At 41.3% G+C, this 115,343-nt stretch carries 108 protein-coding genes and 17 tRNA genes (2 of these 125 only partly in view); 50 read left to right on the plus strand and 75 right to left on the minus strand.

What is annotated here, in order from left to right; genetic code table 11:
• From IRQ78_RS05910 to pyrC, 6 genes are all read right to left on the minus strand, one after another.
• Positions 1-334: the 5' portion of a MotA/TolQ/ExbB proton channel family protein gene (locus IRQ78_RS05910; RefSeq protein ID WP_054551558.1), read on the minus strand. It extends 191 nt beyond the left edge of the window; 334 of the gene's 525 nt are visible here — the first part of the coding sequence; its start codon is at positions 332-334; the stop codon falls past the left edge of the window.
• Entirely contained in the window at positions 334-1,698 is a 1,365-nt protein-coding gene (locus tag IRQ78_RS05915; protein ID WP_054551559.1) for a MotA/TolQ/ExbB proton channel family protein, read from the minus strand. The genes IRQ78_RS05910 and IRQ78_RS05915 overlap by 1 nt, the downstream gene beginning before the upstream one ends.
• Before the next feature lie 6 nt (positions 1,699-1,704).
• Positions 1,705-2,475, minus strand: coding sequence for a DUF3450 domain-containing protein (locus IRQ78_RS05920; protein ID WP_054551560.1), 771 nt, complete (start codon positions 2,473-2,475; stop codon positions 1,705-1,707).
• 466 nt (positions 2,476-2,941) lie between these two features.
• Entirely contained in the window at positions 2,942-3,532 is a 591-nt protein-coding gene (locus tag IRQ78_RS05925) for a response regulator transcription factor (RefSeq protein WP_161804338.1), read from the minus strand.
• A gap of 432 nt (positions 3,533-3,964) precedes the next feature.
• Complete coding sequence (locus tag IRQ78_RS05930; RefSeq protein ID WP_036967526.1) at positions 3,965-4,174, minus strand: cold-shock protein; 210 nt, start codon at positions 4,172-4,174, stop codon at positions 3,965-3,967.
• A gap of 340 nt (positions 4,175-4,514) precedes the next feature.
• Entirely contained in the window at positions 4,515-5,561 is a 1,047-nt protein-coding gene (pyrC, locus tag IRQ78_RS05935) for a dihydroorotase (protein WP_054551562.1), read from the minus strand.
• Positions 5,562-5,752: 191 nt separating this feature from the next.
• On the opposite strand from pyrC, the gene IRQ78_RS05940 reads away from it, so the two are divergent.
• Entirely contained in the window at positions 5,753-8,125 is a 2,373-nt protein-coding gene (locus tag IRQ78_RS05940; protein ID WP_166339406.1) for an EAL domain-containing protein, read from the plus strand.
• Positions 8,126-8,183: 58 nt separating this feature from the next.
• Here IRQ78_RS05940 and IRQ78_RS05945 read toward each other — a convergent pair whose 3' ends face one another.
• Positions 8,184-10,463, minus strand: coding sequence for an acyl-CoA dehydrogenase (locus tag IRQ78_RS05945; protein WP_138601660.1), 2,280 nt, complete (start codon positions 10,461-10,463; stop codon positions 8,184-8,186).
• 168 nt (positions 10,464-10,631) lie between these two features.
• On the opposite strand from IRQ78_RS05945, the gene IRQ78_RS05950 reads away from it, so the two are divergent.
• Positions 10,632-12,482, plus strand: a complete 1,851-nt coding sequence (locus IRQ78_RS05950; RefSeq protein WP_194441598.1) for a M2 family metallopeptidase — start codon at positions 10,632-10,634, stop codon at positions 12,480-12,482.
• Between the two features lie 57 nt (positions 12,483-12,539).
• On the opposite strand, the gene IRQ78_RS05955 is transcribed toward IRQ78_RS05950, so the two are convergent.
• The 11 genes from IRQ78_RS05955 to IRQ78_RS06005 all read right to left on the minus strand — a co-directional run bounded on the left by IRQ78_RS05955 (position 12,540) and on the right by IRQ78_RS06005 (position 23,085).
• A complete protein-coding gene (locus IRQ78_RS05955; RefSeq protein WP_054551566.1) occupies positions 12,540-13,328 on the minus strand; it encodes a putative porin in 789 nt (262 codons plus the stop codon).
• A gap of 220 nt (positions 13,329-13,548) precedes the next feature.
• Positions 13,549-13,923: a PH domain-containing protein gene (locus tag IRQ78_RS05960; RefSeq protein WP_054551567.1), complete on the minus strand. Its 375-nt coding sequence runs from the start codon at positions 13,921-13,923 to the stop codon at positions 13,549-13,551.
• Positions 13,924-13,925: 2 nt separating this feature from the next.
• Positions 13,926-14,834, minus strand: a complete 909-nt coding sequence (locus tag IRQ78_RS05965; RefSeq protein ID WP_054551568.1) for an ABC transporter ATP-binding protein — start codon at positions 14,832-14,834, stop codon at positions 13,926-13,928.
• The gene (locus tag IRQ78_RS05970; protein ID WP_054551569.1) at positions 14,831-15,649 is read right to left on the minus strand and encodes an ABC transporter permease; all 819 of its coding nucleotides are present in this window, start codon (positions 15,647-15,649) and stop codon (positions 14,831-14,833) included. The genes IRQ78_RS05965 and IRQ78_RS05970 overlap by 4 nt, the downstream gene beginning before the upstream one ends.
• A 115-nt stretch (positions 15,650-15,764) precedes the next feature.
• Positions 15,765-16,943 (minus strand): cystathionine beta-lyase, encoded by a 1,179-nt coding sequence (locus IRQ78_RS05975; RefSeq protein ID WP_194441599.1) that lies wholly within the window; start codon positions 16,941-16,943, stop codon positions 15,765-15,767.
• 19 nt (positions 16,944-16,962) lie between these two features.
• Positions 16,963-17,880, minus strand: a complete 918-nt coding sequence (gene nudC / locus IRQ78_RS05980) for an NAD(+) diphosphatase (protein ID WP_138601666.1) — start codon at positions 17,878-17,880, stop codon at positions 16,963-16,965.
• A 114-nt stretch (positions 17,881-17,994) separates the two neighbouring features.
• The gene (gene nagB, locus IRQ78_RS05985) at positions 17,995-18,789 is read right to left on the minus strand and encodes a glucosamine-6-phosphate deaminase (RefSeq protein WP_194441600.1); all 795 of its coding nucleotides are present in this window, start codon (positions 18,787-18,789) and stop codon (positions 17,995-17,997) included.
• A 210-nt stretch (positions 18,790-18,999) separates the two neighbouring features.
• Positions 19,000-20,130: a transmembrane glucosamine N-acetyltransferase NagX gene (gene nagX / locus IRQ78_RS05990; protein ID WP_166339410.1), complete on the minus strand. Its 1,131-nt coding sequence runs from the start codon at positions 20,128-20,130 to the stop codon at positions 19,000-19,002.
• Positions 20,131-20,193: 63 nt separating this feature from the next.
• Positions 20,194-21,306, minus strand: a complete 1,113-nt coding sequence (gene nagA, locus IRQ78_RS05995; RefSeq protein WP_194441601.1) for an N-acetylglucosamine-6-phosphate deacetylase — start codon at positions 21,304-21,306, stop codon at positions 20,194-20,196.
• A complete protein-coding gene (gene nagK / locus IRQ78_RS06000; RefSeq protein ID WP_175079057.1) occupies positions 21,306-22,220 on the minus strand; it encodes an N-acetylglucosamine kinase in 915 nt (304 codons plus the stop codon). The genes nagA and nagK overlap by 1 nt, the downstream gene beginning before the upstream one ends.
• A gap of 370 nt (positions 22,221-22,590) precedes the next feature.
• Positions 22,591-23,085 (minus strand): LabA-like NYN domain-containing protein, encoded by a 495-nt coding sequence (locus IRQ78_RS06005; protein WP_194441602.1) that lies wholly within the window; start codon positions 23,083-23,085, stop codon positions 22,591-22,593.
• A gap of 155 nt (positions 23,086-23,240) precedes the next feature.
• Between IRQ78_RS06005 and IRQ78_RS06010 the strand changes: the two genes are divergently transcribed.
• Together IRQ78_RS06010 and IRQ78_RS06015 are read left to right on the plus strand one after the other, a co-directional pair.
• On the plus strand, positions 23,241-23,855 hold the full coding sequence (locus tag IRQ78_RS06010) for a hypothetical protein (RefSeq protein WP_194441603.1): 615 nt from the start codon (positions 23,241-23,243) through the stop codon (positions 23,853-23,855).
• Positions 23,852-24,604, plus strand: coding sequence for a DUF3307 domain-containing protein (locus tag IRQ78_RS06015; RefSeq protein ID WP_194441604.1), 753 nt, complete (start codon positions 23,852-23,854; stop codon positions 24,602-24,604). The genes IRQ78_RS06010 and IRQ78_RS06015 overlap by 4 nt, the downstream gene beginning before the upstream one ends.
• Positions 24,605-24,656: 52 nt before the next feature.
• Here IRQ78_RS06015 and IRQ78_RS06020 read toward each other — a convergent pair whose 3' ends face one another.
• Both IRQ78_RS06020 and IRQ78_RS06025 read right to left on the minus strand, forming a co-directional pair.
• Entirely contained in the window at positions 24,657-26,105 is a 1,449-nt protein-coding gene (locus IRQ78_RS06020; protein ID WP_194441605.1) for a DEAD/DEAH box helicase, read from the minus strand.
• 172 nt (positions 26,106-26,277) lie between these two features.
• Positions 26,278-27,120 carry an isopenicillin N synthase family dioxygenase gene (locus IRQ78_RS06025; RefSeq protein ID WP_135924192.1) on the minus strand — a complete coding sequence of 281 codons (843 nt, stop codon included), beginning with the start codon at positions 27,118-27,120 and terminating at the stop codon, positions 26,278-26,280.
• A gap of 236 nt (positions 27,121-27,356) precedes the next feature.
• Here IRQ78_RS06025 and IRQ78_RS06030 point away from each other — a divergent pair, with 236 nt between their 5' ends.
• Positions 27,357-28,244 (plus strand): MBL fold metallo-hydrolase, encoded by an 888-nt coding sequence (locus IRQ78_RS06030; RefSeq protein ID WP_119852019.1) that lies wholly within the window; start codon positions 27,357-27,359, stop codon positions 28,242-28,244.
• A 7-nt stretch (positions 28,245-28,251) separates the two neighbouring features.
• Here IRQ78_RS06030 and IRQ78_RS06035 read toward each other — a convergent pair whose 3' ends face one another.
• The 5 genes from IRQ78_RS06035 to aspS all read right to left on the minus strand — a co-directional run bounded on the left by IRQ78_RS06035 (position 28,252) and on the right by aspS (position 32,265).
• Complete coding sequence (locus IRQ78_RS06035; RefSeq protein WP_194441606.1) at positions 28,252-28,983, minus strand: alpha/beta fold hydrolase; 732 nt, start codon at positions 28,981-28,983, stop codon at positions 28,252-28,254.
• The gene (locus tag IRQ78_RS06040; protein WP_194441607.1) at positions 28,977-29,561 is read right to left on the minus strand and encodes a GNAT family N-acetyltransferase; all 585 of its coding nucleotides are present in this window, start codon (positions 29,559-29,561) and stop codon (positions 28,977-28,979) included. The genes IRQ78_RS06035 and IRQ78_RS06040 overlap by 7 nt, the downstream gene beginning before the upstream one ends.
• A 31-nt stretch (positions 29,562-29,592) precedes the next feature.
• Positions 29,593-30,183, minus strand: coding sequence for a pentapeptide repeat-containing protein (locus IRQ78_RS06045; protein WP_323741531.1), 591 nt, complete (start codon positions 30,181-30,183; stop codon positions 29,593-29,595).
• Entirely contained in the window at positions 30,180-30,386 is a 207-nt protein-coding gene (locus IRQ78_RS06050) for a hypothetical protein (RefSeq protein ID WP_194441608.1), read from the minus strand. Before IRQ78_RS06050 ends, IRQ78_RS06045 begins: the two co-directional genes overlap by 4 nt.
• Before the next feature lie 109 nt (positions 30,387-30,495).
• Positions 30,496-32,265: an aspartate--tRNA ligase gene (gene aspS, locus IRQ78_RS06055; protein ID WP_194441609.1), complete on the minus strand. Its 1,770-nt coding sequence runs from the start codon at positions 32,263-32,265 to the stop codon at positions 30,496-30,498.
• A gap of 227 nt (positions 32,266-32,492) precedes the next feature.
• Here aspS and IRQ78_RS06060 point away from each other — a divergent pair, with 227 nt between their 5' ends.
• Complete coding sequence (locus tag IRQ78_RS06060) at positions 32,493-33,341, plus strand: DUF72 domain-containing protein (RefSeq protein ID WP_194441610.1); 849 nt, start codon at positions 32,493-32,495, stop codon at positions 33,339-33,341.
• Between the two features lie 22 nt (positions 33,342-33,363).
• Positions 33,364-33,858 (plus strand): M48 metallopeptidase family protein, encoded by a 495-nt coding sequence (locus IRQ78_RS06065; protein ID WP_054551586.1) that lies wholly within the window; start codon positions 33,364-33,366, stop codon positions 33,856-33,858.
• Positions 33,859-33,964: 106 nt separating this feature from the next.
• On the opposite strand, the gene IRQ78_RS06070 is transcribed toward IRQ78_RS06065, so the two are convergent.
• From IRQ78_RS06070 to IRQ78_RS06080, 3 genes are all read right to left on the minus strand, one after another.
• Positions 33,965-34,981, minus strand: a complete 1,017-nt coding sequence (locus tag IRQ78_RS06070) for a DUF5924 family protein (protein WP_194441611.1) — start codon at positions 34,979-34,981, stop codon at positions 33,965-33,967.
• 132 nt (positions 34,982-35,113) lie between these two features.
• Positions 35,114-35,416, minus strand: a complete 303-nt coding sequence (locus IRQ78_RS06075; RefSeq protein ID WP_138599711.1) for a hypothetical protein — start codon at positions 35,414-35,416, stop codon at positions 35,114-35,116.
• A gap of 104 nt (positions 35,417-35,520) precedes the next feature.
• Positions 35,521-35,769 (minus strand): hypothetical protein, encoded by a 249-nt coding sequence (locus IRQ78_RS06080; protein WP_194441612.1) that lies wholly within the window; start codon positions 35,767-35,769, stop codon positions 35,521-35,523.
• Positions 35,770-36,112: 343 nt separating this feature from the next.
• On the opposite strand from IRQ78_RS06080, the gene IRQ78_RS06085 reads away from it, so the two are divergent.
• The 4 genes from IRQ78_RS06085 to IRQ78_RS06095 all read left to right on the plus strand — a co-directional run bounded on the left by IRQ78_RS06085 (position 36,113) and on the right by IRQ78_RS06095 (position 38,096).
• Positions 36,113-36,505: a hypothetical protein gene (locus IRQ78_RS06085; RefSeq protein ID WP_138599713.1), complete on the plus strand. Its 393-nt coding sequence runs from the start codon at positions 36,113-36,115 to the stop codon at positions 36,503-36,505.
• Between the two features lie 258 nt (positions 36,506-36,763).
• On the plus strand, positions 36,764-36,889 hold the full coding sequence (locus IRQ78_RS20730; protein ID WP_267237894.1) for a lysozyme family protein: 126 nt from the start codon (positions 36,764-36,766) through the stop codon (positions 36,887-36,889).
• 12 nt (positions 36,890-36,901) lie between these two features.
• Positions 36,902-37,390, plus strand: coding sequence for a hypothetical protein (locus IRQ78_RS06090; RefSeq protein ID WP_194441613.1), 489 nt, complete (start codon positions 36,902-36,904; stop codon positions 37,388-37,390).
• A gap of 130 nt (positions 37,391-37,520) precedes the next feature.
• Positions 37,521-38,096 carry a hypothetical protein gene (locus IRQ78_RS06095; protein ID WP_194441614.1) on the plus strand — a complete coding sequence of 192 codons (576 nt, stop codon included), beginning with the start codon at positions 37,521-37,523 and terminating at the stop codon, positions 38,094-38,096.
• 139 nt (positions 38,097-38,235) lie between these two features.
• On the opposite strand, the gene IRQ78_RS06100 is transcribed toward IRQ78_RS06095, so the two are convergent.
• Positions 38,236-38,916 carry a DUF3334 family protein gene (locus tag IRQ78_RS06100; RefSeq protein ID WP_054551591.1) on the minus strand — a complete coding sequence of 227 codons (681 nt, stop codon included), beginning with the start codon at positions 38,914-38,916 and terminating at the stop codon, positions 38,236-38,238.
• Between the two features lie 118 nt (positions 38,917-39,034).
• Between IRQ78_RS06100 and cmoA the strand changes: the two genes are divergently transcribed.
• The 5 genes from cmoA (at position 39,035) to IRQ78_RS06125 (ending at position 43,416) form a co-directional block, all read left to right on the plus strand.
• Positions 39,035-39,760 (plus strand): carboxy-S-adenosyl-L-methionine synthase CmoA, encoded by a 726-nt coding sequence (cmoA, locus tag IRQ78_RS06105; protein WP_194441615.1) that lies wholly within the window; start codon positions 39,035-39,037, stop codon positions 39,758-39,760.
• 27 nt (positions 39,761-39,787) lie between these two features.
• Complete coding sequence (cmoB, locus tag IRQ78_RS06110; RefSeq protein ID WP_054551592.1) at positions 39,788-40,756, plus strand: tRNA 5-methoxyuridine(34)/uridine 5-oxyacetic acid(34) synthase CmoB; 969 nt, start codon at positions 39,788-39,790, stop codon at positions 40,754-40,756.
• A gap of 200 nt (positions 40,757-40,956) precedes the next feature.
• Positions 40,957-42,009 (plus strand): phosphoribosylformylglycinamidine cyclo-ligase, encoded by a 1,053-nt coding sequence (purM, locus tag IRQ78_RS06115; RefSeq protein WP_054551593.1) that lies wholly within the window; start codon positions 40,957-40,959, stop codon positions 42,007-42,009.
• Complete coding sequence (gene purN / locus IRQ78_RS06120; protein WP_138599716.1) at positions 42,009-42,656, plus strand: phosphoribosylglycinamide formyltransferase; 648 nt, start codon at positions 42,009-42,011, stop codon at positions 42,654-42,656. The genes purM and purN overlap by 1 nt, the downstream gene beginning before the upstream one ends.
• The gene (locus IRQ78_RS06125) at positions 42,601-43,416 is read left to right on the plus strand and encodes a DUF3108 domain-containing protein (RefSeq protein WP_082389175.1); all 816 of its coding nucleotides are present in this window, start codon (positions 42,601-42,603) and stop codon (positions 43,414-43,416) included. Before purN ends, IRQ78_RS06125 begins: the two co-directional genes overlap by 56 nt.
• Before the next feature lie 15 nt (positions 43,417-43,431).
• On the opposite strand, the gene IRQ78_RS06130 is transcribed toward IRQ78_RS06125, so the two are convergent.
• On the minus strand, positions 43,432-44,196 hold the full coding sequence (locus tag IRQ78_RS06130) for a class II glutamine amidotransferase (RefSeq protein ID WP_054551596.1): 765 nt from the start codon (positions 44,194-44,196) through the stop codon (positions 43,432-43,434).
• Positions 44,197-44,532: 336 nt separating this feature from the next.
• Between IRQ78_RS06130 and fadE the strand changes: the two genes are divergently transcribed.
• The gene (gene fadE, locus IRQ78_RS06135; protein ID WP_054551597.1) at positions 44,533-46,989 is read left to right on the plus strand and encodes an acyl-CoA dehydrogenase FadE; all 2,457 of its coding nucleotides are present in this window, start codon (positions 44,533-44,535) and stop codon (positions 46,987-46,989) included.
• On the opposite strand, the gene IRQ78_RS06140 is transcribed toward fadE, so the two are convergent.
• Together IRQ78_RS06140 and IRQ78_RS06145 are read right to left on the minus strand one after the other, a co-directional pair.
• A complete protein-coding gene (locus tag IRQ78_RS06140; RefSeq protein WP_194441616.1) occupies positions 46,986-48,080 on the minus strand; it encodes a DUF6136 family protein in 1,095 nt (364 codons plus the stop codon). The genes fadE and IRQ78_RS06140 overlap by 4 nt on opposite strands.
• Positions 48,077-48,667: an ATP-binding cassette domain-containing protein gene (locus IRQ78_RS06145; protein WP_054551599.1), complete on the minus strand. Its 591-nt coding sequence runs from the start codon at positions 48,665-48,667 to the stop codon at positions 48,077-48,079. Before IRQ78_RS06145 ends, IRQ78_RS06140 begins: the two co-directional genes overlap by 4 nt.
• 149 nt (positions 48,668-48,816) lie before the next feature.
• On the opposite strand from IRQ78_RS06145, the gene IRQ78_RS06150 reads away from it, so the two are divergent.
• The 3 genes from IRQ78_RS06150 to IRQ78_RS06160 all read left to right on the plus strand — a co-directional run bounded on the left by IRQ78_RS06150 (position 48,817) and on the right by IRQ78_RS06160 (position 52,003).
• On the plus strand, positions 48,817-50,742 hold the full coding sequence (locus tag IRQ78_RS06150; protein WP_194441617.1) for a S9 family peptidase: 1,926 nt from the start codon (positions 48,817-48,819) through the stop codon (positions 50,740-50,742).
• A 303-nt stretch (positions 50,743-51,045) separates the two neighbouring features.
• Complete coding sequence (locus IRQ78_RS06155) at positions 51,046-51,483, plus strand: SulA-like leucine-rich domain-containing protein (RefSeq protein WP_054551944.1); 438 nt, start codon at positions 51,046-51,048, stop codon at positions 51,481-51,483.
• A gap of 40 nt (positions 51,484-51,523) precedes the next feature.
• Entirely contained in the window at positions 51,524-52,003 is a 480-nt protein-coding gene (locus IRQ78_RS06160) for a YchJ family protein (protein ID WP_054551601.1), read from the plus strand.
• On the opposite strand, the gene IRQ78_RS06165 is transcribed toward IRQ78_RS06160, so the two are convergent.
• Both IRQ78_RS06165 and IRQ78_RS06170 read right to left on the minus strand, forming a co-directional pair.
• A complete protein-coding gene (locus IRQ78_RS06165; protein WP_194441618.1) occupies positions 52,000-52,824 on the minus strand; it encodes an alpha/beta hydrolase in 825 nt (274 codons plus the stop codon). The genes IRQ78_RS06160 and IRQ78_RS06165 overlap by 4 nt on opposite strands.
• Positions 52,825-52,826: 2 nt before the next feature.
• Entirely contained in the window at positions 52,827-53,471 is a 645-nt protein-coding gene (locus tag IRQ78_RS06170; protein ID WP_235373737.1) for an alpha/beta fold hydrolase, read from the minus strand.
• Positions 53,472-53,832: 361 nt separating this feature from the next.
• Here IRQ78_RS06170 and IRQ78_RS06175 point away from each other — a divergent pair, with 361 nt between their 5' ends.
• A complete protein-coding gene (locus IRQ78_RS06175; RefSeq protein WP_054551603.1) occupies positions 53,833-54,720 on the plus strand; it encodes a LysR substrate-binding domain-containing protein in 888 nt (295 codons plus the stop codon).
• Between the two features lie 314 nt (positions 54,721-55,034).
• Complete coding sequence (locus IRQ78_RS06180) at positions 55,035-55,799, plus strand: YdcF family protein (protein WP_194441619.1); 765 nt, start codon at positions 55,035-55,037, stop codon at positions 55,797-55,799.
• A gap of 5 nt (positions 55,800-55,804) precedes the next feature.
• Here IRQ78_RS06180 and IRQ78_RS06185 read toward each other — a convergent pair whose 3' ends face one another.
• Positions 55,805-56,557 carry a Nif3-like dinuclear metal center hexameric protein gene (locus IRQ78_RS06185; protein ID WP_138619339.1) on the minus strand — a complete coding sequence of 251 codons (753 nt, stop codon included), beginning with the start codon at positions 56,555-56,557 and terminating at the stop codon, positions 55,805-55,807.
• Positions 56,558-56,707: 150 nt separating this feature from the next.
• Between IRQ78_RS06185 and IRQ78_RS06190 the strand changes: the two genes are divergently transcribed.
• Complete coding sequence (locus IRQ78_RS06190) at positions 56,708-57,085, plus strand: hypothetical protein (RefSeq protein ID WP_054561783.1); 378 nt, start codon at positions 56,708-56,710, stop codon at positions 57,083-57,085.
• Between the two features lie 30 nt (positions 57,086-57,115).
• Here IRQ78_RS06190 and IRQ78_RS06195 read toward each other — a convergent pair whose 3' ends face one another.
• Positions 57,116-57,592: an HPP family protein gene (locus IRQ78_RS06195; protein WP_166339447.1), complete on the minus strand. Its 477-nt coding sequence runs from the start codon at positions 57,590-57,592 to the stop codon at positions 57,116-57,118.
• Between the two features lie 100 nt (positions 57,593-57,692).
• On the opposite strand from IRQ78_RS06195, the gene IRQ78_RS06200 reads away from it, so the two are divergent.
• The gene (locus tag IRQ78_RS06200; RefSeq protein WP_194441620.1) at positions 57,693-58,235 is read left to right on the plus strand and encodes a TetR/AcrR family transcriptional regulator; all 543 of its coding nucleotides are present in this window, start codon (positions 57,693-57,695) and stop codon (positions 58,233-58,235) included.
• A gap of 54 nt (positions 58,236-58,289) precedes the next feature.
• Here IRQ78_RS06200 and IRQ78_RS06205 read toward each other — a convergent pair whose 3' ends face one another.
• The 6 genes from IRQ78_RS06205 to IRQ78_RS06230 form a co-directional block, all read right to left on the minus strand.
• Positions 58,290-61,475 (minus strand): amidohydrolase family protein, encoded by a 3,186-nt coding sequence (locus tag IRQ78_RS06205; protein WP_054551609.1) that lies wholly within the window; start codon positions 61,473-61,475, stop codon positions 58,290-58,292.
• A 106-nt stretch (positions 61,476-61,581) separates the two neighbouring features.
• On the minus strand, positions 61,582-62,406 hold the full coding sequence (locus IRQ78_RS06210) for a M90 family metallopeptidase (protein ID WP_194441621.1): 825 nt from the start codon (positions 62,404-62,406) through the stop codon (positions 61,582-61,584).
• Between the two features lie 90 nt (positions 62,407-62,496).
• Complete coding sequence (locus IRQ78_RS06215; RefSeq protein ID WP_194441622.1) at positions 62,497-65,403, minus strand: ligand-binding sensor domain-containing diguanylate cyclase; 2,907 nt, start codon at positions 65,401-65,403, stop codon at positions 62,497-62,499.
• A 130-nt stretch (positions 65,404-65,533) separates the two neighbouring features.
• Positions 65,534-66,190, minus strand: coding sequence for a CatA-like O-acetyltransferase (locus IRQ78_RS06220; protein WP_054551612.1), 657 nt, complete (start codon positions 66,188-66,190; stop codon positions 65,534-65,536).
• 133 nt (positions 66,191-66,323) lie between these two features.
• Positions 66,324-67,364, minus strand: coding sequence for a Leu/Phe/Val dehydrogenase (locus tag IRQ78_RS06225; RefSeq protein ID WP_054551613.1), 1,041 nt, complete (start codon positions 67,362-67,364; stop codon positions 66,324-66,326).
• Positions 67,365-67,765: 401 nt separating this feature from the next.
• Positions 67,766-69,292, minus strand: coding sequence for a fumarate hydratase (locus IRQ78_RS06230; protein ID WP_054551614.1), 1,527 nt, complete (start codon positions 69,290-69,292; stop codon positions 67,766-67,768).
• Positions 69,293-69,473: 181 nt separating this feature from the next.
• On the opposite strand from IRQ78_RS06230, the gene pabB reads away from it, so the two are divergent.
• The 3 genes from pabB (at position 69,474) to IRQ78_RS06245 (ending at position 72,891) form a co-directional block, all read left to right on the plus strand.
• Positions 69,474-70,817 (plus strand): aminodeoxychorismate synthase component I, encoded by a 1,344-nt coding sequence (gene pabB, locus IRQ78_RS06235; protein WP_054551615.1) that lies wholly within the window; start codon positions 69,474-69,476, stop codon positions 70,815-70,817.
• Positions 70,818-70,834: 17 nt separating this feature from the next.
• Positions 70,835-71,413: an NUDIX hydrolase gene (locus IRQ78_RS06240; protein WP_171043855.1), complete on the plus strand. Its 579-nt coding sequence runs from the start codon at positions 70,835-70,837 to the stop codon at positions 71,411-71,413.
• A gap of 101 nt (positions 71,414-71,514) precedes the next feature.
• Entirely contained in the window at positions 71,515-72,891 is a 1,377-nt protein-coding gene (locus tag IRQ78_RS06245) for an L-serine ammonia-lyase (protein ID WP_054551617.1), read from the plus strand.
• Positions 72,892-72,934: 43 nt separating this feature from the next.
• Here IRQ78_RS06245 and cysB read toward each other — a convergent pair whose 3' ends face one another.
• The gene (cysB, locus tag IRQ78_RS06250) at positions 72,935-73,912 is read right to left on the minus strand and encodes an HTH-type transcriptional regulator CysB (RefSeq protein ID WP_054551618.1); all 978 of its coding nucleotides are present in this window, start codon (positions 73,910-73,912) and stop codon (positions 72,935-72,937) included.
• A 297-nt stretch (positions 73,913-74,209) separates the two neighbouring features.
• On the opposite strand from cysB, the gene IRQ78_RS06255 reads away from it, so the two are divergent.
• Positions 74,210-74,968, plus strand: coding sequence for a hypothetical protein (locus tag IRQ78_RS06255; protein ID WP_054551619.1), 759 nt, complete (start codon positions 74,210-74,212; stop codon positions 74,966-74,968).
• A gap of 26 nt (positions 74,969-74,994) precedes the next feature.
• Here IRQ78_RS06255 and IRQ78_RS06260 read toward each other — a convergent pair whose 3' ends face one another.
• Positions 74,995-76,287, minus strand: coding sequence for an NCS2 family permease (locus tag IRQ78_RS06260; RefSeq protein WP_054551620.1), 1,293 nt, complete (start codon positions 76,285-76,287; stop codon positions 74,995-74,997).
• Between the two features lie 121 nt (positions 76,288-76,408).
• On the opposite strand from IRQ78_RS06260, the gene IRQ78_RS06265 reads away from it, so the two are divergent.
• Positions 76,409-76,873 (plus strand): SEL1-like repeat protein, encoded by a 465-nt coding sequence (locus tag IRQ78_RS06265; protein ID WP_054551621.1) that lies wholly within the window; start codon positions 76,409-76,411, stop codon positions 76,871-76,873.
• 23 nt (positions 76,874-76,896) lie between these two features.
• On the opposite strand, the gene IRQ78_RS06270 is transcribed toward IRQ78_RS06265, so the two are convergent.
• The 10 genes from IRQ78_RS06270 to dnaQ form a co-directional block, all read right to left on the minus strand.
• A complete protein-coding gene (locus IRQ78_RS06270; protein ID WP_194441623.1) occupies positions 76,897-77,619 on the minus strand; it encodes a helix-turn-helix domain-containing protein in 723 nt (240 codons plus the stop codon).
• 251 nt (positions 77,620-77,870) lie between these two features.
• Positions 77,871-77,947: transfer RNA gene (locus IRQ78_RS06275), tRNA-Asp, on the minus strand.
• A gap of 50 nt (positions 77,948-77,997) precedes the next feature.
• Positions 77,998-78,074 (minus strand) — tRNA-Asp (locus tag IRQ78_RS06280).
• 31 nt (positions 78,075-78,105) lie between these two features.
• Positions 78,106-78,182 (minus strand) — tRNA-Asp (locus IRQ78_RS06285).
• Positions 78,183-78,219: 37 nt separating this feature from the next.
• A tRNA-Asp gene (locus IRQ78_RS06290) sits at positions 78,220-78,296 on the minus strand.
• Between the two features lie 30 nt (positions 78,297-78,326).
• Positions 78,327-78,403: transfer RNA gene (locus tag IRQ78_RS06295), tRNA-Asp, on the minus strand.
• Between the two features lie 41 nt (positions 78,404-78,444).
• Positions 78,445-78,521: transfer RNA gene (locus tag IRQ78_RS06300), tRNA-Asp, on the minus strand.
• Between the two features lie 27 nt (positions 78,522-78,548).
• Positions 78,549-78,625 (minus strand) — tRNA-Asp (locus tag IRQ78_RS06305).
• 98 nt (positions 78,626-78,723) lie between these two features.
• Entirely contained in the window at positions 78,724-80,097 is a 1,374-nt protein-coding gene (locus tag IRQ78_RS06310) for a TIGR03503 family protein (RefSeq protein WP_194441624.1), read from the minus strand.
• A 9-nt stretch (positions 80,098-80,106) separates the two neighbouring features.
• Entirely contained in the window at positions 80,107-80,817 is a 711-nt protein-coding gene (gene dnaQ, locus IRQ78_RS06315) for a DNA polymerase III subunit epsilon (protein ID WP_054551624.1), read from the minus strand.
• Positions 80,818-80,885: 68 nt separating this feature from the next.
• On the opposite strand from dnaQ, the gene rnhA reads away from it, so the two are divergent.
• Complete coding sequence (gene rnhA, locus IRQ78_RS06320) at positions 80,886-81,353, plus strand: ribonuclease HI (protein WP_063706042.1); 468 nt, start codon at positions 80,886-80,888, stop codon at positions 81,351-81,353.
• Positions 81,354-81,443: 90 nt separating this feature from the next.
• Positions 81,444-82,307 (plus strand): MBL fold metallo-hydrolase, encoded by an 864-nt coding sequence (locus IRQ78_RS06325; protein ID WP_194441625.1) that lies wholly within the window; start codon positions 81,444-81,446, stop codon positions 82,305-82,307.
• On the opposite strand, the gene IRQ78_RS06330 is transcribed toward IRQ78_RS06325, so the two are convergent.
• Positions 82,278-83,036 carry a class I SAM-dependent methyltransferase gene (locus IRQ78_RS06330; protein WP_054551627.1) on the minus strand — a complete coding sequence of 253 codons (759 nt, stop codon included), beginning with the start codon at positions 83,034-83,036 and terminating at the stop codon, positions 82,278-82,280. The genes IRQ78_RS06325 and IRQ78_RS06330 overlap by 30 nt on opposite strands.
• Before the next feature lie 53 nt (positions 83,037-83,089).
• Between IRQ78_RS06330 and gloB the strand changes: the two genes are divergently transcribed.
• A complete protein-coding gene (gloB, locus tag IRQ78_RS06335) occupies positions 83,090-83,863 on the plus strand; it encodes a hydroxyacylglutathione hydrolase (RefSeq protein ID WP_194441626.1) in 774 nt (257 codons plus the stop codon).
• Between the two features lie 146 nt (positions 83,864-84,009).
• Positions 84,010-85,596 carry a LysM peptidoglycan-binding domain-containing protein gene (locus IRQ78_RS06340; protein WP_138601830.1) on the plus strand — a complete coding sequence of 529 codons (1,587 nt, stop codon included), beginning with the start codon at positions 84,010-84,012 and terminating at the stop codon, positions 85,594-85,596.
• 56 nt (positions 85,597-85,652) lie between these two features.
• Here the strand turns inward: IRQ78_RS06340 and speB are convergent, their stop codons facing one another.
• The 5 genes from speB to IRQ78_RS06365 all read right to left on the minus strand — a co-directional run bounded on the left by speB (position 85,653) and on the right by IRQ78_RS06365 (position 91,210).
• Complete coding sequence (gene speB, locus IRQ78_RS06345) at positions 85,653-86,576, minus strand: agmatinase (RefSeq protein ID WP_166338923.1); 924 nt, start codon at positions 86,574-86,576, stop codon at positions 85,653-85,655.
• Positions 86,577-86,579: 3 nt separating this feature from the next.
• The gene (speA, locus tag IRQ78_RS06350) at positions 86,580-88,493 is read right to left on the minus strand and encodes a biosynthetic arginine decarboxylase (protein WP_194441627.1); all 1,914 of its coding nucleotides are present in this window, start codon (positions 88,491-88,493) and stop codon (positions 86,580-86,582) included.
• Positions 88,494-88,755: 262 nt separating this feature from the next.
• On the minus strand, positions 88,756-89,202 hold the full coding sequence (locus IRQ78_RS06355) for a hypothetical protein (protein WP_194441628.1): 447 nt from the start codon (positions 89,200-89,202) through the stop codon (positions 88,756-88,758).
• A gap of 61 nt (positions 89,203-89,263) precedes the next feature.
• On the minus strand, positions 89,264-89,725 hold the full coding sequence (locus tag IRQ78_RS06360; RefSeq protein ID WP_054551633.1) for a GNAT family N-acetyltransferase: 462 nt from the start codon (positions 89,723-89,725) through the stop codon (positions 89,264-89,266).
• A gap of 507 nt (positions 89,726-90,232) precedes the next feature.
• Positions 90,233-91,210, minus strand: a complete 978-nt coding sequence (locus IRQ78_RS06365) for a transposase (protein WP_194441629.1) — start codon at positions 91,208-91,210, stop codon at positions 90,233-90,235.
• A 271-nt stretch (positions 91,211-91,481) separates the two neighbouring features.
• Here IRQ78_RS06365 and cysZ point away from each other — a divergent pair, with 271 nt between their 5' ends.
• Complete coding sequence (cysZ, locus tag IRQ78_RS06370; RefSeq protein ID WP_206004105.1) at positions 91,482-92,192, plus strand: sulfate transporter CysZ; 711 nt, start codon at positions 91,482-91,484, stop codon at positions 92,190-92,192.
• Positions 92,193-92,216: 24 nt separating this feature from the next.
• Here the strand turns inward: cysZ and IRQ78_RS06375 are convergent, their stop codons facing one another.
• The 14 genes from IRQ78_RS06375 to hemA all read right to left on the minus strand — a co-directional run bounded on the left by IRQ78_RS06375 (position 92,217) and on the right by hemA (position 107,687).
• On the minus strand, positions 92,217-92,717 hold the full coding sequence (locus IRQ78_RS06375) for a hypothetical protein (RefSeq protein ID WP_166338927.1): 501 nt from the start codon (positions 92,715-92,717) through the stop codon (positions 92,217-92,219).
• A complete protein-coding gene (locus IRQ78_RS06380; protein ID WP_194441630.1) occupies positions 92,717-96,292 on the minus strand; it encodes a PKD domain-containing protein in 3,576 nt (1,191 codons plus the stop codon). Before IRQ78_RS06380 ends, IRQ78_RS06375 begins: the two co-directional genes overlap by 1 nt.
• A gap of 16 nt (positions 96,293-96,308) precedes the next feature.
• Complete coding sequence (gene rlmM / locus IRQ78_RS06385) at positions 96,309-97,394, minus strand: 23S rRNA (cytidine(2498)-2'-O)-methyltransferase RlmM (RefSeq protein WP_138602676.1); 1,086 nt, start codon at positions 97,392-97,394, stop codon at positions 96,309-96,311.
• A 9-nt stretch (positions 97,395-97,403) separates the two neighbouring features.
• Complete coding sequence (locus IRQ78_RS06390) at positions 97,404-97,772, minus strand: DUF423 domain-containing protein (RefSeq protein ID WP_054551639.1); 369 nt, start codon at positions 97,770-97,772, stop codon at positions 97,404-97,406.
• Complete coding sequence (locus IRQ78_RS06395) at positions 97,769-98,413, minus strand: alpha/beta family hydrolase (RefSeq protein ID WP_194441631.1); 645 nt, start codon at positions 98,411-98,413, stop codon at positions 97,769-97,771. Before IRQ78_RS06395 ends, IRQ78_RS06390 begins: the two co-directional genes overlap by 4 nt.
• Position 98,414: 1 nt before the next feature.
• Entirely contained in the window at positions 98,415-99,311 is an 897-nt protein-coding gene (locus IRQ78_RS06400) for a transcriptional regulator GcvA (RefSeq protein ID WP_063706073.1), read from the minus strand.
• 108 nt (positions 99,312-99,419) lie between these two features.
• Positions 99,420-100,274, minus strand: a complete 855-nt coding sequence (gene kdsA, locus IRQ78_RS06405; protein ID WP_138619882.1) for a 3-deoxy-8-phosphooctulonate synthase — start codon at positions 100,272-100,274, stop codon at positions 99,420-99,422.
• A 9-nt stretch (positions 100,275-100,283) separates the two neighbouring features.
• On the minus strand, positions 100,284-101,537 hold the full coding sequence (locus tag IRQ78_RS06410; protein ID WP_054551643.1) for a DUF819 family protein: 1,254 nt from the start codon (positions 101,535-101,537) through the stop codon (positions 100,284-100,286).
• A 15-nt stretch (positions 101,538-101,552) separates the two neighbouring features.
• Positions 101,553-102,380 (minus strand): tetratricopeptide repeat protein, encoded by an 828-nt coding sequence (locus IRQ78_RS06415; protein WP_054551644.1) that lies wholly within the window; start codon positions 102,378-102,380, stop codon positions 101,553-101,555.
• A gap of 132 nt (positions 102,381-102,512) precedes the next feature.
• Positions 102,513-102,887, minus strand: coding sequence for a SirB2 family protein (locus IRQ78_RS06420; RefSeq protein ID WP_054551645.1), 375 nt, complete (start codon positions 102,885-102,887; stop codon positions 102,513-102,515).
• 21 nt (positions 102,888-102,908) lie between these two features.
• On the minus strand, positions 102,909-104,447 hold the full coding sequence (locus tag IRQ78_RS06425) for a response regulator (RefSeq protein WP_054551646.1): 1,539 nt from the start codon (positions 104,445-104,447) through the stop codon (positions 102,909-102,911).
• Between the two features lie 45 nt (positions 104,448-104,492).
• Positions 104,493-105,335: a peptide chain release factor N(5)-glutamine methyltransferase gene (prmC, locus tag IRQ78_RS06430; RefSeq protein WP_194441632.1), complete on the minus strand. Its 843-nt coding sequence runs from the start codon at positions 105,333-105,335 to the stop codon at positions 104,493-104,495.
• Positions 105,336-105,337: 2 nt separating this feature from the next.
• The gene (gene prfA / locus IRQ78_RS06435) at positions 105,338-106,423 is read right to left on the minus strand and encodes a peptide chain release factor 1 (protein WP_054551648.1); all 1,086 of its coding nucleotides are present in this window, start codon (positions 106,421-106,423) and stop codon (positions 105,338-105,340) included.
• A gap of 7 nt (positions 106,424-106,430) precedes the next feature.
• On the minus strand, positions 106,431-107,687 hold the full coding sequence (gene hemA / locus IRQ78_RS06440) for a glutamyl-tRNA reductase (RefSeq protein WP_194441633.1): 1,257 nt from the start codon (positions 107,685-107,687) through the stop codon (positions 106,431-106,433).
• Between the two features lie 83 nt (positions 107,688-107,770).
• Here hemA and lolB point away from each other — a divergent pair, with 83 nt between their 5' ends.
• The 16 genes from lolB to IRQ78_RS06520 all read left to right on the plus strand — a co-directional run bounded on the left by lolB (position 107,771) and on the right by IRQ78_RS06520 (position 114,725).
• Positions 107,771-108,358 carry a lipoprotein insertase outer membrane protein LolB gene (lolB, locus tag IRQ78_RS06445; RefSeq protein ID WP_082389176.1) on the plus strand — a complete coding sequence of 196 codons (588 nt, stop codon included), beginning with the start codon at positions 107,771-107,773 and terminating at the stop codon, positions 108,356-108,358.
• A 2-nt stretch (positions 108,359-108,360) separates the two neighbouring features.
• The gene (gene ispE, locus IRQ78_RS06450; protein ID WP_194441634.1) at positions 108,361-109,227 is read left to right on the plus strand and encodes a 4-(cytidine 5'-diphospho)-2-C-methyl-D-erythritol kinase; all 867 of its coding nucleotides are present in this window, start codon (positions 108,361-108,363) and stop codon (positions 109,225-109,227) included.
• Positions 109,228-109,306: 79 nt separating this feature from the next.
• The gene (locus IRQ78_RS06455) at positions 109,307-110,254 is read left to right on the plus strand and encodes a ribose-phosphate pyrophosphokinase (RefSeq protein ID WP_054551652.1); all 948 of its coding nucleotides are present in this window, start codon (positions 109,307-109,309) and stop codon (positions 110,252-110,254) included.
• 152 nt (positions 110,255-110,406) lie between these two features.
• On the plus strand, positions 110,407-111,018 hold the full coding sequence (locus tag IRQ78_RS06460) for a 50S ribosomal protein L25/general stress protein Ctc (protein WP_138619876.1): 612 nt from the start codon (positions 110,407-110,409) through the stop codon (positions 111,016-111,018).
• A 19-nt stretch (positions 111,019-111,037) separates the two neighbouring features.
• Complete coding sequence (gene pth / locus IRQ78_RS06465) at positions 111,038-111,622, plus strand: aminoacyl-tRNA hydrolase (protein ID WP_082389177.1); 585 nt, start codon at positions 111,038-111,040, stop codon at positions 111,620-111,622.
• A gap of 34 nt (positions 111,623-111,656) precedes the next feature.
• On the plus strand, positions 111,657-112,748 hold the full coding sequence (gene ychF, locus IRQ78_RS06470) for a redox-regulated ATPase YchF (protein ID WP_054551655.1): 1,092 nt from the start codon (positions 111,657-111,659) through the stop codon (positions 112,746-112,748).
• Positions 112,749-113,410: 662 nt separating this feature from the next.
• Positions 113,411-113,487, plus strand: a tRNA-Met gene (locus IRQ78_RS06475).
• 60 nt (positions 113,488-113,547) lie between these two features.
• Positions 113,548-113,632: transfer RNA gene (locus IRQ78_RS06480), tRNA-Leu, on the plus strand.
• A gap of 36 nt (positions 113,633-113,668) precedes the next feature.
• Positions 113,669-113,743, plus strand: a tRNA-Gln gene (locus IRQ78_RS06485).
• A gap of 4 nt (positions 113,744-113,747) precedes the next feature.
• Positions 113,748-113,824 (plus strand) — tRNA-Met (locus tag IRQ78_RS06490).
• A gap of 163 nt (positions 113,825-113,987) precedes the next feature.
• A tRNA-Leu gene (locus tag IRQ78_RS06495) sits at positions 113,988-114,072 on the plus strand.
• A gap of 40 nt (positions 114,073-114,112) precedes the next feature.
• A tRNA-Gln gene (locus IRQ78_RS06500) sits at positions 114,113-114,187 on the plus strand.
• A 70-nt stretch (positions 114,188-114,257) separates the two neighbouring features.
• Positions 114,258-114,342 (plus strand) — tRNA-Leu (locus IRQ78_RS06505).
• A 40-nt stretch (positions 114,343-114,382) separates the two neighbouring features.
• A tRNA-Gln gene (locus IRQ78_RS06510) sits at positions 114,383-114,457 on the plus strand.
• A gap of 70 nt (positions 114,458-114,527) precedes the next feature.
• Positions 114,528-114,612, plus strand: a tRNA-Leu gene (locus IRQ78_RS06515).
• Between the two features lie 38 nt (positions 114,613-114,650).
• Positions 114,651-114,725 (plus strand) — tRNA-Gln (locus tag IRQ78_RS06520).
• Positions 114,726-115,039: 314 nt separating this feature from the next.
• Here the strand turns inward: IRQ78_RS06520 and IRQ78_RS06525 are convergent.
• Positions 115,040-115,343 carry the end of an FAD-dependent oxidoreductase gene (locus IRQ78_RS06525; protein WP_194441635.1) on the minus strand. 866 nt of this gene lie beyond the right edge of the window, so the window shows 304 of its 1,170 coding nt (coding positions 867-1,170); its start codon lies off the right edge, out of view; it ends in the stop codon at positions 115,040-115,042.

Here is a 115,343-nt window from a genome sequence, read left to right on the forward strand (position 1 = left end):
CGATCATACCCGTTACAGTACCTAATAAGCCGATTAAAGGACAAACAGCTACTAATGTCTTAATCAACAACATACGCTGATCTAATTTTTCAGACGCTTCAGAAATCCATGCTTCACGGATTCTGTGTGCGTACCAAGACGTAGTGTCTTGGCGGGCATCCCACTGAGCTACAATGTTCTTCGTCATACGAGGAAACTCAGCTAGTAGGAACCAATAGCGCTCAATCATTAAAACCCACATAAGAAAGAGTGCTATCGCGACCACGTATAATACCTGGCCGCCTGTGCCAACAAAATCCCTGATAGATTCCCAGATCTCCATCAGGACTAGCATTAGGCTTTCTCCTTCTCCGCGTGAGCAGCGATGATACCAGCGCTTTGCTCATCAAGGACATGTAGAACCGACTTACTACGACCCGCAACAATTGAGTGAAGTAGGATAAGTGGTAGAGCTGCAATTAGACCTAACGCTGTAGTTACAAGTGCTAGAGAGATATTACCAGCCATGATCTTCGGATCACCTGTACCGAACAATGTGATTGTTTGGAACGTAAGGATCATACCGATTACCGTACCTAGTAGACCTAGTAATGGAGCGATTGCTGCCAAGATCTTGATGATGTTGATACCAGCTTCGATGCGAGGCGTTTCACGTAGGATTGCTTCGTCAAGTTTAAGCTCAAGGTTTTCAACGTCTTGATTCTTGTTGTCAGCGTAAACTTTAAGAATACGACCCAGTGGGTTGTTTGTATTCGGAGTAGAAAGGTTCTTAAGCTGGCTCTTAATCTTAGTGCTAGTAAGCGCAAGATCAATGAAACGAACGATAAAGATAAGTAGACCAACAACTAATAATAGTGTGATGATGTAACCTACTTCAGCACCTTGCTCGTAGTATTCCATTAGTGATTTCTTCTGCGTGTTGATACGTAAGATCGCGCCACGAGTCGGGTCGATGTATACGCCAGCGTAGTTATCTGCAGAAGTACCTTCTAAATCGCTGATACCCGCTAGGATGTAGCTATCAGGTTGCTTACCTAGAGGTTGAATCGCTTTAGTTTCTGGAGAGTAGATTAAATAACCGTCGTCAGTTACTAAGTTGAAGTTACCGATACGCGTTACTTTCTTCACAGAAGATGAACCGTCAAGACCTGCAACTTCAGTTTCGAAAGTTGAAACTTTAGCAGACTCAGTCATTTCAGTTTGAAGAGAAATCCAAAGCTCTTCTAGTTCACGAACAGTTGGAAGTTCTTTCGCAGCAGCTAGTGAGCGAAGTACTTCAGCACGTCCTGGTTTTTCAGCAGAAACAAGTGATGCTTCGATTGAACCGATTGCATCAGCAGCTGCACGACGTACAACACCGAACATCTCACCTAAAGTACCTTGAGCATTTAAAAGAGCTTGCTCTTTTTCTGCTAAAGTATTTTCGTTTTGAGCATATTCTTTAGCTAAACGGTCACCACGTGCTTTTTCAGCAGCTAGGTCGCTTTTAGCTTTGTTAAGTAACGCTTGCTTGTCAGCACGAGCTGAAAGGAACTCTTGTTCACGTTGCTTATTTAATTTGCCTTCAGAGATACGTTCTTGCTTAACTTGCTCAAGAATTTTGTCTAAAGCATCAGTGTTTGCGTGTGCATTAAGCGCGGTACCTGCAGAAACAGATAGTACTGCTGCAACAGCAAAACCTTTAAATAGTTTCTTCATTATTGATTACTCCGCGCCAAAAATTGGTAGTTTAACAAGTTCTAATGTCGCTTGTTTACGCGCCATACGGATAACTTCTTTAACAGGTTTTAGGTATTCTTCACCTAATTCTTTCCACTGTTTAGTGTTGTTATCCCACACCCACGCGTGCTTAAGGTCAAAAGACTGAGCTACGTAAGTGATACGACCTAAACGACCGAAGTCAACGTTGATGCTCTTACCATCGATCTCAAGAGTACCTTGAGAAGCAGTTACAGCTGAGCTGTATGCAGTTTCAACAGTGTAAGCTTCAAGAACTTGGCGGAATTTTTCAGATGTAGTAACTGAAGCTGACGCCATGATGTCACGAAGTCTTTCAACACGTGCTAGACGGTTTTCAAGATTGAACGGAACGTCCGCTTTGATGAATTGCTCAAGCGTATCGATCATGCGATACATCAAAGGCACAACGTTTTGTTTCGTGTTATCGATAGTTGCGATTTGACGGTCAAACGATTCGATTGAAGCGTTTTGGTCAGCGACCAAACGTGCTACGTGATCGTTGTAAACCTTCATTAGCTCAGTTTCGTCAACAACGCTACGGTACTCAGCGATTAGCTCTTGAGTTTGACCATATACATTGTCAATTTTAGTTTGAGACTTAACAGCAGCCTTTTGAATTTGTTGACCTGCATCTTGCACATCTTTCAAAGGATCTGCAATCACATTGCTGCTTGCAAATGCAAAAGCGCCAACCAACGCTGATGCTACAAGACTCTTTCTGATTTTAACAGACATAGTTCCCAACCAATTAAGTAATGTTACTTTTATAATTTAATTACCCTCCGAAGAGGACAACCCTGATATCTTTTAATAGATATCAACCCTCCAATAATGCTAAATGCATCTGAGTCTGTCAACTTGATGTTCGGCTTTCATCGGAAAAATTTGGTGACTCGTCGTTGATATGAAAATAACCAAAACAACGAGTTAACAAAAATATAACAGCCACACATCTGTAAGGCTTCTATAGCCCTTTAGTAACAATCATCACATTCATATTCCGTTCAAACTTAAACATAAATGTAACATTTATTGAAATCAAAAAGCGGTAAAGAAAAATGAAAAAAAAATTCAGTTTTTTCATCTAAAAAATCTAATTAGAAGAATTTTTATGCATTTACAGGCAGGGAATGTTTAATAAGCAAGCAAACTGCTTACTAAACATTAAACGGGATTTAATCTTGACTTATAACTGCCGCCATTAGAACACGGCGCGGTCTTTTACTAGCTTAGCTAATGAGATAACTGAATCAACCTCAAGCTTTTCAAATATCTTTGTTTTGTAAGTACTGACGGTCTTGTTACTGATGAAAAGTTTTTCACCAATGTCTTTATTCGATAGCCCTTGCAATAGGTAATTCATTACGGCGAGTTCACGCTCAGTGAGTAACTCGTCAATGTCTTTTTCAGAAGCAATTAAATGCTCTTGAGGAAAAAAGGTGTAACCACGCAAGATCATTTCAACTGCAGAAGAAATATCTTCAAGGCTCTCAGCTTTGTTAACGAAGCCTTGCGCTCCCAACTTTGCTGCAGTGCGTATAATATGCTTATCTTGCTTAGCTGATAAGAATAACACTTTGCCAGTAAACCCTGCACTAACAGCCCGCTTGTATAAGCTAAAACCATCTGAGTCTTCTAACTCAATATCTAATATAGCTAACGCTACATTATTAGCTTTTAAAAATTGTAGTGCTTCTTTTTGACTTCCAACAGCTTGAACTTCGTTAACTAAGGTCGATTTGGATAAAACCATTTTAATTGCTGTTGCCACCATCGGGTGATCGTCTACCAAAAGTATATTATTTCCTATGCTCATCAATTAGCAAACCTTCATTATATCTATCAAACGAGTATTTTATTGCTCATTTAAATTACCGCTGTCTTATATATCACTAAGTTTAGCGGGAAATTCAGATGTTGGTAAAAAAATCTACAATCTCTGAAAATGAGTACTAAATTTTCTCGTTAGATCAAATTTTTCACTTACACAACGATCAATGTCATGTTTAATTAACTAAGTCTAAGAGCATATAGTACTTTAGATACCGAGAGTAGCTTTAAAGGAATAGTTGAGAAAGTTCTAGAAGAATTACCTATTAAAAAAGGCTAACACAATACTTTAGGTTTAAATAGGTTTAGGTACAACTGTATGATATTTGGGGAGTAAATGAATTTTGGTGAAACAGAAACTGTTTCACCAAAATGCTTAGGTTCACATAATAAATTATGCTACTTCTACGTTCTCAGCTTCAGGGCCTTTTTGACCTTGTTTGATGCCGAAAGATACTTGCTGGCCTTCGCTTAGAGTGCGGAAGCCTGTACCTGTGATAGCGCTGAAGTGTACGAATACATCAGGGCCATTTTCTTGTTCAATGAAACCGAAACCTTTAGCTTCGTTGAAGAACTTAACTTTACCAGTAACCGTGTTTGACATACCAAATTTTCCTGTAAGTCAATTATTAAAATTCAGCCATAATGGCTCTATCCTCCCTGAGTGAATGCCCAATAAACTTGGGGTAAAGTACAGGAAGAACCAATAACCAAACCGGTAACCGTACAGCCGCACATTATCCGTAAATTCAATACGCAAAAACTCAAAGCAATTTAAGACTAACACATTAAATAGCTTTTAGCTCTATTAATCGAAAATAATTTTAAGGTCAACCGCCCAAACAAAAATATATGACAGTACTATTTATAAACAATTAATTATAAATGAAAAAAGCCCATCAAATAGATGGGCTTTTTATTCTCGATTTAGACCTTACTAAAACTTACTTAACTTGCCAGTCCATTTGTGCTTCTGCTTTGATTGGCACCACTTCTGAATCGCCTAGTTTATAGCTGGCTGGTACTGTCCAGCTCTCTTTTACTAGTGTAATGGTATCTTGGTTTCGAGGCATACCGTAAAAGTCAGGACCGAAGTGACTCGCGAAACCTTCAAGCTTGTCTAAAGCACCTGCTTCTTCAAACGCTTCAGCATAAAGCTCAATAGCTGCATGTGCAGTATATGCACCAGCACAACCACAGGCCGCTTCTTTTTTGTCTTTGTAATGTGGTGCAGAGTCAGTACCTAAGAAGAACTTTTTGCTGCCGCTTGTTGCAGCACCAATTAACGCTTGTTGGTGAATGTTACGCTTTAGAATAGGTAAGCAGTAATAATGCGGGCGAATACCACCTGCTAGCATATGATTACGGTTATAAAGAAGGTGATGAGCAGTAATGGTTGCAGCAACATTCTCTGGTGCATTATTAACAAACTCTACCGCATCTTTTGTCGTGATGTGCTCAAGCACAATTTTAAGACTCGGAAAGTCATTTACTACATCCGCTAAAATTGTATCTAAGAAGACCTTCTCACGGTCAAAAATATCAATAGATGAATCGGTTACTTCACCATGAACTAGCAGCAACATCCCTACTTCTTGCATTGCCTCAAGTACAGGGTAAATATTCTTAACTGATGTCACACCAGAATCTGAGTTGGTCGTCGCTCCAGCTGGGTACAGTTTAGCAGCAACAATTTTACCTGTTGCCTTAGCTTTTTTAATTTCTTCTGGCGTAGTTTTATCTGTTAGGTAAAGCACCATTAATGGTTCGAAGTTACCTTGTGGGCCCGCAGCTTTAATTCGCTCATAGTAAGATAATGCAGTGTCTGTACAAGTTGCCGGTGGAACAAGGTTAGGCATGATGATTGCTCGCCCCATGTAACGGCTTGCATCACGAACGGTATCAACGAGTTGCTCACCATCACGTAAATGAATGTGCCAATCATCTGGGCGTGTAATTGTTAGAGTTTGCATCGAATTTAAATCTGACATTGCTTGTTTCCACGGCTAAAGTTAGGGGGATAGCATAAACATTGAGCAAATAACCTCGCTTATTTACCCAAGTTCATTTTCAGGTGCCTAGTTTACACCAGTATACGTTTTTTTTGAAAATAACTTTGTGGATAGTTTGATAGTAGGTTAACGTAATAAATTAATACAACATTTTGGTTACCTTTTATTCTATGCCTAAGAGTTTAGACACGGCTTTTGCACTTGAAGTCAAAACAGACCAATTACATATTATTAATCAGTTCTCATCATCTCTAATGCAGTTAGATACAGTTGAAGAGTTACTCGAATATGTTACATCAGAGGTAGTGAGCCGCCTGGGCTTTATAGAGTGTGTCATTTACCTAGCAGACGATAAAACACGTACCCTAAAAGAAATGGCGTCTATTGGCACGGCAAGTAGCCATGATACTTACCATATCGACCGAACAGAAATTAGCTTTGATCAAGGTATTACGGGTTATGTCGCAAGCACTGGCAAACCCTTAATGATTGGCGATGTCAGTCAAGACCCGCGTTATATTGCCGATTCTCGCCCTGCTCTTTCTGAGCTTTGCGTACCATTAGTTTACAAAGAAAAAGTACTGGGTGTCATTGACTGTGAGCACCCGCAAAAACATTACTACAATGATACGCATTTAGAGATTTTATCAACTGTCGCCCACTTACTCAGTGCCAAGATAAATCAAGTTCGCACCGTAGAAGACTTACAGCAAACTGTGATGCAGTTAAATGATGCACAAAAGCTAGAACGCTCGATGCTGCAAATCGCTAACTTAACCTATCAATCAAGCGAGCTAGATAGCTTCTTTGAATCTTTACACGGCATTATTACCTCTTTACTGAGGGCTGATAACTTCTTTATTGGCCTGTATGACAAGCAACTCGATGTGCTTGATTTAGTTTATATTATCGAAGAAGGCGTGCGTTCTAACGCCCATAAGAAAATATCGAAAGAACAACTAAAAGACACCGCATCTTATTATTTATTAAACATCGACCAATCTTTACTTTTTACGAAAGAAGAATTTCAACAACACATTGATGCGGGTCATTTTAAAATGGTTGGTCGTCAGGCCGAGTCTTGGCTAGGGGTGCCATTTAAAGTAAATGAGCGTATTAGTGGTGTTATCGCCGTACAAAGTTACAGTAAAAGCTATCACTATGACGAACATGACCGTGCCTTACTCACGTATGTGAGCCGCCAAATTAGCATGGCGATAGACCGCCAATTATCAAGACAAGAGCTTGAGCACCGAGCTCTTCACGACGAATTAACCGGCCTTGCTAACCGCTCGTTATTAATAGAGCGTATTAAACATGCGATCCTTCGTTTGGCAAGAGCAGATAAGCGCCACCAACATGCCCTGCTCTATCTAGACTTTGACCGTTTTAAAAGTATCAATGATTCATTAGGTCATGAGGTTGGTGACCACTTTTTGGTAAAAATCTGTGAGTTAATCTTAGGTACCATCCGCAATACCGATACCTTTGCCCGCTTAGGGGGCGATGAGTTTGCCATTTTTATGGAGAACATCACCGATAAACAACAAATTAAAGATGCCCTTGAACGAATTCAACAGGTTCTCGCTGAGCCTCTTGATATTGATGGCCACTTACTTCAGGCATCCACAAGTATTGGTGTTGCGTTTTGTGAAAGTAGTCGCGATCAAGCTTATAAGCTACTACAGCATGCTGATGCTGCAATGTACGAGGCGAAGTCATCAGGCCGCGGTAAAGTTAAGTTTTTTAACAATACCATGCGTAAAAAGCTTAAAAACCATGCGGATATAGAAAATGATTTACAGCATGGTATTGAACATGACGACTTTGAACTTTACTACCAGCCAATTTTTGCTATTCAAGATGCACAGGTTGTCGGCTTTGAGGCGCTTGTGCGCTGGCATCACCCAAGTAAAGGCTTTGTTTCGCCAAATGATTTTATACCCGTTGCAGAAGACACAGGCCAAATTATTAACTTAGATTTACACTTGCTTGAACTCGCGGCAAAGCAAATAGCACTGTGGGCAAGTAAAGGTAAAGCGTTTGGCCGAATTACCGTGAATGTGTCATCACGTCATTTTGCAAGTCTCGACTTCGTCGCGCAAATCCATGCTTTGTACTCTAAATACAAACTCCCTTTAGGCTCGCTGTGCTTAGAAATCACTGAATCTGGGCTAATTGGTAATTTAGAGCTAGCAACAAAAATCATTAAGGGCCTTGAGCCTCTTGAAGTTAAACTGTGCTTAGATGATTTTGGTACTGGCTACTCAGCGCTTGGTTATTTACACCAATTACCTATCCATATTTTAAAAATCGATAAAAGCTTTATCGATCATTTAAATAAAGCACACAACCCCTTGGTGGATGCCATATTATCGTTAGCACAGTCGTTAAAACTCGATGTTGTTGCGGAAGGGATTGAAACAGAAAAACAATTGGCAATCTTAAAACAAACGCAATGTAAGTTTGGTCAAGGCTTCTTAAAAGCGAAACCAATGCCAGCCAGCGAAGCAGAAAAAGTCATCACTCACGGATTGGTATAAGCTAGTATAAAAAAGCCTTGCAAATGCAAGGCTTTATTTATTTCAACTTGGCAAGAAGTTACAGCTCTCCGGGGGCGAAATTATCAACGGCTATCGCTTGTTTACGTAGCTCATTGGCTTGATTCATACGCTCTGCAACGGTTTCGTTTATCAAGTTTTTCTCTGCCGCTGCGGCAATTGCACCCTCAAGTTCAAGGTTTTTGGCAATAGTGCCTTCTTTTTGCCATTTACGAAGCTGCTTAAAGTCTTCATGGGTGTCAATCATGGCTAAAAAGGCATTTTCCATGACACCCGTGCCTGCATTTTCATCAACATAACAAAGATGGGTTAATCTGTCTCTAAAGACCCCTGGTTTGCTCATGTGCTCACACATTGTTTGTGCTAACTCATCGCTTGGACGGTGGTAATGATTACCCAGAGGGAACACAATACGTTTTAGTAAAAAATTAACCACTGGGTTAGAGAAGTTTTTAAAGAAGCCATCGAATGCTTGACCAATGCAGAATAACGAATGCTCAACGGCATATTGCACAAATGGTAGGTCAGCTTGCTGGCGTCCTTCATCTTCGTAGCGTTTCAATACACATGAAGCAAGATATAAGTGGCTAAGCACATCACCTAGACGCGCCGAAATCATCTCTTTGCGCTTTAACTCACCACCTAATACTAGCATCGCAACATCAGTACAAAATGCTAAACCACGACTCATGCGGCTCAACTGTTTGTAGTAAACAGTGGTTGCGCCACACACAGGAGCTTTAGCGAAGTAACTGCGCGTTAAACCGTGCACAAATGCCATACCAGCATTACTGCCAGCAAATAAAATATGTTGCAGCAGTAATGAGTCAAATTCTTTTAAAGCAACATCTTGGTCTTCCATTGCTGCTGCTTCCATTTCTTTTAAAACAAATGGATGACAACGAGTGGCACCTTGACCAAATATCATCAAGTTACGAGTCAGAATATTTGCACCTTCAACGGTAATCGATACCGGGATCCCCATATAGCCATGGGCTAAATAGTTATTCGGCCCGACTTGAATACCTTTACCTGAATGAATGTCCATCGCGTCGTTCATAACTGTACGGCCCATTTCAGTCATATGGTACTTAGCTATAGCGGTAACCACAGATGGACTTAGTTTTAAATCAATCGCCCCTGCGGTCATTAGCCTCGCTGATTCTAAGGTGTAAGTTAAACCACCAATGCGAGCGAGTGCTTCTTGAACACCTTCAAATTGGCCAATCGACACACCAAATTGTTGGCGAACGGTTGCATAGGCTGATGTCATTCTTGAAGCCAAGTGACCTGTTGCCGTACTAAGTGCCGGTAACGAAATACCGCGGCCCGCACTTAAACATTCAACTAACATGCGCCAACCTCTACCTGCGCCCTTTTCGCCACCGATGATCCAATCAAGCGGAATAAACACATCTTTACCGTACGTTGTGCCATTCATAAATGCCATGTTTAACGGGTAATGACGCTCACCTGTTTGCACACCTTCGTGATCTGTCGGAATAAGTGCACACGTGATACCAAGCTCTTTTTTATCACCCAATAAACCTTCAGGATCGTACATTTTAAATGCAAGACCCAGTACGGTGGCGATTGGCGCAAGAGTGATATAACGTTTTGACCAGTTAAGTTTTAAGCCAATCACTTCTTCACCGTTATGCATGCCCTTACAAACCACCCCAGTATCAGGAATACTGCCTGCATCAGACCCAGCCTCAGGGCCCGTTAATGCAAAACAAGGCACATCATCGCCCTTAGCTAGGCTTGGCAACCAACGCTCTTGTTGCTCTTTGGTACCGTAATGAAGAAGTAATTCGCCAGGACCTAAGCTATTGGGGACCATAACGGTGACCGCAGCGGTTAAGCTCTTAGTGGCAATTTTCGATACAATGGTTGAATTAGCAATGGCTGAAAACTCTCGGCCACCAAATTCTTCAGGAATGATTAGTGCAAAAAATCCTTCTTTTTTTAGGTAGTCCCACACTTCTTTTGGTAGGTCTTTATCTTTTTGCACGATTTGATAATCATCAAGCATGGCTAGCAAAGTTTCGACTTGCTCACCCATAAATGCGCGCTCTTTTTCGCTGAGTTCAGGTTTAGGAAAACGATGCAGTTTTTGCCAATCTGGGTTACCACTGAATAGTTCACCATCCCACCAAACATCACCCGCTTCCATAGCTTCACGTTCTGTTTGCGATAATGGCGGCAAAACTTTTTTAAATAGTCTAAACGTAGGTCGTGTGACAAGATTGATGCGAATGTCTTTCACCGCAAAAATTACAATCACAGCAACCAGTAACAGAATGATTACGGTCGTCATTGTGCAATCCTTTTATTTTAATTAACTGCTTCAAGTATGACTGATCGTGCCATAAATACAACGTAAGCAGCGCTTACTTAGCTTGTTTTCAACTAGGCAGTTTGTTGTTTACTAAGACACTGCTATTATGCATGGGCAATAAATAACAATAAACTTCTAGGGAACGTTATGAAAAAGACTCCATTTAAGCTCAGCATGAGCGCACTTATGGTCGCAAGTGCACTAGCACTTACTGGCTGTAATGATGACGCTGCGAGCACTAAAACAACGAATGCTGAAGTCAAAACAAGCCAAGTTACCGCACAAGATGCCGATAAATTTATCGCCGCTACTGAAAAAGAATTAAGCGCGCTTTATTTAGAAGCAAGCCGTGCTGAATGGATTTATGCCAACTTTATCACCCATGATACTGCTGAACTATCTGCTGAAGTAAATCGCAAAATGACAGAAGCTGTGGTTCGCCTTGCTAATGAAGCTGCAAAATTCGATAGTTTAGAGCTTGATTACGATGCACGTCGTAAACTCGATAAACTTAAACTAGCGCTCACCTTACCTGCGCCACAAGATGCTGAAAAAACAGCTAAGCTCTCACAATTAGTGGCTGAGCTAGGGGGTATTTATGGTAAAGGTAAATACTGTAAAGAAGATGGTAGCTGTTTAAGCCTTGGCGAGATGACTGCTAAAATGGCAACGAGCCGTGATTACAATGAATTGCTTGATTTATGGCAAGGTTGGCGTCAAGTTTCAAAACCTATGCGCCCGCTTTATGAGCAACAAGTTGCACTCACCAATGAAGGTGCAAAAGAGCTAGGTTATGCAGATACAGGTGCTATGTGGCGTAGTAAATACGACATGCCAGCCGATGATTTTGCAAAAGAACTCGACCGCATTTGGGGCCAAGTTAAACCGCTTTATGATTCATTACATTGTCATGTTCGTGCCAAGCTAGGTGAAAAATATGGCGAAGATAAAGTACCACAAGACCAGCCTATCCCTGCACACCTACTAGGTAATATGTGGGCCCAAACGTGGGGTAACATTTACGATGTTGTTGCACCAGAAAATGCCGATCCTGGTTATGACGTAACAGAACTATTAGCTGAGCACGATTACGACGAACTTAAAATGGTACGTGGTGCTGAGAAGTTCTTCACCTCAATGGGTTTTGCGCCATTGCCAGATACCTTCTATGAGCGCTCGCTATTCACTAAACCGCAAGACCGTGACGTACAATGTCATGCATCTGCATGGAATATTGATAGCAAAGACGACCTACGTATTAAGATGTGTATTCAACGCACAGGTGAAGAATTCTCTGTTATTCACCATGAACTAGGGCATAACTTCTACCAACGCGCCTACAACACACAGCCTATTTATTATCAAGAAAGTGCGAACGATGGTTTCCACGAAGCGATTGGTGACACCATTGCACTTTCTGTAACGCCAGGTTATTTAAAAGAAATTGGTTTATTAGACGACGTGCCTGATGAATCTAAAGATATCGGCCTGTTAATGAAAATGGCATTAGACAAAGTAGCATTTATCCCATTTGGTTTATTAGTAGACCAATGGCGCTGGAAAGTTTTCTCAGGTGAAGTAACGCCAGAGAACTACAACAAAGCGTGGTGGGAATTACGTGAAAAATACCAAGGTGTACAAGCGCCTATCGCACGTAGCGAAGCAGACTTCGATCCAGGTGCTAAGTATCACGTACCAGGCAACACGCCTTACACACGTTATTTCTTAGCGCACATTTTACAATTCGACTTCCACAGAAGTTTATGTGAAATTGCCGGTAACGAAGAAGCGATTCACCGTTGTTCTGTATACAACTCTGCTGAGGCTGGTGAAAAACTAAATGCTATGTTAGAAATGGGCTCAAGCCGCCCATGGCAAGAAGCACTTGCGACAATCACTGGTAAAGAAGAAATGGATGCAACAGCAATCTTAGATTACTTTGCACCGTTACAAAAATACCTTGATGAGCAAAATGAAGGCCGCCAGTGCGGTTGGTAATGATAAAAACGAAAAAGCCCGCATAATGCGGGCTTTTTTATATCATCAAATTAATGATTAAAACTGTAAGCTTAGGTTTGCAAAGTATGCATCGTAGTCTGAGTCATCCCAGTTGTTTGCATAACCAGCTTTTAAGCCAACGTTTTTATTAAAGAAGTGCTGAGCACCAAAGCTGTAGTCATCTTCTTTATTAAACGTTACAAATACTGATGTTGCTTTAGAGAAGTAGTAGTTAGAACCTAGTTCCCAAGAGCTACCACTATCATCAGTATCAGCAATTGTACCTTCAATCGTTAGGTAATTACCTTGTTGAAGATCCATAAAGTATTTAGCGCTAACCGCACGATAATCAAACTCGTCGTCTGCAGTGAACGTGAAACCTAAGTAATCAGTGCTGTTAATTTGATGATTGTACTTAAGGTCGAACATTACATAGTTATCACCATCTTCAACGTCAGTGAAAGTCGCTTTTAGAAGAAGGTTAGGGTTAAAGAAGTAACCCGCAGACACATTGAATAAATCAGTGTCTGAACCGTAATCGTAATTGCTGTAACCCGCACCGATTACAAAATCTTGTACGAAGTACTCACCGCCGATGTTAGTCACATCACCAAAGTCATCATCTGCGTACGAACCAAACACGTTAGTTGTTCTGTTGATGTATTCAAACTGGTCGTATGGACCCATCGTTTTCTTTGGTGCGAAGTAATAAGTTGAATCAACACTTACAGTGTCGTTGCCATCGGTGTCCTTGTATCCTAAATGGCTGATTGATTGGTAACTATCCGCAGCAGTCGCGGCAGTTGACAGAAGCATACTCGAAATAATAACTGCTAACTTTTTCATAAACAGATTTCCCTATTAACATTGTTTCATTGCTGTTGAAAACTAGCCTGATGGCTAAGTTGGGCACATGCTAACGTCAGAAAACTGAATGGAAACTTAACTAAGCGTTTGTTTTTACTTGATTAATTGTAATAAAGTGTCGGTAAATGTAAAGAAAAAGTTGGCCGAAACTTTCATCTTTTAGCCAACTTTTAATAAAAAAACAAGATTTGTCAGTACTTTATAAAGCAAATTGACTTATAATTCTATAAACCTCATTAATGTTATCTCCTGCTTTAAAGTCTTTACTGATTGGCGTTGGATCTGAACCAACCCAAATTTTCAGTTCAGCATCTAGGTCAAAATGCCCGGCACTTTCTTTACTAAACTTAGTAATTTTTGAGTAAGCAATACTCAGCATTTCAACTTTAGAACCGGTAACACCTTGTTTATCTATGATAATTAATCTTTTATTAGTAAAGATGAACATATCACGAATAACTTTATAGGCTTTTTGAACTGTTTCACCATCAATCAATGTATTAGCAAGCAGCTCTTCTAAGTCGTCGTTATCGACTTCACTTGCATTACCCATTAATCCACTTAATAGACCCATAACTAGCTCTCCTTATGAAAAATTTGATTTTCGAGTGTGTGACCATTTACCAGTTGACGATACTGCCAACCTTGCTGATAACAAAATTGTAGAAGATTGATGTCAAAAGGCTCAGCGGTTTTCTCAAACTCGATCACATATTCTTTTGCTTGGCTCATATAAACATGATGTACATGGGCAAGGCCAGCAAGCTTTGCTTCTACATCATCATAGTGTTGATTTAACTGCAACGTAATAAAGTGTTTATTATCTTGCGTGCTAGAACGGGCTTGATGCTCACTTAACACCCCTTTATCGAGGTGTAAAACTTGTGAGCATAAACGCTCAAGCTCAGTTAAGTCATGGGAGCTTAAAATAAATGTTGCTTCGTTACTTAAAGAACTTACCAGCTCCCTTACCTCACGAGCATGAATTGGATCAAGGCCTGCAGTTGCTTCATCAAGCATCACTATTTCAGGTGAGCCAATTAATGCCTGTGCAATCGTCACTCGCTTACGCATACCATGAGAAAGATCATCTGGTCGTTGCTTAGCCACTTCTGATAAACCAACCAACTCTAAGACGCGAGCCGTTTCTTTTTTACGAACCGCACCACTGAGCCCTTGTAATTGGCCATAAAAGTTAAGTTGATGCGCAATACTAAAACGAGGATCAAGCTGGGCATCTTGCGGTAACGCGGTTAGCTTACCAAATAACGCCGCACTGCCTGGGGTATACCCCATTACCGATAGCTTTCCTGAGCTAGGTAAAATATAGCCACATAACAAACTGAATAACGTTGTTTTACCTGCACCATTAGGACCAACTAGCGCTACCGGTGCCCCTTTGTTTATCTCAAAGCTAACGTTATCGAGCGCTCGCTTAGCCCCGTAGTTTTTTGACAAGCCTTGTGCTTGAATTAAAACGGTCATAATGAGCTCCTTGCAAAAATTCGTTCACCAGCAACCAGTAGCACTGCCGTTTGTAAAAGTGGTAAACCAAGAGCCAGTGTCACACCTGCACGTTGACCTGCCATTAAATCAAGTTGATAGCCCGGAAATATGTAATTTAAAACCTCAAATGCAGGCCATTGCCATGTTAGTAAGCCAATCACAATATTACCGCCAGCAAAAAACAAAATAGCCAAAACAAACGCAAGACGCGATGAACGGGCAAATGTATTTAAAAAGCTCATCAAGGCAATAAATGGCATAACTGCAACAAGCAAATAAAATAACAACATAAAGCTTCGCGATAAGCCAGAAAGCAGTAAACTTGGCTCACGATAGCCAAGCATTGCAACCGTTGCCATCAAGGTAACAAACAACAATGCTGCTAAAATGAGTAGCTGTCCTAAAAAGCGGCCAATAATAATTTCTGAACGAGTCGCTCTTAACGATAAAAAGCGTAACGTACCTCGCTGTCTGTCGCCCACTGTTTGGTCACTACATAAAAACAAACAAAAGCTTGGGAAACTAAATAAAGCAATCAGCCAATAAACGGCAAGTTCAGATTCAGGCCAATCAAGTAATTTACTGATGCCAATGGCGCCAAATGCTTGCCTTGCAAAGTCGGCAAAATCAGGTGAGCTAATCAAGGTCACAGATTGGGCAATGGGATAGCGTAAAATTAGTAGCCAACAAATGGCAAAAGCGGCAACCGCCAACAAACCACGTTTGGTCAGAAATAGTCGTACCAGCTCAAATTGGGCAATTTGTGCAAGGCGTTTAGGATGTAACTGCGTCACTCATAATCCTTAATGAATTTTATTATTAGAATTACACTAAGTTGAAACAGCTTGAATTACCAGAAAAAAAAGACCCGACAAGCGGGTCTTATGTAACAAAGTATAAACTTTTAACCTAGAGGTGGCTTTCGTACACTGCAAGCGCTTGGTCAAGATCGGCTAGTAAATCAGCCACATCTTCAAGACCAATGTGTAGCCTTATTACCGGGCCTTGTGACCAACCTGTTTCAGAGCGAAGCCCTTTCATGCTCAGGTTTGCCGTGACCAAGCTCTCATAGCCGCCCCAAGAAAAGCCCATTTTAAAATGGTGCAGGCTATCTAAAAACGCATCAATTGCTTGTTGATTACCCTGCTTCATTACAAATGAAAATAAGCCGTTGCTGCCATCAAAGTCTCGTTTAAAGAACTCATGACCCGGGCACGTTGCAAAAGCGGGATGGCGAATATGATCAACCAATGGGTGTGTTTCAAGCCATTTAGCCACTTCGATGGCGGCTTGTTCATGCTGTTTTAAACGCACAGCCATAGTACGCAGACCACGTAGCGCTAAATAAGCATCATCAGCAGAGGTGCATTGCCCTAGTAGGTATGAATTTTCTCGAAGGGTTGGCCAATACTTTTTATTAGCGACCGCCACACCCATCATCACATCAGAGTGACCAACGATGTATTTTGTCGCTGCTTGAATACTAATATCAACGCCATGCTCAAGCGGTCTAAAATGCAGACCATTACCCCAGGTGTTATCTAGCATGGTCATTACACCGCGCTCATTAGCCTTAGCAACCATGGCTGGCACATCTTGCACTTCCATAGTGATTGAGCCAGGAGATTCTAAAAACAATACGCGAGTGTTATCTTTAATAAGCTCACTAATTCCTGCGCCAATTCCCGGTGGGTAATAGGTTGTTTCAATACCTAATCCAGCCAGTATTTTGTCGCAAAAATCACGGGTTGGCTCGTAAGCGGTATCCACCATTAAAATATGATCGCCCGTTTTTACAAACGATAGCAGCGCATTGCTTATTGCAGCCGCACCTGATGGATATAGCGCACAGCCTTCGCCGCCTTCAAGTTCAGCAATTGCTTCTTGCAAAGCAAAGTGTGTCGTCGTACCGCGACGGCCATAAAATAACGTTTTGTCGCCTCGCTTCTTCGCCGCTGCTTTTAAATCAGCCACTGAATCGAATACCACTGTTGATGCACGTTGCACCACAGGGTTCACAACCCCTTGTGTATATGCTTTTTTACGCCCTGCAGAGACGATTTGGGTATGTTTATTTGTCTTTGTCATAATTTGTCCAAGCTGTGCTTTACAGGTTGCGCCAGTGCTCAACCAAAAATCGAGAAATAGAATCTTGTCTGGTTAGTTTAAGATGGCTACCCTGCTCATGCCATTGGCCAAATTCATTAAGTTCAGCACGGCTAAACCATCTTGCATCGTCTAACTCGTCTTTATCTACCTGAATATCTTCTGAAACCGCTGTGGCCATAAAGCCAAACATGATTGATGATGGAAATGGCCAAGGCTGTGACGCGATATATTGAATATCTGTCACCGCAACACCGGCTTCTTCCATGACTTCGCGGGCAACGGCCTGCTCTAGTGTTTCACCTGGGTCAACAAAACCAGCAAGAGTTGAAAAAACACCGTCAGGCCAGCTTGCTTGACGGCCTAGTAAGCAGCGCTCAACTCCATCTGAAAAGGTTTTAGTCACGATCATAATCACCGCAGGATCGGTTCGCGGAAAAGTTTGATGCTGGCAAGTTTGGTTCTCACATAAACGTGAATGCCCTGCTTCAACCATGTTATTTTCATGACCACAACGACCACAAAAACGGTGCGTTGCGTGCCAAAAACACAAGCCCCTTGCCAGTGCGGCAATCGAGCCTTGTTTTAGCTCAACTTGTGGGCCTAACTTGCGAATATCAACAAATTCAGCGCCATTAAGCATAGGCTCAATGAGTGAGTCTGGAACATGGCTGACATCTAAAGCAAAATGCGCCACATCATCGTCGTCTAAACCCAATAAAATGCCTTTTGATAAATCGAGATGATCCACTTGAGATAAGCGTAAATAACACACTTCAGGACTGTCTTTAACAAATAAACTTTGATTGTTATTGACCAATAACCAGCGACTCTGAGAATTCATTTGAGCCTTTAACCACTTTGGATCTTTACGGCGATTTGATGCACGATCCAATGGCATTTGAGAGTAATTCAGCATGGCGTTCCTTGAAAATAGTTTACTCGCTAAAACTACCATAAGCGGATAATAAACCCAATTTATTACAGGCATAAAAAAAGCCCAAACTGGGCTTTTTTATTCTCTCTCACAATTTTACAAGGTCGCTAGATGCGCTTGTAGTTTTTGGTTCTCAGCTTCAATATGCTGATAGAACTCTAAATCTTCTAATTTACTCGCGGCAGCTTTATCAATGATGATCACCACATCTTTATGAAGTTGCAGTGCTGAAGCTGGGCATTTAGCCATTAACGGGCCTTCTACCATGGCATGAACGGCATCCGCTTTACTTGCACCCGTTGCTAAAAGCACAACTTTTTTGGCTTCTAAAATAGTGCCAATGCCCATAGTGATTGATAAATGCGGTTGATATTCGCCTTCTGCAAAAAATCGTGCATTGTCTTCAATCGTCGCTTTCGTCAGTGTTTTTACACGGGTGCGTGATGTCAAACCTGATGAAGGTTCGTTAAAACCGATGTGACCATTACGGCCAATACCAAGTAGTTGTACGTCAACACCACCAGCCGCTGTGATTTTTTGCTCATATTCAGTACAAGCAACAAGCGGATTTACTGCATCACCCGGCGGTACATGGGTGTTTTGTTTGTCGATATCAACATGGTTAAACAGCTGCTCATTCATAAAGTAACGGTAACTTTGAGGATGCTCGCCAGTTAAACCTAAGTATTCGTCTAAGTTAAATGTTGTCGCTTGGCTAAACGAAATATCGCCAGCTTTATTTTTTTCGATCAGTTGTTGGTACAAAGCAACAGGTGTTGAACCTGTGGCAAGACCGAGTACCGAGGCTGGTTTTTTTAGTAATTGTTTAGCAAAGATGTTGGCACCATACGCTGCAACTTGGGCTGCATCATCAAGAATCACTATTTGCATATCGATTAGCTCTAATTATAAGTTGGAAAAAAATGGGACCTAAAACCCAACCCCACGTGCAATCGAGCTGGGTTTTAGATCAAACCACTGCCAGGATACGATGCAGTAGCTACAACCATTATGACAACGCTGTCATTATCACTTCTAGTTTTATCTTTGTAAAGTAAAAGTGAATAAAAAATTACTCTTTCTGTTAGTGTTTAATAATTATCAAACACTAACAAAGATCTTACGGCGATACATCCAATGCAATACCAGCATTTGTACTGCTAATAACGCAATGACCGCCATCAGGGGTTGCCATGCCGCTGGCACAGCTCGAACCACCCCACCAAATACGCTTTGGCTTACATAACCCCAATTCACTAGACTTGACGCTAAATAAATAATAATCGAGTTTGCACCTATGATCACAAATGGATACGCAGCGCGTTGCCCCGGTAAAATATCAACCAGTGCATAAAATACGGCGAGCAATATGGCACTCCAGCCAACGGTCACAAGCACAAATGAGCTGGTCCAAAGTTCTTTATTTACTGGGAACTGTAAATCCCATAACCAGCCTAAGCATACACTTACCACACCTGCGGCGAACAATAAGGCGGTCATTTTCCACTCGCCAATTTGCTGAGCACGTGCCACTAATTGACCTGCAAACACGCCCATTAATGCATTAACTATCGCAGGGATATTCGACAACACACCTTCTGGGTCTACTACACGGTTTTGATAACTAATCCCCGGCAGTAAGTGTGCATCAAACCATGCATTCCAACTCCCTGCTGCTGAAAGGTCACCAGCACTGCCACCCGGCACTGGAACAAAACAAAGTAGTAACCAATAACCCACTAAAATAGCCGCAGCGGTAATAATTTGTGTTCGTAAACCAGTATGCCAAACCAACATTGCACAGAAGAACCACGCAATAGCGATGCGGCCAAGCACACTGGCATAGCGAATTTCATCTAACGCCATCGGCATCCCTGTGCCCCAGCCGTGGTTATACAAAATACCCAATAAACACAATAGTAAAAGACGTTTACCCGCCTTACGGTAATACACTTTGCGCTCATCAAACGGTAAATGGTCAATGCGTTTCGGGGCTAACCCCATCGCAACACCCGATAAGAATATAAACAATGGGAAAATCAGATCGTAAAATGTGAAGCCATGCCAAACGCTGTGCACTGTGTGTGCTTCAAAAACTTTCCAGCCAGTCCAGCCAGTTAAAACGAAGAGCGCTGCGAATAGTGACTGTCCGCCTAATATCCAAAACATATCCATGCCGCGCAGTGCATCCAGCGATGCCAAACGTTTTCTTGTTGGTTGTGTTGTTGTCATTGTATTACCTTAAATAGAAAAAGCCCCGCGATACAACGGCGGGGTTTTTACCAGGGAAGCTTGTTATAGCGCTTTTCCAGCAATAAAGGTGGCTTGTACATTTTGCTGTGCGTCTAACACCACAAAGTCAGCGTCAAACCCGTTCAGTAAGCGACCTTTTTTATGTAAACCTAAATATTGTGCAGGATAAAGTGATGCCATACGTAAGCTCTCAGCAAGGCTAACATCCAATGTGTTCACTGTGTTGCGCACCGCACTTGCCATATCAAGTACGCTGCCTGCTAATTCACCGGTCGTTGAATTTAATCTATCGCCAGTACGAATAACTTTACGGCCATCAAAGAAATCAAACTCCATATCATCAGTCCCCACAGGTGGCATTGCATCTGTGACTAACATAATTTTTCCGCGCTGTTTGCTGCGAATTGCTAATTTAGCTGATGATGGGTGTACATGGTGACCATCAACAATTAAACCGCACCAGCTGTTATCATCCCAAAGTGCAGCACCCACAACACCAGGCTCTCGCGATGTAAATGCTGACATAGCATTAAATAAGTGGGTAAAACCATCTGCCCCTGCAGCAAGTGCTGCATTTGTGGTCGCAAAGTCTGCATTGGTGTGGCCAATTGATACTTTTACACCACACTCAACCAAGCGCGCGATATCATCAGCACTGACATTCTCAGGTGCTAAGGTAACCATTTTAATGCCTAAGTCTTGGCGGGCATAAATTGCAAATTCTTGCTCTGTAATAGGGCGAATAAATTGCTCGCTGTGGGTGCCTTTTTTCGGCAATGAAAGGTGCGGTCCTTCGAAGTGCACACCCATTACGCCCGGAACACCTTCAGCAATTGCTTGTGCAGTGGCATCGGCCGCTTTTGCCATGACTTCGACTTGGTCAGTGATCAGCGTTGGCATAATCGCTGTTGAACCAAACTGACCGTGTGCTTTGGCTATTCTATCTAAGCAATCTGGCGTTTGTTCAGCGTTAAAAAACGCCCCGCCACCGCCATTCACTTGCACATCAATAAAACCGGGGGCCACTAACCCCGTTAATGCAACGGCATTAGCATCTGCTTCAACACGGTTAAATACACCATTATCGACGCTAAAATATACATCAGATAAAAATTCCTCACCGGTAAACAATGAACTTGCATGATAAATCGTCATTACAAACTTACCTCTTGGTTTTGTTCAAGCACAGATTGCTGAGCAAAATACACAGCGCCCATTTCCGGTGGTTGAATAGGAGATTCAACGCGTTTCGCAATATCTTCTGCAAGCCATTTATTTAATGGCTCAGCTAAACCGCCAATCATAGATAAACGTGGCGGGTTATTCTCTAATAAACGCTGCGCTAATTTACTGACGTAATCAGCACCCTCTTTAACAATCGAAACCGCAACTTTGTCATTGTTATTGGCCGCCTCAAATACATAGCGGGCTAATTTGGCAAAACTACTCGAAGGCTGACCAGACATTTTTTCAACAATCGCCATCGCATTGTCAGCTGCAAAATGCTCGGTGATCACGTTAGTCAGATTTGTTGATTCGCCTAGGCCATCAAGGTCTAATAAGGTCGCTTTTATTGCTTCAAGACCCATCCAGGCACCACTACCTTTATCTCCTAGAGCAAAGCCATGACCGCCAAAGTTAGTTGTGCGACCATTTACGCAAGAAAAACCACAAGAGCCAGTGCCTGTGATGATCACCGCGCCATCACTCCCTTCATGGGCGCCGATACAGGCTGTATGTAAGTCAGTGGTGAGGAACATTTGTTTAAATGGATGCTCCCATTCCATAATCTTGTCGTACAAACTTGGTAGGTTTACGCCTGCTAAACCTAAGCCGGCATAAAGCTGATGAACGGTTTCAAGCGGTAAACCCGCATCACGAAGTGCTAATTGTGTTGAGACCATAATTGATTCGAGAGTACGTTCCAAACCATGTAATGGATTTGCAGGACCACCTAGGCCAGTTCCTAATACACCTTGTTTAACAGAGTAGATAGTTGCTCGACATTTCGTTCCGCCACCATCGATACCAATAAACAATTGGTCCTCATTCACACTCTTCGCCATCATTTAACGACCCCTAGCCTTCGTTTAGTTTTTGTCTAAATCGCATTATTTTTCTTATCAGAATGCGAAATCATCTCAACCTTTGTTGATTTAATGTTACACAACAAATGACAGCGTTGTCATTATATTTTTTATAAAAATTCGTATAACTTTCATATTTATTTTTAATTTATTGAATTAAAACGCTTTATTTAACAGACAAGAAAATTAGAAACCACATCAACAATGTCCTATAACACCTATATTTATGCTTTTTTGCATAATTTAGTGCGTTGTGCGTGACTATTCCTTTATTTATCATCAAGTGTAGCTAATGTTAGCTTAGCTGAAATAATACTTTAGTTAAACATTTTATTTTTATAGGAATATTTTTTTACCTTGATAGTAGCAATGAATCATCAATACAATGAAATTCAGCAGCGGCTTGCTTTAAGATATCAGCGGTGAGGTACTCTGCCCCATAGACATCACACGGTAGCTGATACTTATTTGCTAAGTGACCAAGTAATAATGCAAAATCACCATCACCGGAAAGTAATACCATTTTATCGAGCTGCTTGGCATGTTCTAGCATGTCAATGGTAATGCCAACATCCCAATCCCCTTTCGCACTGCCATCTTTGCGCTGAATAAAAGGTTTCAGTTTTACCTCAAAGCCAATTGCGCGCAAAATATTTTGAAACTGCGATTGCTTTTCATCGCCACGATATATTGCATACGCAATGGCGCAATCGATTTGGTAGCGTTCGCTCATTTGTGCCCAAAAGGCATTATAGTCAAAATTTTTCTTGTAGCTTTCTCTACAGGTGTAATAAATGTTTTGTACATCTACAAAGATACCGATTTTTGGCTTATCAACTGCTGACATAGTTTTCTGTTCTTTAGTGATTTGTGTTCACTGTAGCATATCTAGGTTGATATTTACGAAAAAGTAACCTAAATTGGTTACATAAAACAAAGTAACCAAATTTGGTTACTTATCGCGATGTAACTAAATTAAGTTACTTAATCTAAGGGATCATAATGATTGCGGTGATCAGCGGTGATTTAATTAAATCACAAAAAATTCCACAGCAAGAATACGACGCCATGCTTTATCAGCTTGATCAAAGCTTGCGCTTTGTTGCTAAGCGCTTTAATGCAAGCTTTACCATTTACCGTGGCGATGCATTACAAATACAGCTAACGGAGCCAGAACTGGTATGTCATGCAGCCATCTTGTTGTATTTGCAAATGAAAGCAGCCAATTACGAGCTGCGACAAAGCTTGGCCATTGGCTCACTCGATAACCCCCGCGCCGATATTAAAACAGCCACAGGCAGTGCTTATACCTTATCAGGCCGTGGTTTAGATAACATGAGCCAGCAACGCTTAGTGTTAAATATTGAAAATAACACCCTTGAAGAAGGCTTTGCGCTTAATATTGCGCTTATTGAAGTCCTGCTTGAAAAAATGAGTCAAAAGCAGGCTAATGCCCTGTTTTATTACTTAACCGCCGAGAACAACAGCCATGCAGAGCTTGCCAAAGAGCTTAATACGAGCCGAGAGAATGTCACTAAGTTACTCAACCTAGCCCATTATCAACTTATCGAGCGCTTTATAAATTACAGCCAAACCACACTCAAAGGATTGTTATGACCAGTTTTGCTCTATTACTCACCGCATTAGTATTGGGCCACTTACTTGCAGACTTTTATTGGCAGCCAATGAGCTGGGTACACGACAGAAACAACCGTCACTTTCGTGCCAGTAAACTCTATTTGCACGTATTAACACACGGCGTGACCTCTTTAGCTGTGCTCACACTATGGGAATACACTTACGGCTGGCAAGAGTTCTCTCGTGTATTGTTAGCAGCTGGTGCGATTATGCTAAGCCACTATGTCATTGACTTAGCAAAGTCGTATTCAAATAAAGGCGTAGTGCCGTTTTTACTCGATCAGTTGGCACATCTTGTTGTGATTGTAATACTGAGCGTTTGGCTTAGTGATAAGAATGAATTTTATAGCTTAGCGTGGCAAAAGCTGATTGCCCTCGATACCTTGTATGTTATTGCAGCTTATTTGTTGGTGCTCAACCCAAGCTCTGTGTTTATTCGCATGATGCTGGAGAAAATCAATATTCAGATAAACAATGAAGGCAGCATTCCTGCTGCGGGGCATTTTATAGGCTTACTCGAGCGAGTGTTGATGTTGAGCTTTATCTTGCTAGGTGAATACGGCGGTGTGGGCTTTCTGCTAGCGGCCAAGTCTATCTTTCGATTTGGTGATTTAAAAGAAAGTAGCGAAAAACAACTCACTGAATATGTCATGCTGGGCACTTTATTAAGTGTCACCGTGACACTCTTTATTGGTGTCGCTACCTTATATTGCATTAAACTCGTTTAATCGCTTAGAAAAACAAAAACGCGCAATTGCGCGTTTTTTGTTTTAACTGTTATTAACTATCCGCAGCGGGTTTACGTCTTGGGCGAGATGGCCCCGATACACGCTGGCGATTACCCGCAGGTTTATTACCTGCTGGTTTAGTGCTATTCGATTTTTTCCCGTTGTTAGCGCCTTTTTGGTTTTGGCCCTGCTCTTTACCCTTACCCTGCCACTTACCTTGTGAAGGTCGCTTTTGCGATTTAGGGTTTGGCTTTTGTGCAGATTTTGCTGCACCTTGACCATCTTGAGCTGGTGCTTTTGGCTTTTTCGGTTTCTTTGGTTTTTTCGGCTTGATTGGACGCGTATCTAGTGGCCTTTCAGCAACTGGTTTGCTTGGCTCAAAGCCTGCTTCGGTTGCACGCGGAATAAGCTCACCAATAAATCGCTCAATACCATATAAATCGTCAGCATCATCTGCTGTTACAAACGAAATAGCATGGCCCGATGCACCCGCTCGGCCTGTACGGCCAATACGGTGTACGTAATCTTCATAAATATTCGGTAAATCGTAGTTAACAACGTGCGGTAGCTCAACAATATCAAGACCACGGGCAACGATATCGGTTGCAACTAGTACGCGCACTTCACCGGATTTAAAGCCTTCGAGTGCTTTAACGCGAGCGCCTTGCGATTTATTCCCGTGAATGGCTGCGCCGACAATATCATCGCGTTCAAGCTGCTTAACTAAACGATTCGCACCATGCTTGGTACGGCAAAATACTAAGACTTGTTGCCAATCGTTAGTACGGATCAGGTGGCTAAGCAATGCTGTTTTACGTGATTTATCTAGCGCATAAACAGATTGAGCAACCGTTTTAGCTGTGGTGTTTTTTGCCGCGACTGAAATTTCAACGGGGTCGTTAATGAGCCCTTTTGCAAGTTCACGAATTTCGTCAGAAAAAGTCGCTGAGAACATCAAGTTTTGACGTTTAGCAGGCAATTTAGCAATGATACGTTTGATGTCATGAATAAAGCCCATATCAAGCATACGGTCGGCTTCATCAAGGATCAGCACTTCTAAATCATCAAACTTAACAGCATTTTGATTGTGTAGGTCTAATAAACGACCAGGTGTGGCTACTAAAATATCAACACCTTTACGAAGGCGCATCATTTGCGGGTTAATTTTAACGCCGCCATAAACAACAAATGAGCTAACATTTGAATGCTTAGCATATTGCTCAACATTTTCGCTTACTTGTAAAGCCAGCTCACGGGTTGGTGCCAATACTAATGCACGTACTTTGTTGCCACCCGCTTTAGGGCCTTTTGACAAACGCTCAATTAACGGCAGCGTAAAACCTGCTGTTTTACCTGTACCAGTTTGCGCTGCGGCCATAACATCACGGCCTTCAATGATCGCTGGGATAGCTTGTGATTGAATAGGCGTAGGTGCTTCATAGCCCTTTTCTAAAACTGCATTTACTAAAGCTGGTGATAAACCTAACCCATCAAAACTCATACTATCTCTCTTTAAAAAATTCAGCCGATTCGGCGAAGTGCGCGCATTATACCTAGGATAGTCAATAATGCATGGAATTATTTGCAAACTAACACTTAATGCTGAACTTAGCAGACAAATTTCAGGCATAAAAAAAGCGGCTCTAATGCCGCTTTGTTCTCATACTCAATCTTTACTTAACACCAAGTTCGCGTAAACGCTCTTGTAAGTAGCTGTCTGCAGTGTAGCGCTCAGAAAGCACAACATCAGGACGCGGGTGTAAGAATAATGGTAACGAAATACGTGATTTCGTTGACGCTTTACCCGTTGGGTTGATCACACGGTGAATCGTTGATGGGAAGTAACCACCTGACGCTTCTTGTAGCATGTCACCAATATTAATGATCAGGTTACCAAAATCACATGGTACGTCTAACCAACCGCCATCTGTTGTTTGTACTTGTAAACCTGGCTCATTTGCCGCAGGTAATACAGTTAATAAGTTGATGTCACCATGCGCTGCTGCACGGATTGCACCTGGCTCTTCATCACCTGTCATTGGTGGGTAATGAAGAATACGCAGGAGTGTTTGCTCAGAGTTAGCAATCATATCTTTAAGGTCGATAGAGAACTTAGCACGCACCTCTTCTGGTGCCTCAGCTTGAACCCAGCTTAATAATGTTGCTGCAAACTCATTCGCTAAACGGTAGTACTCACGAATTTCTTCTTCTAGCTGTGCTGGAACACGGCCTTTTGGATAAACGTGGTAGTACTCTTTAATATCTTTAACGGTAAAGCCTTTTGCAACTTCTGACACTGATGGTGGGAAGTAACCATCTTGTGTTTCTTTTGAAAATAAAAACTCGTGCTTTTGCTCAGAATTAAAGAATTCTTGCCAATTTTTGTAAATAGACTCAACTAATGACTGAGGGATTGGGTGATTTTTTAATACACCGAAACCTGTGTTTCTTAGTGACTCAACAAATTGAGCGGCCGCATCGCTCGCTTTATAATCAACGGTAGGTAAATGTTGCATTTGTCTTTTCCAGTGAATAAGGTTCTAGAAGTCTTGCTAAGCATAGCATTTCTTCATTATAGCGCTTCGCGAGGATAGAGAAACACAGGCAAAAACATAAGGACTTATGTCCGCCCCACCTTGCTTAGCTCCTTAACTTTGATACAGATCAACTAAACCTTTAAGTAGTATAATATGTACTATTAGCTAAACTTTGATATGGTTAGTTAGACCATTTCAACGCAAAAGGATCGCTAATGTTCAAAAGTCTGCAAATCTTACTTTTCAGTGCGCTCATATTCGTTACCAATCAGGCCATCTCAGCAGAACAAGCAAACTATAAAGTCGAAAACATTAAAGACAACGTATATCGCTTTAGTGCTGGCCATTACCACAGCGCTTTTATGATTGTTGATAACCTTGCCTTGGTGACTGATCCTATTAATAGCGATGCCGCAAAATACTTAAAAAGCTATATCAAGAAAACCTTTAACGCCGATATCAAGTACATGTTGTACAGCCATAGCCATGTTGACCATGCAATGGGCGGTCATGAGCTAATCGATAACAACACAACGGTCGTCGCTCATCAATTTGCTGCTGAGGACCTTAAATTAAATAAAGTGCCTACTGCCCTGCCTGATCTTACATTTACCGATACACTCAAAGTCGATTTAGGTGATAGCTACGTGCAACTGAAATACTATGGGCCCAATAATGGCCGTGGTAATGTCAGTATGCGTTTTATGCCTGCCAATGTACTTTATGTTGTTGATTGGATTGTACTTGGCCGCATGCCATATAAAAATCTGATTGGTTACGATATTAACGGCATGCTGCATTCAACTAAAGCAGTGTTAAATGAACCCACATTTGCTGCATTTATAGGTGGCCATGCAGATACTGGCAACCGCGATGATGTTGTCTCTTATTTACACTATATTCAAGACTTACACACTGCCGTGCGCGATGGCATGTTAAAAGGTAAGAACCTTGCGACCTTGCAAAAAGAAATAAGCTTGCCACAATACAGCCATTTAAAAATGTACCAGCAATGGCTACCACTGAATATTGAAGGTGTATATAACAACCTTGTCGAGATGGGCTATTTTAATTTTCGCAGCGATATTAATGCTCAGTTTTAGCTGAGCATTAAAAGCGAGATAAAAACGCGTTAAGTTCTTTACTCATACGTGCTACAAGCGCTTTTGGGCCACCATCATACATGTCGTTATGGCGCGAATCTTTAAGCTTAATTTGCGTCACTGGGTATACTGCGAGCTCTTGCGGCGTTAGCAATACGTTGTCATCTGCTGGGTAATCGCTACCGCGTAGTGTCAGTACAGCAATATTTTTGTTTCGCGGGATCAGCATACGGCGATGATCAAGGGTGATCAGCTTAGCTACCTTAGCGGGATAAATAGCCGCATATAATGCTGCAATATCCCCCCCATTTGAGTGCCCAAATAAAGTGAGCTGATTAAAGTCATACGCAGGATAACGCTTTGCAAGTTCTACGGCTAAAAACTCAAGGGTTTGTACACCGCGGTGCCAGTTTTCCATGCGTGTGGTCATGTAGGGGGGCTCAGGGTTTAAACTCGGATCGCCTTTTAACTCATGAGCCACTTCAACCGTTAAATAACCATGCTGATGAAAGGCCTGCTGGGCAAATTGATACTCTGTATGCGCCATACTATAGCCTGCCCCAATAAACGCCACGGGGCATTTTTTCTTTATCGTGCATTTACTATCGGCTGCGGTAATGGTCAGCGGAATATGGCGGGTGCGCTCAGTATCAAACAGTGTCTCTGTTTGATTTGCATAGGCTGTTTGCCCGCTTAGAGTAAAAGCGAGCATTAGCGCCGCCTTTTTAATATTTAACATGCTAATTTGAATTCTAAGCTACGTTTAACCATAGGCCACTCACCATCAATAATTGAAAACACCACGGTGTCGCGTACGCATCCATCGGCCATGATTTGATGATTACGAAGAACCCCATCTTGTTTCGCCCCTAAGCGAGCAATGGCATTGCGTGAAGCCTGGTTATGCCAATGGGTACGAAACTCAACAGCAATCACATTGAGTGTTTCAAATGCATAACTTAGTAGCAGTTTTTTACATTCAGTATTAACCCTAGTACGCTGAAAACGCTTGGCATACCAGGTATAGCCAATTTCTAAACGGCGGTTTTTACTATCAATATTGCAAAAACGGGTTGAGCCTATCACCTCATCGGTGTGTTTATCGATGACAGCAAATGGTATTGCGCGACCAAGTGACTGTTGCTCAAACGCCATACTTAAATAATCGTCAACACGTTCTTCATTGGGCACCGAGGTAAACCAAAGCTCCCAAAGCTTTCCATCTGAAGCGGCGCTTACTAAAGCATCACGGTGCTCAAGCGTTAACGGCACTAATTTAACAAACTGACCTTCTAAGGTGATGGGACTTAAATCCATAACTTTCCTTAACCTTAAGTAGCAATAATATTTAATCCACCAGCTCTATATCGAGCCCTGCTAATAAATCCAAAGCAGCATAACGTTCAAATTTGGCCTTACTGATATTATTAGCTGTTATATCAATGGCGAAGTGGCTGGCACCAATAAAGTTAGCTTTACTGAGGTTGGTTTGTTGGAACAAGCTGTCACGAAAGTCCGTATCAGTAAAATCAGCTGAAGATAAATCTGCATGTCTAAAATCAACATCTTTGGCAAAACAGCTACGCATTTTTAAAGCTTTTAAACTAAGTTCAAAAAAGCTGCTGTGGCTAAGTTCACAGCCAACAAAACTCACTGGGGCACGGCTGGCGAGTAGCGGCCAATCAACATCAGTAAAACGAACACTGGTTAATTTACACTGTTTAAAGCTTACCTCTTCAAGCGAGGTGTATCTAAGCCCAAGGGCAGCTAAATTACAGTTTTTAAACTCACACTCTATGAACCGACAGTTTTCAAACTGACTATTGCTAAAGTCACAGTCGATAAATTCACATTGCTCAAATTCGCAATGCGAAAATGTTTGCCCTGCAAGGTTTACTTCAAAGGTGTGTTCAAAATAAAGGGAATGGCTTGCGATCACGCGGTGGCCTCAATATCTTGTTTAAGCGCAAGTACTGCAATAAAAATAAGGCCAAACAATGGAATTAGCGCTAAAAAGCCACCAATAGCGGCCACCACGATTGGTGTTGAAGTTTTGCGCTTACCTAAGTAATAGCTGATAGCGGCAAACAGTGGGACCATAACAAGTACAAAATAACCTAGAAAAGTTGCACTGATATTCATTCTCTCTCCTTGAAGAACACACTAAATATTCATTTAAGCACAAAAAAACCCTAAGGCATACACCTTAGGGTTATTATTCATTAAGTCTTATAATTCAAGCTATTATGAATTATTCAGCGTCTTTCGCTACAACATCAATTGCAAGCTCAGTTAATGCATCGGCATTTGCTTTGCTTGGTGCATCTGTTAATAAACATGATGCTTGCGTTGTTTTAGGGAAAGCAATAACGTCACGAATATTATCAGTACCGCATAGCAGCATAACTAAGCGGTCAAGACCAAACGCAAGACCCGCATGCGGTGGCGTACCATATTTAAGTGCATCAAGTAAGAAGCCAAACTTGTCTTGCTGCTCTTGCGCTTCGATACCTAAAATTCTAAATGCTGTTTCTTGCATTTCTGCATTGTGAATACGTACCGAACCACCACCAACTTCGTAGCCGTTTAATACCATGTCGTATGCATCTGATAGTGCACCAGCTGGGTTTGCTTCAAGCTCTTCAGGAGAAATACCTTTTGGTGCAGTGAATGGGTGGTGAACCGCATGCAATGTACCTTCGTCGTCTTCTTCGAACATTGGGAAGTCAACAACCCATAATGGTTTCCAGCTATCTAAATCAGTAATACCTAAATCAACACCAATCTTAAGACGTAACGCACCCATCGCTTCGTTTACAACGTTACGCTTATCAGCACCAAATAAAATGATGTCGCCAGATTGTGCGTTAGTACGCTCAAGTAATTGGTTGATCACCTCTTCGTTTAAGAACTTAGCGATTGGTGATTGTACACCTTCAACGCCCGCAGCACGGTCGTTCACTTTCATCCATGCTAGTCCTTTCGCGCCATAGATACCGATGAATTTAGTGTAATCGTCGATTTGTTTACGAGAAAGCTCAGCACCGCCTGGTACAGTTAATACAGCAACACGGCCTTTTTCGTCATTAGCAGGACCAGAGAATACTTTAAACTCAACGTCTTTTACTAAATCAGCAACGTCTACAAGTTGCATTGGGTTACGTAGGTCTGGTTTATCAGAACCATATAAACGCATTGCTTCGCTGTATGGCATTACTGGGAAGTCGCCTAAGTCAACGTCTAGTAATGATTGCCACATTTCGCGGATCATTTTCTCAGTCATTGCACGCACTTGATCAGAGCTCATGAATGACGTCTCTAAATCGATTTGTGTGAATTCTGGCTGACGGTCAGCACGTAAGTCTTCGTCACGGAAACATTTAACAATTTGATAGTAACGGTCAAAGCCCGACATCATTAATAATTGTTTAAATAACTGTGGTGACTGAGGTAAAGCGTAGAAGCTACCTTTGTGAACACGGCTAGGTACTAAGTAGTCACGGGCACCTTCTGGTGTTGCTTTTGTTAGTACTGGTGTTTCGATATCTAGGAAACCGTTGTCATCTAAGAAACGACGCACAAAGCTGCTCGCTTTTGCACGAAGTTTGATACGGTCGCTCATTTCAAGACGACGTAAATCTAAGTAACGGTATTTTAAGCGGCGCTCTTCAGAGTTTTGCTGATTAAAATCAAGTGGTAATGGCTCAGAACGGTTGATGATAGTTAAGCTTGTGCCTAAAATTTCAACTTCACCTGTTGCCATGTCTTTATTTACTTGGCTATCAGGGCGTGCGCGAACAACACCTTTTAACTGCACACAAAACTCTTGACGTAGTTTATTCGCAGTATCCATTAATCCTTCTACTTCAGGATCAAAAACAACTTGTACTAAACCTTCTCTGTCACGTAAATCGACGAAGATAAGACCACCAAGGTCACGGCGTTTGTTGATCCAACCACATAGTTCAACTTCTTGATCTACGTGAGATTTATTTAGCTGTCCGCAATATATAGAGCGCATAGTATTCCTGTCAGTTAAAGACTTATAGCCGCCTGCTCTTAAGAGTTCGCTATTTTGAGAGCAAAAGCCACTATACAAAGTAATCATTTAAGGCAGAGCATTATACCCAAACCATCGCAAAATGCGAGTGCCAGCAGTGCCTGTCGGGGGCTAAATATACACCCCGACTTCTGAGCAAACATTTCTTTTGATACACTAGCTAAAGTTTAAATTTATTGGTTGATTTAATGCTGTATTTAGGTTGTCCGCAGTGGTCTAGCACCGCATGGAAAGGAAATTTGCTCTCTAGTCACTGTAAAAGCGCCGACATGCTCAGTGAGTATGCGCAATGCTTTAACTCAGTCGAGGGCAACACCAGTTTTTATGCTGACCCAAGTCATGAGACATTATTACGCTGGCATGATGCGGTACCCGAAGACTTTAAATTTACGTTTAAGTTTCATCGGCGTTTTAGTCACGAATTACAACTGACGAATATAACTAGTGAGCTTAATGCATGGCTAAACTTATTTGAGCCAATTTTTGCTAAAACGGGGCAAATCATGTTACAGCTACCCCGCGCCTTTGGACCAGATGCCCTACCCCTTCTTGCAAATTTTATTGCACAACTCCCCAAGCAACTTAGTTACGGTGTAGAAGTCCGTCACCCCGGCTTCTTTAATAAAGATGATGCAGAAATTCGCTTAAATCAGCTGTTAATTGAAAATAATATAGATCGCATCAGCATGGATACCCGCTCTTTATTTGCTGTTCCCGCCGATACCGATGCACTCATTGATGCGCAAAAGAAAAAGCCTTATTTACCTGTGCATGCCATTGCAACGGGAAATCAGCCTATGCTGCGCTTTGTGATTGCCAGTCTTGAACATGAATACAAGTCGTATTACCAGCCATGGCTGAAAAAAGTAAAGCAATGGCTTGATGAAGGAAAATCACCCTATTTGTTTTTTCATACCGCAGATAATCGCCAGTCACCACTTTTAGCAAGACAGTTTTGCCAAGATTTAGGTTACAATCACCCCGTGCTTGCGCCTTTTATGGGTGAACGCGAGGCAAGCCAAAGCAGTTTATTTTAGCGCCCGATTTATCAGAGAAAATATGAAAGATTACAGCCGTTATTTTCAAGGTTACCCGCCTCAAATCATTGAGCAAGTGTTACAGCTATTTAATGGCGACAGGGCCGCAAAATACCTTAAAGGCAAATACCCTGATGCGCATAGCATTACCAGCGATAAAGCTTTATACAATTACGCCACTGAACTAAAAAAGCGCTACCTTAAAAATGCCCTGCCTTTTGGTCGTGCCGCATTCAAAAAACAAGGCGATATGGTCACAAATGCCTTAGGCACCCATACTTTTCGTATGCAAGGTAAAACCCGAAAACACGATCTTGCCATTAATAGCGACCTGCTTCGCGCACCTGAACCACTTCTCAAAGCACTCGTCGTACATGAGCTGGCTCACTTTAAAGAAAAAGACCACAACAAAGCCTTCTATCAACTTTGCTGCCACATGGAGCCGCAATATCATCAACTAGAACTAGATTTAAGAATATTCAGTGTGTTGGTAGGTGAAGGGAAAAATCCGTATTAAAGCTATCAAAAACATAAAACCTGAGGAATGAATGTTAAGCTCTTGTTGTTCAAAAACTCTAATAACTATCCTCCATCTCGATCAGCTAAAAACTGACGGCTGAAAGCTAAACTTCTGAAACCTCAAACCTTCTTTGCCCTATCAGCTGCCCAGACTCGGTAACCACTTTGACGACCCATTTCCCTGCAGCATTAGCAGGGAAATTCGTTTTATGGCTCCACGCTCGATAGCCCTCTTTACGACCACCAGAAATATCCAAGGCTATACGGTCAACTTCTTTTCGATTATGCACCCAAACGTGGAAGATTTTCTCATTTAAACCTCGCGGTGCTTTTACCGCACTAAAACTATATAGACCGTTTTCATGTAAGCTCTGCTCAGTGAGTTCTGTTATTGGCGAAAGCGGTTTACGAGCTTGTGCATCTAGCTGATATGACATACTCATATCGGTTAAACGCAGTGCTGCAGGTGGCACAAAACTACGTAATTGCCAAAGCCCGGCACCTAATGAACAAAGCAATAACACCAACAACGGAAAACGCCACCATTTAGCATTAGGCATCAAATTGCCAAGACTGGGGACCGTTAAAATAACAGCTGTTATTAGTGCAATTTCAAAACTTTGGCTGGTCGTTAACTTTAATAAAATAGGCAAGGTAACCGACAGCACGACAAACAAAGAAAAGCTATGAAACACACTAAACCAGACACTGTGCCTTGCAAGCTTTTTATAATAGAGAGGATCAACAACAGAAACGAACGCACAAAGTATAATTAAAGCGGTAAACGCGGCCTGACCATGGTCCCAAGTAGTCACCGCTAAGAAAAATGGTAAAGCAAAAAACAAACTTTCTTGCTGCACAACTTGCAGCGCAAAGCGCATCACATTAGGCGACACCGCCACACCAAAACGCTCCTCTACTTTATCTCTAAGCCAGTTATCTATTAACAACCACAACCAAGTGACTAATAACAAAATAGAGATAAGCTGCGAAAACGATTCTTTTCGTTCAACAAAGACATAGCTTGCTACACCACTACAAAAAGCCAACACCGCCATCAACCCCGGCCGCTTCTGCATCATGAAAATAAATTTAGTTATAAAGTTTTTTAAGTAATTCATGCAATCATCAAATCCATTTAAGGCTTTATGAGTAAAGCATAAATTGGATGAATGTAGGCTTTAAAACGAGCTTTAAGTTCAAAGCTTTAAGCTGTAAGTTTTGAGCCAAGACTAATTACTCAACTGTATCGATTATGAAGGTTCGTAAATAACAATTTGACTCAACCACCAGTTAAGTTCATCGTCAATTTGCCATGCCTCACATGAATTCAGATGTTTTAAAATTACCTGCTTATCAGACTGACAACACATAGCTTTTAATACAAGATTACCATTTTCCCAAAGTGTTGCTCTTGCTATAAGGCCATTGCCTTTAATTTCGATGTATTGAGCTTTAATTGGCTCACCCAATTGAGCAGAGAGAACCACCTTGAGCTTTTCAATTGTCAAAATTTTAGATTTTGAATTTCTCCAATTATCTAATTCTTGCAGCATTATTTTCCTCAACATAAGAATGTAAGCAATTGCTACCAAGCACTATTTTTATACCGAGGTAGCTTACAAGGCTCTTAACCTAATGAGTCAAAGCAAATTTCCGTTTAACTCTCATGTGAAATACCTAGGGTAAATTTGCCATACTCAGCTTGATCAGATTCGCTATATTCGAGCCAAAGTTGTTTTGCTTCTAACAAATCAGAAATATTATCAATCTCTCGGACTCCATTAAGTACAACATGTAGAGTCTCCGATTGAGTTTGGAATGTAACAAACACTAGAAACTCACTCCCAGCGCGTTTTAACTTCATTTCATTGACAATAACATCTTGGTATATGTGATTAAACTTCAATTCAATTGCCTATTGAGTTATTTCAGTAGATTAATTTATGTATTACACACCAAGACATTAACTTAATGAAAGCTGAAAAACCATATTTCAAACTTAGGGTTCAGTACCCTCAATTGAATTTCAGCGTTGAAATAAACTCAACATAGAACACTAAGTCTTATAGCCTTTTCAAAACAAAAAAACGCGGCCTGACCCGCACCTATATTTTATCTGACGGCTGAAAGCTCATGTTAAATAAAAACACTTTTGACTATTCAATCAAACTTGGATAACTTCAGTCGAACACCTAAAATGCTTGAAATTATTTTTTCACAGTGGAGGGGGTGGAGAATAGAGGTAGATTATGCACGTTAAATTGAAATTCACTTTAATACTTTCTTTATCATTACTTTCTATTGGCTGCGCAAAAGCAGAGCAATGTGCAGAGTCAATGCAACTAGGTGAAACTACTTTGTATTCAGAGTGTCGAGGTGCTGAAGCAATTTCATCCAGTACTATACACTCATCAATGAGCCTAGATGAAGCATTCGAGATGATGTTGAATATTTTAGAGTCTAAGGGTGATATTCAAGCTTCAAAAAACGATTTATATGTTTCTATTTTTTCAATAATGCAGACAGAAAAATTTAATTTTAGAGTAACTTCTTTTCCTAACGGGATATTATTGGCTTCTGAGAATACTAGCGCAATTTATCTGAAAATAGATGAGAAAACATGGTTACAAAAGGTTCTGTAACGTACACATTAAAAAATGTTAAATTGCAACTTAAATCGCATTCCACCCTGCATTTATTTACTATTTAGCATTTTATAACAATACACATAACGCCTCCCATTTATTGATTCAACAAACCTCGCATTAATATCAAATTAATAACTGAACCCAATATAAGCCCAATATACAATTGAAAAGTTAGTTTCCAGTTAATATTAAATCTTGTTAATAACTGAAATTAACTCCTAATAAAATAAAAGGTAAAGAAAGGAATATCTAATGCCATTAAATGCAAACGTAAAAACAGAGGTTATTAAAAATACTGAGAAGTTTGAAGGACGAGTTCCTCATTTGTATCTTGATACCAGAGGATTAGATACTGTGGGAATCGGTCATCTAATTTAAAACAAAGCAGCCATGGCATCAGTTGTCATGTATAAAAATAATTCAAACAACACGCTTGTGTTAGCTTCATTAGCTGAGAAGCAAGCTGAGTATGACTCGATAAAAAAGCAACCCTATGGCTTTAGTCGCAATGCAAATTTTTACAAATTGCATACAACTTTAATTATGAAAGACCATGATATAGTAGCGCAAAAAGAAAAACACATTTTAAAATTCTATAGTGAACTTACTAAATATTACACCACGTCTAATGGCTTCGCTAAAAGCTTTGATTTAATGCCCTATTCAGTACAGAAAGCATTACTTGATATGGTCTTTAATTTGGGAATAACAAAGCTGCGTACGCAGTATGTAAAAATGAATAACGCCATTAAGAAAGAAGACTGGATTGTTGCAGCAGTTGAGAGTAAAAGGGTTGGCATTTCAAGTTCAAGAAACAACTATGTCAGCAACTTATTCCTTTCTGCCCAAAAAACAGTCAATCACACCTTAAGAGGTTAAAAGCATGTCTCAGCAATTATTACGTTTAGGAATATACGTTAGTGTTATTTTTACCTTGTTAAGCGCTTGATCTACAAGCAACCAACCATCAAAACAACAGCAAAACATTGAAACTGCTTGGCTAAACCCTTTGATATTTGAACAACAAATCAAGACTAATGACTCTTTGGAGGATATCAAATTCAATATTGAGTTTACAGGAACTGACAAAAAGCCATTTTTTGCTAAAGGGTGCTCTTTTGTACTTCAAAGCGGCGATGATATTGTTGTGGACTGGGAGTATGACCGCTGGCAATGGCTTAAAGCCAACTGTGTGGGGGCAAATAGATACTTCAACGCACCAAAAACTGCCTATAGTTTCTGGCCTGAATTATTTGACTACGAAACAATTAAGCACCTTCCTGCTTCGGCGATTCCCAATTTAGGAGGCGAAAGTTTAGAAGGGCGAACTGGTAGTTTATCTTCTTACGATAAAAGCCTTACGTTCGTTGCAGCATCACGTGAAAACAGTATTTCGGTAGAGGTAGATGGTTTAGAGGTGCATTATACTCAAGTTGCACGTGCAGACTTTAATCATGATGGTTACCAAGATATTTTCATCCGTATGGATTGGTTTGTAAAAGATGCGTTTGGGAAAGGAACTGATTGGGTAGTACTAACTAAATTATCCTCAGTTGAAGATCCTATGTTGCTCTGGCGAAATTAGAAAATTAAATATGGATGTGTAATTTAGAATCTATAAACAAATCCACATTGAACTCAACAAACAATTTAAACACAAAAAAAAGCGCGGTCTAACCCGCGCCTCTATTTTTATCTGACGGCTGACAGCTCAAGTCTTTGGGTTACAAACCAAGTTCTGCCATAAAATCATCATCTGCATCGTCTGCTTGTGATGATGCTTTCTGCTTTTCAGCTTTTTGTTTAGCTTCGTTTTCGATGATGTCATCCGGATCAACCGCTTCTGAAATATCAAAGTCATGTAGTTTGATAAATTCAGTTTTATCCATGGCTAATTCTAGATAGAAGATATTTTGCTTTGCTGTGGTGAAGGTCACACGGCGTGCTTGTGGTCTATCCATAGTGGTATCAACAGAGATTTGCACCTGCTTATTAATTGCCATCATCTTAGGTTGGTTTTGCGTGATAGAAGTATGCAGCTGGTCGCGTACTTTTGACGTAAAGTCACCAACGATTTGGTTCATCAGTTCGCCAAGTACGTTTGCCACATCATCTGATAAATGGCTTTGTGCAATTTCTTCTTCTGGCATTCCCATGTTACGCATGTAGTCATGGTAAATTTCCATGGCAGCTTGCGCTGTGAAGTTTGTTACCACAAGACCGGTAAAGCCACCATCGAACAATACAAAACAGCCAATATCTGGGCGCATACAGGTGCGGGTGATTTTTTGAACCATGGCAGAATAACTAATACTGTTACCGCTTGCTGAAGACAGAACTCCAGTCACTGAATGACACAGAGTTGATAAGATATCTTCTGTACTGATCACTTTGCTTTTTGTCATTAAACTTCTCTTTTTTGTACTTGTTATTGATAATTCTAGCCAAGCTACTGAATTTATCACTGACTATCCAGTTAAAAATGCTAAAATAGCGGTATTATTTTTTAAAGAGACTGTTCACGTGACGCAAAAAGACAGTATTTATGCCACTGAGCAAGCGGTTAAAGACTTTAGCTTTGACCAACATGTAGTAGAAGTTTTCCCTGATATGATCCAGCGCTCGGTGCCAGGTTATGCAACTATTGTTAGCACCATAGGCAAGCTGGCTGGCGAGTACGCGCAAAGCAATTCAAACCTATACGACTTAGGCTGTTCTCTTGGCGCTGTAACGTTAAGTATGCGCCGTAATATTCGCACCGATAACTGTAATATTATTGCCGTCGATAACTCAGAAGCGATGGTTGAGCGCTGTAAATTACATTTACAAGGTTTTCGCTCTGACGTGCCGGTCACAGTTACACTAGGTGATATCAACGATTTAGACATCGAGAATGCCTCTGTGGTTGCGATGAATTTTACACTGCAGTTTATTCCACCTGAAAAGCGCCAAGCGGTGCTTGAAAAGATTTACGCAAATTTAAAACCAGGCGGTGTTTTGCTGCTGAGCGAAAAAATTAGAGGTGAAAATGAGCAATGCGATAATTTACTCATTGATTTACACCATAATTTTAAACGTCACAACGGCTATTCGGAGCTTGAGATCAGCCAAAAGCGTACGGCTATCGAAAATGTCATGCGCCCTGATCATTTATCTACCCACTTAAACCGATTAAGTGAAATTGGTTTTAGCCAAACGCAAGTGTGGTATCAATGTTTTAACTTCTGCTCGATGATTGCAATCAAGTAATCATCACAACGATATAAAGAGTATTTCATGTCTCAATGGTTTAACCAATTTTACGCTGCAATTGCACAAAGCCCGCTTAGCCACTGGCTCGAAACTTTGCCTGGTCAATTAAAACACTGGGAACTAGAAGCCAGCCACGGCGATTTACCGAAATGGCAAAAAGTGCTGAAAAACTTACCTGAGGTAAGCACAAACCATGTAAATCTTCAGGATAAAGTACAAATTGGCACCGGTGATGAGCTATCTGAAGGTCAGCAAAAACAGTTAACGCATTTATTAAAGCGCATGATGCCATGGCGTAAAGGCCCCTTTAGCTTACACGGTATCGAGATTGATACTGAGTGGCGCAGTGATTGGAAATGGGATCGTTTACTGCCTCATATCGAACCGTTAAAAGGCCGCACTGTGCTTGATATTGGCTGTGGCTCGGGTTATCACTTGTGGCGCATGCGCGGTGAAGGCGCAAATTTTGTGGTGGGTATCGATCCATCCGATTTATTTTTATGCCAATTCCAAGCGATAAAGCATTACCACCAAGATGAAAACGTGCATTTATTGCCGTTAGGTGTTGAAGCTCTGCCAGAGCTAAAAGCATTCGATACAGTTTTTTCGATGGGTGTTTTATATCATCGTCGTTCGCCTATCGACTTTTTAGCGCAATTAAAAGCGCAGCTTCGCCCAGGGGGTGAGTTAGTCCTTGAAACACTGGTTGTAGAAGGTGATGAGCACACAGTTTTAGTGCCAACTGACCGCTATGCAAAAATGCGTAATGTATGGTTTATCCCAAGCACCGCGGCATTAAAGCTATGGATGGAGCGCGTTGGCTTTAAAGATGTACAAGTTAAAGACTGCGCAATCACAACGCTTGAAGAACAACGTAAAACCCAATGGATGGAAAACGAATCACTGGTCGACTTTTTAGACCCTAATGACACCAGCAAAACCATTGAAGGTTACCCTGCCCCTCTGCGCGCTATTTTAACAGCGAAAGCTTAACAAATAGTTAGAAGTTTCGAGTTTCAAGGTTAAAAGTTCATTTGCTTGATACTTTTGCCTTGTAACTTGAAAACAAAAAACCGGACAACTGTCCTTGTCAAGTCGGTTAAAGTGATTTTTCAACTAGCCGCGCCAGTGCAATTGTTGTAAAATACGCGCGTTTCTAAGCAACCCACATGCAACTTTTTTGAGGAAAACCTGTGAGCGAACAAAAACAGTCTCTTAGCTATAAAGACGCGGGCGTAGATATCGATGCCGGTAATGCACTTGTTGAGCGTATTAAAGGCGTAGTTAAAAAAACCAGACGTCCTGAAGTAATGGGCGGTATCGGTGGTTTTGGCGCACTTTGCGAACTACCAACTGGCTATAAAGAGCCTGTACTGGTTGCTGGCACAGACGGTGTTGGTACAAAACTACGTTTAGCAATCGATCTTAAAAAGCACGACACAGTGGGTATCGACCTTGTTGCTATGTGTGTAAACGACCTTATTGTACAAGGTGCAGAGCCACTATTTTTCCTTGATTACTATGCAACGGGTAAATTAGACGTAGATACTGCGGCTGATGTTGTAACAGGTATTGGTAAAGGCTGTGAGCTTTCTGGCTGTGCATTAATCGGTGGTGAAACTGCTGAAATGCCAGGTATGTACGACGGTGAAGACTACGATATGGCTGGTTTCTGTACTGGTGTTGTAGAAAAATCAAAAATTATCGACGGTACTAAAGTTGCTGCAGGCGATCAATTAATCGCTCTTGCATCAAGTGGTCCTCACTCAAACGGCTTCTCATTAATTCGTAAAGTTCTTGAAGTATCTGGCGCAGACACGAGCGCTGAGCTTGAAGGCAAAACACTTGGCGATCACCTTTTAGAGCCAACTCGTATCTACGTTAAACAACTACTTGAGCTATTCAAGCAGGTTGACGTACATGCGTTATCTCACATCACGGGTGGTGGTTTCTGGGAAAACATCCCGCGCGTACTTCCTGAATCTGCAAAAGCAGTAATCAAAGGTGACAGCTGGGAATGGCCTGTTGTTTTCAACTGGTTACAAGAAAACGGCAACATCACAACACACGAAATGTACCGTACATTCAACTGTGGTGTAGGCATGGTTTTAGTTGTTCCAGCTGACAAACTTGAGCAAAGCTTAACAATCCTTAAAGATCTTGGCGAAAATGCATGGCATATCGGTGAGATCCAAGATGCGAAAGCAGGCGAAGAGCAAGTAGAAATTTTAGGTGGTCGTGACTAATGACCCCTTGTCGTCTTGTTGTATTAATTTCTGGTAGCGGTTCAAACCTTCAAGCCATCATTGACGCGTGTGCGCGTGGTGAGATAAAGGCCGAAATCGCCGCTGTAATTAGTAATAAAGCCGACGCCTATGGCCTTGAGCGAGCAAAAAATGCAGGTATACAAACATGTGTACTAAGCCATAAAGATTTTGACTCGCGCGAGGCCTATGATGCTGAGTTAATGGACATTATTGACAATTTTGAACCAAATCTAGTTGTATTAGCTGGTTTTATGCGTATTCTTACACCTAGCTTAGTGCAAAAGTTTAAGGGAAAAATGTTGAACATTCACCCTTCTTTGTTGCCTAAGTACCAAGGGCTGAATACCCACCAGCGAGCGATAGATGCAAAAGATGAGGTTCATGGTGTTAGTGTTCACTTTGTCACAGAAGAGCTAGACGGCGGTCCCGTTGTTCTTCAAGCCAAAGTGCCGGTACTCGAAAACGATACCGCAGAGACACTCGCACAACGTGTTCATCAGCAAGAACATATAATCTATCCGTTGGTGGTCAAGTGGTTCAGTGAACAACGACTCAAGATGGAAGCAGATTATGCAGTTTTTGACGAAAAGAAACTTCCTGCACACGGCGCGCACTACCCAGAATAAAAATCTAAGTGCCCTACTCGCTTGTGTGGGCACTTTATTACTTCCTACCAGTGTATTAGCTGGCGACCTCACTCAATACGAAGCCAAATACGATGTACTTCGTAAAGGCGAAACCCATGGTAAAGCAGTACGCGAGCTGAAAAAAGCCGCAGACGGTAACTACGTGATCACTTATCACAGTGAAATCGAATGGATGATTTTTTCAGACTCACGAAAAGAAACATCCATGTTTACTTATCATGATCAGAAAATTTCTCCGCTAAGTTACACTATGGAGCGTTCGGGCACCGGGCCTGATAAAGAGTACAGCTTAAAATTTGATGCTACGCAAAAGCAAGTTCAAAGCAGCCAAAGTAAATACCCTCTTAAAATTGATTGGTCAGATGATTTTCAAGATTCACTGTCTTATCAAGTGCAAGTACGCGAAGAGCTAAAACAAGGTAAAACGCAATTATCGTATCCACTGATTGATAAAAAAGGCAACCTTCGTAATTATGACTTTGAAGTTGTCGGCACAGAAATGATTTCGCTACCTATTGGTAATGTAGAAGCGATTAAAGTAAAACGATTATACGATAACGATAAGCGTCAAGCGCTTGCTTGGTTTGCCCCAGAAATGGACTACATGCTAGTTCGTATGTGGAAAGGTGAAAAAGGCGTAGAGCAATTTGAAGTGCAGCTTAATTCATTCACCGTGACCACACCTGTTAGTGTTCCAAATGAAGTGCAACAAGAAGTGAGTAATGAAGCGCCTGAGTAGCGCTTCATCTTTTATTTAAATCTTTTCGCCCATTTTAAACAGTGCAAACTCACCTGGCTCCATTTTCTGCCAGCGTTCATCATTGGTGAGCGGCCTTGTTGCAATCACAGTAACCACATCGTTCGGTGTGGTTTCTTTTTGAAAATCAATCACCATGTCTGCATCAATTAATGTCGCTTTACCAAACGGTGCACGGCGTGTGATCCAATGTAGGTTATTGGTGCAATAAGCTAAAACATAAACACCATCGGTAAGTAGCATATTAAATACGCCTTTCTCACGCAGCGTATGAGCAAGCTTTGCAGCATAACGAAATACAGACGCCATATTTGATGGGCGTTTAGGGTATTTTTCGCGAATTTTATCGAGCAGCCAGCAAAACGCCAGTTCACTGTCTGTATTCCCCACAGGTCGATAGTAATCTGGTTTTAAATCATGATAATTCGATAATTGCCCGTTGTGAGCATACGTAATTTCACGGCCCCATAACTCACGGGTAAATGGGTGGGTATTTTCAAGGCACACTCGACCACGATTACCTTGGCGAATATGGCTTATCACCGAAATACTTTTTATTGGGTAAGCTTTGACGAGTTTGGCAATTTCTGATTGGCAACTTGGCTCAGGATCTTTAAATGTACGACAGCCTTTGCCTTCGTAAAAAGTGATGCCCCAGCCATCTTTATGCGGGCCAGTATTACCACCGCGTTCTAATAATCCTGAAAAACTGAAACAAATATCCGTTGGTACATTGGCCGACATGCCAAGCAACTCACACATAGAACTCTTAACCTATAAAACTAATCGAAGGAAGGCATGATGGGCTGATCCCTGCCTGCGCTCATTGTTAAACATAGCGTTAAAGATGGCAACTGCTATGCTGAGATTTTCAGAACTATCTGAGCAATTCACAACTAATCGTAAGTATAACGGCGCTGATTATAAGTAATTACTCAACAATTCCTCATCTGCTGTAAATGTTTTTGCACTGATAGCCATTTTTAAAATAATAAAACTCACCAAACAAGCCGTTTTAATCCTTGTTCCCCTCTTGATAATTCGCTTTTCTAGCGCTACTCTAAAAGAGGTGGTCTGACCTCTATTAAGGAATAATCAATGACTCTCATATTTTTACTTGGTTTACTCGTGCTGCTTAGTATTGCGAGTTACCACAGAGCAAGCTGGAATACCTGCTTAGGTATTGCCGTTGCGACTTTACTTGTTGGCACATTTGCTGGCGCGTTTGGCGCAATTAGTTGGCTACTATTCTTACTTATCGCTGTGCCACTTTCTGTGACTGGCGTTCGTCAACAATACATCATCAAACCTATCTTCGCTGCTTTCAAAAAAGTAACCCCGACGATGTCGGATACTGAAAAATCAGCAATCGATGCCGGTACGACGTGGTGGGAAGCGGATCTATTTTGTGGTCGTCCTGACTGGAACAAATTACACCAATACCCAGCACCTAAACTGACTATCGAAGAGCAAGCGTTTATTGATGGTCCAGTTGAAGAAGTGTGTAGCATGCTAGATGACTGGCACGCCACTCACGAACTAACTGATTTACCGCAAGATGTTTGGCAATATCTAAAAGATAATAAATTCTTTGCCATGATCATCAAAAAAGAATTCGGCGGTTTAGAGTTTTCTGCTTATGCACAATCATGTGTTCTGCAAAAGCTAACCAGTAAATCGACGCTACTTTCTTCTATTGTAGGTGTACCTAACTCATTAGGGCCGGGCGAGTTACTTCAGCACTATGGTACAAAAGAGCAAAAAGATCATTACTTACCACGCTTAGCAAGTGGTCAAGAGATCCCATGTTTTGCTTTAACATCACCAGAAGCCGGTTCTGACGCAAGTGCAATTCCTGATTACGGTGTTGTTTGTAAAGGTCAATGGAACGGCGAAGAAGTTGTTGGTATTAGCCTGACATGGAACAAGCGTTACATTACTCTTGCTCCTGTTGCGACTGTACTTGGTCTTGCATTTAAACTACAAGATCCAGACGGTTTACTAGGTGATGACAAAGAACCTGGTATTACCTGTGCGCTGATCCCTACAGATACTCCAGGGGTCGAAATTGGCCGTCGTCACTTCCCGCTAAACGTACCATTCCAAAATGGTCCTACTCGCGGTAAAGACATCTTCGTACCACTTGATTACATCATTGGTGGCCCGAAAATGGCTGGTCAAGGCTGGCGTATGCTTGTTGAATGTTTATCTGTTGGTCGTGCAATTACATTGCCGTCTAACTCAACAGGTGGCATTAAAACAATTGCGCTTGCAACAGGCTCTTACAGCCGTATTCGCCGTCAATTCCGTTTACCAATTGGTCAAATGGAAGGTGTTGAAGAATCAATGGCAAAACTTGCAGGTTACGCATATAGCTCTGATGCTGCAGTGAGCATGTCTACAGGGGCTGTTGACCTTGGTGAAAAACCATCGGTTGTATCTGCGATTATCAAATACCACTTAACTGAGCAAATGCGTGAAGCGACTATTCACGGCATGGATGTTCATGGTGGTAAAGGCATCATGCTTGGTCCAAACAACTACTTAGGTCGCGGTTACCAAGGTGCGCCAATTGCAATTACCGTTGAAGGTGCAAATATCTTAACACGTAACATGATCATTTATGGTCAAGGTGCAATTCGTTGTCATCCATTCGTGTTAACTGAGCTAGGTGCTTGTGCAATTGAAGACCGCGAAGAAGCGCTTGCTGTATTCGATAAAGCATTAATGGGTCACGTTGGCTTTACTATTTCGAACCTTGTTCGTACTAAGTGGTTAGCATTAACAAATGCTCGCTTCACAAGTACACCATACAAAGACGAAACAGCCGAGTTTTATCGTGTTGCGTCACGTTTCAGTGCATCATTAGCATTAATGTCAGATATCAGCATGGCAGTATTTGGTGGTTCATTAAAACGTAAAGAGCGTATCTCTGCACGTTTAGGTGACTTACTAAGCTACTTATACCTTGTATCTGCAACACTTAAACGTTACAACGACGAAGGCCGTAAAAAAGAAGATTTTGCGCTTGTTCAATGGAGCTGCCAAGATCACCTTTACCACTGCCAACGTGCACTCGCTGACTTAATCAATAACATGCCATCTGCACCACTACGTGCGATGCTAAAAATCATGTTATTCCCATTCGGTCGTCCAGTACGTAAGCCTACTGATAAGCTTGAGCACAAACTTGCTCACTTATTACAAGTACCAAGCGAAACTCGTAACCGTTTAGCTAACTACATTTATCTTAAAAACGAGCCACTTAACCTTGTTGGTCGTCAAGAGCAAACGCTTAAAGACATCCTTGAAGTTGAGCCTCTGTTTGACAAGGTATGCCGTGAAAAAGGCGTAAAACTGCCTTTCTTCCAGCTTGATAAAGTAGCGCAAATGGGCCTAGAAGCAGGCATTTTAAGCCAAGCTGAAGCCGACAAACTAGCTGCTGTTGAAAAAGCCCGTCTTGACGTTATTAACGTTGACGACTTTGACCCAGCAGACTTAGTTGCAGGTAATGTTGCCCGCGGCGAGAGCGATAAAAAAGCAGACGCCGCTTAAGCTAGCAAAACAATTCCAATTGTTATGAAAAACCAAACCAGCGCAAATTGCGCTGGTTTTTTTTGCGCTAAATATTGCTGCAATACACACCACACTGCCCCAATAGGGATGTAAATCAAGTTAGTGCCAAGCATGCTTATAACGACAATGAAAGCCACAGAAAAAAATATAAAGCTCGGTAAAAACTGGCTTAGATAAAACGGCTTATCTTGGTTATTGCTTTGAAAGAACAGCCGATATTTTTTAAAAACAGCCAAGCAATCGAACTGCAGCGAGCTTGTTAGCAACACGCATACTGAAAAAGCCAAAGCCAGTACCAAGTCGCTAAAGTCATTACGCACTGCAATTAGCTGTAATAAAGCGAGCAAGCATGCTAGCAAGACTGAACCACGCCATATTAAGCTCCAGCTATGCTGTATAAAGTAACTAAGCCAAAACAAAGCAAGCGAGTGTACTTTTAACTTATGACTTATTCTTACAGGTGGGAGTAAAATCGAACAGCCGAAAATTGCAATAAAACTTAGATAGTATTGCAGTGAAGTTAAACTAGCAGGCAGTAATACCAAGATAGAACTGAGTAATAAACTATAAAAAAGTGCACGTGGCCTATAAAGAACAAATACTCCACATAGCCACTGCAACAGCATAAACAGTATAAAATGAGGCACTTGTAGCCATTGCTTTAACGATAGGTCGACTGCTATTAGTAAACTGGCAATAAGCCAAGCATTACTTAACAGTAGTAACTTGCAGTCAACACATACTCGCCAAGAGGATTTATATAGACTTCGCTGAAATGCCCTATTTTGCTCATTTTTAATGGCTGGTGCCATGGCCCATAACATTACTGATTCAAGTAAAAGATAAATCACTGCTAATTTTGCACCGTAACCAGGTGCTGCATGGCTATCGACTATTTTACCAAGTCCTAAAAACAACAATAAAACCATACCAAGAAAAGCTGGGCCCAGTACCAGTGCAAACAACAAGCTAAAATTCTTTAACTGAGACAGCATGCTCTTGAGGGTGGTCGTATATGCTAAGTATCGAAAAGAAAGGAATGAGAAGTAACTTGCAAAGGAATTTATCATAGTGATGTGCACTCAAAACCGTGCTGTATAAACACCTCTGGTTCGTGGCTTGTAATGATAATTTGCCCATTAGGTTTATTATCAAGGTAGTCATCAAGTAAGGTCAGCAAAAATTTTATACTTGTTTGATCAAGTGCAGCACTCGGTTCATCTAATAGCAAAAATGGAGCTTGCTTTAAAAAAGCAGTTATAAGCTGACACTTCTTTTGATTGCCACTCGACAAAGCACTAAAGCGAGTATTGAGGTGCTCTTTAAAGTTAAATCCAGTAATGAGTTGCTCAGGCATATCTTTCTTTAACGCCTTGCAACTAAGTTCAATAACTTGTCGCGCAGTTAAAAAATCTGGCAGAGCAATACGGTCGCTAGCAATTGAAACAATGTTTTGCGGCGATTTTAATGCTTGATTATTATATAAAACCTGCCCTGATTGCGGCTTTTCAAGGCCAGCTAGCATCATCAATAATGTTGTTTTTCCTCTGCCATTGGCTGCCTGTAAACAAACTCGTTTACCTTGAAATTGCTTATTATAGTTTTCAAAAACGTGGGCTGAAGCAAAGCGCTTATTGAGGTTGTTAATTTCAATCATGTTTATTCCTTTAATAGTGAAAAAATAGTAACACACTCATATCTCTTATTAGTTACATGATTTGTAACAAATATCGAACGGGTAAAACTTGCGTTTAGATTATGAACAGGCAACACTTTAAAACGAAAAATTAACAAGGAATAATTACAATGAAACCGAGTTTTCAACTAGCAGCTGTTGCATGCGCACTTAGCCTTGCACTTGCAGGATGTTCACAATCAACCCCATCAACTAGCAGCACCGAAAGCGTGCAACAAAGCCAAACTGTTAAACAGTATGACGCTGAAACCTTTTTTGATACAACCTCAATCATGGGCAGCAGCTTTTCACCAAAAGGCGACAAAATACTCGTTAGCAGTGACGAAAGCGGTATTTATAGCCTATACGAAGTAGATATAAAAACCGCCAAAAAAACCCGCTTAACAGATTTTGAAGACAGTACGTATGCTGTGGCTTATTTCCCTAAAGATGAGCGCGTACTATTTACTAAAGACTCTGGCGGTAATGAGCGTTATCACATCTATGTTCGCGAAACAGACGGCACAGTTAAAGATCTTACGCCAGGTGAAGAAACCCGTGCAGGATTTGCAGGCTTCACAGAAGACGGTAAACACTTTTTTATAACCAGCAATCAGCGTGATGCTAAGTTTATGGACCTATATCGTGTTGATGCTAATAGCTATGAAGTAACGCCTGTTTATCAAAATACCATGGGGCTAGATGTCGGTGCGATCAGCCCTGACGGCCGCTTTATTGCTTTATCGAAAAACAATTCGAACAAAGACAGCGATGTATTTATTCTCGATACGCGTAAAAAAACACTGAAACCAGAGCTCATTACCCGTCATGACGACGACGCTAAATATGGCCCAGAAACCTTCTCAAGAGACAGTAAATCATTATATTACTCAACCGACGCCAAAGGTGAGTTTGCAGAGGTGTGGCGCTATGACTTAACGACCGGCGAGCACAGCCCTGCCCTCAAAGATGAGTGGGATGTGAGTTTTATCTACTTCTCTAAATCTGGTCGTTATCAAGTAAGCGGTGTTAATGCTGACGCAAGCACTAAAGTGTCGATAATTGATACCACCACAGGTAAAGGTATTGCCATGCCATCGCTGCCAGCTGGTAACTTACGTGGTGTGAACTTTTCAGCTGATGAAAAGACCATGGCGTTTTATTTAAATTCAGATACCTCACCAAGTAACCTATTTGTTTGGCAACTCGGAGAATCAAAAGCTAAACAGTTAACCAACACATTAAGTGATGCAATTAATCAAAATGACTTGGTTGAAAGCACAATTGTGCGCTTTAAAAGCTTTGATGGTTTAGAAATCCCCGGGGTTTTATATAAGCCTAAGCAAGCTAACAGCAACAACAAAGTACCAGCTTTAGTTTGGGTGCACGGCGGTCCTGGCGGCCAAAGTCGTACAGGCTATAGTGCAATGCAGCAGCATTTAGTCAATCATGGTTATGCCATTTTTGCAGTTAATAACCGTGGCAGCTCAGGCTATGGTAAAACCTTCTTCCATTTAGATGATAAAAAGCATGGCACTGACGATTTACAAGATATTGTTTACGGTAAAAAACACCTGCAAAGCCTAGATTGGGTTGATGCTGATAAAATTGGCATCATGGGGGGCAGCTATGGTGGCTTTATGACCGCCGCAGCTCTTGCCTTTGAACCTGAAGAGTTCAAAGTAGGCATTAATATATTTGGTGTAACAAACTGGGTTAGAACCTTAAACTCGATTCCACCATGGTGGGAAAGCTTTAAAAAGGCGCTGTATGATGAAATGGGCGACCCAGCGACAGACGGTGAACGTCACCGTGCCATTTCGCCACTATTTCATGCTAAAAACATCACCAAGCCATTAATGGTGATCCAAGGTGCTAACGACCCTCGAGTTTTACAAGTTGAAAGCGATGAACTTGTTGCCGCTGTAAAGGCAAATGGTGTGCCTGTCGAATATGTATTATTTGATGATGAAGGCCATGGTTTTACTAAAAAAGAAAACCGCATAAAAGCCTCAAATGCATACCTTGAGTTTTTAAATACCTACTTAGATAAATAGCAAAATTGCAAAGATAAAGAGCCGGTATGATGCCGGCTTTTTTTATGCAAAACACCTGTATAGATTCAAAATTTTACAGTTTACACAGTACTGTATAAAATACTGTATATCTTTACTGGTAAATTTTTCACCTTTTCCAATCATCAAAATAAAACCGTAAAGCACTGTTTAATAACAATTAAATTATTTTGACTAAAATTAAACTGAATCATTGGTTAAAAAATAGCAAAAAAGTACTTGCGCAAAAACACTGTATAAACTACTGTATACACATACTGTATAAACAACCAGTGAGTGAAAGTTATGTTACAGCCAATTACCTTAAGAACAGTTAAAAGCTACCAACAAGATAACGACAAAGCGTCTGTTAATTTAATTCAAATTGAAGACGAAATTTCAGCAACTTTTGAGCTGTTAAAAGTATTGCATCATTACAATAGCCAAAATGCATGGACACTATTAATTGCTCCTGATCATGTTCCTAGTAAAGCCTTACTAGATTCATGTTCGATTGATACCAGCAAACTTCTTGTGATCAGACAAAAACATTTAGTTAATCTTGAGTATGTTCTTAGTTCAGCATTACATAACGGTAATTTTGCTGCTGTGATCACATGGACAGATATTGTAAACAATCATCAACTTGATTCGATGAACTTAAACCTTGAGCAGGCATCTGCTAAATTTTATTGTTTTACAAAAAGCGCTCAATTAAACAATTTAGTACCGCAGCCACAATAGGCTTGTTAAAATAACAATTTATAGTTTTAGGTAAGTTGTTATGACATCACTCACACACTCCCTTTGTCCTTGTGGCAGCGAATCGACTTACGAGCTTTGCTGCCAGCCTTTTCATACAGGTGCAAGCCAAGCTGATACGCCAGAGCAACTTATGCGTTCTCGTTTTAGTGCTTACGCACTAAAAGATGCAAAATATGTATTTAGTACCTATGCACAAAGCCAGCAAGCCGCTAACCCTGTTCGCGAAATTAAAGATTTTGCTAATAGCTGCCGTTTTACCAAGCTAAGTGTTTTAGATACTGAACATAACGAGCAAGAAGGTTTTGTAGAATTTAAAGCTAATTACTTTTATCAAAACTTGTATTGTGAGTTACACGAGAAGTCGCGTTTTATTAAAGAAGATGGCCTATGGCGTTACCTAGACGGTGATATAACGCCAGTTGCAGATATTAAAATAGGCCGTAACGACGAGTGCCCTTGTGGGAGCGGCAAAAAATATAAAAAGTGTCACGCTCTTTAGTTACCATTAACCTGGTAAATCCAGTCTAAGGCTTGGGTAATCGTTGTTGGGAATGCGGTTGCATGGCGTGCCTGAGGAATAACAAATAAATTTGTTATAACCAGCGCGCCGCTTTGTTTATTAATTTTAGCTGCTAATTGCCTTGCGCCCGACACCATTTTTTCACCTTCGCTTTCTTCAAGTTCACCCACTGCGATGTAAACTTTTGTTGTGTTGGCAGCTGGTTTTACAGCCATAGCTAATATTGAGTTTTCTTTAAACCACACTGAAGGACTGCCGATAATATAATTTGAAAAAAGCGAAGGCTCAGTGAATAAGGTATAAGCCGCAAATAAACCGCCAAGTGAGTTACCGACTAACGTACTTTTTTGGGTTGTTCTGTAGTGAGCCTCAATATGAGGCAATACAGTATGTTTTAGGTAGTTTAGATACTGACTTGCTCCGCCTGTTTTACGCTGCCAATTTTTATCTTCAAATGGCGTATAGTCATAAATACGGCTATTGAGCCCAGATACACCTTTTTGATATCCAACTGCAACGATAATTACCTCCTCTATAGCCACCGAATTCATCATAAAGCGACTAGCACCAGAGGCAATTGGCAAACTGTAGTTTGCATCTAACAGGTAAACAACTGGGTGGCGCTTCTGGTTCTGCTTTTGGTAGCTGCGTGGCAATTTAATCGTAATGGGGTATTCGTTTTTGGTATGTTTATCTTTAAGTAACACAGTATTAGTACGTGGCAAAGTAAACGGCTCAGCATTGCTTACAGAGCTCACACTCAAAAAACTGATCACAATAACTAACAGTAAATAAGGCATAGTTAATCCTTTAGCCACTTCTTAATTGGTAACAGCCACTCATCTTTTGGTTTATAAAATGCGCCATGGGAGAGCCCTGTATTAATGCTTATTTCTTCGAACTTGGTTACGTCACTTCTATCAATTAAAAATTGGCAAGAGCCAACCTGATCTGAGCGCTCAAAGATAGAATACACTTTGCCATAAGCCTTAACTGATGTGTGATTTTTTATAAGGCCTGCACAACCTGCCAATATAATTAAGTTAATATGTGTACGTTTAAGTTCATTAGCCGCCAGGATCGACAATGCCCCGCCCCGTGAAAAACCAACCAAACTAATGTTCGACTCAGCAACACCGACACTGATCAATGCTTCAACATCTGCAGCGAGTTTTTTCGCAAACGTAAATGGCTCAGTACCTTTTGGCCTGTGATAGGCAATTAAATGATAGCTTTCATCTGCCAGTGCTTCTTTTACAGCCACAAAATCATAAACCCCAAAGGTTTTGTGAACAGGCTTAGGGTTTGTCCCTTCAACGATAAAACCATGTGAATAAAAAACGTAGTGACCATGCGGGTCAATCTCTGTAGGAAACTGGCTGTAAATAGTGCCAGCGCAAACAGGCAAAACCCAGCATGCACAGAGTAAAATTACGGTACGTATCACAAGCATTCCTTTAAAAATCACGTTACACCTAATAGAAGATAATAACACCTAAAAAATAATATCTTAGCAAACAACTAAACCCTACTCTCAGTAATTTTAATTAAATATCAAATTACTAATCGCAAGCTGTATCACGATTTAAACTGCAAATTTCAACTTGAGGTAAATTCATGGAATTTCATAGTTAAACTACAAAAAACCTTATGACAACGCTGTCAATTATTTATAAAAAGGCGTATTGTAAAAAAGCAGTTAAAATAACCACATATTTTAGACGTCTAGACGTTGAAAAAATAAATTCTAAGGCGTAGTATGTTCGTAATCTGAGTTAGACTCACATTTTCCATGAGATTTTTTAAAGATGATTGATATAAAGCACCTAAAAACCATAGCGACCCTTAAAGAAACAGGCTCTTTGGTCAATACCGCCCGTGAGTTGTTTTTAACTCAATCGGCTTTATCGCATCAAATTAAAGATCTCGAGAATAAGTTAGATTGCCAGCTGTTCGAACGTAAAACACAGCCTGTGCGTTTTACTCCGCAAGGTATGCTACTTCTGGAGCTTGCTAATGAAGTATTACCTCGTGTTGAGGCAACAAAATGTCGGTTAAAAGAAAGCCTTAACCAGCCAATCTCAAATTTACGTTTAAGCGTTGAGTGTCATGCCTGCTTTCATTGGTTGCTCCCAACCATCAAAGAATTTAATAATTTTTGGCCTGATATTAAAATTGATTACGAGCGCGGCTTTAGTTACGACGCCATTCCAGATTTAATTAATGATGAATTAGATCTAGTGCTGACTTCTGATATTCGTGAACCCGATCAACTTGAGTATGCTCACCTGTTTGATTTTAAATTAAAACTAATCGTTGCACCGGATCATGAGCTAGCAAAAAAAGCCTATGTCACCGCCCTTGATTTAAAAAACGAAACAATTATTTCGTACCCTATTCCCCGTGAGCGCCAAGACATCTTTAAACATTTTATTCAAAATGCACGCTTTGATGGCACGCTTAAAACGGTTGACCAAGGCTTATTGATATTTCAATTAGTGAGTGCAGGTATGGGGGTTGCAGCATTACCAGACTGGCTAGTCACTCCTTATGAAAGCCAAGGACTCATTAAGTCTATTCCGTTAGGTGCACTAGGCCTTACTCGCCCTATGTATTTAGCGATGAAAAAGAATATGAAAGATAACCCAGTTTATCGCCACTTTTTAAATACGTGTAAGCAAAATAACGGTCGCTAAAACAAGGCAAAATAACTAACATAGCTGCATAAATTACTAATAATGTTAATACCCAAACCACCTCAAGGTGCGAGTTTCAGTTGGAATTAAAAGCGATTTAGGCAAGGCATTGATTGCAAACAATAGTGGTTCTATGGTTAAAATCAATAACGCAGTATAATTCGCTTTTAAACCAACCCTTTGGGCGCTTCACAGGTGCTTACTCTCATCGTTGTTACTTCTTAAAAGGGGCTGCCATTTTTGCAAAGTAACGCCTTGATATTAAGGCACCTGTGAAACGCTGAATTCTGTACCTTGAGGAGGCTTGGGTATACATGTTTGAAATTAAAAAGATCATTGGCTCTTTATTAATGCCCCTGCCGTTGCTCGGGCTGCTTACTTTAGTGATGGTATTTTTAGCCATTGCACATAAACGCAAAGCACTCTATTTTGGCTTTGTTAGCATTTTAACTTTAATGCTGATAAGCACGCCATTTGTTGGTCAGTCACTGATAGCTGCAAGCAATAACCCTGCATGGCAATTTAACCAAGCAAAACACCCTAAACTCGATAATATTGTGGTACTTGGCTGCTCTATAATGCCCAACTCGCGCCTTCAAGCAAACCACCAGCTAGGCGATTGTGCGCTTGCTCGATTACTTGAAGGTGTTAAGCTTGCCTATCACTACCCAAATGCCACCCTCTATGTATCAGGAGGCGGTTTTGCTAATACCACCAATAGTCAGCTCATGTTTGAAACAGCAAAAGCGTTGGGTATTTCTGCGACGAGAGTTAAACAAAACCCTCTCGCTATGGATACCGCAGAAGAAGCGAAACGACTTGCCATTTATTTAGTCGATAAAAAAACAGCGCTTGTCACCTCAGCGAGCCACATGCCACGTGCGAAAGACTTATTTAATGCACAAGGCATTGATGTGATACCAGCGGCAACCGACTTTCAAGATTTTAGTCAGTATCCAACGTATAAGCAGTTTATACCTAACATTGCAGTACTTGTTGCAGTGACCAGAGTCGCGCATGAGAAAATTGGCAGTGCTTGGGTGAGTGTGCGCCGCTGGATTGATCCAGAAGCGCTGTAGAACAATCAGACTGGATTGTCGATATCGATAAACGTCACATCAAAACCATGCTGCTCAGCTAAAAGCTCGCCTAAGGCTTTAATGCCATAACGCTCAGTAGCATGGTGACCAGCTGCAAAAAAGTCGATACCTTGCTCGCGTGAACTATGAATCGTTTGCTCAGAAGCCTCACCTGTAAGATAAGCATCAATCCCTTGGGCAGCTGCTAAATCAATATACCCTTGTCCGCCACCTGTGCACCAAGCGATGGTTTCAATTTTCTCTTTTCTTACCAAACTAGCTAATGGTGCACGGTTAAGTACTTGGGTTATTTTAGCGGTAAACTCTTCACCACTTAAAGGTGTTTTTAAACGCCCTTTCACCGGCACACTATTTGGACCAGATTCAAGCCCACCTGTGAACTCAATATCAAGTAACTTAGCCAGTTGCGCGTTATTACCAATTTCAGGGTGTATATCTAGCGGTAAGTGATAGCCATATAAGTTAATATCATTATTTAAAAGCGCTGCAATACGGCGCTTTTTCATGCCCGTGATTGGCTGAGATTCCCCTTTCCAGAAATAGCCGTGATGTACCAAAATAGTATCTGCATTTTCTGCAATAGCGGCATCAATCAATGCTTGACTAGCTGTGACACCCGTCACTATCTTTTTTACTTCGCTCGCACCTTCAACTTGTAAGCCATTTGGGCAAAAGTCAGCGATAGAATCAGGTTTAAGAATGTCGTTTAATAATTGAGTAAATTGTTTGCGTTGCATATAAAAATCGTCCTTCAACCCTCTATTTTGTGCAAATTTTGGCGTTTATGAGTGAAAAATGGAAGGAAAATCGCAAAAAATTGAAAAGTAAGCTGAAAATAGGTATAAATATATATTCTTAATCTGTGTTTACAACGTATAGGGTCTCTGATGAGCAAACTAGACAAAACAGAAGTGTTAAATGCCTTCGAAGCAGCATACGAAGCAGCGAATGGTAAGAAACCTGAAATCACAACAAAACCTGGTTGGTATAGCATCGACGGTGGCAAAAATATGCGCCTTGCTGATGTTGCAGCACTGACTGAAGAGCTCACTTCTGGTAAAACAGCTGAGCCTAAAGCAGAAGAAGCACCTAAAGCACCAGCGAAAAAAACCAAAACTAAAACCGCTGCACCGGCTAAAACAGCTAAGAAAGCATCGTTCACTGTTGTTACAGCAAACGATGACGGTTACAAAGCTGAAGAGCTTTGGATTGTTAACCTAGCTGAAAAAGACCACGATTGTCGTTTACCGCGTGGTGTTGTGTAATCAAATTACACTTAGCAATTTTAAAAACCGCTACTCGTTAGCGGTTTTTTTATGGCTGATCATTTGGCTAGTTATAATCCATTGACTAAATTGGCCAAACAACACAATAAATACGGTTCCAATCAATACAGGCATCACTAAAAAATCCCAGCTTTGCATAGATTGCATTATCAAAATTGGGTTTGCGCCTGCAGCAGGATGTACTGTGTCCGTCAACATCATTAGGCTAATTGCCAACCCTGTGGCTATAGCAATTTCAACAGGCCCTACTCCGACATAATTTACAAATACGACACCGATTAGTGCAGTTAAAAAGTGCCCACCGATAACATTCTTCGCTTTCGCAAGCGGACTATGTGGCACACCAAATACCAACACCGCAGTTGCTCCAAATGGGGCCATCAACCACACACCAAAACTTCCTAATTGCTGTAAATAGGCCAACACAAAAATTGCCATACAAGCAAATATACCCGCAATGGCCGCCTTGCTTACTTTATTCTCCATAAAACCTCCAATAGGTAGACCGACTTGTCTACCTGGCAAATAGTAGACAAGTCGGTCTACTTCTGTCAAGCTGTCATTAGTCACCCAATGAGGCCATGTTATGGATAAACGAACACATATTATTTTGACCGCCCTGTCACTTTTTTATCAAAAAGGCATTCATAGTGTGGGGATAAACGAAATTATTAGTGCGGCGGGTGTCGCCAAAAAAACCATGTACCACCATTTCACAAGTAAAGATGAATTGTTACTCGCGTGCCTTAGTGAGCGCCATACCCGATTTTTAAATTGGTTAACGCAAGCCACCAGCAAGCTAACCACTGTTGAAGAGTTTAAAGTCGCTTTGATCAGCTGCCATGAAGCTTGGTTTAACTCTGAAGTGACTGAGTTAGGTGATTTTAATGGCTGTTTATTTATTAACACTGCCGCTGAGTTTGCTGATCCTGCAAGCCCGATAAATCAAGCCTGCAAAGAGCATAAAATGGCAGTACAGCAGTTAATTAAACAGCGTCTATCAGCGTGTGAAAACATGGAAAGCTCGCAGCTCGACTCACACAGCCACTATTTAATGACGCTGGTAGAGGGCATGATCTGCCAAGCAAAACTAGTAGGAATTAAACAGTTTCCTTATTTAAAGCAATAAATAAACAATAAAAAAGCGGCACAATGGCCGCTTTCAGTTTAGATTTTTGCTATGTTAGATTTTTTCAAAATATAGCTTTTCGCGTTTTTTCTCACCCACTTCGTTCATGGTTGCAGCATCAAATAAACGACCATTGATCATAGTGTAATCGATTTTATCTGTATCACGAATGTTAGTTAGCGGGTTACCGTCAATAACAATTAAATCGGCAAGTTTACCCGGCTCAAGAGAACCGATGTTGGTATCAAGGCCAATGTATTTTGCAGGATCTAAGGTTGCTGCACGAATTGCTTCAAGTGGTGTCATACCACCTTGCGCAAACATCCAAATTTCCCAATGTGCCGCTAAACCTTCACGTTGACCGTGAGCACCAAGGTTTACTAAAACACCTAAGTCTTGCAGCTCTTTAGCAACACGGGCATTGTTAAAGTGGTTATAGTGATGATCGGGCGCCTTAACACGACGCATTGAGCGAGGCAAAAGCTGATTCTTTGGTACAAATTTACTTAAGCGTGGGTGATTCCACACATCTGTCTTGTCGTACCAATAATTTTCACCCCAAATACCACCGTAAGCTACACCCAGTGTCGGCGTATAACCCACATCGCTTTGAGACCAAAGCTGGCGAATATCATCGTAAATATTGGCAACAGGAATTGAGTGTTCAATACCCGTATGACCATCAACTACCATAGTTAAGTTATGCTGCAGTAATGAACCGCCTTCTGGCACAACCATCATTTCAAGTTCACGACCTGCTTCAATAACTTGTTGGCGCTGTTCACGACGAGGTTGGTTATATGATTTAACACTAAACGCACCTACTTTCTTTAAACGCTCAAGATGGAATTTAGCATCTTCTAACGAGTCAATATGCGATGTATAACCTGGCATATTCGCACCATATAAGATGGTACCTGTAGAGAAAATACGAGGGCCGACAATCATGCCTGCTTTTTGCATTTCGCTTGCAGCAAAAATCTCAGTGGTATCGTTTGATGGATCATGAATCGTTGTCACGCCTAACGCTAAGCCCGCTAAGTTCTTCCAGTTTTGCTGTGGAATGATCTCATCGCTGCCTTGCGAGCCATGCGCATGCGCATCAACAATACCCGGCATAATCGTCTTGCCAGTTACATCTATTACTTCTGCGCCTTTAGGAATAGCAACGCTGTCTTTACTGCCAACCGCTTTAATATGCTTACCATCAGTAACAATAACGCCGTTTTCAATGACCTGCTCACCGTTCATGGTGATAATACGCGCACCAGTTAACGCAAAGATTGATTTAGGCTCCGCCATGGTTTTTGTAAAACCGATGTTGTCACCGCTTTTAACTTTAAAGTCAGTCTCTGCATTTTGGTTAATATCAAATAAACCCGCTAGGCTTGCATGATATAACTCTGGGCCTAAGCTCCAATAAAGTTTATCGCTTGTGCCACTCCAACTGATGTTTTCACCCGCGCGAACAGAAAGCTGCTCAATTGGGAATTGACTATCTTTAGGGCCAATATTAATGGTTTTGCCACGCTCAACAAATGGCGTAACAAATACTTTAAAACGCTCTGCAAACGCTAAGTATTGGCCATCTGGTGATACTCTAAACTCTGTAGCATGTTCTGATTCGTAAAGTTTACGAACTTGCTTTGATTCAAGCTCAACAACACTTAATGTTGGTTTCGGCCAAGGGCTCATCACATAAATACGGTCATTCGCTGCACCAAATTGCGGCTGATAGCCTGATTTAGTGATTAGCGTCGCTTTACCGCCTTTAGCACTTACTGAGTAAATACCTGGCTCTAATGACCATGTTGGGTTAAGGATACTGCCGCCAGATGCTTTACGGTAAACAACCGTTTTGCCATCTGGGCTGAAAGTTGGCTCTACATATTTACCCGGCTCTTTAGTAATGGTATCGCCACGGCCACTGCGCGCAGATACTACACGTACTGAGCCCTGTTCGTTATCATCCCATGTGGTGTAAACAATCTTCTTACCATCACGAGAGAACTGCGGGAATAATTCAAAGTGGTCGTCTTGCTTAGTCAGGCGCTTTACTTTGCCAGACTCTAAATCACGTTTATAAATATGGCCTAGCGCTTCAAATATAGCCGTTTCACCATCCGGTGAAATTTGTACATTACGCAGCATTTTCACATCAAAATTATCGCTATCGATGTTTTGTGTAAAACGCACGGCTTTTTGAATTTGCTTATTGGTCTCCACTTTAAACGGAATAGTCGAGACAGACTTATCATCCACATCTAGCTTATGAATTGACCCACCCGCCCAAAAGACCAGTTGTTCGTTATCTGGTGTCCAAGCAATTGTTGGGTATACGCCATGAATTGCCCATGTCTCTTGCATATCACGCTCAAGCTCGCCATACAGCTTAGTATGCTCACCGGTGTGAAGATCATATAAGTACAAGCTTGTTTGGAAATCATCGCGCTTAATATACGCAAGCTTTTTACCATCTGGTGAAGGTGTTGGTCGAATAGCCCCACCCATGCCATCAATAATTGTTTCAATCTCGCCAGTTTCACGGTCATAGCGTTTAATTTTATAAATACCCGCTACAGAATCTTTAGAGTAATGGAATGTTTTACCCGGCGTTGCATCATGCGAGAAATAAACATAACGACCATCCGGTGAGAACATCGGCTCGCCTAAGTCTTTTTGGTCGTTCTCACGTGCGGTTAGCTGCACACCTTTACCACCCGCTTTGTGGTAAAGCCATACTTCACCAGCCCCTAGAGAGCGGCTTGCAGTAAAGTGCTTACGCGCAACTAAGTAGTCACCATCTGGGCTCCAAGCTGGGCTGTTTAACAAACGAAATGTTTCGTTCGTTACGGCTTTTTGGTTTTCACCATTTAAATCCATAACCCAAATGTTATCGCCACCACCTTGGTCTGAAGTAAACGCAATGTGCTTACCATCAGGGCTAAAGCGTGGTTGCATTTGCCATGCAATATCACTGGTTAATTGCGTTGCTGTGCCACCTGACATTGGCATGGTATAAATATCGCCGAGTAGGTCAAACACCACTGTTTTACCATCAGGGCTAATATCTACGTTCATCCACGTGCCCTGCTCAACACTAATTTTAGCGTCTAGGAATTGGCCTTTAGGTGCGTCCACCTGCCATTTGTCGTCATTTGATTGCTCAGCTGCCGCCACTTGCCCAGTTAGAGCAAGTGAAATAGATACAGCGAGCGCTGTATGAAGCATTTTCTTCATTGAAATCTCACTTTTTATTGTTTTGCTTATATGCACACTTTTAAGATTGCACCAAATAGCATAGCAAGATTCCAGTGATTCGTGTTAAACAGACGTAAATAGTCGACTAATGCCACGCAATCGGATCAAACTGATAAAAGCCAACCAGTAAATGATAAATTTCTGGGTCAAATTGCCTGAGTTCAGCGGGTTTTTCTAAGAAAGTTTCGGTAATAACTGCAAAAAACTCTGCCTCGTTGGTCGCGCCATAACTATGGATAACATGAGGCATGCCATAAGCTAAATGGGTTTTCAGTTGATTAAAGGCGCGGCTAAATACTTTTGCCCACTTTTGATAATCTTCATTACTCGCAAGCAGTGGTGTACCCGTGGTTTTGCCGGTTTCTTGGTCGAGCTGATGGGCAAATTCATGAAACACTAAATTATGGCCATCGCTTGGTAAACGGTTCCCCTCAAGGACATCATGCCAACTCAATACCAGTGTTCCGCCTGGCCATGATTCACCTTGACGCACCGTATTGTGATAACTAACAAGTCCGGCATTATCGCGGGAAGTTTGCGGGGCATAATACGCGCTTGGATATAACAGGATCTCTTTTACATTACGATACAGTGGCCATGGTTTATTAAGCACTAAAACACAGGCATCGGCTGCCACAATCAGCTTCATTGCATCATTAAGCTTAAGGCCATCACAACCGATAAAGCGTTTTTCATTTAAAAACCAAACGATATGACGCTCCAGCTTTTCACGATCGGCATCCGTCATCTTTCGGTAGATGGGCATATATTTTAACAGCAGATCTTTTTGCTGAACATTGAGGGAGTTATTTAGGTATTTTTTCTGCCAAAAGTGATTACGGATATCGTCCCAGCGCCAGTAACACACAACAAAAATTATTAAAAAAAGTATCAAAACCAGGTTAAGCATTACTATCGCCTAAAAAACAATCTTGATACTTTAATGTGTGCAAACAAAAAAAGATCAATTGTTTACACACATTTTTATTTTTAAAGCTGATTAATCGAGCGTAATACAGCCTTGATTATAAATAAAAATTTGGTTCCGGCCGTTATTCTTCGCATTGTATAAAGCGTTGTCGGCGTGTGATAGCAAGCGGTCGTAGTCTGCAACTTGCGCGTTATCTGCCACACCAAAACTTACCGTTACAGAAAGGCTATCTGCTAATTCTGAGAAATCGTAACCCGCTATCTCTAAACGGATAATTTCACATAATCTTGCGGCCTCTTCAGCGTTTTTGTATGGAAACAACAGGGTAAATTCTTCACCGCCCCAACGCGCCGCATAACCTTCATCAGGGAAGTTCATGCGCAGTAAACGAGCAATTTCACAAATCACTTTATCACCAATTAAGTGCGAGAAATTGTCATTAATGAGTTTGAAGTGATCAATATCCATAATCGCAATACTAAGCGTTTTATTATCACGTTGGAACTGACTAAAGTTTTCAGACAGCCATATATCAAAGGCACGTCTATTCGGTAATTGCGTTAATTGGTCATGATTCGCTAAATGAGCAAAGGCATCGGCTTGAGTTTGCAAATCATGCATTTGCTGTTCAACTTTTTCAGTTAACTCAATTTCAATGCGCTTGTAATGATATAAGCGGTATTTATAAATGGCATAAGCAGCAAAAAGCACTGCAACTAAGATAAATAATTTAAAGCTGGTTTTCTGCCAAAAATAAGGGGCTATTTTAAACCGCAGTACTTGTTCATTATCTTGCCAATCACTATTTGGATACCCAGCGCGCACTTTAAAGGTATAGTTACCCGGTGGTAAATTAGTGTATTCGGTAATGGCCAAGCGCCCCCTGTCTACCCATTGTTGATTGTAACCACTTAATTGCGTTTGGTAGTTTAAACGCCCGGGCATGATAAAACTAAGCCCAGCGTAATTAAACGAAACACGAGAAACACCAGCAGGTAAGCTCAACACCTCACTTCCAACGGGTAAAGTAATGGGTTTGCCATCGACTTCGAAGCTTTCAATAACCGTCGATAGTCGGCGTTTACTGGCTTCTTTTAAACGCTCTGGTGTCGCAATAGCAACGCCTTTTGCTGTGGCAACCCATACTTGTCCATCTGAATGAAGTACAGCAGCAGGGTTTGAACCACCATTAGCTTGCGCGCTAAGCATGCCATCGCCTTCATCATAAAGCTGCATCGAAACACTCATTGGCTGAACTTTTTCAGGATTATCTAGCAGTGCTACTAGCTGAGCTTTATTGACTTGAATAACACCGCGATTACTGGTCAGCCACAGTGAGTCACCTTGTTCAATGACTTGGAACAGCTTATCGACAGGTAAACCTTGATCTCGACCAAATAAGCTCATTTTATCTGTACTGAGATTGTAACGAACGAGACCTCTATCGGTTGCAAGCCACATTTTATCGCCATCTAAGTAAAAGCCGAATGCATACTCAGTGCTGAACTGCGTTGGAAACTCAAGTGTTTTAAACTGCTCTGTAACTGGGTCAAAAATAGACACACCGACGCCCGTGCCAACCCATAATCTACCATGGTCATCCTCATTAAGTGCCATTATGAAATCACCGGCTAGGCCATCCTCCGTGGTAAACGAATGAATTTGCCCTGCAGGGTCTATCTTGGTTAAGCCTGCAGCGGTACCAACCCATAGATTATCAAAAGCATCAAACAACACAGCGCGAACTTCGTTACTGATCAGGCCATTACTGCGGTTTTTTACTGGGTAAATTTGCCCATTAACCACTTTCATTAAACCGGCAGTATAAGTGCCTAGCCAGACTCCGCCCTGCTTATCTTCAGTTAAACTTAAAACGGATAGTGGGTCTTTTTCATAGGCTTGGGTAAGGGTTGTGAGCTTGCCATTTTCAATACGATTTAAGCCATTACTACTGCCCACCCATAAGCTGCCATCAGAATGCGATAACACGGTACGCACATAATCAGATGCAAGCCCACGACTTTGGCTCCAATTCGTAAATGGTGCTTCGCGCAGGCGGAATAACCCGGCATTCGTGCCAACCCAAATACTTTTTTCCCGATCGAGCAATAAGGATAAAATACGGTTGTTGGGTAAGCCATCATCTGCCGCTAAGTTTTCAAGGCCTAAACTGCTAAGTCTAAATACCCCTTTATTGATGGTGCCAAACCACAAATCGCCTTGTGCATCTTCGAGTAAACTAGCAATTGATTCGTTGTTAAGGACGGGATTAATAGCAACAAACTTATTATTTTTCTTTTGCCATGCCCCTTTTTCAGTGCCGACAATTAAAGTGCCTGACTCCGTTAGTAACAAGGTAAACACAGAAGCATTTGGAAGCCCTGAGTCTTCATTGATCTTACTAACTTGCTTATTCTCTATTTGATAAAGACCATCACTGGTCGCAGCCCAAATCACGCCTGTTTTGTCTTGTAAAAGGCGGTAGGCACTTAACTTATCAAGCAGTTTTTGCTCAGTGGCAGTTTCAGAAGCGCGGTATACAATACCTTGCCCTTCAAGTGCCAACCAAAGCTCACCTTGTTCAGTAACAAGTGCATGATTAACCATGGCTGATGAGCTTGGTAATGCGCGCCACCCTCCTTGTGAGCGAAGCGCAATGCCACCACGGGCACCCACGATATATAAATCGCCATTTTCCATTGCAATAAGGCTACGTAGGCCAGAATCAGGTAAGCCAGGTATTTCTGTTCGAGTAAAGAGTTTAAACTCGCGACCATTAAAACGGGCAAGCCCTTCCCAAGTTGCTATCCAAATGTAACCATCTTTGGTTTGCGCTACACCATTGATACTATTGTGAGGAAGGCCGGCGCGAGTACTCCAAGTCTCTGTAAAATAGTCACTTAAAGAGAGGCGTGCAGATTCTGCAACCGCGCTGAAACATAAAAAAAGGAAAATACAACTAACTACCCGCACCATTAAACTAAAACCCTGATATTTATTATCGTTCTATTCAGTGATGTAGTTATGCGAAGTAAAGTCATCCCTAACTTCAGATAATACTACATTAGTTGCAATTTTTACTTACTTCGATAACATTTAGCAAGAATCAATTACAAAAATTCGTAATTTTTTCTTGCAGTATTTTCACAAATCTTGCTACATGCAGGCCATCCATCAAAGCATGATGCACATCGATTGAAAGCGGCATCTTGCCAGTTTGTACGTCATATTGGCCAAACACAAACTTGGGTATACCTAGACCATGCCCTTCACTCACCGCATGCGAGAAGCCGGTAAAATTAAGCCATGGTAGCACTGAGATATGAATAAGATCAGGCTGCCCTTCTGTTGCAGCAAATGCATCAGAGAAAAATGGTTTTGCTTTACTTGTTTTACCCACAGCAATCGCGTGTTTTGAAAAATCTTCCATCGACGCTTGTTTTTCAAAATAACTAAAACGAAAAGTTTCATCTTCTGCAAGCTCTACCACACTGCCTCTTACAGATGACAGTTGTACGGGCAACAAATCAATAATACGTTGACGCATTGGTGCATAGTCATGACATGCTTCAAGTGTTAGGTAAACATAGCTGTGAAAGAACGAATACGGTTCTGCTTTGCACTTGTTATATAGAGCCGCCATATCGAGTGAAACACATACATTAAAATATGGCAGAGAAAATTCTTTGAAAAAAGCGAAATGCTGCTTACGAGGCCAAGTATCAAGATTGATTGGGGTTATTTCACAAGGCTGAGTTTTCATTAGGCGTCCTCGAGATTTAAAAACCGAGTGTACCGAGATAGTTAGCCTTCGTCATTTTGTTGCGATAAATAACAGAGACAAAAAAGGTGCGACTTGCGCACCTTTTTACCTGTAAATTTATCGATTTACTAAATTATAAGCCGTTTTCGATGATTTCTAATGCGAGTTCATCGGCAATTAAATGCGTCGACTTTTGCTCTTTTTCAGAGCGAGCAAAGATTTCTGTTAGCGTATCAAAAATGCCTTCAACGTGCTTCGTTGATGCTTCTGCACTATAACCTGCTGGTGCAGTTTCGTAATAAACGTTGATGATACCACCTGCGTTAATTACGTAATCTGGTGCGTATAAAATACCTTTTTCGCGGATGATCTCACCGTGACGAGACTCTGCTAATTGGTTATTCGCACAACCTGCAATAATTGTTGCTTTTAAACGCGGGATAGTCGTGTCATTCACCGTTGCGCCAAGTGCACATGGTGCATACACATCAACATCTAAGTCGTAGATTTCATCAATACCCACAGCCGTTGCATTGAAGTCATTTACAACACGCTCAACAGCTTGTTCGTTGATATCTGTTACAAATAATGTTGCGCCCGCTTCATGTAGGTGTTTACAAAGGCCATATGCTACTGCACCTAAGCCTTGCACGGCTACTTTGATACCAGCAAGATCTTGATGACCTCGTTGATGTTGTAACGCCGCTTTAATACCTAAGAATGTACCATATGCTGTGAACGGTGAAGGGTTACCACTTTTACCTTCAAGGCCTAATACATAGTTAGTTTCTTTATTCATGATAGCCACATCATCACAAGTGATGTTTACATCTTCAGCTGAATAGTAGCTACCACTTAAACGCTCTAACTGACGACCAAATGCACGGAAAAGTTGCTCTGATTTAATTTCTTTAGCATTACCGATGATCACTGACTTACCGCCACCAAATGGTAAACGTGCCACAGCATTTTTGTAGGTCATACCTTTTGATAAGCGAAGTGCATCAGTAACAGCATCTTCATCAGTTGTGTAGTCCCACATTCTGCAACCACCAACCGCTGGACCTAACTTGGTATTGTGAACCGCGATAATAGCTTTTAGGCCTGATTCTTTATCTGAACAAAACACCACTTGCTCGTGGTTATCAAAGTCGACTTTATTAAATACAGCCACAGTTAAATACTCCGAAATTTTCTTACCCTAAAGGGTGTGAGCGCTGAAAGTGCCGAGACTTTATCACTTCGTATGCTCCCTTACCACTAAATGAGATGATAAAACTAAGCAAAGTTCTCAGGCCGAAATAACAACTCAAAAACTAACACTTTATGGAAAAAATATACCAGTCAACGTACGAATTAAGCATTGTTAATTCAAAACAAAATATTAACATCGCCAACTTTATTACGTGAACGTAAAGGTAAAGTATAGCGTAAAGAAAAAATGACAAAAAAATTATGCTGATAAAGCCAAGTAAAATCAGCTTTTAAAGAGATGTTAGAGAAATAGCTGAGACTGGTCAGAGCTGAAAAAAAACGGCGCAGGTGCGCCGTTTTATGAAAAGAGTTTCAAGATGGTTATTTTAATTTGCCATCAAGTTCTTCGATTTTTGCTTTCCAAATAGCAGGGCCTTGCGTATGCGCATTGGCACCTTCACTATCAACAGCAACGGTTACTGGCATATCTTCTACTTCAAACTCGTAGATTGCTTCCATACCTAAATCTTCGAACGCAACAACACGTGCTTTCTTGATTGCTTTAGATACAAGGTAAGCTGCACCACCTACTGCCATTAAGTAGATAGATTTATTGTTTTTGATTGATTCTACTGTAGCAGGACCACGCTCTGCTTTACCAATCATACCGATGATGCCCGTTTTTTCTAACATCATATCAGTGAATTTATCCATACGAGTCGCAGTTGTAGGGCCAGCAGGACCTACCGCTTCATCACCCACAGCATCTACAGGGCCAACGTAGTAGATAAACTTGTTATCAAAATCAACGCCTTCAGGTAAACCTTCACCTGATTGGATCATATCTTGTAAACGTTTATGCGCTGCATCACGACCCGTTAAAATAGTACCAGACAGAAGAACCGTTTCACCCATCTTCCACTCTTGTGTGTCTTCTTTAGTCAGTGTGTTTAAATCAACACGACGTGTACCTTCACCTACTTCAAATGTAACTTCTGGCCAATCTTCTAGTTTAGGCGCTTTAAGATCAGCTGGGCCTGAACCATCTAACGTGAAGTGTACGTGACGCGTTGCTGCACAGTTCGGGATCATTACCACTGGTTTTGATGCTGCGTGAGTCGGTGCCGTTTTAACTTTCACATCAACTACGGTTGTTAAACCACCAAGACCTTGAGCACCAATACCTAACTTATTAGCACGTTCGAAGATATCGATACGCATTTTTTCTTCAGTTGTTTCAGCGCCGCGCTCAATTAGCTCGTGAATATCAACCGGATCCATTAATGATTCTTTAGCAAGTACCGCAGCTTTTTCTGCAGTACCGCCAATACCTATACCTAGCATGCCAGGTGGACACCAGCCCGCCCCCATGGTTGGTAATGTTTTCTCAACCCATGCAGCCACATCATCAGATGGGTTAAGCATAACCATTTTCGTTTTATTTTCTGAACCGCCGCCCTTCGCTGCCACCATTACTTCTACTTCAGCGCCTGGCACTAAGTCAATATGAACAACTGATGGTGTGTTGTCTTTAGTGTTTTTACGCGTACCAGCTGGGTCTGCAACAATTGATGCACGTAATGGGTTATCTGGGTTTAAGTATGCGCGACGTGTACCTTCATCAACCATTTGCTGTACAGTCATGTCTGTTTTATCCCACTTAACATCCATACCTACTTTTACGAAACAAGTAATGATACCTGTATCTTGGCACAGTGGACGTTTACCTTCAGCAGACATACGAGAGTTAATTAAAATTTGCGCAATGGCATCTTTTGCCGCTTTGCTTTGCTCTTTGTTGTAAGCTTTTTCTAAGGCTTGTACGAAATCGAGAGGGTGATAAAAAGAAATGTATTGCAATGCATCTTCAATGCTATCAATGAAGTCTTGCTGACGAATTGTACTCATTACGGGTTCCTTAAGTTTTTATCGCGTAGCGCTGTACGTGATCCTGAGTAAACCGGTGACGAAGATTTACTCTACGGGTTAGTCATGGCATCACTATAAAGGAAATCATAACGCTGCCAATCAAATTTAACTTATGATACCCTCCTCGCCCGTTTCGGGCTAGTTATTCAGGGCAATGTAGATGATAAACGATGAAAATTTGTGCATAAAATTAGATTTAAGTGGTGATTGCATCGCGCTATTTAGTCATTTTGCTCATTTGCCCCATGCCGTGTTGCTCGATTCAGCCAATAGCGAACATGTGAATAGCCGCTTCGATATCATCGCTATTGCCCCTTTAAAGCAATTAGAAGTGCGTGAAAATACCTGCTTTGTCGACGGCAAAGCACAATCAAGTGATTGTTTTAGCTTGATGAAAGAAGGCCTTCAGGAATTTAATCACACAGCAAACTCTAATAACCTGCCTTTTACAGGTGGTTGGCTTGGCTATTTTGGTTATGATTTAGGTCGCGTGATTGAAAGCATGCCAACTACTGCCGAAAACGACATTAACATGCCGCAAATGGCTATTGGCCTTTATCCAGATGCCCTTATTTATGATAAGCAACAGCAAAGCTGGTTTTACGTCTGTCAGCCAAATCATAATCGCTTAGCGCTATACCAGCAGCACCTAAACGAAACACCAGCAAGTGCAGAGTTCGCGCTACAAAGCGACTGGCAATCAAACATGAGTAAAGCCAGCTACAGCGAAAAGTTCGAGAAAATTCAAGCTTATTTAAAAAGTGGTGACTGCTATCAGATCAACCTTGCACAGCGTTTTAAAGCTGAGTTTTCTGGTTCAACATGGCAAGCCTATAAACAACTTCGAGAAGCGAATAAAGCACCGTTTTCAAGCTATATAAATCACCCTGATGGCGCTATTTTATCTATCTCCCCTGAGCGTTTTATTGCTATTAATCAGGGCCAAATAGAAACCAAGCCAATTAAAGGAACCCTCCCTCGTTTGGCTGACTCTGAACAAGACCAAGCGCAAGCAACCCGTTTACAACAATCTGAAAAAGACCGCGCAGAAAATGTCATGATTGTTGATCTGCTACGCAACGATTTAGGCAAAGTGGCTCGCCCAGGTAGCGTCACCGTTCCCTCGTTATTTGCCATTGAAAGCTTTCCGGCTGTGCATCATTTAGTAAGTACTGTGCGCGCAGAATTAGCGGATGGCAAAGATGCCGTTGACCAAATTCATGCCGCTTTCCCGGGTGGTTCAATTACCGGAGCGCCGAAGATTCGCGCTATGGAAATTATAGAAGAGCTCGAGCCGCATCGTCGTAGTGTGTACTGCGGCTCAATTGGCTACTTGAGTGCCTGTGGCAAGATGGATACCAGTATCACAATCCGTACTTTAGTGTGTCACAAAGGTGCAATTTATTGCTGGGCTGGCGGTGGCATTGTGGCTGATTCAAAGGTCGACTTGGAGTACCAAGAAACTTACGATAAAGTAAATAAAATACTGCCTTTATTAAAGTAAACGTTGAAGTAACAACCTTGAATAGTCAGCAATTAATTGCCCGTTTTAGTTTAAGTCAAACCACAGAGCGCCCAGCTAGCATTCGCTTTAATGCCGAAAAGCGTGCCAGTGCCGTAATGTTACCTCTGCTTGATGTTAACGACGAAGCGCATTTGTTATTGTGCAAGCGACCTAGTTATTTACTTCATCACCCGGGGGAGATTTGCTTACCGGGTGGCAAATATGAAGAACAAGATGACACGTTAATGCACACCGCTCTTCGAGAGCTCAATGAAGAGCTTAATATTGCGACACACCAAGTGACTGTCCACGGTAAATTACATCAATACGCGACTCTAACCGGTTTCACTATTGAACCTTTTGTGTGTGTCCTTAGTGAGGGCACAACATGGCAAGCAGATCCCAACGAAGTTGCTGCCAGTTTTTTACTACCCTTATCTTATTTAAGTAATCAACAAAATTGGCAACCCCTCCCCTTTGAGCGAAATGGTAAAACCATTACTTTGCAAGGCTTGATGACCCCCCATGGTCTGCTTTGGGGAGCAACAGCAAGCATTATTAATAACTTTATCAAGCAGCTCGCCCTACCAGTTTAATTATCCTGCTTTTAGGGTTACACAGACACGTTTAAACGTTATCATGTGGCACCGTTCAAAGGCAGGTAGTATGCCGTTAATAGAAAAATGAGTAGCAAATTATGATCAGTGCATTCGATATGTTTAGTATTGGTATTGGCCCATCGTCATCTCACACAGTTGGCCCGATGCGCGCTTCGCGTTTATTTGTAAACGAACTAGAAGAAAAAAACTTACTTGCAAACGTCACCGATATTAAAGTTGAGCTATTTGGCTCACTCGGTCAAACAGGTATTGGCCATGGCTCTGGTAAAGCTGTGATCTTAGGCCTTGCCGGTTATGATCCAGAAACCATTGATGCTGATTTAGTCGACGATATCCTCGCAAAAATCGAAAAAGAGCAGGTTATTTATTTAAACCAAAGCCATAAAGCCAATTTCCCTAAGCAAGGTGCGATTGTATTTCATCGTCGTAAAACTCTACCAAAACACTCAAATGCAATGGAAATCATTGCTAGCCAAAATGGCGAAAAGTTATTCAGCAAAGTGTATTACTCAATCGGTGGCGGCTTTATCGTCAGTGATGAAGAGTTCGAGAACGAAAAACAAAAAGCACTCGAAATTCGCGAAGAAAACCCAGCGCCTTATCCGTTTAACACGGCTAAAGAGTTATTAGAGCTATGCCGTGAATCAGGGTTTAGTGTATCAACACTTATGATGCATAACGAAAAAACCCTGCGCAGCGAAAAAGACATCAAGGATGAGCTGTTTAATATTTGGCAAGTAATGAAAGCCTGTATTGAGCGTGGTATGCGCACAGAAGGGATTTTACCAGGCGGATTAAAAGTAAAGCGCCGTGCCCCAAGTTTACACCTTAAATTAAATATTGAGGTAAACAACGACCCATTACGTGCGATGGACTGGGTTGATTTATTTGCCCTTGCAGTAAACGAAGAGAACGCTGCCGGCGGCCGTGTTGTTACCGCACCAACCAATGGTGCTGCAGGTATTTTGCCAGCAGTATTAATGTATTATCACACTTTCATTAAAGAAGTAGACCGTGATATTGCTACTCGTTACTTATTAACGGCGGCAGCAATTGGTATTTTATATAAAAAGAATGCGTCAATTTCGGGTGCTGAAGTTGGTTGTCAAGGTGAAGTGGGCGTTGCTTGCTCAATGGCAGCGGGTGCACTAACTGAAATCATGGGTGGTAATGTTGTACAGGTTGAAAACGCCGCTGAAATCGGCATGGAGCACAACCTAGGTCTAACTTGTGACCCTGTTGGCGGTCTTGTACAAGTACCGTGTATTGAACGTAATGCAATGGGCTCAATTAAAGCAATCAATGCGTCACGCCTTGCTATGCGTGGTTCTGGAGAGCAAAAAGTAACCCTTGATAAGGTCATTAAAACCATGCTCGATACAGGTAATGATATGAAAACGAAATACAAAGAAACCGCTCGCGGTGGCTTAGCAGTTAATATCATCGAGTGTTAATTTAAGCATAATAAAAAGCCGCTTTAAAGCGGCTTTCTTATCTCTATTTTACTGGTAACTCAATGTTTTCGAAGAGTTTATCAACATCTTCTTGGTTACGTAATAAACTTGCTCGTTCAACCAGCTCTTTCGTTAAGTGCGGGGCAAAACGCTCAATAAAATCATACATGTAGCTACGCAAGAAGCTGCCTTTTCGAAAACCAATTTTAGTGGTGCTCGCTTCAAATAAGTGACTTGCATCAATACAGACTAAATCAGTATCTGTTATTTGATCAATCGCCATAGACGCCACAACACCCACACCTAGCCCTAAACGAACATAAGTTTTAATTACATCAGCGTCCGTTGCAGTAAAAACAATATGCGGCTCAAGGCCATGAGCATTGAAGGCTTTATCTAATTCAGAACGACCAGTAAAACCAAACACATAAGTTATCAGTGGGTATTTAGCCACATCGGCAACTGTTAAGTTATCAGCCTTTTGCGCAAGCGGGTGTGTTTTTGCCACAACAATACTACGATTCCAGTGATAGCACGGCAACATAACTAAATCAGAGTATAAATGTAGTGCCTCAGTCGCAATGGCAAAGTCAGCATCACCGCGTGCTGCCGCATCAGAAATCTGCTGTGGCGTTCCTTGATGCATATGCAGAGACACTGCCGGGTACTTTTTCATAAAGCCTTGAATAACATTCGGTAATGCATAACGAGCCTGAGTATGAGTAGTCGCAATGTTAAGTTTGCCTTGATCAGGCAAAGTATGCTCATTAGCAACCGCTTTAATACCTTCAACTTTCGACAATATCTCTCGCGAAATATTAATTATTTCGTTACCGGCACTGGTTACATGGGTAAGGTGTTTGCCACTACGGCCAAAGATCTGTACGCCCAGTTCGTCTTCAAGCATACGAACTTGTTTCGAGATCCCCGGTTGCGAGGTAAATAAACTTTCGGCTGTCGCTGAGACATTCAGTTTATGATTTTGGACTTCGACTATATATCTGAGTTGTTGTAGTTTCATGGCTGCATTGTAAACGTTGTTATTGTTTATTTATAAAGGCTGCAAAGCGCAATGCCAAGCGATATTTCATCGCGCTATACATTTATATCGATTGTTTCTAAGGCTAACACATTAAATTAATGCTCGGTAGCCGTGTTTACTCGCAAAATATTCAATAAAGATGTTAGTTTAGCGCTATACTCATTATAAAGTAGTAAACTTAATAAGTTTATTCGAGATAACTACCGCAAAACTGTTCAGATCTAATCTTTTTAAGGTAATATAAAAAAATTAGATAGTTAAAACTGAGATTTAGTAATGATTGTTTCTATCATCATCATGCTCATTGTTGCATTAATTGTGATCGCATTATGGGTCAGTGCTGTGCAACAACACAAAGAAAAACAAGAAGCAGAGCGCCGCAAAGAGTTAACTAAACAAAAGAAAATCATTGAAGAGGCAGAAGACGTGCTGCTTAACAGTGCCAATATTCCCATGTCTGAGAATATTCTACGTATTATTCAGCGCCGTATATATGATGCGCTTGCAAGTATGGTACAACTCTCTCCAAGTTCTAAGGAACTCAAAAGTCGCTTAAATGAAGCTAAACAGCGTTTAGGGGGTCCAATTGAGGCGAATAATAGCGACTCATTAGTGTTACCAGACAACGATAAGCAGCTTATTTCTTTAATTCAAGGAATAAAAAAACTTAGGGCAGTGCTACGCTCTGAACATAGTAAAGGTAAAATCGAGAGTCAAATATTTGTTGCCGAAGATAAACGCCTTGAAAAACTACAACTTCGAATCAACGTAGAAAGCCAAATTAAGCGTGGGCTTTCAGCTCGCTCAGCAAATATGGTGGGCTCTGCCAGACAGTATTTCGAAAAAGCACTGGCAACGCTTAACTCAGTTAGCTATAGCGATGAATATGTAAACTCGAAAAGACAAGAAGTTGAAGGTTATTTAGAAACGATTAGCTCTGAGTTGAAAGCATCAAATGCGACGTCACTAAAGAAGAAAGCAGAACAAGAGCAGGACGATTTAGACGTGTTATTCGCACCAAAGAAAAAGTGGTAAACCACTTTTTCTTTGCTTTGTGAAAATTAAGATAAAAACGCAAACTTAACAATAAACAGCGCTGTTAATACCCACACACTAATACTGATTTCATCTTTTTTACCACATACCAACTTCACGGCAGTATAAGAAATAAAACCAAGCGCAATACCGTGAGCAATCGAGAAAGTTAACGGCGTCATTAATAATACTACGCTCACTGGAATGGCATCTGTCATATCATCCCAATTTACCAGCTTTAAGTTTTGCATCATTAACACAGCTACATATAAAATTGCACCTGCCGTTGCATAAGCTGGGATCATGCCAGCAAGTGGCGCAAAGAACATCATTAACAAGAAACAAATGCCTACAACAACAGCAGTTAGACCTGTACGGCCGCCCACAGACACACCTGCAACTGATTCAATGTAAGACGTTGTTGTTGACGTACCAAGCATTGAGCCTGCAATAGTAGCTGTACTGTCGGCACTTAGTGCGCGACCTAAACGAGGCATTTTACCTTGTTCATCAGCAATACCTGCTTTTTGCGTTACAGCGACTAAAGTGCCTGAAGTATCAAACAAATCAACAAATAAGAACGCAAAAACCACTGTTAGCATTGAGATTTCGAATGCTGCTGCAAAATCCAATTGCATAAAGGTTGGTGCAATTGAAGGCGGCATTGAAATAATTCCTTGATATTCCACAAGGTCTAAACCAAGCGCAATTGCGGTTACTAGTAAAATACTAATAAGCACGCCGCTTTTCATATCTCGATATAACAGCGCAGCAATAACGAAGAAGCTAAAAATTGCAAGTAGTGGACCTGGGGCCGTGATATCGCCTAACTGCACTAAGGTTGCAGGGCTTGCTACGATAATCCCAGCGTTTTTCAATGCAATAAGCGCTAAGAAAGCACCGATACCTGTGGCAATAGCTCGCTTTAATACCAGTGGAATAGCGTCTATGATCCACTCTCTCACCTTAAATAGGCTTAAGAATAAAAAGATACAACCAGACATAAAAACTGCACCTAATGCAGCTTGCCAAGTGTAGCCCATGCCCAAAACAACACCATAAGTGAAGAAGGCGTTTAAGCCCATACCCGGAGCCAGTGCTAATGGGTAGTTTGCCCATAAACCCATGATAAAACAGCCAATTGCAGCAGCAATACAGGTTGCTACGAATGCCGCACCTTGATCCATTCCCGCTTCTGCAAGCATTGCAGGGTTAACAAATACAATGTAAACCATGGTAATGAATGTTGTGATGCCAGCAATAGTCTCGCGGCGCACAGAGGTGTTGTTTTCAGTGATTTTGAAAAGTCTTTCGAACATGTTGAACTTTAAGTTGAGATTAATTGGCTAATTTTATCATATTTTATCTCAATAAGAGGACATTTTACCTTGCAATGTTCTAAACTAATAAGGTCTTTTATTTCAAGAAAATAACTAAACTATGTCTGATAATTCGCCAGTAGGCTTAGATTTAGAGCAACAGCTTGATAATGTACTTGCCTTTATTACCCAACCCGATAAAGGGTCGGCGCCAAATAAAAGTACTCAATCTGTTGAAAACGTACTAAACAAAGCTTTGTATTATTTAAAAAATGAACAGCCTCCCCTTGCTGCCAAATGGATGCGCTTAGCAGCTATGGCAGGTAACCATAGGGCGCAATTTTATATGGGGCTGTTTTTCATCAAAGGGCAAGGTGTACCACACAGTGTTTTTCATGGAGCGGTGTGGTTAAGTCTGGCAAGTAGCCAAGGTTATGAACCTGCAACGGCTGCACTTGATGATCTTAGAAAACACATCAGTACGCGCAGATTACATGATGCGCAAAGCTATGCAGCTACCCTATATGAACAAATCCACCAGCAGCAATTTGCACATTTAATTCCTCGAGATCCTGACGCAAGCTAACACGCGTCAGGTTCTACAACTCATTAATGCTGTCTTGTCAGTTTACTCTCAAATGTGATGAGACCTGCACCAACCACAAGCAATAAGATACCTAAAAACTCAAGCCACACATGGCCTTTATGGGGCTTGATAATAGGTGTTTTTGAAGTAAGGCTATATAAACGCCTGCCTTGCTCGCCAGATTCTACAAACGAAATACCTTTATAGTCCGCTGAGATAAAAAATTTAAAATCATGCCTGCTAATCATTTCTCGACGTTTTGCATCTATTTTCTCGCGGCTTTGTTCTACAAGTAGCGTTCGCCAATCATGAAAAATGCCATCTGGTTCACTATCTTTCACTACACCATGTGATTTGTACTCATAGAACGTTGTATTGAATAGCTTTTCTTGATGCCCTAAATAAAACATGGCACAGCCTAGCGCACTTAACAGTATGGCAATATAGACGAGTGAACGCTGTTTAATGAATTGCTTATTACTTTGTTGCTTATACCAAGCTTCAATGTCAGGCACATTAATCAATCTCGCTTTATCTACAGAATGTTTTAATGGCTCCATAAAGTCGCAAATTGTTAGATTGAGCGCCGTTAATATTGAACGAAATGTGTCATTCGAAGGCACTGATTTATCGTTCTCAAGTTTTGAAAGGTAACTTTGCTCTATCCCCACTTGCTCAGCAAATTCTGGTTGGCTTAGTTTTAGCTCACTGCGATAGTGTTTTAGTTGTGTTCCGAATGTACTCATAACGCATTTCCTTTTTGTTGTGGAGCCGCCATTCTTTGCTATTCATGCAGATATAAGAAGCTGAATAAATAGGAATAATGAAGAATATTAGCAAGATAGGAAGAAATTTACGAGATACGAGATACGAGATACGAGATACGAGATACGAGATACGAGATACGAGATACGAGATACGAGATACGTTGTCAGGATAAGTAAATAGTAAAGTGTAATGTAAAGACTTATTTAATCATTTGTTTGAGGAAAACAAATGGCGGAGTGGACGGGACTCGAACCCGCGACCCCCGGCGTGACAGGCCGGTATTCTAACCAACTGAACTACCACTCCGCAGTGGTATGTGCATGGGGTAATGCACTTAATTTGTTTATGATATCAAATGGCGGAGTGGACGGGACTCGAACCCGCGACCCCCGGCGTGACAGGCCGGTATTCTAACCAACTGAACTACCACTCCGCAGAGATATCATTGTTATTACTTAATTTGTTGGCGGAGTGGACGGGACTCGAACCCGCGACCCCCGGCGTGACAGGCCGGTATTCTAACCAACTGAACTACCACTCCGCGATACAAATTTTGTAATAAAATAGCGTTTAAATAGTGGCGGAGTGGACGGGACTCGAACCCGCGACCCCCGGCGTGACAGGCCGGTATTCTAACCAACTGAACTACCACTCCGCAGTATTTAATGCTATTTATTTTTCCTATTGGCGGAGTGGACGGGACTCGAACCCGCGACCCCCGGCGTGACAGGCCGGTATTCTAACCAACTGAACTACCACTCCGCAAAGGAAAATGTTTTACAACCATAAGTTGTGCAAGTAATTGGCGGAGTGGACGGGACTCGAACCCGCGACCCCCGGCGTGACAGGCCGGTATTCTAACCAACTGAACTACCACTCCAGCGCATACTTACAAATTGTCGAAAATTGGCGGAGTGGACGGGACTCGAACCCGCGACCCCCGGCGTGACAGGCCGGTATTCTAACCAACTGAACTACCACTCCACATTTTCGTTGCTGACTGAGTCTCCCCTGACAGCGGCGTGAATAATACGAATCACCCTCTAGTTCGTCAAGGGGTTTTTTGTATTTTTACAGGTTTTTTAGTCATCTGACATCGAAAGGTTTAAAATTTCACCTGATTTATCATTTTTTGAGCCGTTTTTGCCAACTTCATTTTCATTCGTTGCTTGCTCATCATTTTCGGTTTGATTTTTTTTCTTTAAAAACGGTAAAGAAATTTTAAATTTCAGCGGTTTCTTCTGAACAAAAATTCTAATTGCCAGCCAACCTAATAAAAGTACGGTTAAATTTCCAACAACAATTAAGGTCACCATCAGCATGGTGGACGCTTTTTGTTCTTCTTCAAGAATTCGTTGTTGCTCAGCTTGCGCTTCTAAATCAATTTCAGGGCGAACAATTTCTGGTACAGCTTCAATTGGTCGCTCAATTTCAAATTTATACGTCGGTAACGTCGCCATAAATTCACGGTCATTCATGTTGCTACCATATACAGAGAGCTCAACACTGTATCGTCCCCAATCATAATTTTTAATGGCCAGTTCCCGTGTCTGCGATTTATCAGCATCTAAAGAAAACATTTGCTCTTCATTATTAGGGTAATAAATTTTCCCTTGAATGAGCACAGTTTCTGGTTTAACAATTTCAGGATTTAGCGAGATAGTTAAAATGTGGTCATCTTCATCTTGCTCAGCAAGGGCTATTTCATAATCAAAAGGCGGCTCATGCACGACTATCGGTTTTTGCACCACGGTACGCTTTAGTATAGGCGTTTCTATATATAGCTCTGGCTGCCACTCACCTGCCGGAAAGACCAGTTTAAACTCACCGGTAAACACACCATCAAGCGGACGCTCATCAAAGCCACGGCCATCATCTTTAAAGTCAGTAACACTTTGCGTACCTGCACCAAAGTTTGCGTAATCACTATTATTAGTGCTAACAAAATCAACGTGCAAACTAATCACATCTCTAAACTGACCAACTTCTATTGGCTCACCGTCATTTAATACGCGGCCCGTTAGTTTTACTGTTTCGCCACGAAACAGCATGGGCGGGAGTGGATCAACATTAAGCTCTATTTCACCCAGCACCATAATACGGCTATCAGGCAAGATACTGCCGACCACTTGCCAAGGGCCTGGCATTGGGTTGCTTATCGTTACCAGGTCATAGCTCAATTCATCATACCAGTCGAGGTCATCATTTTTAACTGAGTCAGTCGCATAATACTTAGTGCCGTCAGGGCGAACTAACACAACGGCAGGGGCACCGCGCTTACGAAAGAAGAGTAAAGTTACTTTATCGATTTTGTGATCGATACGAAAACGGTTCTCTAGCAGGGGAATTTCATTTTGCACCCCATCACGTTCTAATGGGGTTATTTTATTTTGCTCATTGGCAAATCCCGTGAAGGGAATTAAACACACTAATCCTGCTAGTAGTTGTTTTCTCATTTTATTACCCTATTCTGCACGCCATAGGCATTGGCCACCCTTTGCAACCAAGTCTAAACGCTCTTCGTGAGCGGCGTGCTCTTGTTCTGTTGCTCTTAATACTACAAGTGGTGCTCTATCAGCACTTAGTCGGCGAATACCACCAGCTTGTTGAGTTGAGCCTTCATCTTTATTTTGATTAAGATTCAGCTTTACTTGCCCTCCCGTCATCGACAGGTAAACATCGGCTAAGATCTCAGAATCCAGTAATGCGCCGTGTAAAGTACGCTTTGAGTTATCAATATCGTAACGACGGCAAAGTGCATCAAGGTTATTCTTTTGACCTGGGTGCAAGTCACGCGCCATCTTTAACGTATCAAGTACACTACATACATCGGCAGTATTCGGAAAACCTTGATTTAACAATGCAAACTCATTGTCCATGTGGCCGATATCGAACGCTGCGTTATGAATAACAAGCTCAGCACCACGAATATACTCTAAAAACTCATGGGCAATTTGGTGGTACAGGGGTTTATCACGCAAAAATTCATTGGTGATACCGTGTACGTCTATTGCTTCTTCTTCTATCTCACGTTGTGGATTGATATACACATGAAAGTTGTTGCCAGTAAGACGGCGATTTACAAGTTCAACACAACCGATTTCAATAATGCGGTGGCCTTGCTTTGGGTCAATACCCGTGGTTTCTGTATCTAAAACTATTTGTCTATGTGCCATATCGTCTTAAGCCTGACTCTGGTATCTTTCTATATTCACTTTATTGTACACAATATCAAGGTAAAACAGTGCAGAAAACCGTAGAGATTTACACCGATGGATCATGTTTAGGAAATCCAGGGCCTGGAGGGTATGGCATCGTGATGCGATACAACGGCCACGAAAAGCAGTTAAGTCAAGGCTACACCCTAACAACAAATAATCGGATGGAAATGCTCGCTGCTATCGTTGCACTTGAAACCCTCACCCGCTCTTGTCATGTCATTCTGACAACCGATAGCCAATATGTGAAACAAGGTATTGAGTCATGGGTCGAAAATTGGAAAAAGCGCGGCTGGAAAACCGCGGCTAAAAAACCAGTTAAGAATGTCGATTTATGGAAACGACTCGATGCGGCCTGCCAACAACACAGCGTAGAGTGGCGTTGGGTAAAAGGCCATAGCGGCAATAAATACAATGAGATTGTTGACGATCTTGCCCGTGAAGCAGCTGGCAGCGATCAATTACTTGAAGACACAGGTTACGACGGTAATTAAAAGCCCCTTGAAATAAACTTGGCGCAGGTCGTTTTATATTTTTGTTATATGTTATAAGATTTGGCTATAACAAAATATAAAGGATTCATTATGGCTCTGCGCATTCACTCTTTTTTTCATCAACAAAGCGCCACTCTCTGTTACTTAGTCAGTTGCGAAAGCACTAAGCAGTGCTTGCTGATTGATGCGCCAGCTGATTTTGATATGCCAAGTGGTGAGTTAAGTTTTATCACAGCCAATGAGATCATCAGCTATATAAAGACCGAGCAGCTGACATTACAATGGCTACTTGAAACTCATGCCCATGCTGACCATATCACCGCAGCAAGTTATATAAAGCAGCAATTACACGACACACACCCTTGTAAACTCGGCACGGGTGAAGGGATCACCCAAGTGCAACAGCACTTTAGCCAACTTTATAATCTTGATATGCCATGTAATGGTGAACCTTTTGATGCTCTATTTACTGATAAAGCACAATTTCAATTAGGTGATTACACAGTAGATGTAATTGCCACACCGGGCCATACCCCTGACAGCGTGTGTTTTCACATTGATGGCAATGTATTTGTTGGTGACACCTTCTTTATGCCAGACAGTGGCACTGCCCGCTGTGATTTCCCAGGTGGCAATGCCGGTGAGTTATATGACTCACTACAGCGAATTTTAGCGTTTCCTGACGATACGGTACTTTGGATGTGTCATGACTATCAACCAGATGGCCGTCCGCTGGCGAACAAAACCACAGTGAAAGAGCAGCGTGAACAGAACATTCATTTAAAAGGCGATAAACAAAGCTTTATTGCGACTCGGGAAGGCCGCGATGCAACCTTGGCAGTACCAAAGCTGTTACATCCTTCTATTCAATTAAATATTCGTGCAGGTCAGTATCCAAGTAAAACAGACACGCAACAACACTATTTAACTATCCCGCTCACAGTGCTGCTTTGATGTTTGCCTGAGCCCAGCTCCTTTCACTGGCGAAAATTGCGGCCTTGCATGCCATTTAGGTTTAATTGGTGTCAGCGGGGCCACACGTTTTCGAGCCACCAGCATATACACACTGCCCATTGGCTTTAAATATTGCTGGCCAAAACTGCGCCACGCCGCAAAACGTGACAAACGGTTGCCTCTTGCAAGCGATGAATGGATAAATCGCTCGTCCGAAATAATCTCAAAGCCTAATAGATTCAACCAGTCTTTTACTCGTGATGGCGTAAAAAAGCGCCCTGTCCAAGGTAACTTTTGGCGACTAAAAGGTAAAAGCTGCGCCAAGCCACACAAGCTAAACGGGTTAAAGCCCGTGATCACCAGATAGCCACCGGGAATTAAAGTACGGTGTGCTTCGCGTAAGATATGGTGTGGATCAGAATGATATTCTAAGCAATGCGATAATATGCAAGCATCAACACTGTGCTCATAAAAAGGTAGCTCGTCTACATCAGCAATAACACCGGTAAATAACCCCTGCTCTGCGACGCAAACTTGATGCTTTATAGGACTTTCACTGGTTGCCAGCTCACCACTTAAATTACCAAGTTTGAGCATGTGATAGCCAAACATGCGAGGCAGCCATGGTGTTAGCTTACGTTCAATTTCAGCACGTAAATAGTCACCATGAGGGAACTGCTGCCAAGTGTATGGCTTAGGACCTTCTTGAAAACTAAGGGCTGGTTTCATTTTCTGAGCTCGTTATACTGTGTGTTAACTGTCACTTTATAGAGCAATTAAACATGGTGCAAGTTAAAGCAATTAAAGCCTTTTCTGATAATTACATCTGGTGCATCAGCAATGAAGCTGAGCAAACAGCCTGGGTCGTCGACCCCGGTCAAGCAGAGCCTGTTTTAAACTATCTGAGCGAGCATAACTTAACACTTAGCGGTATTTTGATTACTCATCACCATTATGATCATACCGATGGTGTGGCTGCACTGGTTAAGGAATTTCGTGATATTCCGGTTTATGGGCCAAGACATAGCCCTTTTAAAGGTATTACTCATGGCGTATCAGAAGCGGATAAAGTCACTGTGTATGATTACACCTTTACCGTGCTTGCAACACCTGGTCATACCCTAGACCATATTTGTTACATTAATGATGAATTAAGTTTTACTGGCGACACCTTATTTAGTGCTGGCTGCGGACGATTATTTGAAGGCAGCGCAGAACAAATGTGGCACTCGTTATGTAAGCTAAGAGCCCTGCCAGATGAGTGTAAAATCTACTGCACCCATGAATACACCCAAGCCAACTTAGCCTTTGCAAAAGCCGTTGAACCAAACAATGAGTACTTACTCAGCTACAGTGATGAAGTTGATACTCTGCGCGCCAAAGACGAAATAAGCTTGCCAACCCAGTTAGGCGTGGAAAAACAAATAAATCCATTTTTACGTAGCAATATAGCAACAATCACTGATGAGCTGCCTGATGAGCTAAAAATTAATTTGGATCTGAATGAACCTTGGCAACGCTTTGCAGGTCTCAGAGCCTGGAAAGATAACTTTTAAAAAACGTAAACGCCGGTAGTTACAATTTTGTATATTTAGATCAGCATCTTGCAATAATAAGCTGACATAAACTGGTCATAAAGTGGCAATATGTTCTCAGAGCAGGTAATATTCGCCGAGTTTTTTTACCTGATGTATGGGTATATATGTATAAGTCTCCTTTAGTTTTATCACTTGCGCTGATTTTAAGTGGCTGTCAATTAACAGCTTCTGATTCAGCAAGTACAGATGTTGCGAGCAATAATGTTGAGCAACAATTAGACGGCGCAAGTCCGAGCGACATCAATGATGCATTGATGATCAACGCTCAATATCAACAATTAACCGATATTGATGAGCCGCCTCCTGTATTTGATGATGTGTGGGAACGTATTCGTTATCAGCTTTCGATTGATGTGCCACAAAACCGCCCAGTTGTTGCTGAGCGTAACTATTATGCGCGTCATCAGGCCTATTTAGATCGAATCTCTAAACGCGCTGAACCTTACTTATACTTTATTGTAGAAGAAGTCGAAAAGCGTCAAATGCCAATCGAAATCGCGCTTTTACCTATTGTAGAAAGTGCGTTTGACCCATTTGGTTATTCACATCGCAGTGCTTCTGGCATTTGGCAATTTATGCCACAAACCGGTGAGCGTTTCGATTTAAAACAAAACTGGTGGTATGACGGTCGCCGTGACATTGTGCAATCGACCCGTGCAGCGCTAGATTATTTATCATATTTACACAAAACCTTAGAAGGCGATTGGCTAAATGCCATTGCAGCCTATAACTCAGGTGAAGGTCGTTTACTGCGTGCCATTAAAAAGAACCGTAAAAAGCATTTACCAACGGATTTTTGGTCACTTGATTTACCAAGAGAGACCACTGCCTACGTACCTAAGCTATTAGCGCTGTCTGATCTAGTAAAACGCAGTGACGAATTTGGTGTTAAGTGGCAGCCAATAATTAATGCTCAAGTTGTTGAAGCAGTTAATGTAGGGAGCCAAATTGACTTAGCACTTGCCGCTGACATGGCAGGTATTAGCTTAACAGAGCTTTATCGTTTGAACCCTGGCTTCAATCGCTGGGCGACGGATCCTAATGGCCCACACTTTTTATTATTACCGTCTGATAAAGTTGAAGCGTTTACTGACAAGCTAGCTAAAACAGAGCAAAAAGACCGCCTACGCTGGCAGCAATATATTGTTGCGCGCGGTGACAGTTTATCTGTGATTGCGAAGAAGTTTTCGACAAGCACAAACGCGATTAAAACACTGAATAAGCTTTCATCGAATACTATTCGTGTTGGTCAGCAATTACTTGTGCCACTAAGCGATGGTGAGATTAATAGCCAGCATTTACCAAAGTCAGTGCGTATGGCAGCTAATAAAGCAACACGTAAAAAACTTAGCCATAAAGTGGCTAGTGGCGATACACTGTGGGATATCAGCCGTGAGTACGATGTCACCATAGCTGAACTTGCAACATGGAATAAGCTGAAAAAAGACGCGGTACTGCGTGTTGGTCAAAAGCTAACTGTGTATAAGCAAGAAAAATCACAACTTGCTGCTACACAAATCAAAGAGCGCACCATTACCTATAAAGTTCGTCGTGGTGACTCGTTAGCGCGCATTGCTGCTAAGTTTAATGTGTCTGTAGAAGATATTATTAAATGGAATTCATTAGCTGGGCAAAAATACATTCAACCTGGGCAAAAGCTTAAATTAAAGGTTGATGTTCGAAGCGCTTAATTGCTTAATTTAATATCAAAAAAAGAGCGCCTAATGGCGCTCTTTGTCTCTCTCATTTAGTATTTATGCTTCAAAGTCCATAAGTGTAATAACTCATTGGCAATGGTCGCTGCAGCAATCGCTGTTAGTTCACTTTGGTCATAGGATGGAGATACTTCAACCACATCCATACCGACCATATTAATGCCTTTCAATGCACGAAGTACTTTGAGTACTTTATCGCTGGTTAAGCCACCACATACTGGAGTGCCTGTCCCTGGAGCGAATGCGGGATCAAGGCAGTCAATATCAAAGGTTAGATACACAGGTAAGTCACCCACACGTGCTTTAATTTGCTCTGCGATATCTTGTGCAGGCAAATCATTAGCTGCCATTGCATCAATCACTGCAAACTCATGTTTGCTTTGATCAAAATCAGTACGAATACCGATTTGAATACTGTGATCAACATCAATAAGCCCTTCCATCGGCGCATGATAAAACATGGTACCGTGATCATAGCGAGAGCCATTGCTGTAAGTATCTGTATGGGCATCAAAATGCACTAATGCCATCTTACCATATTGCTTAGCATGGGCACGCAGTAGCGGCAAAGTCACAAAGTGGTCGCCACCTAAACCTAATAATGTTTTACCTTGACGAAGAATTTGCTCAGCGGCTAATTCTAACTGCGCGGTAAAATATTCTGGGTCGCCTACTGGGTAAGTAAAATCACCCGCATCAGCTAATTTTAAACGCTCAAACAACGGAAACGTCCATGGGTACTTGGTTTCTTCCCATGCCAGGTGCACTGAGGCACGACGAATTGCGTCAGGGCCTAAACGTGCACCAGGGCGACCTGAGGTCGCCAAATCAAAGGGTAAACCTAACACCACTACATCCGCATCGATTGCTGTGATGTTTTGCACCATCGGCTGACGTAAAAACGTCATGCCGTTTGAGTACAATGAATGATCTGTGTGGTCAAACAATGTCGACATTGCTTATAACTCTTCTAAATAAGTGTAACCATTTAAGCCAGTTTGCAGCTCATCTAAAACGCTTTGCTGCTCAGTTTCTGGCAATTTAGCTGCCACCAGCTGGGCGTAAGACTGCTGGAAGCTTTCTACATCTAAATGTACGTAACGCATCATGTCTGCAACGGTATCACCTTCGTTAACTTCAGTGATTTGCGCTTGACCTTGCTCATCCATTTTTATAATTGCACTGTGTGTGTCGCCAAATAAGTTATGCATATCACCTAAAATCTCCTGATAAGCACCCACTAAGAAAAAGCCCATTAAGTAAGGTTTTTCTTCGCTAAATGCTGGCACAGGTAATGTGCTTTCAATACCTTGACCGTCTACATAGTGCTCCATAGCACCGTCTGAATCGCAGGTAATATCAAGTAACACGGCGCGTTTTTGTGGTGCTTCTGTTAAACCACTTAGCGGTAGAACAGGAAACACTTGGTCAATACCCCATGCATCCGGTAATGACTGGAACAATGAAAAGTTCACAAAAAACTTATCTGCTAAACGCGCATTTAATTCATCAATAATCGGGCGATGAAAACGGTTTTTGTTATCCATATGTTTGTTAAGTTCATAACATACACGTAAGTTAACTTGCTCCGCCCATGCTCGCTCTGTTAAATCTAACAAACCAAGTGCAAATTGATTATGTGCTTCGGCTAAATCGCCTTGGCTATCATGATAAATTTCGATTAATGCACGATCGTCATTGTCATCACTTAACTGCTGCCATGATGTCCACATGTTTTTTAATAATAGTGGTGCATCAGCGGCTGGGGCTTGAATGTCTTCTGGTACATAGCTTTCGGTGCCGATAACATTCGAGATCAATACAGCATGGTGCGCTGTTAACGCACGACCTGACTCAGAAATAATGCGCGGCATTGGCTGCTCATATAACTTACAGGTATCACCAATGGTGTATACGATGTTATTAGCGTATTCACTTAGGCTGTAGTTCATTGAGTTATGTGACTGGCTACGAGTACCGTCATAATCTACCGCTAAACCGCCACCCACATCTAAGCAATCAATTTGTGCACCTAATTTGCGTAACTCACAGTAAAAACGCGCAGCTTCACTCACACCTAAGCGAACATCGCGGATGTTGGCCATTTGCGAGCCTAAGTGAAAGTGTACAAGTTGGATCAGATCAAGCTGATCAGACGCTTTTAAGCGATTAACCACACTGAGTACTTGCGATGCCGACAAACCAAATTTTGATTTTTCGCCACCACTTGCTTGCCACTTGCCCTTACCTTGTGACGCTAAACGTACACGAATACCAATGCGTGGCTTTACGTTTAACTCTTTAGCTTGGCTAAGCACCATGTCTAGCTCAGACAGTTTTTCGAGAACAATGTAAACCTTGTGACCTAGTTTTTCACCAATCAGTGCTAAACGAATGTATTCTTGGTCTTTGTAGCCATTACACACAATAACAGCACTGGTTTTTTCAGCCATCGCTAATACAGTTAATAGCTCAGGTTTACTGCCTGCTTCTAGACCCAATTGTTTCTTTTCAATATCAGCTTGGCTTGCAACAATTTCTTCAACAACTTCACGCTGTTGGTTTACTTTAATTGGGTAAACAAGCAAATAGTCTTTCGGATAACCAAAATTTTCAATAGCCGTGTTAAATGCCTGACATAAGCTATGTACACGATGATGTAAAATTTGTGGAAAACGAACTAGCGCAGGCAAGCTTAAGCCTTTGTCTTGTAATTGCTGTGCGATATCGATTAGTGCAATGGTTTGCTCTGGGGCATGGGCCTTTGGCGCAACATACACATCACCTTGATCATTAATACCAAAGAAACCTTGGCTCCAATGACGAACATTGTAACTCGTGCGAGCTTGTTCTAGTGATGTTGTTTCTTTCATCTATCTTTCTCTTTTATTTTAGTAATGCCGAAATCGGCAAGGGTTGTTGCCGCGCATTAAAAGAAAAATAGTGACTCAAGTCCAACAAGAATTTTTACTCGTAACGAGTGATTTTTGATGTGAAAAGCTAATCAACATCCCTAAATGTTTTTAAACCATATTTCAAGGGACAGTCACTGAAAATAGTATTTAATAGGATCACATTTAAAGGGACAGTCACTGTAGAATATATGTACTGGTAAATTACCTTTTCATATTGATTTTAATGGGCTGGTATTACTTTTGTGATTTCATCAGCGGCTGAAGAATTTGACCCTAACCGTCTCCACGCTTCATATTGCTTATTATCATGCCAAGTAATACCTATGTACTCTTGCCAGTTTTCGTAGTCTTTTGTACGATATTTTTCAACACCGCAACCTCCTGCGCCAAAAGAGGTGCGGCAAATTCTTACAGTAAGATAGGTGCCATCAAAATTCAGCTGCGATTGCTTATCAGCGCAAATACTTAAAGGACGAGTAGGAAATATAAGAATAACTTTTGTTTTTATAGTGCCATTATGGTTGAAGACACCAGAAAGACTGTAGCAAGAGTTTAAATAGAGCTTAGTACTATTAATAATAAGGTCTGGTTGCCGACTCTGAGAAGTTATGGATACCTGTGAACTATCACCACAAGCAGCAATCAGAAAGAGCGTAACAAAGCCCAATAGTTGTAAGGTGAATTTATAAATAAAGATGACCTCACTAAAACATAGCTTACCACCTAAATTACTGATTTAGCCCAAGCTCCATAAACAAACTTTGTGGATTTTCGTTGTAATTACCAAACGGACCACAACGATTAAAACCTAAGTTTTCATATAAGCTAATTGACTCTGTTTGTTTAGGACCTGTTTCAAGACGAATAAGCGGTATTAGTTGCTCACCAGCTTGATGTAATAATATCTGCATAATTCGACGTGATAACCCTTTACCACGGTAGCTTGGTTTTACATATAAGCGGCGGATTTCACCATAAGGAGGGTTGCCTTCTTGCATAACGATTGCGCCGCATGCAACGATACCATCTTCATTTTTTAAGCCTATAGCATAAACATTAGGCTCAGCTAGCTCTTCAACACTTAAAGATTGAGCGGTAGCAACAGGGTATAGTGAGTTTATGAGTCGGTCTATATCAGAAAACACGCTTACTACTTCAGGATCATGTGGATTTAAATCGACTAACTGCATAAAACTCCCATTTTTATATGTCTTTTTTGTTAACTATGTGAACAATAGTATCGGATATTTCCATTATCCTCTACTGTAGTTTTCAATAATGATTTTATAGGTACTGTTCGGACCGACATACTATCTCTAAGTTCAACAGTATGTAACCAAAAAAACGCCAAGTTGATAAAAACTAAAGTCTAAACTACACCACACCATTCAAGGTTAATAATTTATACCTATAGATTTTTTACCAGAGATCACTTCAGAGTTCGTAAAGCCTTTTTAAAGGGACAGTCATTTAAAACCAACAACTATTGTATTTTTAAAATCTGAAGGCAGTAATTTAAAAATATAAAGGTAAGTCAAAAAAATTACTAAACTTATTCTGTAATTATGTTTAGCGAGTGTGCTTCAGAGAGAATAGAGCTTTGACTTTAGCCTTCTAGGGCTAATTATTTCAAACAATTAAATTTAAAGCGTGAAGATACTAGCGATTTGAAATCACGTTAAAATAAACCTCGAAACTTAACTCGCTAATAAAATTCGGCTATTTGTAATGTTACTTCGTCGCTTGCGAGCTGTTTTAATACAATAACTTTCAATAGCACCCACTCGACCTGCAGCTCCATGAAATAAGTTTTCAAACTGAGTTGTTAGCGTTAACCAGTTTTCAGCTTCGAAATTCAGTCTTTCAAGAATAGGAGGTAAATGATGCTCTATATATCCAGGCTTATCCGCGCTGATACAACGCCCAGTTTGCTCCACAAGTAGCAGGTATGACTTTAACTCAAAAGGTATTCCCTTTGATTTATACTTACTCATGCCACCAATAAAACGAGCTAGTAATTTAGGTTGCTTTGACTCCTTCGCGCTTTCGCATCGCTTTTTAAAACTGGTATAGTCCGATTGCTCCGGCGTGCTCGCAGCTTTAGCACGAACAGGGTTTAAATCAACATAGGCCATGCAGGCTAAAAGCGCTGATTCATCAAGGAGAGCTTGGCTTTTAAAGCGCCCTTCCCAAAAATGCCCTGTACACTCGTCTTCTTTATTTGCACGTCTGGCGATATACTCATTGAGCATTCGCATGAACCAACTAATGCTCGAAAGGCGCGTTCTGTATTCTGCAACCTCTTTATTTAAGAAGACTTGTTGACCATCACTTAACGGCTCACCATGAAGGGCTTTTTGACCTAAAGGCGTCATTTTACTGAGCTTATACCAGCGTAAAAGGATGGCCTTATCCGATAACCTATTTGCTTTTTTATCATCAACATAAAGCACAACATGTGTATGGTTACTCATCACCGCATAAGCACACACATCAATGCAAAATACCTTTGCAAGAGCAAGCAGACGCTGTTCAACCCACACTCTGCGGTGTTCATATGATTTACCTGTGAGTGTGTCTTCTCCACAAAGGTAGGCACGTCTAACACAGCGAGATACACAGTGATAATATTTGGTATTCGACAAACAGATTTGCCGCTTCCTTGCTAAAGCCATCGTCCACTCCTTGAACTGATAATCTGAAATGCATTAGCTGTGATTAAAGTGTAGACAAAGTTTTCTGTGCCGCAAGAGCAATAAATACAGTGACTGTCCATGTAAAGTTAAATTTTATTAAGAATTAGAGTGCCTATCCGACTTAAAGTGACTGTCCATGTAAAGAGTTAAACACTTTGTTACGGAAAAAAGCTGTTCAAATATCGTCAAAACCCTATACTGCAAACAACAAGAAATAAGATGAGGTTTTCTCGTGCAGTTCACTCAAGGTATGGAATACTTCTTTTCTGGCTTTAAGTTAATTAGCCAAAAGGGGTTGAAACGTTTTGTACTTATTCCTTTATTAATCAATATTCTGCTTTTTGGTAGTTCGCTGTTCTTTTTGTATGGCTGGCTCACCGATGGCTTTGCTTACATGAACTCGTTATTACCAGAATGGCTTAGCTGGCTCGAGTGGCTAATGTGGCCAATTGCTGTGCTGGTGATTTTATTTAGTTACAGTATGCTCTTCACAGTTATAACAAACTTTATAGCAGCCCCATTTAACGGCCTACTCAGTGAAAAAGTCGAGCTTTATCTCACTGGGCAAAAAATTAATGACGATAGTCTTTTCGATACAATGAAAGATGTGCCACGTATGTTAGGTCGAGAATGGACAAAACTTTGCTATTACCTGCCGCGCGCTATAGGCTTTTTTATCTTACTGTGGATTTTACCTGTAATCGGTCAAGTTTTATGGGTGTTATTCACTTGCTGGATGTATGCAGTGCAATATGAAGACTATGCGTTCGATAACCATAAAATTAGTTTTAACGAAATGAAAAATGACTTAAAGCAAAAGCAAACGTTATCTTATGGCTTTGGTTTAGCTGTCATGATTTTAACTGCTATCCCATTCGTAAACCTAATTGTTATGCCCGTTGCTGTTTGCGGTGGCACACGGTTATGGGTTGAAAACTATCGAAGCCAATATCGAAGTTAAAATGTTTGAAAAGCCAGTAGAAAACTATTGGCTTTTCAATACACTATAATTTAATTTAACTGGTAAAGGATCTGATAACTCGGTGCCAAAGCGAGGTTCATCAAATTGACTAATAACCACCGTAAATCTTTCTTCCCCCATATTGAGTATAAATGGGGTCCCTATCTTTGCTAGCTCTGAAATTTGTTTGTGTTTATTTTCTAATAAAACAGTGCCTGAACCTTTATTTTTAACTAAAAGTACATGTGCGTTATTCCCTAAAACAATCCTAGCTTGATGTGATTCGCGATATTCAGCCCGCCATTGCCCTCTTTGGTATAGAGTGTATATGATTGAGATCCCATCGGGTTCAACGATACGTCCCTCTTTAATTTTACAATGTTGGCAACCAATTACTGAGCCTGATTTCCAGTTTACTGGCTGCCCATCATAACTTAATCTAGATGACATATGCCATTGAGGTTCAACATCTGGTGTGCATGCAACACAACATATCAACATAAAAAATATAACCAGATACTTCACTACTTAATCCCTTGCTTTTCTCTAGCAGCTTTAATTTCATTAAGAAGTTTTAAAGGCGGCGCTTGTTCTTCAATCATTCGTTGTTGTATATGCTTCGACACGTCTTTTTGATCGCTATCTTGCTGATGAACACCGAAGCGATTGCCAGAGAACAAGGTATAAAAACGAAGTTCAATCAAACTCCACTCATCAACATCATTTAGCACTGTTACGGCGGTATCATCATTCGTATCTTGGCTTAGAGTTTCAGTCAAATCAGCATTACAATTAAAATCTACAGCAGCAGAGCCGGGATACCTTAAACCATTAGCCTCTATTATATTATTTTCGTCTATGGAACTTCCGAGTCCATGCGAATAAGACATTACAAAATTTTCAGGAGAGTCAAATGGGCTATTAGTCAAATCCGCAGTTTGTACGGCACAATTGGCATTCTCACGATAGCGACTCGAATAATAGCGATCTCCCTCATTATCCCCTATCGTCGGTAACCCTCTCAACTGATAAAGGTAATTCATAATACTCAAATGATTTGGTTTATAGTTTGTACTTTCATCACCACCATGCTCTAAACCTAAATTATGGCCAAGCTCATGCATTATCGTTGATGCTTGGTAGTTGAAGGTTAAATTTCGAGATATTTCGTTATCAAGTGATAACCCCCAATTCCCCATACTTATCATCAAATCATTACCACTTAATTCAGCAACCCCTGAAGAACCCGCACTGCCATCAATGTTTCGACTATTAGCCATTAACATATAATGAAATATCGGCTTACGTCTCATGTCAAAGTTTGCCATTTTATAATGAAATAAACTCTCAACACCTTGGTTAAAGTTATAAGGTGTATATTGTCTAAAGGTTACTTGATCACCCCCACCTAAATCATGATCTTGTACAGATATTCCCCCTGCTTGGTGGTACAAATCCCCCACATCAAAGTGAACAACAATGCCTTGCTCAGCGAACGAGCTTACCACTTTTTCCAATGCTGTTTGGTGCGGTATTATTCCCGCATCACTGCTATCCATATAATCCACTTCAATAAAGATATCTTTTTGATTAACTCTAGCTCCCCAAGCATGCAAAGGTAGTCCAGAAAAAGTTGACCCAGGGAGTTCTGAACAGTCAGGAATACCATCTTCATCACTGTCATCTTCGCAGCTAACATCATTAACACCCGCCGGTGTCGTAAATTGGCTATAGTGCCAATCAGATGATGAATTAGTATCTGTGTTATCTATATCTCTTTTAATACTTGAGCCAGTTACATTAGAAATGACAGGTGCTGATCCTGTTTGCCATTGTCCTGCCGTCAGAGGCTCAGTAGTGTCATTGCCAAATCGAACAAAATCCACAGTACTTCCCGAGTCACGCGTTAGTAATTCAACAAACCCATTCAAAAACCAATAAGGGCGAACCGTTGAGTCAATATCGCCAATAAAAGCGATAGATTTATTTTGCTCAGTTGTATCGTAAAATAATTGATCACCAAAACCACTATGAACTATGAGATATTCCTCAGGAGCAATCACTTGGTCAGGCAAATTAAAAATTGTTGCGGCCGAAATACTATTATCAGAACTGTCACGACTTTTTACTCGTACACTGTAATCAGCTAAATTAACACTACTATCGGTTCCGTTATAAAGTTCAAACCAAGGCGTGTCGTTGCTAAAACGAATAGCGACAACCTCAGTTATCTTTAAATCATTACTTCCAGTTGTAAAAGTAGAAACTACTTGGGCTAAAGCAGGTGTATCAGCAAAATTAACTAAGTCTTCGGTTAATCTTAACGCATATTCTGTTGCTTGATTAAAAGCAGCTGTAAACTCAATATTGTTAAAATATTCATTGTCATTTCCTTGTGGTCCCGTCATCTCTAATGAGTCGATTGCTAAGCAAGTTTCAAAATTATCAGCTGATAATTGCACACTTCCCTCACATACACCATTGGCGCTATTAACAACTAAACTCGATGACTTCATCACATCAGACATCGATAACATAACTCGAGCATTTACACTCACAGCAGAGGCTGCATCTTCAGGGCTTACATTTACAACAGTGGCTGCACTAGTATCTGTAATTGTCACGCTCACTGTCGCTTGGGCACTCTGAGTTCCATCCGATACAGTTACAGTAAAAGGCGCTTGCGATATGCTATTTGATGCAGGTTGATAAAGATAACGAAAAGTTGTTGCATCAACTAAAGTGATACTCGCCCCAGCTAACTGCTGAGAAAAACTAATAGTTAACTCATCCCCATCAATATCACTCGCGTCTATAGTAAATTCACTACTTTCATTAAACTCTGTAGTAATAGCAATATCAGACACTGTGGGTGGTTTATTAACATGAATGATCATAAATGTGAGGCTTGCTGAAGATATTGCTCCTTGATCATCTACCGCAGTGATCCGAAATATCACCTCGGTATTTTCAGACACTTCTGGCGCTGTGAAAGTAATAGTTTCGCCATTTTGCACAAAATCTACTGATGGTCCACTTAATTGCTGCCACTCAATATCTGCTATAACCCCGTCGCTGTCTGTAACAACCACAGAGACAGAAGCTTGCGTTAACTCAGTAATATCAGCAATCGCATCGAGGGTAATGACAGGCGCAAGATTTATGTAATTTTCAACCACAACACTAAATTCTGCAGAGCTTGTAGCTCCATCATCATCAGTTGCTGTTACTTGGAAGGTAATTTCATCATTTGTTTCTACTTCAGGGGCCGTATAATTTATTAAATTATCAGTTGCAGTAAATTCGGTAATCGGGCCTGAAGTTTGCACCCAGCTATAGCTAATAATACTACCATCACTGTCTGTTGCCGTAGCTGTTAATACTCCTTCAGCCCCTTCTTGAATATTTTGCGAACCAGTTATACTCACTGATGGAGCACTGTTTGCGCTTACATCTATAGTAAAAAGCGCCGTGCTTTGTTCACCAAAACTATCAGTAACTGTCACCGAAAAAACAAGCTGAGTTAAGGTTGCAACATTTGGTGTGGTAAAACTAATTGTGCTCGATCCATTTTCAAACTCTACATCTGGACCAGCCGTTTGCTGCCAATCATAACTAATAACCTCTCCATCAGAATCTGAGGCATTTGCACTAAGAGAAATATTGTTACTAGAAGAGGATATCTGAGGACCAGCAACCGATATTGTCGGGGCTTGATTAACATTAATAATGGTAATAGTGATACTGGTTGTAGCTGTTGCGCCTTGATTATCAGTAACGCGCAAAGAAAATGAGACATCTGTGTCAGTATCTACTGCAGGAATTGATACATTGATTTGTTGACCGTTTGCTGCAAAATCGATAGAAGGACCACCAGTTTGCTGCCAAGAAAAGTCGGCTATAGAACCATCACTATCGTTGGCTGACGCACTTAATGAAAGTGTTGCCAGCTCATTGACCTCAGTATCACCAGAAATACTTACTTGTGGCGCTTGGTTCTCAGCATTATTAGACTCTTCACTCCCTCCACCACCTCCACAAGCCGTTAAAAAAATGGAAAATAAAATACTAAGCCCAAGTAACTTTATTCTATTCTCCATTTTTAAGCCCTCGCGATTAACTGTATAAACTTTGTGGCACCTTAGTTACATTTAAATGAACCGTGACCTCTTCACGGTCATGGTATAAGTGCTTAGCTTGTAGTTCGTAACTTACGCCATATTTATCAAGCTCTTCTTTAATCATTTTTAAGCACTCGTAAACGCTATCAAAACGTTTTTTCATCGGTAGTTTAAGATTAAAAATAAGCTCTTTTGCGTAGGCGTTTACCGCCCAATCAATCATAAGGTTAGTCACTTTTGCTGGCTTTTCCACCATGTCACAGACTAACCATTGAATATTGCGCTTTTCTGGACGGTATTTAAAACCATCGACCCTAAAATGCTTAACTTGCCCTGTTTCCATCAAGTCATCGTTCATAGGACCATTATCAATTGCGCTTACAAACATACCTCGGCGCACCAATTGATATGTCCAGCCCCCTGGGCAAGCACCTAAATCAACGCCTCGCATGCCAGGTTGCATACGTTCTTCAGCTTCATGAGGTGGAATAAACACGTTAAAGGCTTCATCGAGTTTTAACGTTGAGCGGCTTGGCGCATCACTCGGCATACGTAAACGCGGGATACCCATAAAGAAAGGCGAATTATTGAATGTATATGAATAGCCAACATAAGCACTGTCGTTTGCTAAAAATAACACATGCATAACAGGTTTTTTCTCAGCAATTTCGCGTGTTACCTTCGAGCGCTTTTCAAGCGATTTTTTCAGAGGTGTAGAAATCTTTTTGCAGAACTTACTCAGCTCTTTACCTTCGTTGGTATCTGGCGTTTCTACGCGTAGGTCACCACATTCAGGAAACTCAGCGGCAGCATCAACAATAGCACTAACGCGGTCTTCAAGTGGCATGTTATCGACTAAGGCGCCAGTAAACCATTGGCGCGCAAATACCATATTCTTGAAATCGACTTTTTTGATGATTTCTTCACCGTGGCTTGCATCAAAACACTCGTAAACAACAATCCCCGTATTTGGTTTTGTTTTTACGTAACCTGCAAAGCCTTGTTCAGCAGCCTGAAAAGTAATTTCAGCAGCGGCATCATTTTCAAAACCACTGCGACAATAAATAACTACACTCGACATAGATAACCCTTAAAACTTATATCGTGCTGCTTGAACTAACAAAATAGCCCAACCAATAATAAAACAAACACCGCCAATTGGGGTGATAGGCCCAAGCCACTTCATGCCCGTTAGTGCGAGTAAATACAAACTACCGCTAAATAACACGGTACCTGCGATAAAAAAACCACCAGCCCAACTTAAGTTCATACCCCATTTAATTAAGATAGCAATTGCTATCAGTGCAAGGCCATGCACCATTTGGTATTCAGCAGCGGTTTTAAAAATTCCAATTGCGTACTCAGAAACGCGGCTTTTTAAACCATGAGCAGCAAATGCGCCAAGCATTACTGAAAGCATGCAAAATAAGCTACCAATCATTAAATAGAGTTTGATCATTGCGTATCTCCAGCCGCTAAATTCAAAATAAACTGCGCTGCATAATCTGCAGCTTGCTGTAAGTTTTCTTGCTCTGTAATGCCACTTTTTTTACGTGGTTTTAATGAGTGGTCACCATCTTTTAGAAATTTAATCTCGGGTGGGTTAACCATTTCAAGTTCAGCGAGTTCTTGCTGATCACCAAACGTATCGCGCTCACCTTGCAGCACTAAAAATGGGCATGGCATATCAACAAAATGATCTATACGCAGTTTATCGGGTTTACCCGGTGGGTGAAACGGATAGCCAAAAGCCACAACGCCAGCAATTTGAGCTTGGTCTTGCTCAGTACAAAGCATCGAAGCCATACGCCCCCCCATAGATTTACCCCCAATAAATAGCGGCAATTCTGGCTGGCGCTCGGCTAAAATTTCACTAAAGTAGGCAAGTAACTTAGGAGCACGCTCGGGTGGCCTACGCTTGCCCGTTTCTTTAGCAATTTGCATATACTGAAAATCAAACAAGGCTACATCAATCCCATGCTGACTAATCAAGTTAGCCATTGTTTGCATAAACTCAGAATCACTGCCTGCCCCTGCACCATGGGCAAATATAAACTGTGCGCGAGCTTTGCCCGTTGCACTTTTAAACCACTGTAACATGTTAATACTCTTGTTCTTGCTCTACTAAGCTCAGCATCCAGTCTTTAAAAGACACTATTTTGCCAAGCTCTGTTTGCGATTCGCGGATCACTAAATAGTATGCATTTTTACTTTCTAATGAGTGATTAAATGGAATAACTAGACGACCCGCATCAATATCAGGTTTTGCTAAAACGCTATTACCAATGGCAACCCCCTGTCCATGCACCGCGGCTTGCAATACCATTGATGAGTGACTAAAAATCGGCCCTTGGTTAACTTGTACATTACGCACACCAGCCGTTTTCATCCAGGTTTTCCAGTTTTTACGGGTGGTATCATGCAATAAGGTATGATTTGCTAAATCACTGGGTTGATTAAGTGGCTTAGGGCCCGTTAACAGCAATGGGCTACATAATGGCACTAGATATTCAGTATGCAGCTTATATGTCTGTACCCCACTCCAGTGGCCACGACCATAATAAATAGCAATATCTACATCGTCAGAAAGTGAGTTTTCATCCTGATCTTGCGCTTTAATTCGCACGTCGATTTCTGGATGTAATTCATTAAATAAACTAAGTCTGGGCACTAACCATTGAATCGCAAAACTTGGCGTTAAACTTACCGTGAGTGACCCTTTCGCACCGCGGGCAAGTAGTTTTTCTGTGGCATCAATCAGCTGAGTAAAAATTTCTTTTATATCTAAAAAGTAACCTTGCCCTTCTTCGGTTAACAGCAAAGAACGATTCTTACGTAAAAACAGCTTTAACCCTAAATGCTCTTCAAGGGTTTTAATTTGATGGCTCACCGCAGCCTGCGTTACATATAGCTCTTCTGCTGCTTTTGTAAAGCTCAAATGGCGGGCAGCGGCTTCGAAAGCTTTTAGTGCATTTAAAGGAGGTAAACGACGAGACATAAACACCAAACTTAGAATTAGTTTTTCTTATGCATCGATTATAGCGATACAAATAAAAAAAGGCGACCATGGTCGCCTTTTTCATACTTAAATACTTATATATTTAAATTATAAATCGCTTGCGCTGGTATCGAGTGGTGCAAAGCTTTTAACTAACTCATCAACCGCTTTCATTTGCGATAAATAACCTTCTAGCTTGCTTAGTGCAAGTGCACATGGGCCATCACATTTTGCTTCATTCGGATTAGGGTGCGCTTCAATAAATAAACCCGCAATACCTAATGCCATACCACTGCGAGCAAGTTCTGCAGCTTGTGCACGGCGACCATCCGCAGAGTCAGCTCGGCCTCCTGGGCGTTGTAATGCGTGCGTTGCATCAAAGATAACCGGCGCCATAGGCTTCATGTCATCCATACCAAGCATATCAACCACAAGATTGTTATAACCAAAACTAGTACCACGCTCACACAGTGCAACATTGTTGTTGCCCGCTTCATTAAACTTTTTAATGATATGACGCATTTCGTGTGGAGCTAAAAACTGTGGCTTTTTCACATTGATAATAGCGCCAGTTTTTGCCATGGCTACAACTAAGTCAGTTTGACGAGCAAGGAATGCCGGTAACTGAATTACATCAACCACTTCAGCCACAGGCGCAGCTTGATGCGGCTCATGTACGTCAGTGATCAGTGGCACATTAAAAGTAGATTTAATTTCTTCAAAGATTTTTAAACCTTCTTCCATACCAGGACCGCGGTATGAATTAATTGAAGAGCGGTTCGCTTTATCAAAAGATGCTTTAAAAACGTATGGAATGTTTAGCTTTGATGTAACTTCTACATAATGCTCCGCAATTCGCATCGCTAAATCACGTGATTCAAGTACGTTCATACCGCCAAACAATACAAATGGTTTGTCGTTGGCTAATTCAATCTCGTTAATTTTAATTAACTGGTTGTTCATTTCTATTCCTTAAGGTGCAACAGCTTGTAGCATTAATCCACAAATATAAGCCATGTAAGTACCAACACCATAGCCTAAAACAGCAAGTAAAACACCTACTGGCGCAAGTGATGGGTGGAATGCTGATGCAACAACAGGTGCTGATGCTGCGCCGCCTACATTGGCCTGAGAGCCTACCGCCATATAAAACAGTGGTGCTTTAATTAGTTTCGCCACAATAAGCATTAAGCTTGCGTGAGTAATCATCCAAATAACACCGAGTACGAAGTACATTGGTGAATCAAAAATCGCGGTAATATTCATGTGTAAGCCAATTGAAGCAACAAGAATATATAAAAAGCTTGATGCTACTTTTGACGCACCAAAAGCTTCAATATGGCGAACTTTAGTAAACGATAAACTAATACCAATTGTGGTAGAGATAACGATTAACCAGAAGAATTTACTGTTTAAACTATACTCTTGTGCCCACGGGAAGTTAGCCCCAAAAAACGGACCTAAAAAGTCAGCACAAAAATGTGCAAGGCCAGTAATACCAAAGGCAATTGCGATAATCGTCATGTAATCATTTAGAGTTGGCATGCGCGCATGCTCAGCATGATACTTTTCTACGCGCTCTTTTAAATCTTCAATTGCACGCGTATCTGCGCCTGTTTTAGCATCAATCGCCTTATGGTTTGCTGCCATTAATAACAGTACGGCCATCCATAAGTTAGCCACAATTACGTCAACAGTCACCATTGCAGAGAAGATATCGCCGCCTACTTCAAACATTTCTTTCATTGAAGCTTGGTTTGCGCCGCCACCAATCCAGCTACCGGCGATAGTCGTCATACCACGCCACACTGCGTCAGGGCCATGGCCGCCCACAGCTTCTGGGTAAACGGCGCTCATTACTAAGATAGCCAAAGGGCCACCAATAACAATACCCAAGGTACCTGTTAAAAACATGATTAATGCTTTTGGCCCAAGGTTTAGGATCGCTTTTAAATCAATACTGATGGTAAGCAATATTAAGCAAGCTGGCAGTAAATAGCGTGACGCTACAAAATATACATTCGAAGAATGACCATCAACAATCCCAAAAGTATTGAGTAATGATGGTAAAAAGTAGCAAAGCAATAATGCTGGTACATATTTATAAAATTTTTGGCAGGCAGCATTATTACTGTGCGAGGTTTTAAAAATAAACCCCAAAATAACGGCAAGCAAACCAAGTACGACTGCGTCATTGGTAATTAGCGCACTGTGGGCGTCAGTCATAAATGTTCCTTTAAATTAGTGGTGTGTATTATTGTTGTCTTCTATTTCAGCAATCTGGTGCTGAATTAATTCGATAGCGGGATCATCTGGGCACTCATTAATAAAGTACTGCAAATCATCACGCGCCATTTTTGGGCAATCTAGCTGATTAAGTAAATAGCCGCGGTCACGACGCTCATAAGGGTCATCACCAAGTAATTCCATCAGCATATCAACACAATGCAATGCATGACCAAATTTACTTTCGCTGATGAACGACCATTTTTGCTGTGCTAGATACAGCTTATAAAGCTCTTCTTCAAAAATCAGTTCAAGCGGTTCTTGCTCATCACCATTTTCTTCACAGGCATTCTCAGGTGTTATATACCAGCTCTGCTGACCTGTGCTTGGCTCAATTAAATAGCCCTCTTCATCACTCATCCCAACGTGAACGTGCACGTCTCCCTGACTAAGTGTGACCGTGGCATCAAGTTCAGCATGCTGTAATAAATGACAAAGTAAAATTGCCAGCGTGGTTTGCGTGCCACTGCGCATAGTAATGGTATAGCTAAAGCTATTTAACGTGTACTCTGGCACTTTTAAGCTTGATGAGCTAAACAGCCATTGCTGATAAAAGGTATCAAGTAACTTATCGAGACGCTCATGTGGCTCTTTTAATTCGGCGCAAAGAGCTGTTACCGTATTTTCAAGCTCATTAAGGGTGTCATAACAGGCTGTTAAATCAGCTTGTTGATCCCACTTTAATTCAGCGTCGATACAACGATAAAGCACTTTAGAAGAAAATGCGTCAAAGGCCTCATCTTGATAGGATTCATTTTGATCTTCAAACCAAGGGGTGGTCATTTATACTGCTACATCTCTTTCAAAAACGAACAGCTAGTTTACCTACTTTTGCTTTAAGTTACCAATACTGAGCGTTGAGATATAAAAAAGCGGTACGACAGCCAATGCAATCAAATACCGCTCAGAGATTTGTTATAAAAGAAGTGCTGTTTTTGCAGATGCTAAATAACCAATTACTAATAAAATAAGCGTGGTGATCGCAAGTAATACAAGCTTCGCGCTTTTTGCACTTTGCTTAGCGGCAACCACACCGAGTACAATATAAGCAACCACTAAGATTATCTTTTCTAATAACCAAGATTGTTCAAGCGGGTTAAAACCGGCCATTACAATTAATGCCACTGCAGAAATAAGTAATAAGGTGTCGATACTGTGGCTGCCGATAAACACTACTTTGTTTTTTGCCAGAACGCCCGTCTTTAAGCGAGAGAAAGAACGAACGTAGAATAAGATAATACTCAACACGGCAAATAACATGTGAGTATGTTTTACTGCTAAATAATCCATATGCCCCTAATTTTATTTTAATTAATCTGGATAACGTACAAGTACGTCTTCTATTTCTTTAATTCGCTGATTAAACACATCAATCAACTTTGGATCAAATTGTTTGCCCTGTTGCGCGTTAATTTCTTTCACAACATCGTCAAGCGACCACGGCTCTTTGTAGCAGCGCTTATGACGTAGTGCATCAAATACATCAGCTAAAGCAACGATGCGACCTGCAATAGGGATGTCTTCGCCTTTCAACCCTTTCGGGTAGCCTGAACCATCCCAACGCTCATGGTGTGACAACGCAATCACTGCGCCAGTATTAACAATGTCACGATTGGAGTCTTTTAAAATTAAATGACCTTTTTCAGCATGAAGTTGCATGATAGCCCACTCTTCATCGGTCAATGGCCCCGGCTTATTTAATATAGCGTCGGGAATACCCACTTTACCCACATCATGCAATGGCGCAGCTAAGCGAATAAGCTCTGCTTCGCGTTTTGATAGACCATAGCCCATGGCAAGTTCATAACAAATGTGCGACACACGCTTTACATGGTTACCTGTTTCTGTTGAACGTTGCTCTAACGCTTCACTGAGCCTAAATACTAACTCTTGTTGTGTTGCTTCGATTTCAGATTGTAACTGTACATTTTCATACGCCAGCTGCACATTTTGCGAAAAGATTTCAATCAAGTGACGCTGAGTGTCGGTTAAATGCTTAGGGATACCTGAAATAAACAACATGGAATTATGATTATATTCACTACTGCAATAGGCAAATAAATAGTTCTCACGATAAACAATGGTTTTTTCATTTAAAGCTTGCTGACAGGCTTGAAGCTGATCGTGACTTAACACCTCTTCAATCGCCTTGCCTTCACTGCGTTCAAACTCACCTCGGCCCGAAAACACCACTAGCTTCTTTTGGTTATCTTGCGGGTTACTCGCAACTAAACTGGTTGCATACATGGCCTGATCAACGGTTCCTAATAATGAGGTAAGTTGTTGCATCACCCCTTCAATAAAGCTTTCAAGAGAATGAGTTGAAAAGATATCACGTGAAGCTTTAATTATTTTTTCAAGGCCTTGACGAGATTGTTCTATCGACAAAATATCACGATATGAACGCAAGCTCGACATCACTACTGTGAACAGTTTTTGTGCTGTTAATTCAGTTTTTGATTTGTAGTCATTGATATCGTAATTAACGATGACTTGACGCTCTGGTGCTTGCCCAGGCTGACCAGTGCGAAGAATGATACGAATATGATTATTTTTTGCGGTTTCACGAATAAACTTGGCAACTTTAAGGCCGGCATCGTCGGTTTCCATAACCACATCGAGTAATACGATAGCCGCATCTGGATGCTCTTGAATTACTTGCTTAGCTTCTTCACCTGAATAAGCACTAATAAACTCTAAACGTTTATCTTGAAATTCAAAGTCACTCAACGCAAGCTTTGTTACGGCATGTACTTCTGGCTCGTCATCAACGACGATGACTTTCCAACTACCCTGAACCACCTCATTAACTTCGTCAAGTGCTTCATCCGAAAACAAAAAATCATCCATTCTATGGGATCCTCAAAGGCTATGTACGCACAGTGCGCTTTATTGTTATTTAGGCCATTGTGCTAACGTTACACGGTCATTACCGCCAAGATCTTTAATTGTAAGTATATGGCTATACGACATTTGTGCAAAAAATTCTTGTACCTTCACACTTTGTTTGTAGCCATGTTCAATTAAAAGATAGCCATTTGTTGCTAAATAGTCACGTGCGATAGTAATAATTTGTTTAATATCAGCCATACCGTCGTCATCTGCAACTAATGCAGAGAGCGGCTCAAAGCGAACATCGCCTTGGCTTAAATGCTCATCATCATGTTCAATATACGGAGGATTGCTCACAATTAGGTCAAACTTTTGTGTACTTACTGCACTAAACCAGTTGCTCAACGCAAAAGTGGCGTTGTTAATATTGAGTCGTTGTTTGTTCTCTTTGGCAAGCTCAACTGCATCAGCCACTCTATCAACCCCTATCACCTTCCAATTAGGCATTTCACTGGCTAATGCCAAAGCAATTGCCCCTGTGCCAGTGCCTAAATCAAGCACGTTTGCAGCCGTAGGTAGCTCAAGGCCTAAGGCATATTCTACTAACGTTTCGGTATCAGGTCTTGGGATCAGGGTTGTTGGATTAACCTTTAAAGGAAGACTCCAAAATTCACGAAAGCCAACAATATGAGCAACTGGTTCACCATTTAAACGACGCTGACATGCTTGTTCAAAATCACGTTGTTGCTGTTCGGTAAGTTGTTTTTCGGGCCAAGTAAATAAGTAACTACGAGGTTTATCAAGAATGGATAATAACAGGACTTGTGCGTCTAACTTAGCACTGTCGCTGCTAGGCGTTAATAACGCCGTTGCAGCAACAATTGCTTGTTCAATGCATTGTGGCACGATTATTCATCGCCCATCGCGGCAAGTAAGTCAGCTTGGTGTTCTTGCATTAGAGGTTCGATAACACTTCCTAAATCACCAGCAACCACTTCATTCAAACGATAAAGTGTTAAATTAATACGGTGATCGGTAATACGACCTTGCGGGTAGTTATAAGTACGAATACGCTCAGAACGGTCACCGCTACCTACTAGGTTACGACGTTCTGATGCTTCCGCCGCTTGACGCTTTTCATCTTCAGCTTGTTGTAAGCGTGCGCCAAGTACAGACATCGCTTTGGCACGGTTTTTATGCTGTGAACGCTCATCCTGACACTCTACAACCACACCCGTTGGAATGTGTGTAATACGGATTGCTGAGTCAGTTTTATTTACGTGCTGACCACCGGCACCCGATGCACGGAAGGTATCGACTTTAATATCAGCAGGGTTAATTTCAATTGCTTCCGCTTCAGGAATTTCGGCCATAACGGCTACCGTACACGCTGAGGTATGAACACGGCCTTGCGATTCTGTCTCTGGAACACGTTGTACACGGTGCGCACCTGATTCAAACTTAAGCTGACCATACACACCTTCGCCAGAGATATGCGCAATCACTTCTTTATAACCGCCGTGCTCACCTTCGTTAGTACTTACTACTTCTACTTTCCACTTTTTAGTTTCAGCGTAGCGGCTGTACATACGGAATAAGTCACCTGCGAAGATAGCAGCTTCATCACCACCAGTACCGGCACGAACCTCTAAATAGACGTTATTATTGTCTTTAGGGTCTTTTGGTAACATTAGAATTTGGATTTCATCTTCTAATGCAATAATTTGTGCTTTTGCTTCTTTGTATTCTTCTTGCGCCATTTCACGCATATCAGGATCAGAGTCTTTTAACATTTCTTCTGCTGTAGCAACATCATCTTGGGCTTGTTGGTAAGCTAAAAATGCTTTTACGATTTCTTCTAATTCTGAGTATTCTTTAGATAAGGCACGAAAGCGATTTTGGTCGCTGATCACAGAGGGGTCGCTTAGTAGCGCTTGCACTTCCTCATAACGCTCAACTAAGGTTTCTAATTTTCTATAAACAGACTCTTTCATTTAACGACTATTCCTGATCAATACCTAACATTTTCTTTAATTGGCTTAACTCCGCTGCTTCACCTTTTTTAGCAGCATCTTGAATGGCACGGGTAGGTGCGTGCATCAAGCGGTTGGTCAGTTTGTTTGCCAACTCGAGTATTACTTTTTCTGCCTCTTTACCTGCTTGTAGCTGGCCAAGGGCTTTTTCGACAAGTTCTGACTTTATATCTTGTACATCGTTGCGATAATGGCGAATAAGATCCACCGAATCGAGTGAACGCAACCACATAGCAAATTCATCGGTACGTGAGCGAATAATAGCTTGCGCTTGCTCCGCAGCCTGCTCACGAGCGGCGATATTCTCGCTTACTATGGCTTGTAAGTCATCAACTGAATACAAATAGGCTGCATCTAATTCGCCTACTTGGCTTTCGATATCGCGCGGTACCGCAATATCGATAAATAACATTGGTTTGTGGCGGCGCTTTTTCAATGCTTGCTCTACCACCCCTTTACCAATAATAGGCAAGGTACTAGCGGTTGAACTAATAACAATATCGGCGTCGTATAAACGCTCAGGCAACTGGGCAAGTGCAATCACATCCGCGTCAACCTCACTGGCTAAGGTTTTAGCGCGTTCAATAGTACGGTTTGCCACCGTTATTTTTTGCGGATCGTTTTGGTATAAATGCTTAGCAACGAGTTCTATCGTTTCACCTGCACCAATTAGCAGTACATTGGTTTTATCTAGTTTGCCGTAAATATGTTTCGCAAGATTAACCGCGGCATAAGCAACCGATACGGCGCTAGCACCAATATCAGTTTCGGTACGAACTTGTTTTGCGACAGAAAATGTTTTTTGAAACAAACGGTCAAAAGTTACACCAATGGCATCGTGAGTTTTTGCATTATGGTAGGCTTGTTTTATTTGCCCTAAAATTTGCGGCTCACCGAGTACTAACGAATCTAGACCACAAGACACTCGCATTAAATGATTAATTGCTTCGTGATCTTCATGATAATAGATATTATTGCTCAGTTCATGTTCATCCAATCCATGGAAACTGGCTAACCAGTGCAACAGGGTTTGGGAATTACGCTCAGCAAGGCTACAATAGATTTCAGTTCGGTTGCAGGTCGAAACAATAACCGCTTCATTAAAATGCGCATGACCACTTAATTGCTGTAACGCCTCAGACATTTGCTCAGGCGAAAACGCGACTTTTTCGCGTAATTCTACGGATGCGGTTTTGTGATTTATACCAAGTGCTACGATGGTCATATGTACCAAATATTGCTAAGCCCAGCTGTAAAGGCATTAATTTTACCAAAAATCAGCGGAATATGGAAAGTAAGGAACGACATTTGATTAAACAATATTTGATTTTATTCATGTTTTTTTTATTTATCGGCGGTTGTGCGCAAAAAATTTCAACAGTTGATTACATTTATCCTGACTGGAAAAGCCGATTAGAACAACAAGCTCAATGGCAAGTGCAAGGCAAAATGGCATTTATTAGTACAGAGCAGCGCCAGTCAGCCAATTTAAATTGGCAACATGATGAGCAATACAGCGACATGGTGCTTACCAGTTTTATTGGTACCCGTATTCTGTCTTTAAAGCAAAATGCACAAGGTGCTGAACTTGAGTATGACGACAATGTATATACCGACCGTGATGCCTCAATGTTGTTATATCGTTTAACCGGTTTTTCAATCCCATTAGATAATGCCGCAAAGTGGCTAAAAGGCACCGTCGAAAACGACCAAGCAAGCTATGATGAGCAAGGCCGTTTAAAAAGTCTTATTTGGCAAGCACACAATGGTCAACAGTGGCAGATAACCTATTCAGATTACATCAAACAAGATGGTTATTGGCTTCCTGTTAAGCTAAGCCTTAAAAACAATAAAATTCGTATTAAAATTCAACTTAATGATTGGCAGTTAAATTAATCATGACACACGCTTCAACCGCCCCGCTAACGTTAATAGCACCTGCAAAACTTAATTTATTCCTTCATATAAATGGTCGCCGTAAAGATGGCTACCATGAACTCGAAACCTTATTTACCTTTTTAGAATTTGGTGATGACTTAACATTTACTGTCAACAACGAGCCAAATATTACAGTAATCGGTGATACAAACGGTATTGAGCTTGCAGATAACCTTATATATAAAGCAGCCCGTTTATTACAACAGCACTGTGATTGCCAACAAGGCGCTTCAATAAAGCTATTAAAACGTTTGCCTATGGGCGGCGGTGTTGGCGGCGGCTCATCTGATGCCGCCACTACCCTGCTTGCTCTTAATAAACTATGGGGTTGTGGTTTATCACTTACAGAATTAGCTCAGCTTGGGGTGAAATTAGGCGCTGATGTACCAGTATTTATCAATGGTCACACTGCCATTGCCCATGGGATTGGCGAGCAACTAGAAAATATTGAATTACCGCAAAGTTGGTTCTGTGTAGTGCATCCAGGGCAGCATGTGAGCACTGCGAAAATTTTTACCCACCCAGATTTAAAGCGCGACACACCTAAGCTAAAAGCAGACTGGCAAACAGAAAATTTAGGCAATGATTGTGAGGCTTTAGTTAAAAAGCTCTGCCCCGAGGTTGAAAAAGCCCTGCAGTGGTTGCTAAAATACGCCCCGTCAAAGATGACTGGTACAGGCGCTTGCTGCTTTGCTGAGTTTTCAACCGAGGCACAAGCACAACAAGTTTTAGCTCAATTACCAGAAAAATGGACAGGTTTTGTTGCAAGTAGTGCTACACTTTCTCCTGCTCATACAGCATTAAATGCTCACTTTGAAATGAAGTAACGTACAAGTAAATGTTAACCTGCTTTGGTGCCTACCATAGCCTGTTAGTCCCAAAATTCAGTGCCTGAGGAACCCTACCGTGCCTGACATGAAGCTCTTCGCTGGTAACGCAACACCTGAGCTAGCTCAAAAAGTTGCAAAACGTTTGTATATTGAATTAGGCGATGCTGTTGTTGGCCGTTTTAGTGACGGTGAGATCAGTGTTCAAATTAATGAAAATGTTCGTGGCTCTGACGTTTTCATTGTCCAATCAACCTGTAACCCTACTAACGATAACTTAATGGAGCTTATCGTTATGGTTGATGCCCTACGTCGTGCGTCTGCTGGACGTATTACTGCCGTTATCCCTTACTTTGGTTATTCACGTCAAGACCGCCGCGTGCGTTCTGCTCGTGTACCAATTACAGCTAAAGTAGTTGCAGATTTCCTTTCAAGTGTTGGTGTTGACCGCGTTCTAACGGTTGATTTACACGCTGAACAAATTCAAGGTTTCTTCGACGTACCAGTTGATAACGTATTTGGTAGCCCTGTTCTACTTGAAGATATGAAAGAACGCGACTTCGATGACGTTGTTGTTGTTTCTCCTGATATCGGTGGTGTTGTTCGAGCTCGTGCAATCGCTAAGCTATTAAACGACACAGACCTTGCTATTATCGACAAGCGTCGTCCACAAGCAAACGTTTCACAAGTAATGCACATTATTGGTGACGTTGAAGGTCGTGACTGTATCATCGTTGATGACATGATCGACACCGGTGGTACTTTATGTAAAGCAGCAGCAGCGCTTAAAGAGCATGGTGCAAAACGCGTATTTGCTTACGCTACTCACCCAGTACTTTCAGGCAATGCAGCTGAGAACATCCGTAATTCAGTGATTGACGAAGTTATCGTGACTGACTCAATTACACTGTCTGATGAGCTTAAAGCAATTGATAAAATCAAAGTGCTTACACTTGCAGATATGCTTGCTGAAACAATCCGCCGTATCAGCAACGAAGAATCTATTTCAGCGATGTTTGAACACTAATCAACATCCCTGCAATGCTAAAAAAAGCACCGCCTAGGTGCTTTTTTTGTAGTCGTTATTTATTTTCCCCGAAAGGGGTGGTATGATAGCGCGCCTTTTGGCTGGGGACCTTGGTCGCAAAGGCCCTAAGACTATTAATTATTGGAGACATTATGTCAACTTACACATACAATGCAGAATTACGTACAGAAACAGGTACTGGTGCGAGCCGCCGCCTACGCCGTGAAGATAAAGTTCCTGCAATCCTTTACGGTGCTGACAAAGAAGCTGCATCAATCGTTCTTGCACACAAAGATATGATCAAAGCGCAAGAAGACGAAGGTTTCTACACGCACATCCTTACTTTAAACATCGGTGGCGAGTCAGTTGAAGCTATCCTTAAAGATATTCAACGTCACCCGTACAAGCCTAAGATCACTCACTTAGACTTCCAACGTGTAGATGCTACTCACAAACTTCACACTAAAGTGCCTGTACACTTCATCGGTGAAGAGAAAGTAACTAAAGCTGGTAACACTGTTGTTCACCAATTAACTGAAATCGAAATCACGTGTCTTCCTAAAGCACTTCCTGAGTTCATTGAAGTTAACGTTTCAGATTTAGTAGCTGGTGATTCAATCCACCTTTCTGACCTTAAACTTCCTTCAGGTGTTTCATCTGTTGAGCTAACTAAAGGCGCTGATCACGATCAGTCAGTTGTTACTGTTAAAGCTAACAAAGCAGCTCCAGCTGAAGAAGAAGCTTCAGAAGACGCTGCAGAATAATTTTTAAGGTGTAAACACCTTGAATTCTATTCAAATGCTTGTGGGCCTGGCTAATCCAGGCCCCGAATACGCAAACACACGCCATAATGCAGGTGCTTGGTTCATCGAAGAACTGGCTGCACGTTATAACTGCACACTCAAACATGATCCTAAATATCACGGCCTCACCGGCAAAGTGATTATTCAAGGCCAAGAATTTAAATTACTGATCCCTACAACTTATATGAATTTAAGTGGTAAGGCGGTGAGTAGTCTCGCTAATTTCTTTAAAATCCCTGTTGAGAACATTCTCGTTGCTCATGACGAAATGGACTTAGATCCTGGGATTGCAAAACTTAAAAAAGGTGGCGGCCACGGCGGTCACAATGGTTTAAAAGATATTATTGCGAAAATGGCAAACCAAAAAGATTTCATGCGCCTTCGTATAGGCATTGGTCATCCAGGTCACCGAGAAATGGTAACAGGCTGGGTGCTAGGTAAAGCCGCGAAAGACGATCAAGAAAAAATGGACGCCGCCGTTGACGAAGCAGTTCGTTGTATGGAAATACTTGCAAAAGATGGTGTGTTAAAAGCACAAAACAGACTACATTCATTTAAACCTTAATCCGTTTTAATGAAATTACACAAGGTATCTTACTATGGGTTTTAAATGTGGCATCGTTGGTTTGCCAAACGTTGGTAAATCAACTCTATTTAATGCACTAACTAAAGCGGGTATTGAAGCCGCTAACTTCCCTTTCTGTACCATTGAGCCTAACACGGGTGTGGTACCGGTTCCTGATGCGCGCTTAAATGATTTAGCCGCTATCGTAAATCCTCAGCGTATTTTACCAACGACGATGGAATTCGTTGATATTGCAGGTCTAGTAAAAGGCGCATCGAAAGGTGAAGGTTTAGGTAACCAATTCTTAGCAAACATTCGTGAAACAGATGCGATTGGTCACGTTGTTCGTTGTTTTGAAGACGAAAACATTGTTCACGTTGCTGGCACAATTGACCCTGCTGATGATATCGACGTAATTAACACTGAATTAGTACTTGCTGATATGGACAGTGCTGATAAAGCGATTGTTCGTAATGCTAAAAAAGCAAAAGGCGGCGACAAAGACGCTAAAGAGCAAAATGCTGTTTTAGAAAAAGTAAAAGTACACTTAGATGAAGGTTTAACGTTACGTTCTTTAGAACTAACTAAAGAAGAAAAAGCAGCAATTAAGCCACTTAACTTCTTAACAATCAAACCGACCATGTATATTGCGAACGTGGCAGAAGATGGTTTTGAAAATAACCCTTACCTAGACAAAGTACGTGAAATTGCCGCTGCAGAAGATGCGGTTGTTATTCCAGTATGTGCAGCGATTGAATCTGAGTTATCTGAACTTGAAGAAGAAGATAAACTAGAATTTATGGCTGACCTAGGTTTAGAAGAACCAGGTCTTAACTTAGTGATCCGTGGTGGTTACGAGTTACTTAAATTACAAACCTACTTCACTGCTGGCGTTAAAGAAGTACGTGCATGGACAATCCCAGTAGGTGCGACTGCACCACAAGCTGCGGGCAAAATCCACACTGACTTTGAGCGTGGCTTTATCCGTGCACAAACTATCGCATTTGACGACTACATTGCGTTTAAAGGCGAAAGCGGTGCTAAAGAAGCTGGTAAGATGCGTCAAGAAGGTAAAGAGTACATCGTTAAAGACGGCGATGTGATGAACTTCTTATTTAACGTATAAGCATATTTGCTCATTCGATTTTAAAAGGCTCGTTATCACGAGCCTTTTTTATTGCCTAAATATTACTAACCCTTCCCTAAATCATCAAAGCATGGTGGGTAATACTTCTGCAGCCTCACCTCTGCTTGTTCTTTTTAGTGATGTACGGTGTTATTTATGCTTAACAGTGAATCGTATTAATAAATACGTCGAAAGCAATTGAGTGATAACAACAGTCAAATAACAACTGTCAATTAGAGGGGATTTCAAAGCTCGCTAGCAATTTTGCGACCTATTGACTGCTCGATTAGCAAATTGTCGGGATTTTAAAAGTAAAAATAAGCCCCCTTAATGACAAAATAGCCTATATAAATTCATTCGCTTTCGCTTTTTTATGTTTAAATCACCTAAAAGATCACGCTAACTAATTTTGAAACTTGATTTTTGTATAAAAATCAAGCAGCTTTAAATGTACGTTTTAAAACTCTTACGATGCGTTTGGGAATTAAACTCATAAATTGCAGTCAAAAAAACAGCAATTTAAATGAAATTTCGCCACTTAGCTTAATTTTAATGCAAACAAACACTGATAAGCATTTTTTTGCAAAAAAGGTGTTGACGGATTTAGGTCATATCAGCATAATACGCCCCGCACTCAGCGATGAAGTGCTAACAAAAAAGATGGCTAAGTAGCTCAGTTGGTTAGAGCACATCACTCATAATGATGGGGTCACAGGTTCAAATCCCGTCTTAGCCACCATTCTTTTTGTTGCTCAATGAAGAGTTTAAAATAACTACCAGTACTTTAAGTACGAATGATGCGGGAGTGGCGGAATTGGTAGACGCGCTGGATTTAGGTTCCAGTAACTTCGGTTGTGAGAGTTCAAGTCTCTCCTTCCGCACCATGTTCTTGATAAGAACTCAAACTATCAAGCTTTTGTTGGGATATCGCCAAGCGGTAAGGCAGCAGGTTTTGATCCTGCCATTCCCAGGTTCAAATCCTGGTATCCCAGCCACGATGGCTAAGTAGCTCAGTTGGTTAGAGCACATCACTCATAATGATGGGGTCACAGGTTCAAATCCCGTCTTAGCCACCATTCTTTCTTAAGAATGGCTCTGCAGGAGTTAAAGCTGCACTCAATGAAGAGTTTAAAATAACTACCAGTACTTTAAGTACGAATGATGCGGAGTAGCGGAATTGGCCGATGTCTTGATTAAGACGCTGGATTTAGGTTCCCTTACTACAAACGCAAAAAGTATGCGGGAGTGGCGGAATTGGTAGACGCGCTGGATTTAGGTTCCAGTAACTTCGGTTGTGAGAGTTCAAGTCTCTCCTTCCGCACCATGTTCTTGATAAGAACCAAAACTATCAAATTATTCTTTGTTGGGATATCGCCAAGCGGTAAGGCAGCAGGTTTTGATCCTGCCATTCCCAGGTTCAAATCCTGGTATCCCAGCCACTTTCTCAAAGTGTTAAAGAATGCTCAATGAAGAGTCTAAAATAACTACCAGTACATTAGTACGAACGATGCGGGAGTGGCGGAATTGGTAGACGCGCTGGATTTAGGTTCCAGTAACTTCGGTTGTGAGAGTTCAAGTCTCTCCTTCCGCACCATGTTCTTGATAAGAACTCAAACTATCAAATTATTCTTTGTTGGGATATCGCCAAGCGGTAAGGCAGCAGGTTTTGATCCTGCCATTCCCAGGTTCAAATCCTGGTATCCCAGCCACTTTCTCAAAGTGATAAAGAATACTCAATGAAGAGTCTAAAATAACTACCAGTACATTAGTACAAATGATGCGGGAGTGGCGGAATTGGTAGACGCGCTGGATTTAGGTTCCAGTAACTTCGGTTGTGAGAGTTCAAGTCTCTCCTTCCGCACCATGTTCTTAAGTAGAACTAAAACTCTTCAAGTTTAGCGTTGGGATATCGCCAAGCGGTAAGGCAGCAGGTTTTGATCCTGCCATTCCCAGGTTCAAATCCTGGTATCCCAGCCAACTACTTACTTCCCTTTCAAGTTTCAAGTTTCAAGTTTCAAGTTTCAAGTTTCAAGTTTCTCCAAAGTATATTCGGTAATTTTATACCAATTCGCTTAATTAAGTAGTCTATTTTGAGGCAATCAAACCTCGTTGATAACAAGGCAAAAATTTCGTTATTTAGTTGTTCTAAATCAGAAATTTTTAACGCAGGTAGCGACAGGTTTAATCCCTCAAAATGATTAAGTATTATTGCGGATTGGTATTAGCACAAAAAAACGGGCTAATTTTCATTACCCCGCTTCTTTGCCTTTTGTACGATTAATTTTTTACTATTAACTTAATGTCCCGCTAATCGCATACTTTAAAACCCAGTTCTTTGCAGGGCCTGTGTTATTAGCAAGCTTTAAAAACTTACTGCGCACCCAGCTCAGTGGTTTAATCTCGTTTGAAAAACCAAAATAACATGCATCCATCATACTCATCATTAGTAAATTAGCGTGGCGGCGTTTTTTCTCGTAGCGCTTTAATAACGCTTGCTGACCAACATCAGGTTGATCTGCCAAAATATCTGCCAGTGCTACAACATCTTGAAAGCCTAAGTTTACACCTTGCCCAGCAAGCGGGTTAATTGTGTGC

The organism is Pseudoalteromonas simplex (genome assembly GCF_015278155.1).
GTDB lineage: Bacteria > Pseudomonadota > Gammaproteobacteria > Enterobacterales > Alteromonadaceae > Pseudoalteromonas > Pseudoalteromonas simplex.

Excerpts from the sequence above, each read along its gene's own strand:
- kdsA (WP_138619882.1), bottom strand. The coding sequence starts at position 100,274 with ATGAACAACCAGTTAATTAAAATTAACGAGATTGAATTAGCCAACGAC.
- pyrC (WP_054551562.1), bottom strand. The coding sequence starts at position 5,561 with ATGTCAGATTTAAATTCGATGCAAACTCTAACAATTACACGCCCAGAT.
- IRQ78_RS06195 (WP_166339447.1), bottom strand. The coding sequence starts at position 57,592 with ATGGAGAATAAAGTAAGCAAGGCGGCCATTGCGGGTATATTTGCTTGT.
- IRQ78_RS06150 (WP_194441617.1), top strand. The coding sequence starts at position 48,817 with ATGAAACCGAGTTTTCAACTAGCAGCTGTTGCATGCGCACTTAGCCTT.
- IRQ78_RS06340 (WP_138601830.1), top strand. The coding sequence starts at position 84,010 with ATGTATAAGTCTCCTTTAGTTTTATCACTTGCGCTGATTTTAAGTGGC.
- IRQ78_RS05965 (WP_054551568.1), bottom strand. The coding sequence starts at position 14,834 with ATGACCGTTTTAATTCAAGCACAAGGCTTGTCAAAAAACTACGGGGCT.
- IRQ78_RS06310 (WP_194441624.1), bottom strand. The coding sequence starts at position 80,097 with ATGAGAAAACAACTACTAGCAGGATTAGTGTGTTTAATTCCCTTCACG.
- IRQ78_RS06400 (WP_063706073.1), bottom strand. The coding sequence starts at position 99,311 with ATGTCTCGTCGTTTACCTCCTTTAAATGCACTAAAAGCTTTCGAAGCC.
- purN (WP_138599716.1), top strand. The coding sequence starts at position 42,009 with ATGACCCCTTGTCGTCTTGTTGTATTAATTTCTGGTAGCGGTTCAAAC.
- IRQ78_RS05930 (WP_036967526.1), bottom strand. The coding sequence starts at position 4,174 with ATGTCAAACACGGTTACTGGTAAAGTTAAGTTCTTCAACGAAGCTAAA.
- IRQ78_RS06025 (WP_135924192.1), bottom strand. The coding sequence starts at position 27,120 with ATGCAACATTTACCTACCGTTGATTATAAAGCGAGCGATGCGGCCGCT.
- IRQ78_RS06065 (WP_054551586.1), top strand. The coding sequence starts at position 33,364 with ATGAAAGATTACAGCCGTTATTTTCAAGGTTACCCGCCTCAAATCATT.
- IRQ78_RS06365 (WP_194441629.1), bottom strand. The coding sequence starts at position 91,210 with ATGGCTTTAGCAAGGAAGCGGCAAATCTGTTTGTCGAATACCAAATAT.
- IRQ78_RS06060 (WP_194441610.1), top strand. The coding sequence starts at position 32,493 with ATGCTGTATTTAGGTTGTCCGCAGTGGTCTAGCACCGCATGGAAAGGA.
- pabB (WP_054551615.1), top strand. The coding sequence starts at position 69,474 with ATGATAAACGATGAAAATTTGTGCATAAAATTAGATTTAAGTGGTGAT.
- IRQ78_RS06090 (WP_194441613.1), top strand. The coding sequence starts at position 36,902 with ATGGCATCAGTTGTCATGTATAAAAATAATTCAAACAACACGCTTGTG.
- IRQ78_RS06035 (WP_194441606.1), bottom strand. The coding sequence starts at position 28,983 with ATGTTAAATATTAAAAAGGCGGCGCTAATGCTCGCTTTTACTCTAAGC.
- IRQ78_RS06015 (WP_194441604.1), top strand. The coding sequence starts at position 23,852 with ATGACCAGTTTTGCTCTATTACTCACCGCATTAGTATTGGGCCACTTA.
- IRQ78_RS06230 (WP_054551614.1), bottom strand. The coding sequence starts at position 69,292 with ATGAGTACAATTCGTCAGCAAGACTTCATTGATAGCATTGAAGATGCA.
- IRQ78_RS05940 (WP_166339406.1), top strand. The coding sequence starts at position 5,753 with ATGCCTAAGAGTTTAGACACGGCTTTTGCACTTGAAGTCAAAACAGAC.
- IRQ78_RS06100 (WP_054551591.1), bottom strand. The coding sequence starts at position 38,916 with ATGACAAAAAGCAAAGTGATCAGTACAGAAGATATCTTATCAACTCTG.
- IRQ78_RS06325 (WP_194441625.1), top strand. The coding sequence starts at position 81,444 with ATGGCTCTGCGCATTCACTCTTTTTTTCATCAACAAAGCGCCACTCTC.
- rlmM (WP_138602676.1), bottom strand. The coding sequence starts at position 97,394 with ATGTCGAGTGTAGTTATTTATTGTCGCAGTGGTTTTGAAAATGATGCC.
- IRQ78_RS06020 (WP_194441605.1), bottom strand. The coding sequence starts at position 26,105 with ATGAGTTTTGATGGGTTAGGTTTATCACCAGCTTTAGTAAATGCAGTT.
- IRQ78_RS05920 (WP_054551560.1), bottom strand. The coding sequence starts at position 2,475 with ATGTCTGTTAAAATCAGAAAGAGTCTTGTAGCATCAGCGTTGGTTGGC.
- cysZ (WP_206004105.1), top strand. The coding sequence starts at position 91,482 with ATGGAATACTTCTTTTCTGGCTTTAAGTTAATTAGCCAAAAGGGGTTG.
- aspS (WP_194441609.1), bottom strand. The coding sequence starts at position 32,265 with ATGCGCTCTATATATTGCGGACAGCTAAATAAATCTCACGTAGATCAA.
- IRQ78_RS06270 (WP_194441623.1), bottom strand. The coding sequence starts at position 77,619 with ATGAGTACATTCGGAACACAACTAAAACACTATCGCAGTGAGCTAAAA.
- cmoB (WP_054551592.1), top strand. The coding sequence starts at position 39,788 with ATGTCTCAATGGTTTAACCAATTTTACGCTGCAATTGCACAAAGCCCG.
- nagA (WP_194441601.1), bottom strand. The coding sequence starts at position 21,306 with ATGACGATTTATCATGCAAGTTCATTGTTTACCGGTGAGGAATTTTTA.
- IRQ78_RS06245 (WP_054551617.1), top strand. The coding sequence starts at position 71,515 with ATGATCAGTGCATTCGATATGTTTAGTATTGGTATTGGCCCATCGTCA.
- IRQ78_RS06360 (WP_054551633.1), bottom strand. The coding sequence starts at position 89,725 with ATGCAGTTAGTCGATTTAAATCCACATGATCCTGAAGTAGTAAGCGTG.
- IRQ78_RS06070 (WP_194441611.1), bottom strand. The coding sequence starts at position 34,981 with ATGAATTACTTAAAAAACTTTATAACTAAATTTATTTTCATGATGCAG.
- fadE (WP_054551597.1), top strand. The coding sequence starts at position 44,533 with ATGACTCTCATATTTTTACTTGGTTTACTCGTGCTGCTTAGTATTGCG.
- speA (WP_194441627.1), bottom strand. The coding sequence starts at position 88,493 with ATGAAAGAAACAACATCACTAGAACAAGCTCGCACGAGTTACAATGTT.
- IRQ78_RS06180 (WP_194441619.1), top strand. The coding sequence starts at position 55,035 with ATGTTTGAAATTAAAAAGATCATTGGCTCTTTATTAATGCCCCTGCCG.
- IRQ78_RS06265 (WP_054551621.1), top strand. The coding sequence starts at position 76,409 with ATGTCTGATAATTCGCCAGTAGGCTTAGATTTAGAGCAACAGCTTGAT.
- IRQ78_RS06155 (WP_054551944.1), top strand. The coding sequence starts at position 51,046 with ATGTTACAGCCAATTACCTTAAGAACAGTTAAAAGCTACCAACAAGAT.
- IRQ78_RS06160 (WP_054551601.1), top strand. The coding sequence starts at position 51,524 with ATGACATCACTCACACACTCCCTTTGTCCTTGTGGCAGCGAATCGACT.
- IRQ78_RS06425 (WP_054551646.1), bottom strand. The coding sequence starts at position 104,447 with ATGGATGATTTTTTGTTTTCGGATGAAGCACTTGACGAAGTTAATGAG.
- IRQ78_RS06005 (WP_194441602.1), bottom strand. The coding sequence starts at position 23,085 with ATGTCAGCAGTTGATAAGCCAAAAATCGGTATCTTTGTAGATGTACAA.
- IRQ78_RS06140 (WP_194441616.1), bottom strand. The coding sequence starts at position 48,080 with ATGATAAATTCCTTTGCAAGTTACTTCTCATTCCTTTCTTTTCGATAC.
- IRQ78_RS06210 (WP_194441621.1), bottom strand. The coding sequence starts at position 62,406 with ATGCTTAACCTGGTTTTGATACTTTTTTTAATAATTTTTGTTGTGTGT.
- IRQ78_RS05950 (WP_194441598.1), top strand. The coding sequence starts at position 10,632 with ATGAAAAAGACTCCATTTAAGCTCAGCATGAGCGCACTTATGGTCGCA.
- nudC (WP_138601666.1), bottom strand. The coding sequence starts at position 17,880 with ATGCTGAATTACTCTCAAATGCCATTGGATCGTGCATCAAATCGCCGT.
- cysB (WP_054551618.1), bottom strand. The coding sequence starts at position 73,912 with ATGAAACTACAACAACTCAGATATATAGTCGAAGTCCAAAATCATAAA.
- ychF (WP_054551655.1), top strand. The coding sequence starts at position 111,657 with ATGGGTTTTAAATGTGGCATCGTTGGTTTGCCAAACGTTGGTAAATCA.
- IRQ78_RS06415 (WP_054551644.1), bottom strand. The coding sequence starts at position 102,380 with ATGACCACCCCTTGGTTTGAAGATCAAAATGAATCCTATCAAGATGAG.
- IRQ78_RS06040 (WP_194441607.1), bottom strand. The coding sequence starts at position 29,561 with ATGGATTTAAGTCCCATCACCTTAGAAGGTCAGTTTGTTAAATTAGTG.
- IRQ78_RS06330 (WP_054551627.1), bottom strand. The coding sequence starts at position 83,036 with ATGAAACCAGCCCTTAGTTTTCAAGAAGGTCCTAAGCCATACACTTGG.
- IRQ78_RS06255 (WP_054551619.1), top strand. The coding sequence starts at position 74,210 with ATGATTGTTTCTATCATCATCATGCTCATTGTTGCATTAATTGTGATC.
- IRQ78_RS06200 (WP_194441620.1), top strand. The coding sequence starts at position 57,693 with ATGGATAAACGAACACATATTATTTTGACCGCCCTGTCACTTTTTTAT.
- IRQ78_RS06190 (WP_054561783.1), top strand. The coding sequence starts at position 56,708 with ATGAGCAAACTAGACAAAACAGAAGTGTTAAATGCCTTCGAAGCAGCA.
- gloB (WP_194441626.1), top strand. The coding sequence starts at position 83,090 with ATGGTGCAAGTTAAAGCAATTAAAGCCTTTTCTGATAATTACATCTGG.
- speB (WP_166338923.1), bottom strand. The coding sequence starts at position 86,576 with ATGTCGACATTGTTTGACCACACAGATCATTCATTGTACTCAAACGGC.
- dnaQ (WP_054551624.1), bottom strand. The coding sequence starts at position 80,817 with ATGGCACATAGACAAATAGTTTTAGATACAGAAACCACGGGTATTGAC.
- IRQ78_RS20730 (WP_267237894.1), top strand. The coding sequence starts at position 36,764 with ATGCCATTAAATGCAAACGTAAAAACAGAGGTTATTAAAAATACTGAG.
- IRQ78_RS06050 (WP_194441608.1), bottom strand. The coding sequence starts at position 30,386 with ATGAATATCAGTGCAACTTTTCTAGGTTATTTTGTACTTGTTATGGTC.
- IRQ78_RS05945 (WP_138601660.1), bottom strand. The coding sequence starts at position 10,463 with ATGACGACCGTAATCATTCTGTTACTGGTTGCTGTGATTGTAATTTTT.
- hemA (WP_194441633.1), bottom strand. The coding sequence starts at position 107,687 with ATGACCATCGTAGCACTTGGTATAAATCACAAAACCGCATCCGTAGAA.
- ispE (WP_194441634.1), top strand. The coding sequence starts at position 108,361 with ATGACACACGCTTCAACCGCCCCGCTAACGTTAATAGCACCTGCAAAA.
- IRQ78_RS06130 (WP_054551596.1), bottom strand. The coding sequence starts at position 44,196 with ATGTGTGAGTTGCTTGGCATGTCGGCCAATGTACCAACGGATATTTGT.
- IRQ78_RS05960 (WP_054551567.1), bottom strand. The coding sequence starts at position 13,923 with ATGGGTCTATTAAGTGGATTAATGGGTAATGCAAGTGAAGTCGATAAC.
- prfA (WP_054551648.1), bottom strand. The coding sequence starts at position 106,423 with ATGAAAGAGTCTGTTTATAGAAAATTAGAAACCTTAGTTGAGCGTTAT.
- nagB (WP_194441600.1), bottom strand. The coding sequence starts at position 18,789 with ATGCAAATAGTGATTCTTGATGATGCAGCCCAAGTTGCAGCGTATGGT.
- IRQ78_RS06205 (WP_054551609.1), bottom strand. The coding sequence starts at position 61,475 with ATGAAGAAAATGCTTCATACAGCGCTCGCTGTATCTATTTCACTTGCT.
- IRQ78_RS06085 (WP_138599713.1), top strand. The coding sequence starts at position 36,113 with ATGCACGTTAAATTGAAATTCACTTTAATACTTTCTTTATCATTACTT.
- IRQ78_RS06075 (WP_138599711.1), bottom strand. The coding sequence starts at position 35,416 with ATGCTGCAAGAATTAGATAATTGGAGAAATTCAAAATCTAAAATTTTG.
- IRQ78_RS06010 (WP_194441603.1), top strand. The coding sequence starts at position 23,241 with ATGATTGCGGTGATCAGCGGTGATTTAATTAAATCACAAAAAATTCCA.
- IRQ78_RS06175 (WP_054551603.1), top strand. The coding sequence starts at position 53,833 with ATGATTGATATAAAGCACCTAAAAACCATAGCGACCCTTAAAGAAACA.
- IRQ78_RS06185 (WP_138619339.1), bottom strand. The coding sequence starts at position 56,557 with ATGCAACGCAAACAATTTACTCAATTATTAAACGACATTCTTAAACCT.
- IRQ78_RS05955 (WP_054551566.1), bottom strand. The coding sequence starts at position 13,328 with ATGAAAAAGTTAGCAGTTATTATTTCGAGTATGCTTCTGTCAACTGCC.
- IRQ78_RS05915 (WP_054551559.1), bottom strand. The coding sequence starts at position 1,698 with ATGAAGAAACTATTTAAAGGTTTTGCTGTTGCAGCAGTACTATCTGTT.
- IRQ78_RS06145 (WP_054551599.1), bottom strand. The coding sequence starts at position 48,667 with ATGATTGAAATTAACAACCTCAATAAGCGCTTTGCTTCAGCCCACGTT.
- IRQ78_RS06420 (WP_054551645.1), bottom strand. The coding sequence starts at position 102,887 with ATGGATTATTTAGCAGTAAAACATACTCACATGTTATTTGCCGTGTTG.
- IRQ78_RS06215 (WP_194441622.1), bottom strand. The coding sequence starts at position 65,403 with ATGGTGCGGGTAGTTAGTTGTATTTTCCTTTTTTTATGTTTCAGCGCG.
- nagX (WP_166339410.1), bottom strand. The coding sequence starts at position 20,130 with ATGACAACAACACAACCAACAAGAAAACGTTTGGCATCGCTGGATGCA.
- IRQ78_RS06260 (WP_054551620.1), bottom strand. The coding sequence starts at position 76,287 with ATGTTCGAAAGACTTTTCAAAATCACTGAAAACAACACCTCTGTGCGC.
- IRQ78_RS06030 (WP_119852019.1), top strand. The coding sequence starts at position 27,357 with ATGTTCAAAAGTCTGCAAATCTTACTTTTCAGTGCGCTCATATTCGTT.
- IRQ78_RS06395 (WP_194441631.1), bottom strand. The coding sequence starts at position 98,413 with ATGTTACAGTGGTTTAAAAGTGCAACGGGCAAAGCTCGCGCACAGTTT.
- IRQ78_RS06220 (WP_054551612.1), bottom strand. The coding sequence starts at position 66,190 with ATGAAAACTCAGCCTTGTGAAATAACCCCAATCAATCTTGATACTTGG.
- IRQ78_RS06165 (WP_194441618.1), bottom strand. The coding sequence starts at position 52,824 with ATGCCTTATTTACTGTTAGTTATTGTGATCAGTTTTTTGAGTGTGAGC.
- nagK (WP_175079057.1), bottom strand. The coding sequence starts at position 22,220 with ATGATGGCGAAGAGTGTGAATGAGGACCAATTGTTTATTGGTATCGAT.
- IRQ78_RS06380 (WP_194441630.1), bottom strand. The coding sequence starts at position 96,292 with ATGGAGAATAGAATAAAGTTACTTGGGCTTAGTATTTTATTTTCCATT.
- IRQ78_RS06460 (WP_138619876.1), top strand. The coding sequence starts at position 110,407 with ATGTCAACTTACACATACAATGCAGAATTACGTACAGAAACAGGTACT.
- IRQ78_RS06125 (WP_082389175.1), top strand. The coding sequence starts at position 42,601 with ATGCAGTTTTTGACGAAAAGAAACTTCCTGCACACGGCGCGCACTACC.
- IRQ78_RS05975 (WP_194441599.1), bottom strand. The coding sequence starts at position 16,943 with ATGACAAAGACAAATAAACATACCCAAATCGTCTCTGCAGGGCGTAAA.
- IRQ78_RS06410 (WP_054551643.1), bottom strand. The coding sequence starts at position 101,537 with ATGACTGACGCCCACAGTGCGCTAATTACCAATGACGCAGTCGTACTT.
- IRQ78_RS06390 (WP_054551639.1), bottom strand. The coding sequence starts at position 97,772 with ATGATCAAACTCTATTTAATGATTGGTAGCTTATTTTGCATGCTTTCA.